At 60.4% G+C, this 113780-nt stretch carries 101 protein-coding genes and 2 tRNA genes (1 of these 103 running past the window's edge); 56 read left to right on the top strand and 47 right to left on the bottom strand.

Annotated features, from left to right (window positions below; genetic code table 11):
* Positions 1–102: 102 nt before the first annotated feature.
* From bmt to ACRY08_RS12405, 3 genes are all read right to left on the bottom strand, one after another.
* Positions 103–1116, bottom strand: a complete 1014-nt coding sequence (bmt, locus tag ACRY08_RS12415) for a betaine--homocysteine S-methyltransferase (RefSeq protein ID WP_432450241.1) — start codon at positions 1114–1116, stop codon at positions 103–105.
* Positions 1117–1212: 96 nt separating this feature from the next.
* The gene (locus ACRY08_RS12410; protein WP_432450240.1) at positions 1213–3246 is read right to left on the bottom strand and encodes a phosphatidylglycerol lysyltransferase domain-containing protein; all 2034 of its coding nucleotides are present in this window, start codon (positions 3244–3246) and stop codon (positions 1213–1215) included.
* 274 nt (positions 3247–3520) lie between these two features.
* Positions 3521–3832, bottom strand: coding sequence for a DUF1476 domain-containing protein (locus ACRY08_RS12405; RefSeq protein ID WP_432450239.1), 312 nt, complete (start codon positions 3830–3832; stop codon positions 3521–3523).
* Between the two features lie 289 nt (positions 3833–4121).
* Between ACRY08_RS12405 and purC the strand changes: the two genes are divergently transcribed.
* From purC to ACRY08_RS12370, 7 genes are all read left to right on the top strand, one after another.
* Positions 4122–4886: a phosphoribosylaminoimidazolesuccinocarboxamide synthase gene (purC, locus tag ACRY08_RS12400; RefSeq protein ID WP_432450238.1), complete on the top strand. Its 765-nt coding sequence runs from the start codon at positions 4122–4124 to the stop codon at positions 4884–4886.
* 12 nt (positions 4887–4898) lie between these two features.
* Positions 4899–5129, top strand: coding sequence for a phosphoribosylformylglycinamidine synthase subunit PurS (purS, locus tag ACRY08_RS12395; protein WP_432450237.1), 231 nt, complete (start codon positions 4899–4901; stop codon positions 5127–5129).
* Positions 5129–5797: a phosphoribosylformylglycinamidine synthase subunit PurQ gene (gene purQ, locus ACRY08_RS12390; protein WP_432450236.1), complete on the top strand. Its 669-nt coding sequence runs from the start codon at positions 5129–5131 to the stop codon at positions 5795–5797. Before purS ends, purQ begins: the two co-directional genes overlap by 1 nt.
* Positions 5798–5832: 35 nt before the next feature.
* Complete coding sequence (locus tag ACRY08_RS12385) at positions 5833–7617, top strand: sensor histidine kinase (protein ID WP_432450235.1); 1785 nt, start codon at positions 5833–5835, stop codon at positions 7615–7617.
* 33 nt (positions 7618–7650) lie between these two features.
* Entirely contained in the window at positions 7651–8985 is a 1335-nt protein-coding gene (locus ACRY08_RS12380) for a sigma-54-dependent transcriptional regulator (RefSeq protein WP_432450234.1), read from the top strand.
* Positions 8986–9062: 77 nt separating this feature from the next.
* Positions 9063–9842, top strand: coding sequence for an HpcH/HpaI aldolase family protein (locus tag ACRY08_RS12375; protein ID WP_432450233.1), 780 nt, complete (start codon positions 9063–9065; stop codon positions 9840–9842).
* Between the two features lie 110 nt (positions 9843–9952).
* Entirely contained in the window at positions 9953–10951 is a 999-nt protein-coding gene (locus ACRY08_RS12370; RefSeq protein ID WP_432450232.1) for a tellurium resistance protein, read from the top strand.
* Here ACRY08_RS12370 and ACRY08_RS12365 read toward each other — a convergent pair.
* Positions 10948–11307 carry an MmcQ/YjbR family DNA-binding protein gene (locus ACRY08_RS12365; protein WP_432450231.1) on the bottom strand — a complete coding sequence of 120 codons (360 nt, stop codon included), beginning with the start codon at positions 11305–11307 and terminating at the stop codon, positions 10948–10950. The two genes, ACRY08_RS12370 and ACRY08_RS12365, sit on opposite strands and share 4 nt — an antisense overlap.
* Positions 11308–11499: 192 nt before the next feature.
* Between ACRY08_RS12365 and cysS the strand changes: the two genes are divergently transcribed.
* The 3 genes from cysS (at position 11500) to ACRY08_RS12350 (ending at position 15450) form a co-directional block, all read left to right on the top strand.
* Entirely contained in the window at positions 11500–12909 is a 1410-nt protein-coding gene (gene cysS, locus ACRY08_RS12360) for a cysteine--tRNA ligase (RefSeq protein ID WP_432450230.1), read from the top strand.
* Positions 12910–13027: 118 nt separating this feature from the next.
* A complete protein-coding gene (gene cimA, locus ACRY08_RS12355; protein WP_432450229.1) occupies positions 13028–14647 on the top strand; it encodes a citramalate synthase in 1620 nt (539 codons plus the stop codon).
* Positions 14644–15450 (top strand): squalene/phytoene synthase family protein, encoded by an 807-nt coding sequence (locus tag ACRY08_RS12350; protein WP_432450228.1) that lies wholly within the window; start codon positions 14644–14646, stop codon positions 15448–15450. Before cimA ends, ACRY08_RS12350 begins: the two co-directional genes overlap by 4 nt.
* On the opposite strand, the gene ACRY08_RS12345 is transcribed toward ACRY08_RS12350, so the two are convergent.
* The 3 genes from ACRY08_RS12345 to edd all read right to left on the bottom strand — a co-directional run bounded on the left by ACRY08_RS12345 (position 15427) and on the right by edd (position 18798).
* Positions 15427–16113, bottom strand: a complete 687-nt coding sequence (locus tag ACRY08_RS12345; protein ID WP_432450227.1) for a CatB-related O-acetyltransferase — start codon at positions 16111–16113, stop codon at positions 15427–15429. The genes ACRY08_RS12350 and ACRY08_RS12345 overlap by 24 nt on opposite strands.
* Positions 16114–16340: 227 nt before the next feature.
* The gene (gene eda, locus ACRY08_RS12340; protein WP_432450226.1) at positions 16341–16982 is read right to left on the bottom strand and encodes a bifunctional 4-hydroxy-2-oxoglutarate aldolase/2-dehydro-3-deoxy-phosphogluconate aldolase; all 642 of its coding nucleotides are present in this window, start codon (positions 16980–16982) and stop codon (positions 16341–16343) included.
* 4 nt (positions 16983–16986) lie between these two features.
* Complete coding sequence (gene edd, locus ACRY08_RS12335; protein WP_432450225.1) at positions 16987–18798, bottom strand: phosphogluconate dehydratase; 1812 nt, start codon at positions 18796–18798, stop codon at positions 16987–16989.
* Positions 18799–19205: 407 nt separating this feature from the next.
* Here edd and ACRY08_RS12330 point away from each other — a divergent pair, with 407 nt between their 5' ends.
* Positions 19206–19820 (top strand): DUF6778 family protein, encoded by a 615-nt coding sequence (locus ACRY08_RS12330; RefSeq protein ID WP_432450224.1) that lies wholly within the window; start codon positions 19206–19208, stop codon positions 19818–19820.
* A gap of 214 nt (positions 19821–20034) precedes the next feature.
* Here ACRY08_RS12330 and ACRY08_RS12325 read toward each other — a convergent pair whose 3' ends face one another.
* Genes ACRY08_RS12325 through ACRY08_RS12315 form a run of 3 tightly spaced genes read right to left on the bottom strand, consistent with a single transcriptional unit; the run spans position 20035 to position 22373 of the window.
* Positions 20035–21108 carry a methyltetrahydrofolate cobalamin methyltransferase gene (locus ACRY08_RS12325; protein WP_432450223.1) on the bottom strand — a complete coding sequence of 358 codons (1074 nt, stop codon included), beginning with the start codon at positions 21106–21108 and terminating at the stop codon, positions 20035–20037.
* A 3-nt stretch (positions 21109–21111) separates the two neighbouring features.
* A complete protein-coding gene (locus ACRY08_RS12320; protein WP_432450222.1) occupies positions 21112–22050 on the bottom strand; it encodes a methylenetetrahydrofolate reductase in 939 nt (312 codons plus the stop codon).
* Positions 22051–22076: 26 nt separating this feature from the next.
* Positions 22077–22373 (bottom strand): virulence factor, encoded by a 297-nt coding sequence (locus tag ACRY08_RS12315; protein ID WP_432450220.1) that lies wholly within the window; start codon positions 22371–22373, stop codon positions 22077–22079.
* A gap of 278 nt (positions 22374–22651) precedes the next feature.
* Between ACRY08_RS12315 and ACRY08_RS12310 the strand changes: the two genes are divergently transcribed.
* The 3 genes from ACRY08_RS12310 to betB all read left to right on the top strand — a co-directional run bounded on the left by ACRY08_RS12310 (position 22652) and on the right by betB (position 26388).
* A complete protein-coding gene (locus ACRY08_RS12310; RefSeq protein ID WP_432450219.1) occupies positions 22652–23764 on the top strand; it encodes a Ppx/GppA phosphatase family protein in 1113 nt (370 codons plus the stop codon).
* Positions 23764–24525, top strand: coding sequence for an RlmE family RNA methyltransferase (locus tag ACRY08_RS12305; protein ID WP_432450218.1), 762 nt, complete (start codon positions 23764–23766; stop codon positions 24523–24525). Before ACRY08_RS12310 ends, ACRY08_RS12305 begins: the two co-directional genes overlap by 1 nt.
* Before the next feature lie 408 nt (positions 24526–24933).
* Positions 24934–26388: a betaine-aldehyde dehydrogenase gene (gene betB, locus ACRY08_RS12300; RefSeq protein WP_432450217.1), complete on the top strand. Its 1455-nt coding sequence runs from the start codon at positions 24934–24936 to the stop codon at positions 26386–26388.
* Positions 26389–26461: 73 nt separating this feature from the next.
* Here the strand turns inward: betB and hpaH are convergent, their stop codons facing one another.
* The 4 genes from hpaH to hpaE are packed head-to-tail and all read right to left on the bottom strand — an operon-like array spanning position 26462 to position 30524.
* Positions 26462–27262, bottom strand: coding sequence for a 2-oxo-hept-4-ene-1,7-dioate hydratase (gene hpaH / locus ACRY08_RS12295; RefSeq protein WP_432450216.1), 801 nt, complete (start codon positions 27260–27262; stop codon positions 26462–26464).
* Complete coding sequence (locus ACRY08_RS12290) at positions 27259–28113, bottom strand: fumarylacetoacetate hydrolase family protein (RefSeq protein ID WP_432450215.1); 855 nt, start codon at positions 28111–28113, stop codon at positions 27259–27261. The genes hpaH and ACRY08_RS12290 overlap by 4 nt, the downstream gene beginning before the upstream one ends.
* 9 nt (positions 28114–28122) lie before the next feature.
* Complete coding sequence (gene hpaD / locus ACRY08_RS12285) at positions 28123–28965, bottom strand: 3,4-dihydroxyphenylacetate 2,3-dioxygenase (protein WP_432450214.1); 843 nt, start codon at positions 28963–28965, stop codon at positions 28123–28125.
* A gap of 50 nt (positions 28966–29015) precedes the next feature.
* The gene (gene hpaE, locus ACRY08_RS12280; RefSeq protein ID WP_432450213.1) at positions 29016–30524 is read right to left on the bottom strand and encodes a 5-carboxymethyl-2-hydroxymuconate semialdehyde dehydrogenase; all 1509 of its coding nucleotides are present in this window, start codon (positions 30522–30524) and stop codon (positions 29016–29018) included.
* A gap of 242 nt (positions 30525–30766) precedes the next feature.
* Between hpaE and dusA the strand changes: the two genes are divergently transcribed.
* Positions 30767–31789, top strand: a complete 1023-nt coding sequence (gene dusA, locus ACRY08_RS12275) for a tRNA dihydrouridine(20/20a) synthase DusA (RefSeq protein ID WP_432450212.1) — start codon at positions 30767–30769, stop codon at positions 31787–31789.
* A 7-nt stretch (positions 31790–31796) separates the two neighbouring features.
* Positions 31797–32621 (top strand): sulfite exporter TauE/SafE family protein, encoded by an 825-nt coding sequence (locus ACRY08_RS12270; RefSeq protein WP_432450211.1) that lies wholly within the window; start codon positions 31797–31799, stop codon positions 32619–32621.
* A gap of 39 nt (positions 32622–32660) precedes the next feature.
* Here ACRY08_RS12270 and ACRY08_RS12265 read toward each other — a convergent pair whose 3' ends face one another.
* The 4 genes from ACRY08_RS12265 to ACRY08_RS12250 all read right to left on the bottom strand — a co-directional run bounded on the left by ACRY08_RS12265 (position 32661) and on the right by ACRY08_RS12250 (position 35740).
* Positions 32661–33152 (bottom strand): acyl-CoA thioesterase, encoded by a 492-nt coding sequence (locus ACRY08_RS12265; RefSeq protein WP_432450210.1) that lies wholly within the window; start codon positions 33150–33152, stop codon positions 32661–32663.
* Between the two features lie 69 nt (positions 33153–33221).
* A tRNA-Gly gene (locus ACRY08_RS12260) sits at positions 33222–33295 on the bottom strand.
* A gap of 73 nt (positions 33296–33368) precedes the next feature.
* Positions 33369–33587, bottom strand: a complete 219-nt coding sequence (locus tag ACRY08_RS12255; RefSeq protein WP_432450209.1) for a DUF1496 domain-containing protein — start codon at positions 33585–33587, stop codon at positions 33369–33371.
* 107 nt (positions 33588–33694) lie between these two features.
* On the bottom strand, positions 33695–35740 hold the full coding sequence (locus ACRY08_RS12250) for an ASKHA domain-containing protein (protein WP_432450208.1): 2046 nt from the start codon (positions 35738–35740) through the stop codon (positions 33695–33697).
* A gap of 210 nt (positions 35741–35950) precedes the next feature.
* On the opposite strand from ACRY08_RS12250, the gene ACRY08_RS12245 reads away from it, so the two are divergent.
* Together ACRY08_RS12245 and ACRY08_RS12240 are read left to right on the top strand one after the other, a co-directional pair.
* Complete coding sequence (locus tag ACRY08_RS12245) at positions 35951–37180, top strand: RSP_2647 family RNA methyltransferase (protein WP_432450207.1); 1230 nt, start codon at positions 35951–35953, stop codon at positions 37178–37180.
* A complete protein-coding gene (locus ACRY08_RS12240) occupies positions 37177–37725 on the top strand; it encodes an RSP_2648 family PIN domain-containing protein (RefSeq protein ID WP_432450206.1) in 549 nt (182 codons plus the stop codon). The genes ACRY08_RS12245 and ACRY08_RS12240 overlap by 4 nt, the downstream gene beginning before the upstream one ends.
* A 129-nt stretch (positions 37726–37854) precedes the next feature.
* Here the strand turns inward: ACRY08_RS12240 and ACRY08_RS12235 are convergent, their stop codons facing one another.
* Entirely contained in the window at positions 37855–38538 is a 684-nt protein-coding gene (locus ACRY08_RS12235) for a M48 family metallopeptidase (RefSeq protein ID WP_432450205.1), read from the bottom strand.
* A gap of 212 nt (positions 38539–38750) precedes the next feature.
* On the opposite strand from ACRY08_RS12235, the gene ACRY08_RS12230 reads away from it, so the two are divergent.
* On the top strand, positions 38751–39071 hold the full coding sequence (locus tag ACRY08_RS12230; RefSeq protein WP_432450204.1) for a DUF3817 domain-containing protein: 321 nt from the start codon (positions 38751–38753) through the stop codon (positions 39069–39071).
* 9 nt (positions 39072–39080) lie between these two features.
* On the opposite strand, the gene ACRY08_RS12225 is transcribed toward ACRY08_RS12230, so the two are convergent.
* From ACRY08_RS12225 to ACRY08_RS12215, 3 genes are all read right to left on the bottom strand, one after another.
* Entirely contained in the window at positions 39081–40265 is a 1185-nt protein-coding gene (locus ACRY08_RS12225) for a vWA domain-containing protein (RefSeq protein WP_432450203.1), read from the bottom strand.
* Between the two features lie 11 nt (positions 40266–40276).
* A complete protein-coding gene (locus ACRY08_RS12220; RefSeq protein WP_432450202.1) occupies positions 40277–40507 on the bottom strand; it encodes a hypothetical protein in 231 nt (76 codons plus the stop codon).
* 65 nt (positions 40508–40572) lie between these two features.
* The gene (locus tag ACRY08_RS12215) at positions 40573–41982 is read right to left on the bottom strand and encodes a DUF2927 domain-containing protein (RefSeq protein WP_432450201.1); all 1410 of its coding nucleotides are present in this window, start codon (positions 41980–41982) and stop codon (positions 40573–40575) included.
* Between the two features lie 833 nt (positions 41983–42815).
* On the opposite strand from ACRY08_RS12215, the gene ACRY08_RS12210 reads away from it, so the two are divergent.
* Positions 42816–43328 (top strand): class I SAM-dependent methyltransferase, encoded by a 513-nt coding sequence (locus tag ACRY08_RS12210; protein WP_432450200.1) that lies wholly within the window; start codon positions 42816–42818, stop codon positions 43326–43328.
* A 15-nt stretch (positions 43329–43343) separates the two neighbouring features.
* Here the strand turns inward: ACRY08_RS12210 and ACRY08_RS12205 are convergent, their stop codons facing one another.
* Positions 43344–44189, bottom strand: a complete 846-nt coding sequence (locus ACRY08_RS12205; RefSeq protein WP_432450199.1) for an AAA family ATPase — start codon at positions 44187–44189, stop codon at positions 43344–43346.
* A gap of 316 nt (positions 44190–44505) precedes the next feature.
* Here ACRY08_RS12205 and dksA point away from each other — a divergent pair, with 316 nt between their 5' ends.
* On the top strand, positions 44506–44928 hold the full coding sequence (dksA, locus tag ACRY08_RS12200; RefSeq protein ID WP_432450198.1) for an RNA polymerase-binding protein DksA: 423 nt from the start codon (positions 44506–44508) through the stop codon (positions 44926–44928).
* Between the two features lie 254 nt (positions 44929–45182).
* On the top strand, positions 45183–46352 hold the full coding sequence (locus ACRY08_RS12195) for an FAD-dependent monooxygenase (protein WP_432450197.1): 1170 nt from the start codon (positions 45183–45185) through the stop codon (positions 46350–46352).
* A 78-nt stretch (positions 46353–46430) separates the two neighbouring features.
* On the opposite strand, the gene ACRY08_RS12190 is transcribed toward ACRY08_RS12195, so the two are convergent.
* The gene (locus tag ACRY08_RS12190) at positions 46431–47255 is read right to left on the bottom strand and encodes an isocitrate lyase/PEP mutase family protein (protein WP_432450196.1); all 825 of its coding nucleotides are present in this window, start codon (positions 47253–47255) and stop codon (positions 46431–46433) included.
* Positions 47256–47443: 188 nt separating this feature from the next.
* Between ACRY08_RS12190 and guaB the strand changes: the two genes are divergently transcribed.
* The 6 genes from guaB to ACRY08_RS12160 all read left to right on the top strand — a co-directional run bounded on the left by guaB (position 47444) and on the right by ACRY08_RS12160 (position 57350).
* Positions 47444–48892 carry an IMP dehydrogenase gene (gene guaB, locus ACRY08_RS12185; protein WP_432450195.1) on the top strand — a complete coding sequence of 483 codons (1449 nt, stop codon included), beginning with the start codon at positions 47444–47446 and terminating at the stop codon, positions 48890–48892.
* Between the two features lie 48 nt (positions 48893–48940).
* Positions 48941–50101, top strand: coding sequence for an RsmB/NOP family class I SAM-dependent RNA methyltransferase (locus ACRY08_RS12180; RefSeq protein ID WP_432450194.1), 1161 nt, complete (start codon positions 48941–48943; stop codon positions 50099–50101).
* Between the two features lie 162 nt (positions 50102–50263).
* Positions 50264–52930: a hybrid sensor histidine kinase/response regulator gene (locus ACRY08_RS12175; protein ID WP_432450193.1), complete on the top strand. Its 2667-nt coding sequence runs from the start codon at positions 50264–50266 to the stop codon at positions 52928–52930.
* A gap of 187 nt (positions 52931–53117) precedes the next feature.
* On the top strand, positions 53118–54194 hold the full coding sequence (gene recA, locus ACRY08_RS12170) for a recombinase RecA (RefSeq protein ID WP_432450192.1): 1077 nt from the start codon (positions 53118–53120) through the stop codon (positions 54192–54194).
* 147 nt (positions 54195–54341) lie between these two features.
* Positions 54342–56987, top strand: coding sequence for an alanine--tRNA ligase (gene alaS / locus ACRY08_RS12165; protein WP_432450191.1), 2646 nt, complete (start codon positions 54342–54344; stop codon positions 56985–56987).
* 75 nt (positions 56988–57062) lie between these two features.
* A complete protein-coding gene (locus ACRY08_RS12160; RefSeq protein ID WP_432450190.1) occupies positions 57063–57350 on the top strand; it encodes a DUF1330 domain-containing protein in 288 nt (95 codons plus the stop codon).
* A gap of 52 nt (positions 57351–57402) precedes the next feature.
* On the opposite strand, the gene typA is transcribed toward ACRY08_RS12160, so the two are convergent.
* The 3 genes from typA to ACRY08_RS12145 all read right to left on the bottom strand — a co-directional run bounded on the left by typA (position 57403) and on the right by ACRY08_RS12145 (position 60208).
* Positions 57403–59226 (bottom strand): translational GTPase TypA, encoded by a 1824-nt coding sequence (gene typA, locus ACRY08_RS12155; protein WP_432450189.1) that lies wholly within the window; start codon positions 59224–59226, stop codon positions 57403–57405.
* Between the two features lie 138 nt (positions 59227–59364).
* Positions 59365–59694 carry a DMT family transporter gene (locus tag ACRY08_RS12150; RefSeq protein WP_432450188.1) on the bottom strand — a complete coding sequence of 110 codons (330 nt, stop codon included), beginning with the start codon at positions 59692–59694 and terminating at the stop codon, positions 59365–59367.
* Positions 59695–59749: 55 nt separating this feature from the next.
* The gene (locus ACRY08_RS12145; RefSeq protein WP_432450187.1) at positions 59750–60208 is read right to left on the bottom strand and encodes an Lrp/AsnC family transcriptional regulator; all 459 of its coding nucleotides are present in this window, start codon (positions 60206–60208) and stop codon (positions 59750–59752) included.
* Between the two features lie 112 nt (positions 60209–60320).
* Here ACRY08_RS12145 and ACRY08_RS12140 point away from each other — a divergent pair, with 112 nt between their 5' ends.
* Both ACRY08_RS12140 and ACRY08_RS12135 read left to right on the top strand, forming a co-directional pair.
* Positions 60321–60527, top strand: coding sequence for a DUF6356 family protein (locus ACRY08_RS12140; RefSeq protein WP_432450186.1), 207 nt, complete (start codon positions 60321–60323; stop codon positions 60525–60527).
* A gap of 129 nt (positions 60528–60656) precedes the next feature.
* On the top strand, positions 60657–61445 hold the full coding sequence (locus ACRY08_RS12135) for a class II glutamine amidotransferase (protein ID WP_432450185.1): 789 nt from the start codon (positions 60657–60659) through the stop codon (positions 61443–61445).
* Between the two features lie 97 nt (positions 61446–61542).
* On the opposite strand, the gene ACRY08_RS12130 is transcribed toward ACRY08_RS12135, so the two are convergent.
* Positions 61543–62349 (bottom strand): enoyl-CoA hydratase, encoded by an 807-nt coding sequence (locus ACRY08_RS12130; protein WP_432450184.1) that lies wholly within the window; start codon positions 62347–62349, stop codon positions 61543–61545.
* A 57-nt stretch (positions 62350–62406) separates the two neighbouring features.
* Between ACRY08_RS12130 and ACRY08_RS12125 the strand changes: the two genes are divergently transcribed.
* Positions 62407–62832, top strand: a complete 426-nt coding sequence (locus tag ACRY08_RS12125; protein WP_432450183.1) for a PaaI family thioesterase — start codon at positions 62407–62409, stop codon at positions 62830–62832.
* Positions 62833–62921: 89 nt separating this feature from the next.
* The gene (locus ACRY08_RS12120; protein ID WP_432450182.1) at positions 62922–63911 is read left to right on the top strand and encodes an SLAC1 anion channel family protein; all 990 of its coding nucleotides are present in this window, start codon (positions 62922–62924) and stop codon (positions 63909–63911) included.
* Positions 63912–63987: 76 nt separating this feature from the next.
* Here the strand turns inward: ACRY08_RS12120 and ACRY08_RS12115 are convergent, their stop codons facing one another.
* A complete protein-coding gene (locus tag ACRY08_RS12115) occupies positions 63988–64221 on the bottom strand; it encodes a DUF1127 domain-containing protein (RefSeq protein ID WP_432450181.1) in 234 nt (77 codons plus the stop codon).
* A 94-nt stretch (positions 64222–64315) separates the two neighbouring features.
* Between ACRY08_RS12115 and ACRY08_RS12110 the strand changes: the two genes are divergently transcribed.
* From ACRY08_RS12110 to ACRY08_RS12095, 4 genes are all read left to right on the top strand, one after another.
* Entirely contained in the window at positions 64316–65752 is a 1437-nt protein-coding gene (locus ACRY08_RS12110) for a PLP-dependent aminotransferase family protein (protein WP_432450180.1), read from the top strand.
* A gap of 142 nt (positions 65753–65894) precedes the next feature.
* Positions 65895–66359, top strand: coding sequence for a 50S ribosomal protein L13 (gene rplM / locus ACRY08_RS12105; protein ID WP_432450179.1), 465 nt, complete (start codon positions 65895–65897; stop codon positions 66357–66359).
* Positions 66360–66361: 2 nt separating this feature from the next.
* Entirely contained in the window at positions 66362–66850 is a 489-nt protein-coding gene (gene rpsI / locus ACRY08_RS12100; protein ID WP_432450178.1) for a 30S ribosomal protein S9, read from the top strand.
* A gap of 121 nt (positions 66851–66971) precedes the next feature.
* A tRNA-Arg gene (locus ACRY08_RS12095) sits at positions 66972–67048 on the top strand.
* A 53-nt stretch (positions 67049–67101) separates the two neighbouring features.
* Here the strand turns inward: ACRY08_RS12095 and ACRY08_RS12090 are convergent.
* Together ACRY08_RS12090 and ACRY08_RS12085 are read right to left on the bottom strand one after the other, a co-directional pair.
* Entirely contained in the window at positions 67102–68277 is a 1176-nt protein-coding gene (locus ACRY08_RS12090; protein ID WP_432450177.1) for a glycosyltransferase, read from the bottom strand.
* A 103-nt stretch (positions 68278–68380) separates the two neighbouring features.
* Entirely contained in the window at positions 68381–69124 is a 744-nt protein-coding gene (locus tag ACRY08_RS12085; RefSeq protein ID WP_432450287.1) for a glutamine amidotransferase, read from the bottom strand.
* A 172-nt stretch (positions 69125–69296) separates the two neighbouring features.
* Here ACRY08_RS12085 and ACRY08_RS12080 point away from each other — a divergent pair, with 172 nt between their 5' ends.
* Positions 69297–70949: a tetrathionate reductase family octaheme c-type cytochrome gene (locus tag ACRY08_RS12080; RefSeq protein WP_432450176.1), complete on the top strand. Its 1653-nt coding sequence runs from the start codon at positions 69297–69299 to the stop codon at positions 70947–70949.
* A complete protein-coding gene (locus tag ACRY08_RS12075) occupies positions 70942–71607 on the top strand; it encodes a cytochrome b/b6 domain-containing protein (RefSeq protein ID WP_432450175.1) in 666 nt (221 codons plus the stop codon). The genes ACRY08_RS12080 and ACRY08_RS12075 overlap by 8 nt, the downstream gene beginning before the upstream one ends.
* Positions 71608–71963: 356 nt before the next feature.
* Here the strand turns inward: ACRY08_RS12075 and ACRY08_RS12070 are convergent, their stop codons facing one another.
* Entirely contained in the window at positions 71964–72509 is a 546-nt protein-coding gene (locus ACRY08_RS12070; protein WP_432450174.1) for a YcbK family protein, read from the bottom strand.
* A 441-nt stretch (positions 72510–72950) separates the two neighbouring features.
* Here ACRY08_RS12070 and ACRY08_RS12065 point away from each other — a divergent pair, with 441 nt between their 5' ends.
* Genes ACRY08_RS12065 through ACRY08_RS12050 form a run of 4 tightly spaced genes read left to right on the top strand, consistent with a single transcriptional unit; the run spans position 72951 to position 77239 of the window.
* Positions 72951–74576 carry a L,D-transpeptidase family protein gene (locus ACRY08_RS12065; RefSeq protein WP_432450173.1) on the top strand — a complete coding sequence of 542 codons (1626 nt, stop codon included), beginning with the start codon at positions 72951–72953 and terminating at the stop codon, positions 74574–74576.
* A gap of 49 nt (positions 74577–74625) precedes the next feature.
* Positions 74626–75732: a UDP-3-O-(3-hydroxymyristoyl)glucosamine N-acyltransferase gene (locus ACRY08_RS12060; RefSeq protein WP_432450172.1), complete on the top strand. Its 1107-nt coding sequence runs from the start codon at positions 74626–74628 to the stop codon at positions 75730–75732.
* A gap of 28 nt (positions 75733–75760) precedes the next feature.
* Positions 75761–76027, top strand: coding sequence for an acyl carrier protein (locus ACRY08_RS12055; protein WP_432450171.1), 267 nt, complete (start codon positions 75761–75763; stop codon positions 76025–76027).
* 3 nt (positions 76028–76030) lie between these two features.
* The gene (locus ACRY08_RS12050) at positions 76031–77239 is read left to right on the top strand and encodes a beta-ketoacyl-[acyl-carrier-protein] synthase family protein (RefSeq protein WP_432450170.1); all 1209 of its coding nucleotides are present in this window, start codon (positions 76031–76033) and stop codon (positions 77237–77239) included.
* Positions 77240–77305: 66 nt separating this feature from the next.
* Here the strand turns inward: ACRY08_RS12050 and ACRY08_RS12045 are convergent, their stop codons facing one another.
* Positions 77306–77974, bottom strand: coding sequence for an invasion associated locus B family protein (locus ACRY08_RS12045; protein WP_432450169.1), 669 nt, complete (start codon positions 77972–77974; stop codon positions 77306–77308).
* A 596-nt stretch (positions 77975–78570) separates the two neighbouring features.
* On the opposite strand from ACRY08_RS12045, the gene ACRY08_RS12040 reads away from it, so the two are divergent.
* Entirely contained in the window at positions 78571–80115 is a 1545-nt protein-coding gene (locus tag ACRY08_RS12040) for a helicase HerA-like domain-containing protein (protein WP_432450286.1), read from the top strand.
* Between the two features lie 104 nt (positions 80116–80219).
* On the opposite strand, the gene ACRY08_RS12035 is transcribed toward ACRY08_RS12040, so the two are convergent.
* From ACRY08_RS12035 to ACRY08_RS12010, 6 genes are all read right to left on the bottom strand, one after another.
* Positions 80220–80567 carry a hypothetical protein gene (locus ACRY08_RS12035; protein WP_432450168.1) on the bottom strand — a complete coding sequence of 116 codons (348 nt, stop codon included), beginning with the start codon at positions 80565–80567 and terminating at the stop codon, positions 80220–80222.
* 128 nt (positions 80568–80695) lie between these two features.
* Positions 80696–81970: an HlyC/CorC family transporter gene (locus ACRY08_RS12030; protein ID WP_432450167.1), complete on the bottom strand. Its 1275-nt coding sequence runs from the start codon at positions 81968–81970 to the stop codon at positions 80696–80698.
* Positions 81971–82117: 147 nt separating this feature from the next.
* Positions 82118–83299 carry an ammonium transporter gene (locus ACRY08_RS12025; protein ID WP_432450166.1) on the bottom strand — a complete coding sequence of 394 codons (1182 nt, stop codon included), beginning with the start codon at positions 83297–83299 and terminating at the stop codon, positions 82118–82120.
* Positions 83300–83507: 208 nt separating this feature from the next.
* Positions 83508–83978, bottom strand: coding sequence for a CinA family protein (locus ACRY08_RS12020; RefSeq protein WP_432450165.1), 471 nt, complete (start codon positions 83976–83978; stop codon positions 83508–83510).
* Entirely contained in the window at positions 83975–84475 is a 501-nt protein-coding gene (locus ACRY08_RS12015) for a phosphatidylglycerophosphatase A family protein (protein ID WP_432450164.1), read from the bottom strand. The genes ACRY08_RS12020 and ACRY08_RS12015 overlap by 4 nt, the downstream gene beginning before the upstream one ends.
* 1 nt (position 84476) lies before the next feature.
* Entirely contained in the window at positions 84477–85622 is a 1146-nt protein-coding gene (locus ACRY08_RS12010) for a bifunctional 2-C-methyl-D-erythritol 4-phosphate cytidylyltransferase/2-C-methyl-D-erythritol 2,4-cyclodiphosphate synthase (RefSeq protein WP_432450163.1), read from the bottom strand.
* A 167-nt stretch (positions 85623–85789) separates the two neighbouring features.
* Here ACRY08_RS12010 and dusB point away from each other — a divergent pair, with 167 nt between their 5' ends.
* The 9 genes from dusB (at position 85790) to hflX (ending at position 97832) form a co-directional block, all read left to right on the top strand.
* Positions 85790–86770, top strand: coding sequence for a tRNA dihydrouridine synthase DusB (gene dusB, locus ACRY08_RS12005; RefSeq protein ID WP_432450162.1), 981 nt, complete (start codon positions 85790–85792; stop codon positions 86768–86770).
* Positions 86767–87852, top strand: coding sequence for a two-component system sensor histidine kinase NtrB (locus ACRY08_RS12000; protein WP_432450161.1), 1086 nt, complete (start codon positions 86767–86769; stop codon positions 87850–87852). The genes dusB and ACRY08_RS12000 overlap by 4 nt, the downstream gene beginning before the upstream one ends.
* A 2-nt stretch (positions 87853–87854) precedes the next feature.
* A complete protein-coding gene (locus ACRY08_RS11995; RefSeq protein WP_432450160.1) occupies positions 87855–89249 on the top strand; it encodes a response regulator in 1395 nt (464 codons plus the stop codon).
* Positions 89250–89424: 175 nt separating this feature from the next.
* Positions 89425–91578, top strand: coding sequence for an ATP-binding protein (locus ACRY08_RS11990; protein WP_432450285.1), 2154 nt, complete (start codon positions 89425–89427; stop codon positions 91576–91578).
* Between the two features lie 13 nt (positions 91579–91591).
* Positions 91592–93013 carry a sigma-54-dependent transcriptional regulator gene (locus ACRY08_RS11985; protein WP_432450159.1) on the top strand — a complete coding sequence of 474 codons (1422 nt, stop codon included), beginning with the start codon at positions 91592–91594 and terminating at the stop codon, positions 93011–93013.
* Positions 93014–93203: 190 nt separating this feature from the next.
* Positions 93204–94580 (top strand): Trk system potassium transporter TrkA, encoded by a 1377-nt coding sequence (gene trkA, locus ACRY08_RS11980; RefSeq protein WP_432450158.1) that lies wholly within the window; start codon positions 93204–93206, stop codon positions 94578–94580.
* Positions 94581–94594: 14 nt separating this feature from the next.
* Complete coding sequence (locus ACRY08_RS11975) at positions 94595–96142, top strand: TrkH family potassium uptake protein (RefSeq protein ID WP_432450157.1); 1548 nt, start codon at positions 94595–94597, stop codon at positions 96140–96142.
* Positions 96143–96288: 146 nt separating this feature from the next.
* A complete protein-coding gene (gene hfq / locus ACRY08_RS11970; protein ID WP_091430174.1) occupies positions 96289–96525 on the top strand; it encodes an RNA chaperone Hfq in 237 nt (78 codons plus the stop codon).
* A gap of 8 nt (positions 96526–96533) precedes the next feature.
* The gene (gene hflX / locus ACRY08_RS11965) at positions 96534–97832 is read left to right on the top strand and encodes a GTPase HflX (RefSeq protein ID WP_432450284.1); all 1299 of its coding nucleotides are present in this window, start codon (positions 96534–96536) and stop codon (positions 97830–97832) included.
* Positions 97833–97965: 133 nt separating this feature from the next.
* Here hflX and ACRY08_RS11960 read toward each other — a convergent pair whose 3' ends face one another.
* Positions 97966–98769, bottom strand: a complete 804-nt coding sequence (locus tag ACRY08_RS11960; protein WP_432450156.1) for a mechanosensitive ion channel family protein — start codon at positions 98767–98769, stop codon at positions 97966–97968.
* A gap of 140 nt (positions 98770–98909) precedes the next feature.
* A complete protein-coding gene (locus ACRY08_RS11955; protein WP_432450155.1) occupies positions 98910–101387 on the bottom strand; it encodes a penicillin acylase family protein in 2478 nt (825 codons plus the stop codon).
* Between ACRY08_RS11955 and ACRY08_RS11950 the strand changes: the two genes are divergently transcribed.
* The gene (locus tag ACRY08_RS11950) at positions 101388–102365 is read left to right on the top strand and encodes an NAD(P)-dependent oxidoreductase (RefSeq protein WP_432450154.1); all 978 of its coding nucleotides are present in this window, start codon (positions 101388–101390) and stop codon (positions 102363–102365) included.
* A gap of 95 nt (positions 102366–102460) precedes the next feature.
* Here the strand turns inward: ACRY08_RS11950 and ACRY08_RS11945 are convergent, their stop codons facing one another.
* A complete protein-coding gene (locus ACRY08_RS11945) occupies positions 102461–103027 on the bottom strand; it encodes a YSC84-related protein (RefSeq protein WP_432450153.1) in 567 nt (188 codons plus the stop codon).
* Between the two features lie 167 nt (positions 103028–103194).
* Positions 103195–104211: a porphobilinogen synthase gene (gene hemB / locus ACRY08_RS11940; RefSeq protein WP_432450152.1), complete on the bottom strand. Its 1017-nt coding sequence runs from the start codon at positions 104209–104211 to the stop codon at positions 103195–103197.
* Between the two features lie 238 nt (positions 104212–104449).
* Here hemB and ACRY08_RS11935 point away from each other — a divergent pair, with 238 nt between their 5' ends.
* Together ACRY08_RS11935 and mfd are read left to right on the top strand one after the other, a co-directional pair.
* Complete coding sequence (locus tag ACRY08_RS11935; protein WP_432450151.1) at positions 104450–104977, top strand: component of SufBCD complex; 528 nt, start codon at positions 104450–104452, stop codon at positions 104975–104977.
* Between the two features lie 37 nt (positions 104978–105014).
* On the top strand, positions 105015–108503 hold the full coding sequence (gene mfd / locus ACRY08_RS11930) for a transcription-repair coupling factor (protein WP_432450150.1): 3489 nt from the start codon (positions 105015–105017) through the stop codon (positions 108501–108503).
* A gap of 3 nt (positions 108504–108506) precedes the next feature.
* Here the strand turns inward: mfd and ACRY08_RS11925 are convergent, their stop codons facing one another.
* The 3 genes from ACRY08_RS11925 to ACRY08_RS11915 all read right to left on the bottom strand — a co-directional run bounded on the left by ACRY08_RS11925 (position 108507) and on the right by ACRY08_RS11915 (position 111992).
* Positions 108507–109727 (bottom strand): multidrug effflux MFS transporter, encoded by a 1221-nt coding sequence (locus tag ACRY08_RS11925; protein ID WP_432450149.1) that lies wholly within the window; start codon positions 109725–109727, stop codon positions 108507–108509.
* Positions 109724–110380, bottom strand: coding sequence for a DsbA family oxidoreductase (locus ACRY08_RS11920; protein WP_432450148.1), 657 nt, complete (start codon positions 110378–110380; stop codon positions 109724–109726). The genes ACRY08_RS11925 and ACRY08_RS11920 overlap by 4 nt, the downstream gene beginning before the upstream one ends.
* 61 nt (positions 110381–110441) lie before the next feature.
* The gene (locus ACRY08_RS11915) at positions 110442–111992 is read right to left on the bottom strand and encodes a class I adenylate-forming enzyme family protein (protein ID WP_432450147.1); all 1551 of its coding nucleotides are present in this window, start codon (positions 111990–111992) and stop codon (positions 110442–110444) included.
* Between the two features lie 87 nt (positions 111993–112079).
* Here ACRY08_RS11915 and ACRY08_RS11910 point away from each other — a divergent pair, with 87 nt between their 5' ends.
* The gene (locus ACRY08_RS11910; RefSeq protein WP_432450146.1) at positions 112080–112706 is read left to right on the top strand and encodes a helix-turn-helix domain-containing protein; all 627 of its coding nucleotides are present in this window, start codon (positions 112080–112082) and stop codon (positions 112704–112706) included.
* Positions 112707–112774: 68 nt separating this feature from the next.
* Here the strand turns inward: ACRY08_RS11910 and arsB are convergent, their stop codons facing one another.
* Positions 112775–113780: the 3' portion of an ACR3 family arsenite efflux transporter gene (gene arsB, locus ACRY08_RS11905; protein ID WP_432450145.1), read on the bottom strand. Its footprint extends 14 nt past the window's final position; only the last 1006 of its 1020 coding nucleotides appear in the window; its start codon lies beyond the right edge, outside the window; its stop codon occupies positions 112775–112777.

The raw sequence follows: 113780 nt of genomic DNA, 5'->3' as shown, positions 1-113780 counted from the left end.
CCGGCGCGCCGGCGGTGGGCGCCTGCGGGGGGCATGTTTGGCGCCTGGGGGGGGCTGGGGGGCGCCCGCTGCGGGGGCGCCCCCTCGCTATATCGTGGGATTTTATCCGCGGCGGCGGCGGGTGCGGCGCGCGGGCTGGGCGTCGTCTCCGGTGCCATCAGAGGCAGAGGAAAAGCCGCCAAGCGCGGTTGCAATCTGATCCAGTGCCGGGCGGCTGTCACCGCGTGGTCGGGTTTCCAGCGCCTCTTTCATGGCGGCAAGATGCTCAGGCGTGGTGCCGCAGCACCCGCCGATGATTTTTGCGCCACAATCGCGCGCCAGCACCGCATAATCGGCCATCAACTCGGGCGTGCCGTCATAGTGGATATGACCATCCACATATTGCGGGATGCCAGCATTGCCTTTGGCGATGACCGGGCGTTCTGATCCCTGTGCGGCGAACCCCAACACCGTGCGCAGAAGGTCTGCTGCCCCCACGCCGCAATTGGCCCCGAAGGCGATGGGCGGGTTGGGCAGGCCTTCGACCAGCTTGGCCAGATCGGCCGAGGTCACACCCATCATGGTGCGGCCTGCGGTGTCAAAGCTCATCGTGCCGCACCACGGCATGCCGGCCAGTTCGGCGGCGCGGGCGGCGGCTTTATATTCATCCGGGGCCGAAATGGTTTCGACCCAGAGCACATCTGCGCCGCCCTCTTTCAGGCCCTCGGCCTGTTCGTGGAACATCTCGACCGCGCCATCAAAGGTCAGCGATCCCATCGGCTCCATGATCTCGCCCGTGGGGCCAACAGACCCCGCCACGATCACCTTGCGGCCCGAGGCATCGGCGATCTCGCGCCCGAGTTCGGCGCCTGCGCGGTTCAATTCGCGCACGCGGTCTTGTGCGTCATGCAGCTTCAGGCGCGATGCGTTGCCCCCGAAAGTGTTGGTCAGGAAGATGTCCGACCCCGCATCCACCGCCCCTTTGTAAAGCGCGCGAATATTGTCGGGTTTGTCGACATTCCATAACTCCGGTGCGTCGCCCGAAGTCAGGCCCATGTTGAAAAGCGTCGTGCCGGTGGCACCATCCGCCATCAGCCAGTCCCGTTCCTGCATGAGTTTTGTCAGGGCGTCCGTCATGTGGCTCTCCGTTCAAGCGCTGCGTGTTGGCGCGTACCTGCCACGAATTGCGGGTAGGCGCAAATGCAATGCGTTCATGTGAAACGTGAGTGGCGTTCAGCCGCGCGCGCCAAGACGTTGCCAGAAAGGCCGCGAGGCGCGAGGCGCGCCCTGCGAACTGCGCTGCGCTTTGCTGCAAATCTCGCGCGTGACATCCAGCGCGCCGAAGCCCAGAGCGCGACGCGTTGGGGCGGCGGCATAGAGTGTTTCCCAATTGGGCGCGAAGGCGGTTTTAAACTGACGCAACCCGTCTGCGCCGCTGGCACGATCGAGCGTCAGGCGGGCATGGCGAAATGCCCATGGTTCACCGGTTTGCTCCGCCAGCGGGACGGCCGCCAGGGACAGGCGCGGACAGTCGGCCGCTGCCGCGCATGTGATTGCGTGCACCAACAGCGCATGCATGGTGCCATCGGGCGCGTCGGCGCGCATGCGCATCAGGTCGAGCACCTGTTCGTTCTGATTTTCATGCAGCGTCATGAACCCCACCAGGCGTCCTTGGTGATGGGCCAGAATGACGCGTGCGTGGGGCAGACATTCGGGGTGCCACACGCCCATGGAAAAGCCACGCTCGCCGCCACGTTGCTGTTTCCACGCTTCGGCGATCTCGCTCATCTCGTCCAGCGGCAGATCCGCGCCTGCTTCGCTGATGGTGACGCCCATTTTGTCAGCCTGACGCAGTTTGCGGCGCAACTGGCGTTTCGAAGAGCCGTCCAGAGAGAAGTCTGGGGGCGCAATCCACGCTTCGCGCGCGATGGGCAGAACCGACCATCCGACGCGTCTGGCTTCGGCGGCCCAACGCGCGCCGATTTTGTAAAGGAAGGGCGACAGGTAGCTGCGATTTGCCAGCGCTTTCAGGTCATCCAGCATTCTGACGCGGCACTCAACCGGCGCGATTGGGTCCGACAGCACCACAAGACTTTGCCCGGTGGCGGCGCCCATGGCTGCGGGTTGCCCGTTGGCGGTGGTGACCAATGACAGGCGGCCATGTCGCAACAGGCCTGCTTCTGCGCGCGGCGCTTCGGCCACGACTTTGGCCACATGTGCCGGCAATGTCGGCGTGCGGTCCAGTTTGACCAGTTCGGATCGAGAAGGTGTCGAACGGCGCGTGCCGTTTGCCGGTACCTCCCGGCTTCTTGGGCCGCGAATGGTCGCGGCGGCGGCCAAAACGGCGGGCAGGGCATAATAAACCGCGCGGAAGGCAAGGATGGCGGCCATCAATGGCTCTGCGCCGAGGCTGGGGAGAAGCGCAAGCAGCGTCAGTTCAAAGGCGCCCATCCCGCCGGGGGTGCCGCTGATCAGCCCGGCACCAAGGGCAATCAGGTAAGCGGCGATCAGGGGGACGATGCCAATGTCACAGCCTTCGGGCAGCACCATCCACAAAGCGGCCCCGGCCGCGGCGGTGTCGATAAAGGCCAGTAAAAGAAAGGCGCCCATGGCGCGCAGTGGCGGGATATGCAGCTTGGCCAGCGCGGGCGGGCGCAGCACAGAGAGCACCATCAGAAGAGCCGCCCCGGCCAGCACGGCCCAAGCGATCCAGCCGGCCCAGGGCAGGGTCATTGGCACGCTCAAAGCGATGACAGAGGCCACAACCGCCCATGCGGACAAGAACGAGATCGACACGATCACCGATATCCGCATCGCCTGCATCAGGTTGATTTCAGGCAGCATGCGCCATCGAATGAAGGCTGATGAAATCACCCCCATGCCGATGGTTTGTGACAAGGCAATCGCGGTCACGCCCGCGCGCTGTGCATCCCCGGATCGGGTGGGCGAGCCAATCAGCCGGTGCACCACGCGGTCATAGCGCCCAAGCGCCCAGAAAGAGATGGCCGAAAACAGCGCAGCCATGCCCCATTGCAGGGGGCCGACTGTGGCAAGAGAGGCGCGGATATAGGCAAAATCCAGATGGGCGATCTTGTCCCACAACAGCACGACAAGACCAAAAGCCAGCCCTATGGGCAACAGCTGGCGGGCAGCCATGCGTTTGAAATCAATACCGTTCTCGGCCCCCTGCGCCAGCGCGCCGGAGAAGCCACGCGAACGCGTGCCAAAGCCCTTACGGTCAGGTTTTTTGCCCCTGTCTTCCATCATCCGGACCCCCTTCACACGCTCACAATCATCCAACCGCACCCATTTTGAGGGCCGTTTGGACAGCCCCGGTCGGGATCACTATGGAAAAAAGCGCCGAAGAAAGTCTTAACGTCTCCAGTTTTAAGCGTTTTTCGCGCCCTTGGCGCGCGTCTTGGGGTGGTTCGGGTCCCGGCTCGCGGGCACGTGCGAAGCGGTTGATATTGGGTGTGAAAAAGGCGCGTCCAAGCGGGCGCGCCTTAAATCACGTGTTCGCACAGGCGAGACTTGGCGCGGATCAGCCTTCGTTTGCAATCTCTTGCTTGGCTTCAATGACCAGTTCCGCACGTTTGGCGCGCACTTCGTCTGCGGTGACATTGCTCAGATCACCTGTGACCTTGCGCACCACATCCTCATGGCCGGCTTCTTCAAAGTCTGCCACGATAACCTCACGGGCATATGCGTCGGCCTCGTCGCCGGTTTTGCCCATCTTTTCAGCAGCCCAAAGGCCCAGTTTTTTGTTGGCACGGGCATGTGCCTTGAAGATCATCTCTTCATCATGCGCAAATTTGGCTTCAAAGGCGTTTTCGCGGTCGTCAAAGGTGGTCATGCTGTTCCCTTGTCTGTGGTAGGGTCGATTGTCAGGCATCCGGCGCGACAGTGTCGGCACGCTGTCGGCGCGCAGTCGGCACGGGGTTGTCCCCTTTGATATGCCAATCGCGCGGCGATATCGCAACCCCGCTAGCGCTCTCAGATGTGTAAATTGCTGCAAATGCGTAATCCGCGGGTGATATTCTTGCCCCGAAGGGGGGTTTCCCTTATAGGGCGGGCAAGACGGGGGAGTCGCGCGGGCAGGGGCCTGTGATCTGGTCTTTCCCGATGACACGGATGGAGACCGCATGGCACGTGGCAAGAAGCTCTATGAAGGTAAGGCGAAGGTTCTGTATGAAGGCCCCGAACCCGGCACGATCATTCAGTATTTCAAAGACGACGCCACCGCTTTCAACGCCGAGAAGAAAGACGTGATTGACGGCAAGGGCGTGTTGAACAACCGCCTGAGCGAGTTTTTCATGCGGGGGCTGACCCAAATCGGCGTGCCGAACCACTTTCTGAAGCGCCTTAACATGCGTGAACAGCTGGTGCGCGCCGCCGAGATCGTGCCGCTGGAAGTGATCGTGCGCAACTATGCCGCCGGGTCCATGGCCAAACGGCTGGGCATGGAAGAGGGTACGCCGCTGCCACGCCCCATCGTCGAGTTTTCCTACAAGGATGACAGCCTGGGCGACCCGCTGGTGCCCGAGGAATATATCATCGCTTTTGGCTGGGCGAGCCAGCAGGATATGGACGATATCGTCGCCATGGCCCTGCGTGTGAATGACTTCATGTCGGGCACCATGTATGGCGTCGGCATCAAGCTCATTGATTTCAAGATCGAGTTCGGCCGCGTCTATGAAGGTGATTTCCAGCGCCTGATCGTGGCCGATGAAATCAGCCCCGACAGCTGCCGCCTGTGGGACATCGAGACCGGCCAGAAGCTGGATAAAGACGTGTTTCGCCAAGACCTTGGCAGCCTGAACGATGCTTATACCGAGGTGGCGCGCCGCTTGGGCGTTCTGCCTTCGAACGTGACCCACACCCCCACCAAACCGACCCTGATCAACTAAGGATTTGCCCCTATGAAAGTACGTGTTGATGTGATGCTGAAAACCGGCGTTCTGGACCCGCAGGGCGAGGCCGTGCGCCACGCGCTTAGCAATCTTGGCTTTGAAGGCGTCGAGAAAGTGCGTCAGGGCAAGGTGATTGAGCTGGACGTGGCTGAAGGCACCTCGGAAGAGAAGATCAAAGAGATGTGCGAGAAGCTGCTGGCCAACACCGTGATCGAAAACTACGCCATTCAGGTGCTGTGATGAAGGCGGGCGTTATTGTTTTTCCGGGTTCGAACTGCGACCGCGATCTTGCGGTGGCGTTTGAACGGGCGGGTGCGCAGGTCCAGATGATCTGGCACAAGGAAACCGAGCTGCCGGGTGACCTGGATATCGTGGGTGTGCCCGGCGGGTTCTCGTTTGGTGACTATCTGCGCTGCGGCGCCATCGCGGCGCAATCGCCGATCACGCGTTCGCTGATCAAGCACACGGAACGCGGCGGCTATGCGATTGGCATTTGCAACGGCTTTCAGGTGCTCACGGAAACCGGCATTCTGCCCGGTGCCTTGATGCGCAATGCAAACCTTAAGTTCATCTGCAAACCTGTTGGTTTGAAAGTGGAAACCACGGATTGTGACTTCCTGTCGGGCTATGAGGCCGGGCAAGAGATCACCGTGCCGGTGGCCCACCATGACGGCAACTATAACGTGACGGATGAAAAACTTGCCCAGCTGCGCGGCGAGGGCCGGATTGCCTTCACCTATAGCGACAATCCAAACGGTTCGACCGGGGATATCGCGGGCGTGATTTCCAAGAACCGCCGCGTGCTTGGCATGATGCCACACCCGGAACGCTGCGTGGACGAGCTGCATGGTGGCACCGATGGGGTGGCAATGTTCCGCTCGCTGGTGGACAGCGTCGTCGCTGCCTGATTGTCGCCGGGGGCAAGGCACCCTATCTTCATGGTATGGTTGACACAATGACCAGACCCACCAAGCCCCCACGCCCCGGCGTGAGCCTGCGCGCCCGCCTTGTGCTGGCGGCGCTGGTGACGCTTGCGGTTGTGGTCGTCTTCGTGTCGAACCGGCTCTTGACCGAACGCTATACGGAAACCACGCGCAACCGGGCCGAGCTGCGCGTGGCGCTCTATTCGGGCAACCTGCTGAGTGAATTGCAACGTAACGCGGTGGTGCCACTTTTGCTGTCGCGCGACCCGGCGCTGATCAACGCCTTGAATTCAGGCGATTATTCGCAAAGCACCGCGCGGTTGATTTCCTATCTGGAAGAGATCGAAGCCGCCTCGCTTTTGCTTCTGGACAAGGACGGGCGCGCGGTCGCGGCCTCGGCGCGCGAGACACTGGGGTCTATCCATCGCTCGGATGCCTATTACGTGGATGCGCTGCGCTCGTCTGACACGGTGTTCACCACCGTGCGCACCGAAGCGGGCGGGTATGAGTTCACCTATTCGCGGCGCATCGAACAGGCGGGCGAGCTGATTGGCGTGATTGTCGTCGGCGTCGATCTGCGCAAGTTCGAAAACAGCTGGTCTGGCATTTCGGACGCTGTGTTGGTGACGGACAGTGAAGGCAATGTGATCCTCGCCACCGAAGCGCGTTGGCGCGGCAAGCCCGAAGGCGAGGCGCTGGCGACCGTGTCGGCGACCGAAGCGATCCGTCGCAGCGCGCATGAAGCGGCCAACTGGTCAGGGCTGCCGGCCGAGGTATTGTTTCTGGGCGAGGCGGTGATGCGCCACGAAGCGCGGGTGCCATTTCAGGGCTGGCGCATTGCGTCTTTCACCTCTTACGCGTCGGTGCGCGAAAAGGTAAACACGGTATTGTCTTTGGAAATCATGGGCTTTGCCATCGCACTTTCGCTTCTGTTCTACCTGATCAGCCGCCGCGCGCAGTGGCGTTCGGTGGTGTTTGCACAGGAATCAGCCGAGCTGCGACAGCTGAACATGGCGCTTCAACGCGAGATCGGCGAACGCAAACGCGCCGAGGAAAACCTGCAAGTGGCCGAACAGACATTGGCACAAAGCTCCAAGCTGGCGGCCCTTGGTGAAATGTCCGCCGCCGTCAGCCACGAACTGAACCAGCCCCTTGCCGCGATGAAAACCTATCTGGCCGGGGCCAAGCTGTTGTTGCAGCGCAAACGCCCCAATGAAGCCCTGTCCAGCTTTCAGCGCATTGATGACCTGATCGAACGCATGGGGGCGATCACGCGGCAGTTGAAGTCCTATGCGCGCAAGGGCGGTGAGGCGTTTGAACCGATGGATGTGCGCGACAGCGTGTCGTCAGCCCTGTCGATGATGGAGCCACAGCTCAAAAGCCGCGAAGTGCGCATAACGCGCAATATTCCGCGCGATCCCGTCATGGTGATCGGCGATCGCTTGCGGTTGGAGCAGGTTCTGATCAATCTCTTGCGCAATGCGCTGGACGCGACCAAATCCGTGGAGCAGCCGCAGGTGGATATCATCGTAAGCCAGGGCGACTATGCGCTGATCACGGTGCGTGACAATGGCGATGGCGTGGATGACCTCGATAACCTGTTCGAGCCCTTCTACACCACCAAGGCGCCCGGCGATGGGGTCGGGCTTGGGCTGGCAATTTCGTCGGGCATTGTCACGGATCTGGGAGGGCGTCTGAGGGCGCGCAATGGGCAGGATGGCGGCGCCGTGTTCGAGGTCGAGCTGCCGGTTTTGAAAGATGAAGGCCGTAAAGGCGGCTCCGCCTCTGCGGATGCGGCGGAATAAAGCAAAAGACGCGTAAAGCGAGGAGAGAGCCAGATGGCACAGGCAATGAAAATCGCGATCGTCGATGACGAACAGGACATGCGGCAGTCAATCTCGCAATGGCTGTCATTGTCGGGGTTCGAAACCGAGACCTTTCCGTCGGCCGAAGAGGCTTTGAAGGTGATCGGGTCTGACTATCCGGGCATCGTGATCTCGGATATCCGCATGCCGGGTATGGACGGGATGGGGTTTCTGAAAAAGCTGATGAGCCTTGATAGCAGCCTGCCCGTGATCATGATCACCGGGCATGGGGATGTGCCCATGGCGGTTGAAGCAATGCGGGTCGGGGCCTTTGATTTCCTTGAAAAACCGTTCAATCCCGACGCTTTGACCAAACATGCCAAGACGGCCACCCATAAGCGCCGCCTGGCGATGGATGCGCGTGCGCTGCGGCGCGAGCTGGGCGATGGGTCGACCATCATGAAAAAGCTGATCGGAGCCTCCCCGGTCATGTCGCGTCTGCGCGAGGACATTCTGGATATCGGCCAGTCTGATGGTCATGTGCTGATTGAAGGCGAAACCGGCACCGGCAAGACCTTGGTGGCGCATGCGTTGCACGCGGTGGGGGCCAAGGCGGGCAAACGCTTTGTGGTGACCTCTTGCGCGGGGGCTGATGATGACGAGCTGGCGCGGCGCTTGTTTGGGCCGCTGGAAGAGGGCGGGGCACAGCCTTTGGTCGAAGAGGCGCGCGGGGGCACTTTGGTGCTCGAAGATATCGAGGCAATGCCCATGGGGCTGCAGGCGCGGCTTTTGACATGGATGAACGATCAGGGCACGCCCGCGGAAACCCGCGTGGTGGCGATTTGCAACCTGCAGGAACAAGGCAAGACCTGCGAGGATTGCCTGCGCCCGGACCTGTTTTACCGTCTGGCGGCGATGAAGATTACCCTGCCACCCCTGCGTCAGCGGGGCGAGGATATCTTGATGCTCTTCACCGGCTTTGCCGATCAGTTCGCCGAGGAATATGGCTGTGCCGCCCCCGGTGTCAGCGCGCAGGAAGCCGCGCAGCTATTGCAGGCCCCTTGGCCGGGCAACATTCGTCAGCTGATCAACATTGCCGAACGCGCCGTGCTGCAATCGCGGCGCGGCACGGGCACGATCTCGTCGCTGTTGATGAATGATCACGAAGAGGTGCAGCCGGTGATGACCACCGAGGGCAAGCCTTTGAAGGAATACGTCGAAGCCTTCGAGCGGATGTTGATCGACAACACTATGCGCCGCCACAAAGGCTCGATCGTGGGGGTGATGGATGAGCTGTGCCTGCCGCGCCGGACCCTGAACGAGAAGATGGCCAAATACGGCTTGCAGCGCTCTGATTATCTGGGCTGAGGCATCAGGCCGCTTGCCTGTGAAACGGCGTGGCTGCTATAGGTGATACTTGCGATGTTAAGCAATTGGAGGCCATCATGCCCGCACCGATAAACAGGCTCAAGCATGCACTTGGGGCAGGCGAGATGCAGATTGGGCTGTGGCTCAATCTGGGTGACGTCACCACAACTGAAATCGCAGGGGCGGCGGGCTATGACTGGTGCCTGATTGACGGCGAACATGCGCCTTATGATCCAGTGACCATCCAAAACCAGCTGCGCGCGCTTGATGCCGCTGGCGGCGCGGCCATCGTGCGCGTACCCGTGGGCGAGGATTGGGTGATCAAACAAGTGCTCGATCTGGGCGCACAAAGCCTCTTGGTGCCCATGGTGGACACGGTCGAACAAGCGGCATCCGTCGTGGCGGCAACCCGCTATGCACCCGAGGGCAAGCGTGGCATGGGGGCGGCTGTGGCGCGTGCGTCGGGTTATGGCCGAATTGCGGATTATGCCAGCAATATCAACGATGAAATCTGTGTGATTGTGCAGGCGGAAACCCGTCTGGCGATGCAAAATCTGGACGAAATTGCCGCCGTGGAGGGTGTGGATTGCGTGTTCATCGGCCCGGCGGATCTGTCTGCGGATATGGGCCATCGCGGCAATCCCGGCCATCCTGACGTGAAAGCGGCCATTGCCGATGGCGTTGCACGTATCCGGGCCGCAGGCAAGGCTGCGGGCATCCTGCATTATGACGCCGGAAACTTTGGATATTACCGCGATTTGGGCGTGAAGTTTCTGGGCGTGGGGTCCGAGGCCTCGCTGTTTCGCGCCGCCATTCATGCCAATCTTGACGCGGCGCGGGACGCTGTCAAAGACTGATCTGTCTTTGATCTGACGTGCAGTTGATCATGCGACAATCCGGCCATGCGCTTGGGGTTTCCCCAATCGACAACCCAAGCTAAGGGTGGGGCAGAGATAAGGATCACCCCATGGCCAAAGCCCCGTATTTTCCGCCCCCACCGCCCATTCCGCCCAAAACGCGGCTGTTTCAGCGCACGCCCCCTGCGGTATTCCCGCCGATACTGGGGTTGTTTGGCTTGGGGCTGGGCTGGCGGCGTGCGTCGGATATTTTCGGGGTCACGCCCGCTTTTGCCGATGCCATTCTGGGTGCTGTTACCTTGGTTTATCTTTTCTGTGTATTGGCTTACGTGGCAAAGCTGATCCAGAGACCGGCCACGTTTTTTGAAGACCTGAAGGTGCTTCCGGGGCGCGCCGGGCTGATTGCGATGATGCTGTCGGGCTATCTTCTGGCCGCGACGCTTGTGCCCTTTTCCCCCCAGCTTGCCACGGCGGTTTTGATCATTGCCTTTGCAGGCCACATGCTGGTGTCAGGCCGGGTTCTTTGGATGCTGATCACCGGCCCGAAAGAGGCCCGATCCGTCACGCCCGTCTGGCATCTGCTTTTCGTGGGCACCATTCTTAGCCCGCTGGCCAGTCTTCCGCTGGGATATAATCAGGCCGCGCTGATGGCGTTCTGGGTCAGCCTTCCCATCGCGCTGATTATCTATGGCGCAAGCCTTGCCCAGTTCCTGCGTGCGAGCGTGCCGGCCCCTCTGCGCCCGCTTCTGGCCATCCATCTGGCCCCGGCCAGCGTGATCGGCACCGTCGCCTTCCTGATCGGAGAGCCGCTTCTGGGCATCCTCTTGGGTCTCTTTGCCGTGGGGATTGCGAGCCTGTTGATCCTGCGCATCCGTTGGGTGACCGAGGCCGGGTTCAGCCCGCTTTGGGGTGCCTTCACCTTTCCGCTGGCTGCCTTCGCCACCCTGCTTTTGATGCTGAACCTCGTGGTGGGCGCAGGCCCCATGCGCATTCTGGCCGGGCTGACGCTGGTCGCCGCTACGCTGATCATTCCGCCCATCGCCTATAAGGTGCTGCAGATGTGGGCCAAAGGGGTGCTGGCGGTGAAAACCAACGCCGCTCAGGCTTAGTCGTTAGCCTGCGTGTCAAACGCGGGCAGGGCGGCTTGCGCCTTTTTGGTCAGGCTGCCCCGCACCAGCGTGTAGGAGCGGTGAATGCGATGCGTCAGCTCGTCTTCGCCCGCCTCAAAGGGCAGGTTCACCCATGAGCGGTGGAAGTAAGGCGCTTTCACGCCCACGCCCGCCTCGATCAGCATCGCGGCGGTCTCGATATCCGGGGTTTTAACCGAAATGCCCGGTGTCTTCGCCCCAATAGCTGCAAAAATCTTGCCGCCAATTTTCCACACATCATGGCCGGGGCCAAAAGGCTCGGACCACTCCGCACCGGGAAGCGCGTTACAAATTGTCTTCACTTGATCACGTGTCATGGGATCACGCTAACAGGCTTGGCAGAGCTGGGGAAGCCTGCTAGCCTGCGCGTCATGAAACGGAAAAGCATCATCATTATTTGCTGCATTATCCACTGACATCGTCAGGCGGGCCGTTCTTCTATTCCATACATGTCAGGAACTTGGTAAGCCCGCCGCGGAGCTACGTGTGCGCAGACTTGCGAGGACAAGATGACGGATATCAAACTTTACAACACGATGGCGCGGGCGAAGCAGGACTTCACCCCGATCGACCCCAAGAACGTGCGCATGTATGTCTGTGGGCCGACCGTCTATGACCGCGCCCATCTGGGCAACGCACGGCCCGTTGTTGTGTTTGATGTGCTCTATCGGCTGCTGCGCCATGTTTACGGCGCGGATCACGTGACATACGTGCGCAATTTCACCGACGTGGATGACAAAATTAATGCCACGGCGTCGAAACGTAAGGAGGCAGGTGCTGCGGGCACGCTGGAAGAGCTGGTGCATGAACGCTCAAACGAAACCATCGACTGGTATCTGAATGACATGCGCGCGTTGGGGGCGATGGACCCCGACCAGATGCCGCGCGCGACCGAGTTTATCGGGCCGATGATCGACATGATCGAGGATCTGATCGCCAAGGGGCATGCCTACCCGGACGGGGCAGGGCATGTGCTGTTTTCCGTGAAAAGTTATGAGGACTACGGGCAGCTGTCGGGCCGGTCCGTCGATGACATGATTGCCGGCGCACGGGTCGAGGTGGCCGACAACAAACGCGACCCGATGGATTTCGTGCTGTGGAAACCCTCCACCGATGATCTGCCCGGTTGGGACAGCCCCTGGGGGCGTGGTCGCCCCGGCTGGCACATCGAGTGCTCTGCCATGAGCCACGACCTCTTAGGCGCGTCCTTTGACATTCACGGTGGCGGCAACGACCTGCAATTCCCGCATCATGAGAACGAGATCGCCCAGTCGAAATGCAGCCATCCCGACGCAGGCTTCGCAAACTTTTGGCTGCACAACGAAATGCTGCAGGTCGAAGGCAAGAAGATGTCCAAGTCGCTGGGCAATTTCTTCACCGTGCATGATCTGCTGGAGCAGGGCGTGCCGGGCGAGGTGATCCGCTTTGTCTTCTTGGGCACGCATTATCGCAAGCCGATGGATTGGACCGAGAAGAAGCGGGCCGAGGCGGAGGCGACCTTGCGCAAGTGGCGTGGTCTGACCGCAGGCATCGAGCCTGCGCCCAGCCCGTCGCCCGCGGTTGTGGCGGCCGTGGCCGATGACCTCAATACGGCCGGTGGGCTGGCCGAGTTGCACAAGCTGGCCTCGGCGGGCGATGCGGCCAGTTTGCTGGCATCGGCACAGATGCTGGGATTGCTGACGGATGATCTTGGTGAATGGGCGTCCGCGCCATCGGTTGATCTATCCGAGTTCGAGGCAAAGCTTCTTAAGGTTCGGCTTGTCGCAATGGAGGCTAAAGACTTCTCCAAAGTGGATGAACTTGTCCAAAAACTTATGTCCGCGGGTGTTGAGGTTCAAATGTTTAAATCTGCCGAAGGTCCGGCGGTTAAGTTGATCCCAAGCTTGAATTTTGATCCCTCAAAACTGGAGGATCTCTGATGCGGTTATTCACCAAGGACAGCGCGCGAGCCTGGGTGGGTGCGAAGCGCCCTCCCGTGGGGAGGGTCGGGCGCTGTCCGGCCTCTCGGCCGGACAGGACCTATCGAGGGAATGTAGTATGACCGAACGCCTTTACCTCTACGACACCACCCTTCGTGACGGCCAGCAGACCCAAGGGGTCCAATTCTCGCTCACAGAAAAACAGCAGATCGCCGAGGCGCTGGACGCGCTTGGTGTGGACTACATCGAAGGCGGCTGGCCCGGCGCGAACCCCACGGACAGCGACTTTTTCGACGCCGCGCCCAAGACGCGCGCGACCTTCACCGCTTTTGGCATGACCAAGCGGGCAGGCTACTCGGCCGAGAATGACGACGTGCTGGCGGGTGTGATGAACGCGGGCACATCTGCGGTGTGTCTGGTGGGCAAATCTCATGATTTCCACGTCACCACCGCGCTGGGGATCACGCTGGATGAAAACGTCGAAAACATCCGTGCAACAATGGCTTACATGATCAAAGAAGGGCGCGAGGCGCTTTACGATGCCGAGCATTTCTTTGATGGCTATAAGGCAAATCCCAGCTATGCCATCGACTGCTTGATGGCCGCCTATGAAGCCGGGGCGCGCTGGATTGTGCTCTGTGACACCAATGGCGGCACGCTGCCCCATGAGGTGCACGAGATCACAAAAGCCGTCATCAAAGCGGGCATTCCGGGCGACCATCTGGGCATCCACACCCATGATGACACAGGCAATGCGGTCGCCTGTTCCCTGGCCGCGATTGAGGCCGGTGCGCGTCAGGTGCAGGGCACGCTGAACGGTCTGGGCGAGCGTTGCGGCAATGCCAACCTCACAACCCTGATCCCGACGCTTTTGCTGAAAGAGCCCTATGCCAGCCAGTTCGAAACCGGCGTCAGCCGCGCGGCTTTGGCCGGTCTGACCCGTCTGTCGCGTCAACTGGATGACATCCTGAACCGCGTGCCCAACAAATCCGCGCCTTTCGTGGGCGCATCAGCCTTTGCGCATAAGGCGGGGCTGCATGCCAGCGCCATTTTGAAAGACCCGACCACATACGAACATATCCCGCCCGAAACCGTGGGCAATACGCGCATCGTGCCCATGTCCAATCAGGCCGGGCAATCGAACCTGCGCGCGCGCCTGTCTGGTGCCGGGATCGAGGTTGAAAAGGGCGATCCGCGTCTTGGCGACATCCTGAACCGCGTGAAAGAGCGCGAGGATCAGGGTTATGCCTATGACGGGGCGCAGGCCAGTTTCGAGCTGGTCGCGCGCGACGTGCTGGGCCAGCTGCCCGAGTTTTTCGAGGTGAAACGTTATAAGGTCACGGTCGAGCGGCGCAAGAACAAGCGCAACCAGATGATCAGCCTGTCCGAGGCCATCGTGGTGGTGAAAATCGGTGATGACAAGAAACTGTCGGTCTCGGAAAGCATGGATGCATCCGGCACCGATCGCGGCCCGGTGAACGCGCTGGCCAAGGCGCTGGCCAAGGATCTGGGGCCGTATCAGTCGATCATTGAAGACATGCAACTTGTTGATTTCAAAGTGCGTATCACGCAAGGCGGGACCGAAGCCCAGACCCGCGTGATCATCGACAGCGAAGATGGGGCGGGGCATCGTTGGTCCACCGTTGGGGTCAGCCCCAACATCGTGGATGCCTCGTTCGAGGCGCTGTTGGATGCGATCACATGGAAGCTTCTGCGCGACGGGGCCACCCCGGCATGACCGAGGCCGCCAACACGCCGTATGACCCCATTGCCGCCTGCGCCGAGCAAGTGGCAAAAGGCGATCCTGACCGCTTCATGGCCACCATGACCGGCAGTATTGAGGATCGCAAACGGCTGTTTCCGCTCTACGCCTTCAATCTGGAAATCGCCCGCGCCCCTTACATGTCACAAGAACCGATGGTGGCGATGATCCGGCTGCAGTTCTGGCGCGATGTGATCGAGGCGGCGGTGGATGGCACCGAGGCGCCGCGCCATGATGTGGCGACGCCGCTGTCGCAGCTGCTGATCTGGGGCGACATGCGGTCAGCCCCGTTGCTTAGGATGATTGATGCGCGTGAAGGAGATGTGCAGGGGGCGCCTGCCACGACGCATGAGGCGATCCTGTCTTATCTGCGCGAAACCACGGGGGCGTTGGTGCTGGCGGCTTGTCAGCTGTGCGGCGGGGCTGATTTTTCCGGTGATTTCGAACAGGATCAGGCCTTTGAGGATGTTGGCGTGGCGCAGGGTCTGGCGAATTGGCTGATGGCGCAGCCGGCCTTGCAACAAGCGGGGCGCGGCCATGTGGTGCCCGAGGCCGATGTGATCGAAGCCCTCTGCGCGGACGGGTTGGCGCGATTGGAAAGTGCGCATGCGCGGATCGGGGGACGGGGCAATGCGGCCCTGCGCGCCGCGTGGCGCAGCAAGTCGCTGCTTTCAGAGGCGCGCAAACATCCCGCTCGCGTCCAGACCGGTGAGCTGGGCGAGGCCGAAATCCTCAGGCGGGGCCGTTTGCTTGGGCTAAGCCTGTTTGGGCGCTGGTAGCGGCTGGGCGCGCTGCTCGGCCAGAAGTTCCTCGATGGAATAGCGCTCTTCAGGGATGCGGCGGGGGGCGTCAAGCGCCTCGAGCTGGGGCAGGCACTCGACGGGATCATGCATGGGCAGCTGGTTCAAAATCTGGATATCGATCTCCCACCATTTGATCGCCAGAAACCGCGCGATTGTATCCGCGTCAAACCTGTAGCGAATATGTTTGCAGGGGTTTCCACCAACGATTTCATAGGGTTCAACGTCACGTGTGACCACCGCATTGGCCGCAAGCACCGCGCCATCGCCGATTGTGATCCCATCGCGCAGGGTCACGTCGTCCCCGATCCACACATCATGCCCAATGTGCACAGGCGCCGGGGTTTCCTGAAACGCAGGGCCGAGATGTTCGGTGGTGGTGCCGGTGAGTTTGCGAAACCGCTTGGGCTTGTAGAAAACCGGGTTGGTGGACATATGGTCCAGCGGATGGTGGTGACCAAAAACGCTGACATTCTTGCCGATGGAACAATAGCGGCCAATACGCTCACAGGGGGCAAAAACGCTGTGGCTGTAACTATAGGCGCCAAGCGGCATGGTCTGGCCATAGGGAAACTGAACGCGGTATTCAAACCGGCAACCATGATCGATGAAACTGTCCCCCGGCGCGGGTTTCGGAAACATCGTGATCCGCTTTTGACTGAGCGCTGTGCGCAGCACCCTGTTGAACCTTAACCGTCTGGCCAAACTGCCCACCCATTCAAGTGTTTTGGTCGACCCTAGAGCGGGAGGCCGTGGCAAACAAGCGAATGGTTAACGCAGGCGAACTTCATCCTGTGCGAACAGGGTTGTTGCAGTGATCTTCCGCTCCAGATTGCTTGCTTGCGTCAACGAGGGGGCCGCGATGTCCGTCAGCGTGGCAGGCTGGCTGCCTCAGCTGCCAGTTTGCGGATGCCGTCCCAATCGCCAGCTTCGACAAGGCCCCCCGGCGCCACCCATGATCCGCCCACGCACAGGACATTGGGCAGGCCAAGATAGTCCGTTGCATTGGTCAGGCTGACGCCACCAGTGGGGCAGAAGCGGATTTGGGGCAGGGGAGAGGACAGGGATTTCAGGAAGGGCGCGCCGCCTGCGGCTTCGGCAGGAAAAAACTTTTGCACCGAATAGCCGCGCTCCAACAGGCGCATGCTTTCGCTGGCGGAGGTTGCGCCGGGAAGAAGTGGCAGATCGTTGGCCTCGCAAGCGTCCAAAAGCCGGTCCGTCGCACCGGGCGAGACGCCAAAAGTGGCCCCGGCTTTCTTGGCGTTTTCAACGTCTTGAGGGGTCAAAAGCGTGCCTGCACCCACTTGTCCACCGGGGATTTTTGCCATTTCCGCGATGACCTCAAGGGCCACGGGCGTGCGCAAGGTCACCTCAAGCGCGGGCAGGCCACCCGCCACCAGCGACTGTGCCAGCGGGGCGGCATGGTCGATGTTTTTGACCACCAGAACCGGGACCACCGGGGCCAGGGTGCAGATGCGTTCGGCGGCGGTGCTTGCCTCATTGGGGGTCATGTTCTCACTCCGTCATGATCGAGGATGCGCCGCTGGTGGCAGGCGAGGCTGCGCGGCGGAAGGTTTCAAAAAGCTCGCGGCCCAGCCCATCGCGGTTGGGCGAAAGGTCCACCTGCGCCACGGGACCGGACAGGGCGTCATCGCCCAGAACCTGCAACGTGCCGGCGCGGGCATCGAGCCGCACCATCTCGCCATCGCGAATGCGGGCAATCGGGCCGCCATCTGCGGCTTCGGGGGCGACATGGATCGCGGCGGGCACTTTGCCGGAGGCGCCCGACATGCGCCCATCGGTGACCAGCGCCACCTTCTGGCCACGCGACTGCAAGACCGACAGAACCGGGGTCAGCCCGTGCAGCTCTGGCATGCCATTGGCGCGGGGGCCCTGAAAACGCACGACGAAGACGATATCTCCGGTCAGTTCACCTGCTTTGAAGGCGGCTTTCACGCTGTCTTGATCATGGAACACGCGGGCCGGCGCCTCGATCAGCTGGTTGTCTTCGGCCACGGCCGAGATCTTGATCACGCCCTGTCCCAGATTGCCTGACAGCTGCTGCAATCCGCCGGTTTTCTGGAACGGGTCCGAGGCCGGGCGCAGGATTTTGTCGTTCAGGCTGTCGCGCGGTGCGGGCTCCCAGCGGACGCGGTCTCCGTCCAGTTTGGGGTCGGCGGCATAGGCCGTCAGGTCGCCCGCGATGGTGGTGGCGTCGGCGTGCAACAGGCCTTCGTCCAAGAGGTTGCCGATCATATAGCCAAGGCCGCCTGCTGCGTGGAAATGGTTCACATCTGCCAGCCCGTTGGGATAGACGCGTGCCATCAAGGGCACGATGGCGGATATTTCGGCGAAATCCTCCAGTGTCAGGATAATCCCGGCAGCGCGGGCCATGGCGGGCAGGTGCAGGACCAGATTGGTTGATCCGCCGGTGGCCATCAGCCCGACCAGCCCGTTCACAAACGCCTTTTCACTAAGCACGTGAGCCGCAGGAGTGAAGCCTGCCTCGCCCTGGGGCGCGATGGCCAAGGCGCGGCGGGTGCCTTCGGCGGTCAGCGCCGTGCGCAGATCCCCTTCGGGTGGCACGAAAGAGGCGCCGGGCAGGTGCAGCCCCATGAACTCCATCAGCATCTGGTTGGTGTTGGCGGTGCCATAAAACGTACAGGTGCCGGGCCCATGATAAGCCGCCATTTCCGAGGCCATGAGCTCTTCGCGTGTGGCGTCGCCGGTGGCAAAGCGTTTGCGTGTCTCGGCCTTTTCGTCGTTGGAAATGCCCGAGGCCATGGGCCCCGCGGGCAGAAACACTGCCGGGATATGCCCGAAACTGGCCGCGGCAATCACAAGGCCCGGCACGATCTTGTCGCAGACGCCCAGATAAAGCGCTGCATCAAAGGTGTTGTGGCTGAGCGCAACCGCGGCCGCCATGGCGATCACGTCGCGCGAAAACAGGCTCATTTCCATGCCGATCTCGCCCTGAGTGACGCCGTCACACATGGCGGGCACACCGCCTGCCACCTGTGCCGTGGCCCCCATATCGCGCGCCACGCGTTTGATCAGCTCGGGATAGGTGGCGAAAGGGGCATGGGCCGACAGCATGTCATTATAGGCGGTGACGATGCCCAGATTGGGCGCGCGCCCCTTGGCCAGCCGGTCCTGATCCGGTCCCGCGCCCGCATAGGCATGGGCCTGACCGGAACAGCTCAGATGCGCGCGGCGTGGGCCGTCATCGGCAGCGCGTGCGATCTTGTCCAGATAGGCATCGCGGTGCGGTTTTGATCGCGCAGCAATGCGGGCGGTGATGTCTTCGATCCGGCTGTCGGTTGTCATATCTGGCTTTCCCCCGATGGCGTGTCAGCTTTCATACTGCGCCAGTTGAGAGGCAGATAACAGGAAATGATAGCGCTAACAACCATATTTTGGCATTTGTCTGCTTAAAGCGTTTCGAGATTAACTTGAGACACAAGTTGATTTCGAAACGCCCACGACATTGGTAGGTTCCGCGCGTTTCGTCTCATTGTTGTGCCTCAACAATAAGTCGAAACGCCTCAGGTGATCACGTCGGGTGCGGCTAGGGATGGGCAGGGGCATCCATTTGCAAAAACGGCCTGTTGAGGTTGCAGAATGCGAAAAAGCCGCGTTGATTTCTTTGGTTTTCCACAATTCAGCCCCAATTCGAAACGAAAAATTAACCAAGTTGAACAGGCCCGTCATGGAATTGGGCCAAGGAGGTCGACATGAAAAAGCTGATTGTGGGTGCACTCTTTACGCTTGCTGTTGCAGGTTGTGTGAAGCCCGAACAGGTGACGCGGGGCGAACAGCCCGGGCTGGATCTGGTCACGCGCGAAGCACCGCTGGAACCGATTGCGATGGACGTGGCCGTGACCGAGATCAATGTCGTGGTGCCTGCAGAGCTTAAAGTGTCCGAGGCCAATACCTTCAAACCCAAAGCTGACATCGTGTGGCGCGAAGACCCGATTGGCAACCGCCATGAGCAGGTCCAGATGATCGTGGCTGATGCGATGAAGCGCGGGGCAGACCGGCTGACAGGGGCACGTTCGGTGGTTCTGGATGTGACTGTGAACGAATTTCACGCTCTGACCCAGCGCACACGCTATACGGTGGGCGGCACGCATGCGATCAACTTCACCTATCTTCTGCGCGATGCTGAAACCGGGGCAGTGATCAAAGAAGCCGAAACCGTTCAGGCCGATCTGCGTGCCTTTGGTGGCGGGGAGGCTTTGGCTGCAGAGGCCCGTGGCGAAACCCAGAAAGTGCGCATCACAGCACATCTGGCAAATGTCATTCAACAGGAGTTGAGTTTTGCCCCTGAAGCCGAGGCCGGCGCGTAAGGCTTCAACCGACTGTTATAAAACGGAAAAGGGCCTGCACATGCAGGCCCTTTGCTTGTTTAGAGGGATCGGGATCGCGCGCGGCAGGCCCAATACGCCGCGTTATCCGCGGCAGGCCCAATACGCCGCGTTATCCGCGGCAGGCCCAATACGCCGCGTTATCCGCGGCAGGCCCAATGCGCCGCGTTATCCGCGGCAGGCCGAATGCGCCGCGTTATCCGCGGCGGCGACGACCTCCGCGACGACCACCGGCCGCACCCGCGACGCCTGAACTGGCCGAGTTGAATTTGATCCACTCGGCGCCGCCTTCGTCATTGTTGGTCAGGAAGTTGGCGGCGCGGATGGCCTCCATTTCCTTGCCCGCTTTGGGTTGTGTCGAGCCAAGACCAAAGAGCTGGCAGAAAGTTTCGTCATCCATATCCGCCGGGATCACGATGCCCTTGGCTTCAACTTCCGCTTTCTTTTCAGCAAGCTTCTTGGGGCCAACGGGCAGGGCGATCGGGTTCATGATCGCCGAGGTCATGCCGGTGGCCATCGCCATCGGCAGGAAGGCGTTGTTGATGCCGTGGCGGTTGGGCAGACCGAACGAGATGTTGGACGCACCGCAGGTGGTGTTCACACCCAGTTCATTGCGCAGGCGGTGGTTCAGTTCAAAGACCTGAAGGCCAGCCGTGCCCATCGCGCCAATGGGCATGACCAGCGGGTCAACCACGATGTCATGGGCCGGAATGCCGAAGTCAGCGGCCCGTTCCACGATCTTCTTGGCCACCGCAAAGCGCACTTCGGGGTCTTCGGAAATACCGGTGTCGTCGTTCGAAATGGCCACCACGGGCACATTGTATTTCTTGACCAGCGGCAGCACGATTTCCAGGCGCTCTTCTTCGCCGGTGACCGAGTTCAGAAGCGGGCGGCCATTGGCGGCTTCAAGCCCTGCTTCCAGCGCGCCGGGCACCGAGCTGTCGATGCAAAGCGGGCAGTCGGTCACGGCTTGCACGGTCTCGACCAGCTTGCGCATCAGGTCCGGTTCAACAAAGTTGTTGTCGGCGTAACGCGGGTCTTCGGCCATTTTGTTCGAGAAGACAGCGCCCGAGTTGATATCCAGAATGGTCGCGCCTGCGGCCACCTGTGCCAGCGCATCGCGTTCCACGCGGCTGAAATCACCGCGCTCCAGCTCTTCGTTCAGGATCTTGCGGCCAGTTGGGTTGATGCGCTCGCCAATGACCGAAAACGGCTGGTCAAAGCCAATGATCGAGGTCTTGGACGCACTTTCAACGATGGTACGGGTCATATTTTATCCTTTGGTCGCGTTTGCTGGGGCGGCGCTGTCGCCACCATGTTCGATGGCCCAGTTGGCATTGGTCTTGATCCCGCCCAACGGGAAGAAATGCACCTGGGTGATGTTGAAGTCGGGGTTGGCGGCCTTGTGGGCGGCCAGATCGGCCAGAACCTCGGTCGGCTCGTGCGGCAGCAGCAGTTTCGACACGTCCTTGGCGCGTTTTTGCAGCACTTTCAGGGACGGGCCGACGCCACAGGCGATGGCGAACTTGATCATGGTCTGCAGCTTGGCAGGCCCGGCGATGCCGATATGGATCGGCAGGTTCATGCCGCGCTCGGCCAGTTCGTTTGCCCAGTCGATGACGGGCTGCGCCTCAAAGCAGAACTGGGTGGCCAGCGCCATCTGGGCGTCGGTGCGTTTGGCGTATTCCTGTTTCCAATCCAGCGCCGCATAAGTGTTGGCGCGGCCCCCTTTGGGGTCGATGTCCAGATTGGGTTCCGGGTGGCCTGCCACATGCAGATGGGTGAACCCCGCCTTGTCGAAAAGCCCGGTTTCCAGAAGCTGCATCGAGCTGTCAAACGCGCCCAAAGGCGTGGTCGGCCCACCAGCCAGGATCAGTCCCTGCTTCACGTCAGCCTCGCCCTGATAGCGGTTGATCCAATCAGCGAGCGTGGCTTCGTCCTTGATGATGCGCGCGGGGAAATGCGGCATCACGTCAAAGCCTTCGCCCTTGATGCGCTTGGCGGTTTCGACCATGTCTTCGATCGGCGTGCCCTCGATATGGGCGATATAGACACGGGTGCCTTCGGGCAGCAGGTCGCGGAAATCCTCGACCTTGGTGGCCGTGCGCGGCATCACCTCGATGGAATAACCCTTCAGAAAGGCCTCCATCTGGGAATTTGCAGCGGTGGGCTGGCCCTCGGCCGGCTTTTTGCGGAAGTTCAACAGCGCCATGGCTGCCTCCTTTATAGGGGATGGGATCACGCCCATCCGTCGTTGCCAATCAAAGCGACAAGCCGCTCTTTGTCGTATTCCGCCTCGATGCGCGCGGCTTCGGCCGTCGCGATCTCTTGCGGATCACCTTCCACGGTGAAAGGGGCGGCTTTGCGCCACTCCGCCAGATAGGCATCCGCGTCCTTCGCGTTCACCTTCATGGCGGCCCGGTCAATGGCCTGTTCGAACCGCTCGGGCAGCGGAACTTTCGTCCCACGGCGCCCTTTGCCGACGATCACCTGTGCGGGGATGTCCCTCCAGTAAACGATGGTCACGTCAGGCATGTGCGATTCTCCTCTCCTCCGTTCTTCATTCGTAAGCGGGACAGGGCGCATCGCCGCGCCGAATTTCGACACGCCGGGTTTCACAAACGACCTGCCCGCCCGTGATTGACGTAAGCGGGATACGCCAGATGCGCGCGCCGGGCCATGGTATTGGCGGTGAAAACTTCTCATGAAGATCATGACGGGGGTGAAACGGTGCGATTTGACATGTGCAGGGATTGCCACGCGCCGCCTGCGCGCCTATCTTGGAGAGAACTGAAAAATGGAGGGCGTGAGCTATGGCGCCCAAGCGTCCCAAAGGTGCGGGCGCGTTCCCGAAAGCGGTCGATACCCCCGCGCCATCCCCGGTGGATCCAGCGAGCCTCTACGCGGCTCTGGACCTCGGCACAAACAGTTGTCGCATGCTGATTGCCCAGCCAAAGGGCAGTCAGTTTCACGTCGTGGACAGCTTTTCGAAGTCCGTGCAGCTGGGCAAGGGTCTGGAGACGTCAGGCCGTCTGAGCCGCGCGTCGATGGCGCGCACCGCACAGGCGCTGAGGATTTGTCGCAAGAAGCTGATCAAACATGACGTAAAACGCATGCGGCTGGTGGCAACCGAAGCCTGCCGGCGTGCCTCCAACGGCAAAAGTTTCATGAGCTATATCCGGCGTGAAACCGGGCTGGAACTTGAGATCATCAAGCCGGAAGAAGAGGCACGGCTGGCCGTGGTGTCCTGCGCGCCGCTTGTGTCGACCAAGACTGAACAGCTTTTGGTGGTGGATATCGGGGGCGGCTCGACGGAACTGGTCTGGATCGACCTGTCAAAAGTGCCCGCGCTGGAACGCCCGCGGTCTATCATGCGCATGGGGCGCGGCTTTGTTGGCGGCGTCAGCGATTTCCCAGCCGCCAGCGTGGTGGACTGGATTTCCGTGCCGCTTGGTGTGGCAACCCTGCGCGAGATGTTTGACGATGTGGAAGATGACGCAGGCCGCTATGCGCTGATGTCCGTGCATTTCGAAGAACAGCTTGCCGATTTCAGCCCCTTTCATCACGAACCGCCCCGCGAGGGTTTTCAGATCATCGGAACCTCGGGCACGGTGACCACGGTGGCGGCGACACATCTGGGGCTCAGACGCTATGACCGCACCAAGGTGGACGGTCTGCGCATGACCTCGGATCAGATCGAGCGGGTGATCCAGGGTTACCTGGCCATGGGGCCGCAGGGGCGGCGGCGCAATTCCCATATCGGGCGTGACCGGCAATCACTGATCATGTCAGGCGCGGCGATCCTGCAGGCGCTGTTGCGTGTCTGGCCCACGGATCGGCTGAGCGTGGCCGACCGGGGCCTGCGCGAAGGCATTCTTTATTCTCAAATGTCCTCGGACGGCGTGTTGGAAGGCGGACCTTTCTGATGTCTCAAAATGGCGGAAATTCTGGCGGCGCTTCCGGCGGCGGCAACAAATACTCGAAACGCACGCGCAAAAGCTCGGGGCGGGGACAGCGCGACCTGACGGTGAAGGTGAAAACCGCCCGCGGGCGGCGTAATTCGTCGACGCGCTGGCTGCAACGGCAGCTCAATGACCCCTATGTGCAGCGCGCCAAAGCCGAAGGGTTTCGTGGCCGCGCAGCCTATAAAATCATGGAATTGGACGACAAATTCCGTTTCCTCGTGAATGGCGCCCGTGTCGTGGACCTGGGCTGCGCGCCGGGGGGCTGGGCGCAAGTTGCCGTGCCGCGCATCAACGCATTGGGCGAAAAATCCGGCAAGCGCGTGGGCACGTTTCTGGGCATCGACCTGCAAGAGGTCGAACCGCTCGCCGGCGCCGAGTTTCACCAGCTCGACTTTATGGAAGATGACGCGGACCTGAAGGTGAAGGAATGGCTTGGCGGGCACGCGGATGTGGTGATGTCGGACATGGCGGCGGCCAGTTCGGGCCACAAACAGACCGACCACCTGCGCATCATCTCGCTCTGTGAAGCGGCGGCCTATTTTGCTTTCGATGTGCTGGATGAAGGCGGCACATTCGTGGCCAAAGTTCTGGCCGGTGGGGCCGAGGGCGAGTTGCAAAAGCTGCTCAAGAGCAAGTTCACCAAGGTGATGAACGTGAAGCCTCCATCCTCGCGCTCGGACAGCTCCGAGAAATTTGTGGTGGCGATGGGCTTCAAGGGCTGACGCGCCTCTTATTTTCTTGTCGAAATACCTTGGGGTAGCGTCAAATCGCAGATTTGACGCAAGGGGCAACGCCCCTTACGCGCCGCATCGCGGCGCCACCAAAAAGCCTCACGAAGTGAGCCACAGACAGTCCGGGGCAGCCCGGTTTTCGCACGAAAACCGCTCCCGCCTGAACTTGGTCCTGCGGACCGCATTCGGTTGGGGTGGCCCCGGGCTGCGCCCGGGGCAGGGTGCCGCAAGGAAAGGTCGAACCTGTCGCTGTAGCTGTCGCGTTTGGAATGGCGTCGGCGCGCGGGATTTGTCACACAGAGCCAAATGCCGCGCGGATCACGATTCTCGCGCGCTGTCAGATTTTCTTATTCTCAAGGCTCATCCGGCCCGGAGATCGAACAGAGGAAGGCACAGATCATGAGAGCACAACCCGAGGCCAGTCATTTCATCAACGGTGCCTATGTCGAGGACAGCTCCGGCGCCGAGATCGAGGTGATCTTCCCGGCCACCGGTGAGGTCATCGCCAAGCTTCATTCTGCCACACCTGCCATTGTCGATCAGGCGCTGAACGCGGCGCGTGACGCACAGGTTGCATGGGCGGCCATGACCGGCACCGAACGTGGCCGCATCCTGCGCCGTGCCGCTGACATCATGCGCGAGCGCAACCATGACCTGTCGGTTCTGGAAACGCTCGACACAGGAAAACCCTATCAGGAAACCAGCGTGGCCGATGCAACATCCGGCGCCGATGCGCTGGAATATTTCGGCGGTTTGGCGGGCAGCCTGACCGGCGAGCACATCCAGATGCCGGACGGTGACTTTGTCTATACCCGCCGCGAAGCGCTTGGCGTCTGTGTGGGGATTGGCGCGTGGAACTACCCCACGCAGATCGCCTGCTGGAAAGCCGCGCCCGCACTGGCTTGCGGCAACACCTCTGTCTTCAAACCCTCTGAAACCACACCGCTGTCTGCCTTGAAAGTGGCCGAAATCCTGATGGAAGCGGGCGCGCCTGCTGGCATTTTGAACGTCATTCAGGGCTACGGAGATGTGGGAGCCGCGCTGGTCACGGACGCGCGCGTCAACAAGGTCTCGCTGACCGGATCGGTGCCCACCGGGCGCAAGGTCTATGCCGCGGCCGCCGAAGGCATGAAACATGTCACGATGGAGCTGGGCGGCAAATCCCCGATGATCGTCTTTGACGATGCGGATGTGGACAAGGCCGTGTCCGGCGCGATCCTTGGCAACTTCTATTCCTCGGGTCAGGTCTGTTCGAACGGCACGCGGGTCTTTGTGCAAAAAGGCATCAAAGAGGCCTTCCTTAAGCGCCTCGCCGAACGGCTGGAGGGTGCGGTGATCGGCGACCCTCTGGACCCCGAGACCTCGTTTGGGCCGATGGTCAGCGAAGGGCAGCTGAACATCGTGATGAACTACATCGCCAAGGGCAGTGAAGAGGGCGCACGGCTGGTCTATGGCGGCCAGCGGCTGGAAGGCGACGGGTTCTTCCTGCAGCCCACCGTCTTTGCAGATGTCACAGATGACATGACCATCGCGCGCGAAGAGATTTTTGGCCCGGTCATGTCGGTTCTGGACTTTGATGACGAGGAAGAGGTGATGGCGCGCGCCAATGACACCGAGTTCGGTCTGGCCGCCGGTGTCTTCACCAATGATCTGACCCGCGCGCACCGCGTGGTGGCAGGCTTCGAGGCGGGCACCTGTTTTATCAACACCTACAACGACGCACCCGTAGAGGCACCGTTCGGCGGCTCGAAAGCCTCGGGCGTGGGGCGTGAAAACTCGAAAGCGGCGATCGAACACTATTCGGAACTGAAGACCGTCTATGTGCGCCTGAGCGATCTGGAAGCGCCGTTCTGAGCGGCTTCAAAACGGCCACGCGCGCCCTTGGGCGCGCGTGGCTCGATTGTCTGAAGTGCGACCCGTAAGCCCTTTATTCAAATGAAATATCTACCGTTCCAAATGGACCGAAATCGGCGTGTATGTCGCTGCCTGAGGGGCACTCCACTGGCCGGATAAAGCTGCCTGACAAGATCACCTGTCCCGCTTCGATCTGCTGGCCATATTGCGCCATGCGCCGCGCCAGCCAGACCACGCTTTCGATGGGGTCGTTCAACACGCCAGCACCCAGCCCGGTTTCTTCGATCTCGCCATTGCGGAAGGTCAGCGCCCCAACCCAGCGCAGGTCATGGGCGTCGATGGCGTGGCGTTCGGACCCCAGAACGATCCCGGCATTGGCGGCATTGTCAGAAATCGTGTCGTAGACCGTGCGGGTCTTGCCGGTCTCGGGGTCGGCGCGCTGAATGCGCGTGTCGAGGATCTCGATCGACGGGCAGACGTAGTCTGTGGCCGCGATCACGTCGTCGCGCGTAACGTCTGCACCGCCCAAGGGCGCCTTCATCACAAAGGCAATCTCGGCTTCAATGCGCGGCTGGATGAAGCGACCCGCGGGCACGGTCGCGCCCGTTTCAAACAGCATATTGTCAAACAGAATGCCGCTGTCGGGAATGTCGATGTTCAGCGCATATTGCATCGCCTTGGAGGTCAGCCCGATTTTCCAGCCGATGACCGTGCGGCCTTCGGCAAGCTTTGCGCGGTAGATGGCGTTTTGCACCTGATAGGCGTCATCCATGCCCATATCCGGGTGGCGGCCTGACAGAAGGCCGATCTGAGTGCCCGTTTTCTCGGCCTCAAGCAGATCGGTGGCGGCTTTGGCGTGATCTTCGGGGGTCATACGCCCTCGTCCTCGACCGTGTTTGTCAGTGTGCCAATGCCCTCGACCGAGACCTCGACCACGTCACCCGGCACCAGATAGCGGGGCGGGTCAAACCGCGCGCCTGCGCCGGTGGGGGTGCCGGTCACGATCACATCGCCGGGCTGAAGCGTCATGAAGGTCGAGATATAGGCAATCTCTTCGCGGATCGGGAACATCATGCGATCCAGCGTGTCGTCTTGTCTGAGCTCTCCGTTCACATGGGTTTGAATGCGCGCGTCGTCCAGCTGTGCGGCGTCTGTGAAGGGCACCAGCCACGGACCGATTGCGCCGGAGCGGTCCCAGTTCTTGCCCTGTGTGACGTTGAACTTCGCATGGCGCACCCAGTCGCGGATCGTGCCTTCGTTGCAGAGCGTGAGCGCCGCGATGTGGTCATAGGCGTCCGCTGCTTTGATGCGACGGCCGGGTTTGCCGATGACAATCGCCACCTCGCCCTCATAGTCCAGCGTATGGTTTTCCGGCGGGCGGATCAGCGGCTGGCCGTGGCCGGTAAACCCGCTGGCAAAGCGCGGGAAAAGCGACATGTATTTGGGCTGCGCACTGCCGTCTTTATATTCGGCATTTCGGTCAGGAAAGTTCACGCCGACGCAGAGGATCCGGCGGGCATCCGGCAGGACCATATCGTAGGTAAACTCGGTATGGGTGACGGATTTGCCTTGCGCGGCCTTAGCAAGCTGGTCAAACGCCCCTGCGGCGATGACCTCGTAAAGGCTTGAATGGTCAGGGAAATCACCGTTCAGGGCGATGGCACCATCATCGGTGACCGCACCAAAGAAGGTCTCGCCCGCAGCGAAGAAAGTGGCAAAGCGCATGAGATTTCCTTAGACCGAGAAGCTGATATTGGCCTGCCCGGTGCCCGAGCTGCCAAAGTAGGGCGTGTAGATGTCAATGGAGCCGTCGTAGTCCTTCCACCCCAACGCGCCGAACAGAAGCGCGGTGTCATTCATCGCGCATTCGCCGGTGCATTTGACGGCGTAGTCGGGCAAAAGGTCCAGGAACTCGGCCCATTTGCCCTGTTTCCACAGCTCGAGCACGCGCAGATCCATCTGGCGGTTGAACTCTCCATTCACAGAATTCAGCCCGTCAACCGAGCGTTCATTGGGGGTGAAATCATGGCTCATCGAGCCGGAGGCCAGTACCGAAACCTTGCGGTTTGACCGCTTGATCCCCTCGGCAATGGCCGCGCCCCAGCGGCGGTTTTCCTCGATGGAGGAAAACTGGTTCACCGCCACGGGCAGCACGCGCGCGTTCACGCCGTCATTGATGAAATGCATAGGCAGAAGCGTGCCATATTCCATGCCCAGATCGGGCTGCGCATGGCCCATGGCGCGTTCGCCGCGGTCCTCGAGCGCATCCAGAATGCATTGCGCCAATTCGCTGTCGCCACGGTAGTCAAACTCCATATCTGCCAGCATATGCGGCAGCTCGTGGCTGATGAACCGGCCCTTGTGATGGGGCTTGGCGTTCAGGTGAAAGCCCTGATTGGTGATCCAATGGGTGTCGAAGATGATGAAGGTCTCGACCTCGCGATCAATCGCGTCCTGGCGGAGCTTTGCATAGCCGTCTATGGCAGGCTGACGGATGCCTTTATATTGCTCCATCGTGTGCGACATCCAGATGCTGGGCACATGGGTGATTTTCGCAGCTTGAACGATCTGTCCCATTGGGTCTCCTCCCGTTGGTGGTCGCGCGTTTCCTGTGTCGGGCAGGGCGCTTACGCACCCAGCCGCATGATTTTGTGTTGGCCGGTGGCGAAACCGACGTGTTTTTGCTCCATGTAGAAGTCAAACGACCAATCCCCCCCGTCGCGTCCGATGCCCGAGGCTTTCACCCCGCCAAAGGGCGTGGGCAAGTGGCGCACATTTTCCGAGTTCACCCAGATCATGCCAGCCTCCAGCCGGTCGGTAAAGCGCAAGGCGCGGGTCAGGTCATTGGTCCAGACATAGCCGGTCAGGCCATATTCCGTGTCATTGGCCATGGAAAGCGCCTCTTCCTCGGTTGAAAACGGGATCGAGGTCAGGACGGGCCCGAAAATCTCTTCACGTGCGATGCGCATCTGGTTCGTGGCATTGGTAAAAAGCGTCGGGCGGATGAAATAGCCTTCGTCGCCGAGTTTCACGCCGCCAGCGGCAACCGTGGCGCCGTCCTCTTTGGCGATGTCGAAATAGGAGGTCACTTTGTTATAGTGTGTCTCGGTCACCAGCGGCCCGATTTCGGTTGCGGGATCCAGCGGGTGCCCCACTTTGATGTTGTTCACCCGTTCGGTCAGTTTGGCTTCAAACTCTTCCCTGATGGTGTCCTGAATAAACAGGCGCGATGACGAGGTGCAGCGTTCGCCATTAATCGAATAAATCATGAAGATTACCGCATCCAAGGCACGCTCCAGATCAGCGTCATCAAAGACGATCACCGGGTTTTTTCCACCCAGTTCCAAGTGGTTACGTTTGTGCGTCTCTGCGCCTTGCTTGACGATCTGACTGCCTGTGCGGCTTTCTCCCACAAAGGCGATGGCGCGGATAAGTTTGTGTTCACACAGCGCTTTGCCCGCGTCATGGCCATAACCGTTCACGGTGTTCAAAACGCCCGGCGGCAACCCGGCCTCTTCGGCAATTTCCACCAAAAGCCGCGCGGTCAGCGGGCTGTCTTCGGCCGGTTTATGCACCACGGTGCAGCCTGCGGCCAATGCGGGCGCGATCTTCCATGTGGACAGCATGAAAGGCGTGTTCCAGGGCGTGATCACGCCCACCGGGCCGATGGGCACGCGGCTGGTGACATTCATCAGCGTTGGGGATTTCAGGTGCTGGCCGTCACGCGCCTCGATCACCTGATCGGCGAAGTAACGGAAGTTTTCAGCGCCACGCAGAGCGGCTTTCGACATGAAGCGGATGGTTTGGCCGGTGTCCCAGCATTCGCACAGCGCAATTTCCTCGGCGCGCGCTTCGATGGCGTCGGCCACGTTCAGAAGGATGCGGCGGCGTTCGGTGGCGGGCATGTCGCGCCAGGCGGGAAAGGCGTCATGGGCGGCGTTTGCGGCCGCGTCGATGTCAGCTTCGGTGCCGCGCGCGACATCGCAGATCACCGATTTATCGACCGGTGAAGTGGTCTGAAACGTGCCCCCTGCGCCAGCATGATCCGTGCCGGCGATGCGATTCTGGATGCCACCGTTTTTGAAACGGTCAAGATAGCTGGTCAGTTTGGCAATATTGCTGTCAAGCGCGCTCATCCGGGTCTCCTGAAGGGCGTGTATTAAAAGTAAACATGTTAAGTAAATAAGAGGGAGCTCCGCGAATGTCAACGGGTATGAGGGGCGAGGGGGCAGAACTTAACGGGTTCAATAAACGCGGCCGCTATGGACCAAATCTCTCCCGTGGGCGATGAAACGCGCGCCGCCGCCCGTCATTCAAGCTGGCGCTTTGGGTCCAACCGATGATAGAGACCGAAGCCAGCTCGACACCAAGGACCGCCATGTCTGATCACACCGCATTTACACCTTTGTCCCCTCGCAAGGCTGCGCGTTTAAGTGTGGCGCCGATGATGGACTGGACCGATCGGCATTGCCGCTATTTTCACCGGCTGATGAGCCGACATGCGCTGCTCTATACCGAGATGGTCACCGCGCCTGCCTTGGTGCGCGGGGGGGCTGTGCATCTGCTGGACTATTCTGCCGAAGAACACCCGGTTGCGGTGCAGCTGGGCGGGTCGAACCCAAAAGAGCTTGCTGCTGCCACGCGGCTCTGTGTCGAACGAGGCTATGACGAGGTGAATCTGAATGTGGGTTGCCCCTCGGATCGGGTGCAGTCGGGCACGTTCGGCGCGGTCTTGATGCGCGATGCCCCTTTGGTGGCGGACTGTGTGAAGGCCATGCAAGACGCAGCACAAGGTGTTGAGGTCACAGTGAAATGTCGCATCGGCGTGGACGAGCAGGAACCGCAAGAGGTCTTGCCTACCTTCCTGAAAGCCGTTGCGGCCGCAGGCTGCGCGCGGTTCACCATTCACGCCCGTAAAGCCTGGCTTCAGGGGCTGAGCCCGAAGGAAAACCGGGACATCCCGCCATTGGATTACCCGTTGGTGCACGCGATGAAGGCGCAGTTTCCCGCGCTCCATCTGTCGATCAATGGCGGTATCACGTCACTGGATGCCGCCGCGGCGCATCTCGAGGTGATGGATGGCGTGATGATCGGGCGCGCGGCCTATCATGACCCGGCCCAGGCGCTTTTGGGGGCCGATCAGCGCTTTTTTGATGTGACCACGCCGGCCCCAACGGCCCATGAGGTGGTTGAGGCCATGTATCCCTATATCGACGCGCGGCTGGCCGAAGGTCTGCGCTTGCACAGCATCACACGCCATATGCTGGGCCTGTTCACCGGCCGCCCCGGCGCGCGCAAATGGCGCCGCATCCTGTCCGAAGGTGCCACGCGAGAAGGTGCGGGGGTTGCTCTGGTGGCCGAAGCGCTGTCACATGTGCCCGAGCACGCCGCTGCTGACTGAGGTTCACATGTCCGACATTCAAACCCTGCTGCCCCTGATCGCCTTCCTGCTTGTGATCGGCGGCTTTGCGGGCGTGTTGGCCGGGCTTTTGGGGGTCGGCGGCGGCATCGTGCTGGTGCCGGCCTTTTTCTATATGTTCTCGGCCCTAGGCTATGGGTCTGACCAACTGATGCAAATTTGTCTTGCCACATCGCTGGCCACGATCATCGTGACCTCGCTCAGATCCGTGCAGGCCCATCACGCCAAGGGGGCGGTGGAATGGGATATTCTGAAGGGCTGGGCGCCGGGGATTATCGCGGGCGCGTTGATTGGCGTGGTGGTTGCCTCTGGGCTTAAGTCACAGGTATTGCAACTTATTTTCGGCATCTTTGGGCTGTTGATCGGGGTCTATCTGGGTCTTGGCCGTGCCGATTGGCGCCTGGCAGAGGCGATGCCGAAAGGTGCGCGGCAGGCCATGATCTCGCCCGTATTGGGCTTCATGTCCGTGTTGATGGGCATCGGTGGCGGCAGTTTCGGCGTGCCGTTCATGACCCTGCACGGGCGGCCCATTCACAACGCGGTGGCAACAGCGGCCGGGTTCGGGGTGCTTATCGCTGTGCCGTCTGTTTTGGCCTTTCTTCTGGTGCCCATCGCACCGGAAGCCCGCCCACCATTCACCATTGGTGCGGTCAACCTGCCGGCCTTTGCGCTGGTGATTGCGATGACGCTTTTGACCACGCCATATGGTGCGCGCTTGGCCCATGCGATGGACCCAAAGCCGCTGCGCCGGGTCTTTGCTGTGTTCCTGACGCTGGTGGCGCTTAACATGCTCAGAAAGGCGCTGGGAATGTGACCTCGGTGGGGGCGGGGCAGGTCGGTGCCTGCGCGAGCGCTATCCCGCTTTGGTTGCACCGTCGGCCCGCAAGGCTTCGATCACCTCATCTGACAGCGGGCGCTTGGTCACGCCATCTTGTTCCAGCGTCACAATCACGCTTTCGCCCAAACAGCGCAGCTCTCCACCGACGAAACAGCCATATTCCATCACGAACGAGCTGTTCCTGAAGCTGGTTGTGCGCCCGGTCACGACGTAGTTTTCGTTCAGGAACATGGGTTTGAAATAACGCGCGCTGTTGGTGGCCAGCACCACCTGCGGGTCGTCTTCGCCGTTGTAAGAGGTCAGTTTGTGATCGCTGAAATAGGGGATGCGCAGGCTTTCAAACCAACGCAGATAGGCCACGTTGTTTACATGATTTAACGCATCCAGCTCGTGAAACCGCACCCGGTCGGCAATGCCGTATTGCCAGCCTTGGGGCACGCCGACACTGCGCAACTGCGCGCTGTTTAACGGTGTAACAAGAGGGATCAGGTCAAAGGGATTGCTCATGAAACTGGCTGCCAGCTTGTTGCAGGAAAGGGGCCGCAGCTTGGTTCCGTGGTCTGAACGGGCTGGGAATGGAGCGGGTGAAGGGAATCGAACCCTCGTCGTCAGCTTGGGAAGCTGCTGCTCTACCATTGAGCTACACCCGCGTTGAAGCTGAGGTAAGCCACATGGTCGCGGGCGTCAAGGAACCGAAAGCCCCGTGACGCCATTTTTATAGGATCAGCAGCGACCGACCCGACCCCAGCTGCCGCTGCTGTAGCAGTTCAACAATACCCCACCAGAACACACTCGTGCGCCTGGCGAATACTGCGCGCCGTTGAACCAGCAGGTGCCACGTTCGTCACCGTCATCACCCGCTTCGCCTTCGGGAAGGATCTCCGAGGTCTTCTTGGTCACATCCACCGGCCCAACTTGCGGGATTTTCTCTTCATCTGCCATTGTCATTCCTCCTCTGGTTGACACTGACAGGTTGACATATATGCGCGTATCTCGCCTTGAGGTGGGTCAAATATTGCTTTTAAAACAAATCATTAACCCGTTTAGCTTTATCCGCGCCGCCGCCGTCTGCGCCGCCCGCCACCGTCTTCGCCATCGCCGCCGCCGCTGTTGAAGCTGGGTTCGGGAAGCTCGACGACTCCCCGCAGGATATCAAATGGGTCTGATGAATTTGGCATCGCCGAGGCGTTCACGAAATGCTCTTGAAAGCGCGCTTCGACCGCGGTTTCGATCTTGGTGATCTGGCGCACGGTTTCCTCGATCTCGGCCCGGGCCGCGCGGTTCAAAAGCGCGATGCGCGCCCCTGTGCCCGCCGCATTCCCGGCCGAGGTCACCTTGTCCAATTCGCAATCCGGGATCATGCCCAGAACCATCGCGTGTTTGGCAGAGATATGCGCGCCAAAGGCGCCCGCCAACACCACGCGGTCAACCTTGTCCACGCCGCGTTTGTCCATCAACAGGCGCGCACCGGAATAAAGCGCGGCCTTTGCCATCTGGATCGCGCGGATGTCGCCATTGGTCACGATGATTGGTTTCTGGTCCTCGTCGCCGTCCCACAAGCGATAGGCATTGGTGCGCCCGTCGGCAATACAGCGATCCGTGCCTGTTTGTTCGGCCGAGCCGATGAGCCCGCCTGCATCCACCAGCCCCGCCATACGCATTTCGGCGATCACCTCGATGATGCCCGAGCCGCAGATGCCGGTCACCCCGGTGACGGCAGTGGCGGCGGCGAAGCCGTCCTCGTCGGACCACAGGTCAGAGCCGATGACGCGGAAGCGCGGTTCCTTGGTGACGGGATCAATCTCGACCCGTTCGATGGCCCCCGGGGCCGCGCGTTGGCCAGCTGAGATTTGCGCGCCTTCAAAGGCGGGGCCGGTGGGCGAGGAACAGGCCATTACGCCCGAGCGGTCGCCCAGCAGGATTTCCGCGTTGGTGCCCACATCGACCACAAGCACAAGGTCGTCGGATTTGTCTGGTGCTTCGGACAGGGCCACGGCGGCCGCATCCGCCCCCACATGGCCCGCGATGCAGGGCAGCATGTAAACCCGGCCTGATTGGTGGATCGACAGGTCAACATCCCCCGCGCGCAGGCGCAGCGCGTCCGAGGTGGTCAATGCGAAGGGCGCCTGGCCCAGCTCAAAGGGATCAATGCCAAGGAACAGGTGGTGCATGACCGGGTTGCAAACGATCACCACATCCATGATCAGCGTCTTGTCGATCTCGGCCTCGGACGCGATCTGGGTGAAAAGCGCATTCATGCCTTCGCGCACGGCATCTGTCATTTCCTGCGCGCCGGTTGCGTTCATCATCGAATAGCTGACCCGGCTCATCAGGTCTTCGCCAAAGCGGATCTGCGGGTTCATCAGGCCAGACGAGGCCACAACCTCGCCCGTGGCCAGGTCGCATAGATGAGCCGCGATGGTGGTCGAGCCAAGGTCCACCGCCATGCCGTAGACCGATCCTTCGTGATAGCCCGGCCACAGATGCATGATGCGCGGCGGGTTTTCCTCGTCTCCCAGATGCACGGCCACGGTGACCGACCAATTGCCTTTGCGCAGGATCGGCTGCATCACCTGCAGAATGTGAAGGTCGGCCTTTACGTCTTTGATTTCCCATTGTTTTTCCAATGCGCGCACCAAGCGTTCAAGATCGCCGGATGGCTCGTGCATGTCCGGTTCTTCGACCGTGACATAATAAAGCTTCACGATGGGATCGAGTGTGATGTCGCGCGCCTCGGCCCGTTTGCGCACCACTTGTTTATGCACCTGGCTTTCGGGCGGCACGTCGATGACCACGTCGCCCTGTACGGTGGCCTGACAGCCCAGCCGGCGCCCCTTGGGCAGCCCGCGAATGTCGTCATAACGCTGTTCGACCTTGTTCCAGTCGGACAGGGCGGTGTCTGCCACGGTCACGCCATGCTTGGGAAATTCGCCAAAGCTGGGGGTCACCTGACATTTCGAACAGATGCCGCGCCCGCCACAGACGCTGTCCAGATCCACCCCCAACTGACGCGCAGCGGTCAGGATCGGGGTGCCGATGGGAAAATGCCCTCGTTTGCCCGAAGGCGTGAAGATGACCAAAGGATCTTGTGACATGCGCGCGTCTTCCCATAGAGATTTTTGATCAATTTACGGATGCGGCGGGCCAGTGCAATGCCTGCTTGCGGCATGTTGTGGCTGGAAACGGCGCTTTCAGACCTTGATGGCGGCAAACAGCGCCAGCTGAGAGGCTGTTTGCGGTTTCCATGTGCGCGGCAACGCGCTAGGGACACGGGGACAGATAATGACCCGGAAAGCCCTCTTTTCATGACCGATGCCGACGTGACGCCCGATGCTCGCCCCGAAGCTCGCCCTGTGATCCGCCTGAAGCCGAAGGCCAATGCGCGTGCGCTGCGCCATGGGTCGCCTTGGGTCTATGACAACGAGGCCGTGACGGATCGGCGCACCAAGAAGATCGCGCCGGGCAGCATTGCGCGGCTTGAGGATGCAGGGCGCGAGCCAATAGGCACGGTTGCCGTCACACCGGGGTCTCGGATCATCGCGCGGCTTCTGGACCGCGATCCAGAGGCCGAGATCAACGGCGCATGGCTTGAGGCACGTCTGAGTGCCGCGCTGGCACACCGGGAGCGGCTTTTTGACCAACCGTTCTATCGCCTGATCCACGCCGAGGCCGACGGGCTGCCCGGCGTAATCATCGATCGTTTTGGCGACACCGCCGTCATTCAACCCAATGCCGCCTGGGCCGAGGCGCTGCTGGATGAGCTGGCCAGCGCTTTGGCGCGGGTGACCGGCGTCACCACCATCTTGAAAAACGCGGGCGGCCGGTCGCGCTTGCTTGAGGGGTTGGATCAGGAAAACGCCGTGCTTCTGGGCACAGCGCCCGACGCCCCGGTCGAAGTGCCGATGAATGGCGCGACATATCTGGCGGACCTGACGGGCGGGCAGAAAACCGGCTTGTTTTATGACCAGCGCCCCAACCATGCGTTTGCGGCAGGCCTGTCGAAAGACGCGCGGGTGCTGGATGTGTTTTCCCATGTTGGGGGCTTTTCGCTGGCCGCTCTGGCAGGCGGGGCAGCCACGGCGCTGGCGGTGGATGGGTCGGCCCCCGCGCTGGAACTGGCGCAGGGCGGGGCGCAGGCGATGGGGGCGGAGGCCCGTTTTGACACGCGCAAGGGCGACGCCTTTGATACGCTTTCTGCATTGGCCGAAGAGGGCGCGCAGTTTGACGTGGTGATCTGCGATCCCCCCGCTTTTGCCCCCAATAAAAAAGCGCTCGAGGCGGGGCTTCGCGCCTATGAGCGTGTCGCCCGTCTGGCCGCGCCGCTTGTGGCGCCGGGGGGCTATCTGGGGCTGTGTTCCTGTTCACACGCTGCGACAATCGAGAAGTTCCGCGCGGCGTCCATTCGCGGCATTGGCCGGGCCGGGCGCCAAAGCCAGCTGATCCATACAGGCTTTGCGGGCGCGGATCACCCGACCCATCCGCAGCTTGCAGAATCGAGCTATTTGAAATCGCTCTTCTTTCGGATGCTGCCGTGAAAGTACTGATCGACGCCTGCGTGCTTTATCCAACGGTGATGCGCGAAATGGTGTTGGGGGCGGCGGACGCGGGGCTGTTCACACCGCTCTGGTCTCCGCGCATTTTAGAAGAATGGGCGCGCGCTGCGGCCCGGCTTGGCCCCGAGTCGGAGGCAATTTCACGTGGTGAGATTGCGCTTTTGGGGGGGCGCTGGCCTGCGGCCAGCGTGACACCGCGTGACGGCGAGTTGCGCCGCCTTTGGCTGCCTGATGAAAACGACATCCACGTTTTGGCAGCCGCCACGTCCGGCGGGGCGGATGTGCTTTTGACCATGAATAACAAGGACTTCCCGCGACACACTTTAGCTGACGAGGGGCTGCGCCGCGAAAGCCCGGACCTTTTTCTGAAAGATCTGCTCGACCGGTATCCAGCAGAGATCACCGGGGTTGCAACCCGCGTTCTCGCTCAAGCCATCGCGCTGTCGGGCGAAGACTGGACCATCCGCCGCCTGATGAAAAAAGCGCGCCTCCCGCGGCTGGGAAAGGCGCTCGAAGCGCGCGGTTGATCCTATTTTCTTGTCAAAAATACCTCGGGGTGAGCGCGCAGCGCGAGGGGCAGCGCCCCTTTACCCCTATTCAAGAAAGGAAGCCATACCACCAAGGCATACGCCAACCCGCCTGAAATCACGGGCGGCTTATCCCTGCCATTTCACCTCGTTCTTCTCTATCGCGGCAATCCGGTCAGCGGTCTTGGGGTGGCTCATCAACCAGGCGGGCATCACGCCGCCGCGACCCTGCGTCAGCGCATCCAGCTTCCCAAACAGGCTTTTCTGCGCCCCAGCCCCGAAGCCTGACTTGATCATCAGCGCAGTGGCATAGGCGTCCGCCTCATATTCGTCACTCCGGCTTAGCCCCGCCGCCACCAGCCGGGTCAGAAACCGCGCGACATAGGCGCCCGCGCCGGGCAAAAACCGCGAGATCATCATGGTCAGCACGGTGCGCAACGCGTTTTGACCGGAAAAATCAATCATCCGCTTGCGGGCATGTCCCAGCGCCACATGGCCAAGCTCATGGGCAATCACGCTGGCCAATTCTTCGGCGCTGACCCTCCCTTGGCGATATTCCTCGTAAAACCCGCGCGTGATGAAAATCCGCCCGTCCGGTGCGGCCAATCCGTTCACCGGCTGGATCTCATAAATATGCACGGGGATTTCCGCGATATCGAGCGCCGCAGCCATCTGATCTGTGATCGCCTTCAGCTTGGGATCTGCGAGCCGCGTTGATTGCGCATCCAGCTCTCGGTGTGTGCGCCAGACTGAAAACCTGTACAGAATAAAGCCATAGATCAGGGGCAGGAGGATCGGCAGAAGCTTTGTCATGCCTCCTTATATGGGGATAAATCCCGACCGGGAAAGGGGGCTTGGTCGCATCGTGGTCAGACACTGGCCCGGTGTGGCGTCCCCTGTGGCATTTGGTCAGACTGTACGAAGCAAAAGGCACAGGCTAGAGCGTCTCCAGCTATTGCTGTGATCCAACACTCACTGGAAGTGCTTTAGCTGTTGAAAAATTCTGAGAAGCGAAAGACCTATTCATGTCCCCAGCCCGTGCCATTTGGCTGTTTCGTAAGCTCGCCAGCGTCGAAGGGTGGAGCTATATTCTGTTGCTGTTTGTCGCCATGCCTTTGAAATACTGGGGGAATATGCCCGAATTTGTGCCCATCGTCGGGATGGCACATGGGTGGCTTTTCATCGCCTATATCGGGGGGCTGTTCGTTGCAGCATCACGCGCTGGCCTGTCTGCCTCACGGGTGAATTGGGCAATCCTTGCCAGCCTCGTGCCCTTCGGCACATTTGTGCATGATCCCTATCTGAAGCGTGAAGAGGCGGTGCGCCGCAGCATGTCGCAGCACTGAGGCGACGGGTTAGCGCCCCAGCTCTTTCATGCCGCGCTCGATGCCTTCCAGCGTCATCGGCACCATGCGGCCTTCGAAAATCTCGCTGATCATCTGCACCGATTGCGTATAGCGCCAATGGGTTTCAGGCAGGGGGTTCAGCCACAGGTGATCTGGCCATTGCTCACGCGCGCGCTGCAGCCATGTCTGGCCGGTTTCATCGTTCCAATGCTCGTTGGCGCCGCCGCGATAGGCAATCTCGTAGGGTGACATCGAGGCATCGCCCACGAAGATGCATTTATAGTCGGATCCATAGGTCCTGAGCACGTCCCAGGTGGGGGTCTGATCATTCCAGCGCCGCGCGTTGTCGCGCCAGACCCCTTCGTAAAGGCAGTTGTGGAAATAGTAATATTCCAGATGCTTGAATTCGGCACGCGCAGCGGAAAACAGCTCTTCCACCAGCTTGATATAGGGGTCCATGGACCCGCCAACGTCGAGGAATAACAAGACCTTGACCGCGTTTCGGCGCTCGGGGCGGGTCTTCACGTCAAGATAGCCATGTTCGGCGGTGGCGCGGATCGTGCCGTCCAGATCCAGCTCGTCATGCGCCCCGTCGCGCGCCCAGTTGCGCAGGCGTTTCAATGCCACTTTGATGTTGCGGGTGCCCAGTTCGACGGAATCATCCAGATTGCGAAATTCGCGCTTGTCCCAGACCTTGACCGCGCGCTGATGGCGCGAGCGATCCTGCCCGATGCGCACGCCTTCGGGATTGTAGCCATAGGCACCAAAGGGCGAGGTGCCGGCGGTGCCAATCCACTTATTGCCCCCCTGATGGCGGCCTTCCTGTTCCTTCAGGCGTTCCTTTAGCGTCTCCATCAGCTTGTCAAAGCCACCCGCCGCTTCAATTTCGGCCTTTTCTTCCTCGGTCAGGAATTTCTCGGCCATCTTTTCCAGCCATTCCTGCGGAATATCGACAGCTTCCAGCATCTCGTCGGCTGAAATCGCCTCGAGCCCTTCGAAGCTGGCGGCAAAGGCACGGTCGAACTTGTCGAGGTTGCGTTCGTCCTTCACCATCGCGGTGCGCGCGAGGTAATAAAACCCCTCGATGTCATAGGTGACCAGCCCGGCTTTCATCGCCTCAAGAAAGGCCAGAAATTCGCGCATCGACACGGGCACGCGGTTGGCGCGGAGCTGTTCGAAGAAGGGCAGAAACATCAAATGCGCCCTTATTCTGTTGTCTGATCAGCGGGTTGTTCGCTGGTCTGCGCAGGCGTCAGACCTTCATAAGCCGGATCAAGCTGGCGTTCGGTGATGATGGCAAGAAACAATGCCACCAACGCACAGCCAATGGCGTAAACGGCGCCATATTGCGCCATGTCCAGACGGTTTCCACCGCGTTTCTTTGCACGAAGGGCGCCCCAAAGAGCCCCCAGAACCAAAGCCACGATCACGATCATGCGTCATTTCCCGTTTGGCGGCCGGGACCGATCCTGGCAGGGATCGGTCCCGCGCGAGCAGTCGTTTAGCCCGGGGAAATGGCGGCGATCTCTTTCAGCCGTGCACCAACCTGAGCGTTCGAGCCGAAGCCATACCGCGCCCAGCCCAGACTGTCGAGCCTGACAAGCTGCGCTTCTGTCCCACGGCCCGCGTGATCCAGCGCTTCGGCTTTGATCATCAAAAGCGTGGCCAGCAGGGCGGCGTTTTCGGCCCGTTTCACCGGTCCCAGATGGGTATTCACGATGGCGACGGCTTCCTCGGCCCGACCTGCCGACAGGGAATAGGCGGCCAGCTGCACACCCATATGGGCGGCCTGCAGCGCGGTTTCCGGGCGGGCACGATAAATCCGCTCGGCCTCGCGGAAGGCGGCAAAGGCGTTTTTGCTGTCGCGTGTCAGGGTCAGGCGGCCCATGGCAAAGAGGCTGAACGCCATGCGCGTGTCGTTCCAGCCTTGTTGCTTGGCGATCGCAACCGCGCGTTTTGCAGCCGACTGGCGGCGGGTCATGGCATTGCCATGGCCAAGCGCCGTGACGATGGCCTGTTTCCACGCGGTGGGCGAGGGGGGCGTCATACGCGGTGCGCCCCCGCCGCCCGCCGGATTAAGCCGGGCGAGCAGTGCCGGCAGGCGGGCGGCAACTTCGCCACGAGACATGCCGGATTTCAGCTCGGGCGCATAATAGGCGCGCAGGATGAGCATATCGAACCCGGTCAGGACCGTGTGGAAATTGTCGTCGTTGAAAACGCTGTCATGCAGCCGGTAGAGGTCGTTGACGGGGCCAAGTGCCTGGGCCACCTCTTCGTGCAGACAGTCGCGCAATTCCTGCGGGCTGACGCCGCCCGGCAGGAAGATGGACATACGTGTGCGCTGGCGGATCTGGGTCCAATCCATCTGCCCAGTGCCACGGGCAGCTTTATATTCGCCCCAGCTTGAGACATTTGGCGCCACGAAACAGGCCGCATGCGGCACTTGTCGCTGCAATTCGCGCTTGGGCACGATCTGCAGGTTGATCGAGGCGGTCTGGTTTGATGGCACCTGACGGATGTTGATGCCCGCTTCGATGCGCAGTCGCGACATCAGGCGGTTGAGGTCAGAGGCCATATAGGCGGGCGCGCCACCCGCCACCCGCAGCGTCACTGGCCCTTCGAACCGGGACAGAACGGGCAGTTGCCTGCCGCTTTCAAGTCGGAAGGCAAGGTCAATAAAATCTCCTGCAATCAAACTATTAGACCGCGTGGGTCTGGAAATATGCGTGCCGGAAAAGGCCTTCATCGGGGGCAGGGCGGATGGCAGGGCAATAGTGCGTGCCGTCACTTCTCCTCCGCCCAGATTGCGCTCTACGCCACCTGAGCCACCGCTTGGTGGCGTCGGGGACATACAGCCCGCAAGGGCCAGACCAGCGAGGGCACCAAACGCCCCCTTGATATAAGTCCGCATCGTCAGCTCCTATCGTGCCGGCGTACAGAGGTCCCATCCCCTGCACAGGCCAGAGTTGCTCGGTGCGGTGTGGTTGAAATATCGGTTGGAAGGCCAAACCATACCCGTCCCCGGACAGGATTGCCTGTCCAGATGGCGCGGGCGCCGCGCACCCCCCGGCAGAGGAGGGTTTACGGATGGTCTATATGGCTGCGAACATTTCGCCTGTTCCCAAAGCCACGACAGCCAAGGGGCAGGTCACCATGCAAGGGCGTGATGCAAAATACATCTGTCCCATCCCGTTGGGTCAAAACCCACCGGTTGCACGGCAATCGTCCGGAGAGGCTGAAGGAGAGCGGGCAGGGAGGGTTTCAGGTCCCCCTGGTCCGACCCCGGCTGTTGGCGTGTGCTGGAACCCTTCCCCAAGGGTGCCATGCAACGCGCCGCCAGCTTTTGGCGTCAGCGTCCGAACGGAAATGCAAGCATTGTCTCCCATAACAATACAAACACACCGTTTTCATGCCCCCCCAGGCATGCATCAACTGTAGTTAACTTTCCGCGTCAAAAAAAGAAAAAGAGCGGCTCAAATGTGGCGGAAACCGATTGTTCCTTAAAAAGAACCAATGCGAAATCAACATTTTGTGTGGATAACTTCAGGTGCCACAAGGAAATTGGGCAACAAAATGGCAAATGGGGCAGGATTGTGGCGAATCGGTAAACTGCGGGGAATCGGTGCGTGGGATTCCCCTTTGCAGCTGCATCAAAGTGTAAACACGCCTTAGGGCCCCCAAAGAGGTCCAGTGCAGGGGACAAGGGTGCTGGTTGTCTGGCGGGCCGTATTCTAGGATGCCATCATGAGTTTTGACTATGACGCCCTATACAAAAGCACGCCCCAAGCGCTTGGGGCGCCAAATGACAAGATCGCCGCGTTCTTTGATCCGTTCGAGGGCCAATGCTTGTCGATATTGGATGTGGGCTGTGGTCAGGGGCGTGATGCCATTGCCCTGGCCCGGCGTGGTCACCTGGTGCATGGGGTTGATATCTCGCCCCACGGGATCGCTGACCTGCTGGCCGCTGCGGAAGGTGAGGGGCTTGCGCTCAGCGGTGAGGTCGCTGACCTGTGCAGCTATCAACCTGAAACCTGTTTTGATGTTTTGTTGATCGACCGCACCTTACACATGCTGCAAGAGGCCCCCCGCCACGAGGTTCTCGCGCGGCTCTTAAATCATGTCAGCGAACAGGGGTGGGCCATCATCGCGGATGAGCCGTCCAATATGGCTGGGCTGTTGCAGGTTTTTCAGGCGGCCCCATCTGCCTGGCGGCAAGCACAAAAGGGGCGCAGCCTGATCATTCTGCAAAGGGTCTGATGCGACCCGAGGCGCTTAGCGCCCGCCGCGCGCCATGAAGGCCAGACGTTCAAACAGATGCACATCCTGTTCGTTCTTCAAAAGCGCCCCATGCAGGGTGGGCAGGGCGCTGGCCCCGTCGCGTTTCAGCTCGGCCGGGTCGATATCCTCGGCCAAGAGCAGCTTCAGCCAGTCCAGCACCTCGGATGTCGAGGGTTTCTTCTTCAGACCCGGTTGTTCGCGGATCTCGTAGAACTGGGTCAGCGCCTCGGTCAGCAGACGCGGCTTGATGCCGGGGTGATGCACCTCGACGATCTTGGCCATCGTTTCGGCATCCGGGAAGCGGATGTAGTGGAAAAAGCAGCGGCGCAAAAACGCGTCGGGCAGCTCTTTTTCATTGTTGGAGGTGATGATGATGATCGGGCGGTTCTTCGCGCGGATCGTCTCGCCGGTCTCATAGACGTGGAACTCCATCTTATCGAGTTCCTGCAACAGGTCGTTGGGGAACTCGATATCGGCCTTGTCGATCTCGTCGATCAACAGAACCACGCGCTCATCGGCCTCGAAAGCCTCCCAAAGCTTGCCGCGTTTGATGTAGTTCTTCACATCATGCACACGCGCGTCGCCCAGCTGGCTGTCGCGCAGGCGGCTGACCGCGTCATATTCATACAGTCCCTGTTGCGCCTTGGTGGTCGATTTGATGTTCCATTCGATCATGCGCGCGCCCAAGGCGCTGGCCACTTGAAGCGCAAGCTCGGTTTTGCCGGTGCCGGGTTCGCCCTTTACCAGAAGCGGGCGCTGCAGCGTGACAGCCGCATTTACCGCCACTTTCAGGTCATCTGTGGCCACATAGGTCGAGGTGCCGTCAAAGCGATTGGTCATGGCAAAGTCCATTTCGATACGTCATTTGTCTGGCGGGGTAATCGCGTGAGGCGTTTTTTGCAAGGGATGGATCGGGTCCTATGCGGGCATGCGGGGGGTGTGACCCTACGTCACGCGCGAATTCAATCTGCGGAGTTTTGCAAAATTGCTTGCGTTAACATGTGGTTGTGGGCGTGAACGGATTTGCGAGGGGGCTGAGCCGCTTTGGGGCGTGACATTCGTGTAGAGCGGGTGTAAATGGGCGCCATAAGAAACCGGGGCGCGGCTGCGCGAAGGGATGCTCAGTTATTCAGGCCCGGTATAAGAGGGAGTTGGTATGAAAGCCGAGACTTTCCTGCCCGACGATTATCGGCCCGCTGAAGACGAGCCGTTCATGAACGAGCGCCAGACGGAGTATTTCCGTCGCAAGCTTCTGGCCTGGAAGGCCGAGCTTCTGGATGAAAGCCGTCATACGATCGAGGGGCTTCAGGACAACACACGTAACATTCCGGACATCGCGGATCGGGCCTCGGAAGAGACGGATCGCGCACTGGAACTGCGCACCCGTGACCGGTCGCGCAAGCTGGTTGGCAAGATTGATCAGGCTCTGCGGCGGATTGACGAGGGCGAATACGGCTATTGCGAAGATACGGGCGAGCCGATTTCGCTGCGTCGTCTGGATGCACGCCCCATCGCCACGTTGAGCCTTGAGGCACAAGAGCGTCACGAGCGGCGCGAAAAAGTGCATCGCGACGATTGACGCGTGAAGGGCATGCCGGGGTGACCTGCTTGCCTGCATCTGATTGGGGCGGATCGCCGCAAGGCGGTGTGTCACATTGGAAGCGTTGATTTTGACATATAGGCAAAAGGCGTCGCCCAGCGGCGCCTTTTGTCGTTTCAGCGGCAATACAGCTGCGCGTGGGCCAAAGCTTGGGCTTGAGCTATTGTGCTCTCTCGGGGCAACATGACCCGATAGGGCAGGCGAAACTGCCATGGGTGCGGGGGAAGACAGATATGATTGACGGGCAGCGCTTCACTATTCTGGGCGGCGGCATTGGCGGCTTTGCGGCAGCCCTTGCTTTGGCGCAACGCGGCGGGCAGGTCACGGTTCTGGAACAGGCCCCGGAAATCTCGGAAGTTGGTGCGGGCCTGCAGATCAGTCCCAACGGTGTTCGGGTGCTGGATGCTTTGGGTCTGGGCGACGAGGCCCGCAAACGCGCCACGCGCGGGCGGGGGATCTGGTTGCGCGACGGGGTGTCCGGTCACGAGGTGATCGATCTCGACTTCTGGACGATTGCCCCAGAGGCCGTGTTTTTGATGTTTCACCGCGCAGATCTTCTGGACCTCCTGATGCAGGCGGCCATTGCCGCCGGGGTCGAGGTCACCTGTGGTGCGCGGGTGGAGGCGGTTGATCCCGATCCGATTTCGACGCGGGTGACACTTGCCGGGCAAGAGCCGCAAGAGATGGGGTTTGTGATTGGCGCAGACGGGTTGAACTCGGTCATGCGCCCGGCGCTGAACGGTCCCCGAAAGCCATTTTTCACCGGGCAGGTGGCGTGGCGGGCGCTGGTGCCGGCCACCGGGCGCGAAGAGGCCGAGGCCTGCGTCTTCATGGGGCCGGGCCGTCACATGGTCACCTATCCTCTGCGCGATGGGCAGCTGGTGAATATTGTCGCCGTGGAAGAGCGAGAGACTTGGGCGGGCGAGGATTATCATCAGACTGACGACCCGGCCAATTTGCTGGCGGCTTTTGGTGAGTTTTGCGATGATGCCCGCGCGGTGCTTGAGCGGGTCGAGACGGTGAACCTATGGGGGTTGCATCGTCATCCGGTGGCGCTGGAATGGCACCGCGGTGCCTGTGCGCTTGTGGGCGATGCCGCCCATCCGACGCTGCCCTTCATGGCGCAGGGTGCGGTGATGGCGCTCGAGGATGCCTGGGTGCTGGCAGCCTGTCTGGACGCGGATGGTCTGAGCACGGGTCCCGCGATTTATCAGGCCCTGCGCCGGCCTCGGGTCGAACGGATCGTGCAGGCTGCGAATAAAAACGCGCGCAACTACCACTATGCCAACCCGCTGACGCGGGCGGTCGGGCACGGGGTGTTGCGTCTGGCTGGGCGGTTGTCTCCGGCCTCGGTGTTTCACCGGTTTGACTGGATTTACAATGCAGATGTGACGCGGCTATAGCCCGATCCGCTGGCCTCGCTACCACTCGGACACCGGGGGCGCGGCTGGCGCCGCGCGCGGGTGCGCTTTGCGGATGGGTCAGTTTTTCATGGAAAGCAGCGCGTCCACCTTGTCGCCCGAAATGCCCTTGCCCAGATGGGTAAATCCACCAGCGCCAAACATCTCTTCGGCAGCGTCGAAAATCACCTTATGCGTGGCGCGGGCCAGCGCTGAGCCCAGCGAAATACGCGCGACCCCGGCCCTGGCAAAATCGGCGCGGGAATGGGCCGTGAAGGGGCCTGCAGCCAGCGCATTCACCGGCAGATCGGTGGCGGCGCAAATCGCGGCCTGATCGTCCAGCGTGCCGGGCAGGGGGGCGTAAAGGCAATCCGCCCCGGCGGCCTCGTAGCCTGTCAGGCGCGCGCGCGCCTCGGCCAGATCATATTGGCCGTTCATGATCCCATCAGCACGTGCCACAAGAACAAAATCACCGGGCAAGGCGCGGGCGGCGGATGCGGCGGCGCGGATACGTTCGATGGCAAATTCGCGCGCGTAAGGCGTGGCCGCGGGCAGCTGTGTGTCCTCGATCGAGATGCCAGCCAACCCGGCCTCATAGGCCAGCCGAACGGTTTCGGCACAGCTGTCGGGATCGTCCCCGAAACCGTTTTCGAAATCACCCGAAACCGGCACGGAAACGGCGGCCACAAGGTCCTGCGCATGGGCCAGCGCCTCGTCGCGGGTCACATGCCCCATATCCGGGCGGCCCAGCGTGAAGGCATGCGCCGCAGAGGAGGTTGCAATCGCCTGCGCCCCCAAAGCGGCCAGCATCTTGGCGCTGCCAATATCCCATGCGTTGGCAAGGATAAATGGGTTGCCTTTTTGATGCAGCGCGCGGAAGGCCGCGCCTCGGTTCTGATCGCTCATCGGGGGATCCTTTTGTGACTGTGGCTGACCCAAATGTCGGCGCGCAGGGCGGGATTTGTCAAACGCGGAAACCGGCGGGCACCTGTTAAAACCCGCCAAAACGCAGAAACTTGCCGAAGGCCCCTTTCCAAAACCTCCAACCCATGAGATAGGGACGTGTCAAACGAACACTCCCGAGGAGACAGCCCATGGAGATTCGCGAGGCGCTCACTTTTGACGACGTCCTTCTGGTGCCGGCCGCAAGCAATGTGCTTCCGTCCACGGCGGATACAACCACGCGCGTGACGCGTTCCATTGCCCTGAACATCCCGTTGATGAGCTCTGCAATGGACACGGTGACCGAGGCGCGCATGGCGATTGCCATGGCGCAGGCAGGCGGCATGGGGGTCATTCACAAGAACCTTGATGTGGAAGAGCAGGCGCGTCAGGTGCGCCGGGTGAAACGCTTTGAAAGCGGCATCGTCTACAACCCGATCACCCTGACGGCGGATCAGACGCTGGCGGACGCCAAGGCGCTGCAGGAACGCTACCGCGTGACCGGCTTCCCGGTGGTGGACGACAAGGGCCATGTGGTGGGCATCGTGACCAACCGGGACATGCGTTTTGCGACCTCGGATGACACGCCGGTCAGCGTGATGATGACCTCGGACAATTTGGCGATGCTGCAGGAACCGGCAGAGCTGGAAGAGGCGAAAAGCCTGATGAAAGCGCGCCGGATCGAAAAGCTGCTGGTCACGGATGGGGCGGGCAAGCTGACAGGTCTTCTGACCCTGAAAGACACCGAACAAGCCAAGTTGAACCCGACCGCCTGCAAAGACGATCTGGGCCGTCTGCGCGTGGCTGCGGCAAGTTCCGTGGGCGACAGCGGCTTTGCACGCTCTGAGGCCTTGATTGATGCCGGTGTGGATATTGTGATTATCGACACGGCACACGGCCATTCCGAGGGTGTGATTGATGCGGTGAAACGCGTGAAGGCGTTGGGTAGCGGTGTTCAGGTCATCGCAGGCAACGTGGCCACCGGCGAGGCGACCCGGGCGCTGATCGATGCAGGCGCCGATGCGGTCAAGGTGGGCATTGGTCCCGGTTCGATCTGCACCACGCGGATGGTTGCCGGTGTCGGCGTGCCCCAGCTGACCGCCATTTCCGATTGCGCCAAAGCGGCCGGCGATACGCCGGTGATTGCCGATGGCGGCATCAAGTTCTCGGGCGATTTCGCCAAGGCGATTGCGGCAGGTGCCAGCTGCGCCATGGTCGGCTCGATGATCGCAGGCACGGACGAAAGCCCGGGCGAGGTGATCCTCTATCAGGGCCGCTCGTTCAAAGCCTATCGCGGCATGGGCAGCCTGGGTGCCATGGCGCGCGGCTCGGCAGATCGCTATTTCCAGAAAGACGCAGCCAGCGACAAGCTGGTGCCCGAAGGGATCGAAGGGCAGGTGCCCTATAAAGGTCCCGCCGGCACGGTCATTCATCAATTGGTGGGCGGCTTGCGCGCGGCCATGGGCTACACGGGTTGTGCCACCGTGGAAGAGATGCGCAAGAACTGTCGCTTCGTGAAGATCACGGGCGCGGGTCTGAAAGAAAGCCACGTGCATGATGTTCAGATCACGCGTGAAAGCCCGAACTACCGTATTGGCTAAATAAATCATGGTTCTATGCGGCGACATTAATGTGAAAGGCCGGGGGCGTTGACCCCCGCCGCGCGCGTCGCCGCTGCCATCGAGGTGCTGGATGACTACCTGTCCGGCACGCCCGCCGAGCAGGCGCTGACCGGCTGGGCGCGCGCGCACCGCTTTGCGGGTTCCAAGGACCGGGCGGCGATCCGGGACCATGTGTTTGACGCCCTCAGACGCCTGCGCTCGTCTCGGGCGCTTGGTGGTGGCGCGGATGGGCGGGCCACGATGATTGGTCTTCTGCGCGGCTATGACATTGAGCCTGACAGCCTGTTCACCGGCGAAGGCCACGCTCCTCTGCCGCTCAGCACAGAAGAGCGGGCAGATGTGCGCGGTTTAACGCGGGCCGAGGCGCTCGACATACCCGATTGGTTGATCGCGCAGATTGACGACAGCCTCGGGGCGCAGGCAGATGAGATATGTGAGCGCCTGCGCCACCGCGCGCCGGTGTTTCTGCGGGTAAATGCAGCGCGCACCAGTCGCGATGAGATGCAGCAGGCGCTGGCGTCGCAGGGCATTCTTACGCGCCCGGTGCAGCTGTCGCCCATGGCGCTGGAAGTCACGGAAAACCCTCGTAAAATCAATGGAACGATTGAGTATCAAGATGGCTTGATCGAGCTGCAGGATGCCGCGTCTCAGGCGGTGATCGAGCTTTTGGACATCACGCCGGGCATGCGTGTTCTGGATTTCTGTGCGGGGGGTGGCGGCAAGGCGCTGGCCATGGCCGCGCGCGGGGCAGATGTGGTCGCCCATGATATCGCGCCGGGGCGGATGAAAGACCTGCCTGCGCGGGCAGAGCGGGCAGGGGTGCGCATTCAGTGCGTTGACGGGCAGGCGTTGAAGCGGGCCGGGGCGTTTGATCTGGTGCTGGCGGATGCGCCCTGTTCGGGCAGCGGGTCTTGGCGTCGGGCCCCACATGGAAAATGGCTTCTATCTGCGCAGAAACTGGACAAGGTCTTGGAAATACAGCAGGAAATACTTTCTCAGCTTCCGAATTTCTGTGCGGATACAGGTGAGATTGCCTATGCCACCTGTTCGTTTCTGCGTGCCGAAAATCAGGATCAGGTCAGCCAGTTTCAATCGGCAAACCCGGCCTGGCAGGTGCTGTCTGATCGCCAGTTTACCCCATTGGACGGGGCGGATGGCTTCTATGTGGCTCGGCTTAAGCGAAAGTAGGTCTTTGCAATAACAATCAAAGGTTGTTAATCTACCCCGAGTTAATCGGTACTTAACCCTCTGGCTGCGAAAAGAGGGAGCCGATTCTATCAAAGGGGGTCCGCGCCGAACGTGTCGCAATCCGCAACATCACCCAATCCGTTGATCCAGGTCGCTCTTGGTATGTCGCCTCGTGCAGGGATCTTGTTTGCCTTCGCGGTGGGGCTGTTGTCGGCTGCCTGGTTTGTCCCCTATCCGGTGCCTGGACTTGCGCTTCTGGTGACGGGGCTAAGCTTGCTGATCACATCGCTTTTGGTGCGCGGGTTGGCTTTGTGGCATGGGGCGCAGTCTGATCGTCAGTTGAAGTCCATAGCGGGCTTTGTTGCCAATGACGCCGCGGCCAGCTTTTCAACGGATGCAGACGGATGCGTGATGTATCAAAACCACGCCGCGACCGAGCGATTTGGGGATCAGGTGAACGCCACTTTGACATCCGCTCTGGGGGATATGTTTGCCTCTCCGGCGGCGGTTTTGCACCGGCTTCAGGGCAAGGCGCAGGCGCGGGGGTCGGCGCGCGAAGACCTTGTTTTGCGCCGTGGTCATGTGCGCCTGTCTGTGCATCAGGCGGGCGAAGACATGTATCTTTGGCGCCTGGAAGAGCTTGGGGATCGCGGTCCAGCCGGGCGCACGGGTGAGAATATCAGCCTGCCGATGATGACCGTGTCGCGCACAGGAACCATCCTGTTTATGAACGAAGCCGCACGGCGATTTCTGGGCGGGCGAGAAACCACGCTTGACCGCGTGTTTACGGATTTGCCGGTGCGCAACGGACAGGTGATGCAGGTGTCCGGCAAGGATGGGCAGGTTCCCAGCCTGGTCTGTGAAATAGATATCAGTGCTGGGCGCCGCGAGCTTTATCTGCTGCCAGCACCGGAAGGCCCGGTCATGACCAGTGATGAATGGTCTGTGGTGGACGGTCTTCCCATCCCCTTGATAAAGCTTGATAAAACGGGAAAGATTTCCATGGCCAACCGCCGTGCGCGCGATCTTTTGCAGGATGAGCAATTGATCGGCGACCGTTTGGCGGATCTGGTGGAAGGGCTGGGGCGGCCCGTGTCTGAATGGCTTCGCGAAGCCCATGCCGGTCGTCATATTGGCCGCACCGAAGTGGTACGCGCCACCAAGCCAGAAGATGACCTGTTCTTACAGATTTCCTTGGGTCGCGTTGTCGAAGATGGAGAGACCGCTCTGGTCGCTGTCATGCAGGATGCGACCGAGCTGAAGAACCTCGAATTGCAGTTTGTGCAAAGCCAGAAGATGGAGGCGATTGGACAGCTTGCCGGCGGTGTCGCACATGATTTCAATAACCTTCTCACAGCGATATCTGGCCATTGCGATCTGCTATTGATCGGACGCGATGAAAATGATCCCGAGTTTTCAGACCTGTCGCAGATCCATCAGAATGCCAATCGGGCAGCCGCACTTGTGCGCCAGTTGCTGGCGTTTTCACGCAAACAGACTTTGCGCCCTGAAAAGCTCGACCTGACCGAAAGCCTCTCTGACCTGACACATCTTCTCAACCGGCTTGTCGGTGAAAAGATCCTGTTGGAACTTGATCATGACGATGCGCTGTTGCCTGTGCGTGCTGATCGCCGCCAATTGGATCAGGTGCTGATGAATCTCGTGGTCAATGCACGTGATGCGATGCCAGATGGCGGCGAGATACGTGTTGAAACGCGCAATGTGATCCTGTCTTCGCCCTTGATACGGGACCGGGCCACCGTGCCTGCGGGGGACTATGTGACCATCCGTGTTGTGGACCAGGGGACCGGTATTCCATCTGATAAGATCGGCAAGATTTTCGAGCCGTTCTTCACAACCAAGAAGGCCGGAAAAGGAACCGGGCTGGGCCTGTCGATGGCCTATGGTATTGTGAAGCAGATGGGGGGGTACATATTTGTGGATTCCATTCCGGGCTCCGGGACAACATTCTCTCTCTATTTCCCCGTCTCGCGCGATGACGACTTCGTGACGGACATGGCGCCTGAAATGACGCAGCCCCAGTTGTCAGCCCCTGTGGAAACCGATCCTGAACCTCTTCTCAACTCCGATGAGGCCCTGGCTTCAACTGATGGACAGGATGGTGGCGATCGTCTGACCAATTCCGTTGAAACCGAAGATGCATTGGCGGCTAAGTCTGCCGAAGCACCGGATGACACCCAAAGCGATGGGTCTGAGATAGAAACGGGGCGCGGATCAATAGACGGCGACGGTGATGTTCTGGGTGCGGTTCAGGCTGAACTGAAGCAGTCGGATGAAGATCAGTGCACAGACAGTTCAGACGAAGAAATGTCGCGTGATGGCCGAACTGGGACCGATACCAATTTACCGATGCAAAAGGAGCCGTCGTCGCCAGCGGAGGCCGCAGCGAGCGCACCCGACGATGGCCCGCTGCCAATCCCGACCCATTCGGACATCAATTCAGGCGGGGGCATCGTTTTGCTGGTCGAAGATGAAGCTCCAGTACGTGCATTCGCGTCACGCGCCTTAAGAATGCGTGGCTATACGGTGCTGGAGGCAGAGAACGCCGAAGAAGCTTTGCGAACGTTGGAAGATACGTCGTTGAAGGTTGATGTCTTCGTGACCGATGTGATCATGCCGGGCATGGACGGGCCAACTTGGGTCGCACAGGCGCTGCAAGACCGACCAGGTGTCAAAGTTGTGTTCGTATCGGGTTACGCAGAGGATTCGGTTTCAGAACATCAGGCGCGAATTCCCAATTCCGTCTTCCTGCCGAAACCCTTTTCCCTGACCGATCTTACACAGACGGTCCAAAGACAATTCCACTAGCAAAACAAGGGTTTTTGGTGGGTTTCTGGCCTTGTTAATTCTTTGGTAAGCATTCTGCCTCTAGAGTTAATCCATAAAACTTGACTTGAAATGTTCTCTTTTTGTGCGCATAAGGTGATGGTGAACAACAGGTGAACATTAGCATGATTGCCGCCTGCGAGCGGGTATGAAATAAAGAGGGCAAGACATGGCAACAGCGGATATTTTCGATATGAAAAAAGATAGCGACAAGCAAAAAGCACTCGACAGTGCATTGGCTCAGATCGAACGCCAGTTCGGCAAAGGGTCAATCATGAAACTTGGCGCGGACAATCCCGTAGCCGAGATCGAGGCGACCTCAACCGGGTCGCTTGGGTTGGATATCGCTTTGGGTATTGGTGGGTTGCCGAAAGGGCGCATCATTGAAATCTACGGGCCGGAAAGCTCCGGCAAAACGACATTGACCCTGCATTGCGTCGCTGAAGAACAGAAAAAAGGCGGCGTCTGCGCCTTTGTGGATGCTGAACATGCGCTGGACCCGCAATATGCCAAGAAACTGGGTGTTGATCTGGATGAGTTGCTGATCTCGCAGCCCGACACTGGGGAACAAGCGCTGGAAATTGTCGACACATTGGTGCGCTCAGGTGCTGTGAATATGGTCGTCGTGGACTCGGTGGCTGCGCTTACCCCGCGCTCGGAACTGGAAGGTGACATGGGCGACAGCAATGTCGGTGTTCAGGCTCGCCTCATGAGCCAGGCAATGCGCAAACTCACCGGGTCGATTGCACGCTCGAACTGCATGGTGATCTTTATCAACCAGATCCGCATGAAAATTGGCGTGATGTTCGGCAGCCCGGAAACCACCACCGGGGGCAACGCTCTGAAATTCTACAGCTCGGTTCGCCTGGACATTCGCCGCATCGGCGCGATCAAAGACCGCGACGAAGTGGTTGGCAATGCCACCCGTGTGAAGGTCGTGAAAAACAAAGTGGCGCCGCCGTTCAAGCAGGTGGAGTTCGACATCATGTATGGCGAAGGCATCTCGAAAATGGGTGAGCTTTTGGACCTCGGCGTGAAAGCCGGTGTGGTCGAAAAATCCGGTGCCTGGTTCAGCTATGGCGATGAGCGCATCGGGCAGGGGCGTGAAAACGCGAAGAATTACCTGCGCGAGAACCGCTCGACCGCGTTGGATATCGAAGACAAGATCCGCGCCGCGCACGGGCTTGATTTCGAAATGCCGCCGGGCGAACGAGGCGACGAGGATGACGGGTTGTTGGAGGCTTAACCACAACAACGCGCCGCAAGAATTTGATCAAAGGACTGGCCCCGGCCGGTCCTTTTTTCATTGTGTTCGCCTGATAGGCTTCGCGCTGTGGACAGCGCGCGCGCGCGGAGGTAAACGAGATCGACAGCGCATAAGAGACGAGACAAGATGGCCAGCCTCAACGATATCCGTTCAACGTTCCTGAATTATTTCGAAAGCGAAGGGCACACGATCGTGGACAGCTCTCCGCTGGTGCCGCGCAATGACCCGACGCTGATGTTCGTTAACTCGGGCATGGTGCAGTTTAAAAATCTGTTCACCGGGGTGGAAAAACGCGACTATGTGCGCGCAACGACGGCGCAGAAATGTGTGCGCGCGGGCGGCAAACACAATGACCTGGACAATGTGGGCTACACGGCACGTCACCACACGTTCTTTGAAATGCTGGGGAATTTCAGTTTTGGGGATTACTTCAAGAAAGATGCCATCCCCTTTGCCTGGAACCTGATCACCAAGGAGTTCGGCATTCCGAAAGAAAAGCTTTACGTCACCGTCTATCACACGGATGACGAGGCATTTGACATCTGGAAAAGCCTTGGCGTGCCGGAAGACCGGATTATCCGCATCGCGACCTCGGACAATTTCTGGCAGATGGGGCCGACCGGTCCCTGTGGCCCCTGCACCGAGATTTTCTATGACCACGGCGAGCATATCTGGGGTGGCCCTCCGGGTAGTCCCGAAGAAGATGGCGACCGTTTCATCGAGATCTGGAACATCGTCTTCATGCAAAACGAGCAGTTTGAAGACGGCTCGATGATTGATCTCGACATGCAGTCGATTGACACCGGCATGGGGCTGGAACGCATTGGCGCGCTCTTGCAGGGCAGCCATGACAATTATGACACGGACCTGTTCAAATCGCTGATCGAGGCCTCGGCCCATGCGACCGGCGTTGATCCCTATGGCGACAAGAACGTGCATCATCGGGTGATCGCGGATCATCTGCGTTCGACCTCTTTCCTGATTGCCGATGGCGTGATGCCTTCGAATGAGGGTCGCGGCTACGTGCTGCGTCGGATCATGCGCCGCGCCATGCGGCATGCGCATCTTTTGGGCGCAAAAGACCCGGTCATGCACCGTCTGGTGCCGGAACTGGTGGCCCAGATGGGGCAGGCCTATCCGGAACTCAGCCGCGGTCAAATGATGATCGAGGAAACCCTTCTGAACGAAGAAACACGCTTCAAGAAGACGCTGGATCGCGGGTTGAAGCTGTTGGATGATGAAGTGTCCGGTTTGGCTGAAGGCGCTGATCTTCCGGGTGAAACCGCGTTCAAACTCTATGACACTTACGGCTTCCCGCTGGACCTGACGCAGGATGCGCTGCGTGAAAAGGGTCATGGTGTGGATCAGCCGGGCTTTGATGCCGCGATGGAAGAGCAGAAGGCGCGCGCCCGTGCGGCCTGGTCCGGCTCGGGCGAGGCGGCGGATGCCACCATCTGGTTCGACATGGCCGAAGAGCACGGTGTGACCGAATTCCTTGGTTATGACACCGAACATGCGGAAGGGCAGGTTCTGGCACTGGTTCAGGATGGCAAACCTGTCGACAGCGCAAAGGCGGGCGACGAGGTTCAAATCGTGGTGAACCAGACGCCGTTTTACGCGGAAAGTGGTGGTCAGGTGGGCGACACCGGCCTCATACGCACCGAAAGCGGTTCGGCCCATGTGACCGACACCAAGAAAGTGGCGGATGTTTTCATCCACGTGGCGAAAGTCGACGAAGGCGAGATCACGAAGGGGCAGGGCGCGGAACTGGCCGTGGATCACCTGCGCCGCTCAGCCATCCGTGCCAACCACTCGGCCACGCACCTGTTGCACGAGGCGCTGCGCAATGAGCTGGGCGAGCATGTGGCTCAGCGTGGCTCGCTGAATGCCGATGACCGGTTGCGGTTTGATTTCAGCCACAACAAGGCCGTGACCCCGCAAGAGCTGGGCAATATTGCCCGCGAGGTGAATACCTATATCCGCCAAAACACGCCGGTTGAAACCCGGATCATGACGCCGGATGACGCGCGCGACATGGGCGCGCAGGCGCTGTTTGGCGAGAAATATGGCGACGAGGTGCGCGTGGTCTCGATGGGGCACGCGGCGACCGGAAAAGGCACGAATGGCGAGACCTATTCGATTGAACTTTGCGGCGGCACCCATGTGAAGCAAACCGGAGATATCGGCATCTGCGTGATCCTGTCGGAAGGCGCGTCCGCAGCTGGCATCCGCCGGATCGAAGCGCTGACCGGCAAGGCGGCCGTGGCCCATATCGAGGCAGAAGCCGCACGTGGGTCCGAGCTACAGGGCATGTTGAAAGCCAAGCCTGACGAGGTTGTGGACCGTGTGAAGGGCCTGATGGACGAACGCAAGGCGCTGCAAAACGAGATTTCGGCGCTGAAACGCGAGCTGGCCAAAGCGGCGGGCGCAGGTGCGGAAGCCAAGGACATCAATGGTGTGAAGTTCCTGGCCATGTCGATCTCGGGCGTGGGTGGGAAAGACCTGCAAGCGCTTGTGAATGAACAGAAAGATGCGCTGGGGTCCGGGGCTGTTCTGATCATTTCGGACAATGAGGGCAAGGTGGCCGTGGCCGCGGGCGTGACCGCAGACCTGACTGATAAGCTGTCGGCCGTCGATCTGGTGAAGGCCGCGGTGCCGGAACTGGGCGGCAAGGGTGGCGGTGGCCGCCCCGAGCTCGCGCAGGGCGGCGGTGCGGATGCCTCGAAAGCGGCTGAAGCGATTGCTGCGGCCGAGGCCGCCATCGCGGGCTAAACCGCTCTTTCCAATCACATAAAGGCCGCGTATCGTTTGCCCGATACGCGGCCTTTTTCATTTAGGAGACCCCTCATGCCCGCACTTTGGATTGCTCACGTCACCGTCACCGATGAAGAGGCTTATGGCAAATATGCGAAGCTGGCCGGGCCTGCGATTGCCAAACATGGGGGGCGGTTCATCGCGCGTGCAGGCCGCTATGTGCAATTGGAAGGCAAGGATCGCCCGCGCAATGTGGTGGCGAAGTTTGACAGCGTTGAAGCCGCCGAGTCCTGCTATCACTCGCCTGAGTACCAAGAGGCATTAAGCCACGCGCGGGGCGCGTCCGAACGCGAGTTGCTGATCGTTGAAACAGATGAATAGGCGTCTGTAGGTCTTTGTAACAAAAGAAAAAGGGGCCTTATGGCCCCTTCCTTTATTGCTGTGCAGCTTTCGCCATCCGCTTGCGTTCATGCGGGTCCAGATAGCGTTTGCGCAGACGCACGTTTTCGGGCGTCACCTCGACCAGCTCGTCGTCGTTGATGTAGGCGATGGCCTCTTCCAGCGACAGGGTGACGGGCGTGGTCAGGCGCACCGCTTCATCGGTGCCCGAGGCGCGTACGTTGGTCAGTTTCTTGCCCTTGAGCGGGTTCACTTCCAGATCGTTTTCGCGCGAGTGCTCGCCGATGATCATGCCTTGATAGACGTCGGCCTGCGCGCCGATGAACATCTTGCCGCGATCTTCCAGGTTCCACAGGGCGAAGGCGACGGACTGGCCGTTCTCCATCGAGATCAGAACACCGGCGCGACGACCCGGAATGGCGCCCTTATGCGGGGCCCAGCCGTGGAACACGCGGTTCAACACGCCAGTGCCGCGCGTGTCGGTCAGAAATTCGCCGTGATAGCCGATGAGCCCGCGCGAAGGCACATGGGCGATGATGCGGGTCTTGCCTGCGCCAGCGGGGCGCATCTCGACCAGCTCGCCTTTGCGCGCGCCGGTCAGTTTCTCGATCACCGCGCCGGAATATTCGTCATCCACGTCGATCGTGGCTTCTTCGACCGGTTCCATTTTCACGCCGTTTTCTTCGCGCATGATCACCTGCGGGCGCGAGATCGACAGCTCGAACCCTTCGCGGCGCATGTTCTCGATCAACACGCCCATCTGCAATTCGCCACGGCCCGAAACCTCGAAAGCCTCGCCACCCGGCGTGTCGGCGATCTTGATGGCGACGTTGCTTTCGGCCTCTTTCATCAGGCGATCACGGATGACGCGCGACTGGACTTTCTTGCCGTCACGCCCCGCCAGAGGGCTGTCATTGATGCCGAAAGTCACGGTGATGGTGGGCGGGTCGATGGGCTGGGCGTCCAGCGGTTCTTCGACGGCCAGCGCACAGATCGTGTCGGCCACGGTGGCTTTCGCCATGCCCGCGATGGAGACGATGTCGCCTGCCTGCGCCTCGTCGATGTCAGCCTCTTCCAGACCGCGGAAGGCGCGGATTTTTGTCACGCGGAACTGTTCGATTTTCTGGCCCACGCGGCTCAGCGCCTGCACGGTGGCGCCCACGCGCAATGTGCCGCTTTCAACGCGCCCTGTGAGGATGCGTCCCACGAAGGGGTCCGAACCCAGGGTGGTCGCCAGCATGCGGAAATCTTCATTCTGATGGGCAATCTGCTTGGGCGCCGGGACGTGGTTCACGATCAGGTCGAAGAGCGCATGCAGGTCTTTGCGCGGCCCGTCCAGCTCGTGATCGGCCCAGCCCGAACGGCCCGAGGCATACATATGCGGGAAATCAAGCTGGTCTTCGGTGGCCTCAAGGCTGGCAAAGAGGTCAAAGCATTCGTCCAGCGCGCGGTCGGGTTCCGCGTCGGGCTTGTCCACCTTGTTCAGGACCACAATCGGGCGCAGCCCCAGCGCCAGCGCTTTCGAGGTCACAAATTTGGTCTGCGGCATCGGGCCTTCGGCGGCATCGACCAGCAGCACAACACCGTCCACCATCGACAGGATACGCTCAACCTCGCCACCGAAATCGGCGTGGCCGGGGGTGTCGACGATGTTGATGCGCGTGTCTTTCCATTCCACCGAGGTGGGCTTGGCGAAAATTGTGATGCCGCGCTCGCGTTCGATCGCGTCATTGTCCATGGCGCGTTCGGCCACGGCCTGGTTTTCCCGGAACGCGCCGGATTGTTTCAAAAGCTCGTCAACAAGGGTCGTCTTGCCGTGGTCAACGTGTGCGATGATCGCAATATTGCGCAGGTCCATAGGGGCCACCTTTTACGGGGAATTGGGTAAGTCCCGGCGCGCATAGCCCGGTTGGCCGTTGATTGCCAGATAAAAAGCACGGAAATCGACGGGGGAGCAGGATTTCACGGCGATTTCGGCGTTTTGCCGACCTGCGCTTTAGTGTTGGGCAGAGGAGGAGAACAGGTGGATGATCAGGATGCCTCCCAAGATCATCGCAAGGCCAAGCATCGCGGGCAGGTCCAGTTTCTGCCCGAAAAGAGCGTATCCGATGGCGGCAATCAACACGATGCCCAGCCCCGACCAGATCGCATAGGCCACGCCCACGGCCATGTATTTCAACGCCCAGCCCAGCAGGAAGAAGCTGACCCCATAGGCAATTACAACCGTCAGCGAGGGCCAAAGCCGGCTAAATTGCTGGCTGGCCTGAAGGGCGGTTGTGCCGATGGTCTCGGCGACGACGGCAAAAAAGAGGATCAGGTACGGCATGGGCACTCTTTGGTTTTGGCCGGAGGGTGGCAGGTCTGTGTGTACGGGTCTGGCCTTAAAGCGACAATTCAGTCGTTTCCTTGATCTCTTCCATGACGAAGCTGGCAGAGACGTCACTGAGTTCGATGCGTGCGATGATCTGACGGTAGAGCCGGTCGTAGTCGGCCATGTCGGCCACGCGCGCCTGCACCAGATAGTCCAGATCGCCGGTCATGCGATACGCGCCGACAATTTCAGGCATGTCTTTCATCGTGCGCGCAAAAAACTCCAACCAGTCCGGCCTGTGATGGGCGGCGCGCAGCTGGATGAAGACGGTCAGGCCCAGCCCAAGCTTGTCTGGGTCCAGAAGGGCGACACGTTTGCGGATGATCCCGGCTTCTTGCAGCTGACGTATCCGGCGCCAACAGGCATTGCGCGACAAGCCGACGCGGGCGCCGATCTCTTCGAGGCTTTGATCTGCATCGCTTTGCAGCTCTCTCAGGATTTTTCGATCTAATGTGTCAATTTCCATCATATAGAAAGCATTGTGGGAAATAGTTACGAAAATCAACATGTGAAGCATGTATTTGGGAGGACTTCACACATCCGCTCTGATTTCTTGGAGATCAGATTGAAGGAGCCTCGCCATGTTCAAACAAACCTTTCTGGATCACCCGCATTCGGTTGATGAAACCTACCTGCAGCACGCGCGCTTCGCCGCCGGGTTTTCGTTTTGGCTGTTTGTTGCGGCGGGGGCGGCCTTGGTGCATGCGCTGATCCCGGCAGCCTTCGAGAAGACAGCAAGCCGGATCACCGCGCGGCTTTATGCAAAGACCCACAATCGCGGGCAGTGACTTTCAAAATCACGGCCGATATGGAAAGCCCGCGTGTCACCTTATCAGGTGGGGGCAATTATTAACCTTGTCATGTCAGGCTTGGGCGACGCCATCCAGACCTGAAACAGGACCGTGAATGGAGGCAATATGTGCCGTTGGGCTGCCTATCTGGGCAAAGAGATCTTTATTGAAGAGGTCGTCATCGTACCCGGCCATTCGCTGGTGCATCAAAGTCAGGAAGCTGAAGAAGCCAAAACCGCGATCAATGCGGATGGGTTTGGCTTGGCATGGTATGACCACCGGGCTGAACCGGGGCTGTATCGCGATGTGCTGCCTGCCTGGTCTGACCCCAACCTGCGCGCCATTGCCCGGCAGGTGAAAAGCGGGTTGTTTCTGGCCCATGTGCGCGCCTCGACCGGTTCGGCCACCAGTCGCGACAATTGCCATCCCTTTGTGCACAAAGGGTGGAGCTTTATGCATAACGGGCAAATTGGCGGGTTTGATCAGTTTCGCAAGAAGGCGGACATGCTGATCCCCGAGGCACTTTATGGCGAACGGCGCGGGGCAACGGACAGCGAGGTTCTGTTTTTGCTGATGCAGGCAGGCATTGAGGCCGGGCAGGATGCCGTGCAGGCCTTGTCGGGTGCGGTGCGTGTGCTTGAGGATCTGTCAAAAGCGCATGGGGGCACCCCGCATATGCGCTTGTCGGCGGCCTTTTCCGACGGCACGGCGCTCTGGGCTGCGCGCTATGCCTCGGACGCGCATGCCCCTTCGGTTTACTATCGCTGGTCACACACGCGTCGGGGCTGGGCCGTGGTGTCTGAACCTTTGGAACATGGGGAAGGCGACTGGACCGAGTTGCCGGCCGGACATGCGGCGAAATTTGTCGGGGATCGCGTTGAAATCCTCAGGTTCACGCCATCTGCGCCACGTTAAACGCCGCGCGCTGTCGGTTTGCCGGCCCGCAGCGCTGCTGCGAGCCAACTCAAGACAAGGTCATTCAGTTGAGCGAAAGGGACGTGGGCACCTTTGATCAGGCATCTTCGCGGTTTTGATCCCAATTGGGTTTGCGCTTCTCAACGAAGGCCTGAATGCCTTCGGCGGTGTCTTCCAGCATCATGTTTTGTGCCATCACACCGCCTGCGAAATCATAGGCTTGCTCCAGGTCCATCAGCAACTGATCGTAGAAAGCTGACTTGCCGATTTTCACGGCAGCCCCCAGTTTCGAGGCCACCGTGCGCGCCAGCTCATCCGTGGAGGCTCGCAGCTGGTCATGGGGCACAACGCGGTTTACCAACCCGACCTCGCGTGCGCGCGAGGCGTCGATGAACTCGCCCGTTGTCAGCATCTCGAAGGCGACTTTGCGCGGCACATTGCGGGTCAGCGCCACCATGGGCGTTGAGCAAAACAGGCCGATATTCACCCCGTTCACACCAAACCGCGTGCCTTCCGCCGCAACCGCCATGTCACAGGTGGCGACCAATTGACAGCCCGCGGCGGTCGCGATCCCATGCACCTCGGCAATCACCGGCTGGGGAAGGCGGGGGATCAACGTCATCACCTCGGCGCAGCGTGAAAACAGGTCGGCGAAATAGGCCTGCCCGCCATCTTCAGCCGCGCGCCCGGCGGTCATTTCCTTCAGGTCATGGCCCGCGCAAAACACTTTGCCCGCCCCCACGATGACCACCGCCCGGATCGAGCTGTCCTCCGCCAGCGCCTCAAGCTCGGCTTTCAACGCGGCCAGCATCGCATCGGACAACGCATTCAGCGCGCCGGGGTTGTTCAGCGTCAAACGCGCAACTGACGCTGCGTCCTCGCGGATCAGAAGTGGTTCTGCCATCTTGTTCTCCCATCATGTCCGGCCCACGATAGGGTGTAAATTGACATAGGGGAAACCATGCAGTTGAAAATGACGCAACGTGACTTGCAGCGCTTTATGGAGGCCGAGTTTCCACAGGTGGCTGAAGATTTTCAGGTGGCCGAGGTTTCGCCCATGCGCGCCATCATCCGCAAACCGATTGGCAAAAAGCATCTGCGCCCCGGTGGCACGGTATCTGGCCCCACGATGTTTGCACTGGCGGATGTGTCGATCTATCTGGCAATCCTTGCGATGATCGGGCCGAAAGCGCTGGCGGTCACGACCAATTGTTCGATTGACTTCATGCGCAAACCCGCCGCCGATGCGGATCTTTTGGCCCATGCCAGCTTGCACAAGCTGGGCCGGGTGTTGGCGGTCGGCGATGTGTTGATCTATTCCGAAGGCGATGACCGTCCCGTGGCCCGCGCCAGCCTGACCTATTCCATCCCGCCCGAGCGCTCCTGAACGCTCAATAGGTGGGGGCAGATCGGGCTTGACCCTGTCAGGCGAAAGGCGCACCCATAAAGGAAGCGTAATATGTTTCCGAGGTTGAGATGAGCACCGAACCCCAAACCAATCCGCAAGCCGCCCCCGAGTTCAGCCGTTTGGCGCATTTCCCGGTGACCTTCTTTGCCATCGTCATGGGGTTGATGGGGCTGACACTGGCCCTGCATGCTGGTGCGCCGGCGATGCCCGTGCTTGAGCATGCCTCGTCCCTGATGTTGCTGATCGGCGCTGCGGCCATGGTGGTGATTGCCATGTTTTACATCGCCAAATCTTTGCGTCATGGCGGTATGGTGATCGAGGAATGGCACCATCCGGTGAAGCTCGCATTTTTCCCGACGATCACGATCTCGCTTTTGCTGCTGGCCACGGCCACCCATCCGTATCAACCTGTTTTGGCGGAATATATCTGGCTGATCGGCGTGGTCGGGCAGGGGGTGCTGACAATCGCCGTGCTGTCGGGCTGGATCAGCCACCGCTCGTTTCAAGTTGGGCATTTGACGCCCGCTTGGTTCATTCCCGCCGTTGGGAATGTGATTGTACCCGTTCTTGGGGCGCGTATGGGGTACATTGAAACGTCATGGCTGTTCTTCTCGGGCGGGATGCTCTTTTGGATCGTGCTCTTGACGCTGGTTATGAACCGGCTGATCTTTCACGATCCCATTGTGGCGCGGCTGTTTCCCACCATGGTGATCCTGATCGCGCCACCCGCCGTGGCGTTTCTGGCCTATGTCTCGATGACCGGAGAGGTGGATGGGTTCGCGCGCATCCTTCTGAATGCGGGCTACATTTTTGCAGCTCTTGTGCTGGCGCAGGTGCCGCGGCTGGCAAAACTTCCCTTCGCGCTCAGCTGGTGGGCCTTGAGCTTTCCCATTGCGGCCCTGTCGATCGCATCTTTCCGTTTTGCACAGCTGGACGGATCGCGGTTTCACCAAAATATCGGGCTTTTCCTGCTGCTTATCCTGGTGATCGTGGTGGTGGGCCTTGTGGGGCGCACGGGCCGGGCCATCGCGCGTGGCGAGATTTGCGTGCCGGAGTAAGGCCTGATTGTAAGACGTGAATTTCAAAAAAATGGCCGGGGACATGCCCCGGCCCAGGAAGGGGTCTTGGGTGGCGTCAGTCGCGCCAGAAGGGTTTGCCTGCTTCCCGTTCGGCTTCGGATTTGGTGATGCCGATATCTTGGTACAGGTGATCAGGAAGCTCTTTCAGCGCACGTCGCGAGATGCGGGACACGCGCCATTTGGTGACGGTCACGGCGACAGTCAGCGCGACTTCTGCCAAGGCGGGCAGCGGGCGTTGCGTGTCAAGAAAGGCGAGCCGGTCATGCCGGTACGTGTTTCCGTGTTCCATCGTGAACTCCAAGAATTGTATTGATACAATAGCGATGTGTCGCTATATTGAATTGATACAAAGCGACTCGCTTCGAAACAATTGGAACATTGTAATGGGTACAATATTTTCACCTGACCTGATGAACGGCGAGGGTCCCAAATATCGGCGGCTGGTAGATGGGATCATCAAGGCGATCGGCGCGGGTGATTTGCCTGATGGGGAAAAGCTGCCGCCGGTGCGGGACCTGGCCTGGCGCTTAAATGTCACGCCCGGCACCGTGGCCCGTGCCTATAGCATTCTGGGTGAAAACGGCTGGGTGCGGGCCGAGGTTGGGCGCGGCACGTTCATACGCGCGCAACCTGCCACGCCGCCAAGCGCGCCGACCCTGCCGTCCCCCAATCAAGCGGATCGTTCTTACCTGTCGCGCCATGCCCATGCGCTGCACAACGAGCCAGAGACCGATTTCCTCTTTGCACCGCGCCTGCCGGATGTGGGGCAGGTTGATATTATTCGAGACGCCATCCGGGCCAGTGCCGAATTGCCCGAGGCGCTGCTCTTGCGTTACCCGTTCCACAAGGCCCAGTCCTATCTGCGCGATGCGCTGCTGGCGCATATCCCCGACGACGAACGCACCGGGTTCAATGCCGACGATATTGTCGTCACAAACGGTGGTCAAAACGCGATCATGCTGTCGATGCAGGTCCTGTTGGCCGAAGGGTCGCGCAACGTCATGGTCGAAGAACGTTCCTATCCCGGCCTCAGGCGCGCGGTCGAACTTTTGGGGGGCAATGTGGTGTCTGTCCCGATGGATGAGGACGGGGTTCTGCCTGACGCGCTGGACCGGGTGGCGCGGTCAACCGGTGCAAACCTGTTTTTCACCATGCCCGAAGCCCATAACCCAACCTGCCGGATCACGACCGAGGCCCGCCGGGCGGAGGTTGTGCAGGTTGCGCGCAAGCATGGGTTTCACATCGTACAGGATGATTGCTATCGCTTGGGGCCTGCGCATGCGCCCAGCTATCGGGCGTTGCTGCCCGAGCAATCCTGGTTCATCTCATCCTTTTCAAAGACGATCTCGCCGGCGTTGCGCGCGGGCTTCGTCGTCACGCCCTCTGCCTGGTCCGGCAAGCTGCGGCGCGTGGTGGATGTGAACTATTTCGGGGTGTCTTCACCGATGGCTGAAATCCTCTATCAGGTTTTGACCGATCCGCGGCTGCCCAAGGCGATGGAAGATATGCGGCGCAGCAATCGCGCGCATATTGAACTGGCGGTGAACATGCTGGGGCGGTTTGAGCTGGGGTGGAGCCATGACGTGCCGTTTTTCTGGCTGAAACTTCCGCGCGGGTGGCGGGTGTCGAGCTTCTGTCAAATGGCAGAGACCAAGGGCATTCGCGTGCGTCCCGGAGATGACTTTGCGCTGCGCGATGGCCCATCACCGCAAGCGGTGCGCATTTCGGTCAATGGACAAATGCCGCTGGAGCGGTTCAGGCTGGTTTTGGCAGAGCTGGCCAGCCTTCTGGACAATCCGAATGAGACATTGAGTGCCTGAATGGGCTGATTTGATGTGGGGTAAAATAATACCATATTTGCAAGCCATTGTTTTGGCATGATAAATGCTTAAAAACAGCGCTTGACCGGACGGGCAAAACCTCTAAAACCACCCCATCCGAAACCCAATCAGGGCTGAATCAATGAAAACCTTCTCTGCAACGCCTGCAGATATCGACAAAAAGTGGATCATCATCGACGCTGAAGGCGTCGTGCTGGGCCGTCTGGCGTCGATCATCGCAACGCGTCTTCGTGGCAAACACAAAGCCTCGTTCACACCGCATATGGACATGGGTGACAATGTCATCGTGATCAACGCGGACAAAGTTCAAATGACCGGCAAGAAGCGCACCGACAAAGTGCACTACTGGCACACCGGTTACCCGGGCGGCATCAAGTCGCGCACAGCTGGCCAGATCCTCGAGGGTGCACACCCCGAGCGTCTGCTGACCAAAGCCGTTCAGCGTATGCTGCCCGGCGGTCCGCTGAGCCGCAAGCAGATGACCAACCTGCGCATCTACGCCGGCACCGAGCACCCCCACGAGGCGCAAAGCCCCGAAGTGCTGGACGTCAAGTCGATGAACCCCAAAAACACACGTGAGGGCTGATCATGACTGAAGAGATCAAAACACTCGAAGACCTGAACGCCGTTGCCGAAGGCACCGAAGCTGTGGTCGAAGTTGCCGCCCCCCGTGAGCCCGTCCGTGACGAGCTGGGTCGTTCCTATGCCACCGGCAAGCGTAAAGACGCTGTTGCCCGCGTTTGGATCAAGCCGGGTTCCGGCAAGGTCACCGTGAACGGCAAGGAAATGAATGAATATTTCGCCCGTCCCGTTCTGCAGCTGATCGTGCGTCAGCCCGAACAGGTTGCCGGTGTGGAAGGTGAGTTCGACGTTTTCGCCACCGTCAAAGGCGGCGGTCTGTCCGGGCAGGCCGGTGCGGTCAAGCACGGCATTTCGAAAGCTCTGCAGCTTTATGAACCCTCGTTGCGTGGTGCCCTGAAAGCCGCTGGCTTCCTGACCCGTGACTCGCGTGTTGTTGAGCGTAAGAAATACGGTAAGGCGAAAGCCCGTAAGAGCTTCCAGTTCTCGAAGCGTTAATCTTCGCGACGATGGATTTGGAAAGGGCTGCCTTCGGGTGGCCCTTTTTGCTTTGCGCCGAACAGCTTGGCCGTATTTCGTGTTGCGGGGGAAGGGGGGATGGCCTATATCCCGGCGACAGGCACCCGTAGCTCAGCTGGATAGAGCGCTGCCCTCCGAAGGCAGAGGCCAGAGGTTCGAATCCTCTCGGGTGCGCCATTTCATGTCAAAGCGCAGGGCGAGCTATCGTGTGAGTGTGGTCGCGAAAGCGGTTATTGGCCGTCCAGCGAAGCCATCTCCTGCCTTAGATACTCAATTTTCTGTGACATATGCTGATCGCGATCACGCGTGCGTATCACAATGTCCTGACCCTTCTTGGATAGTTTCATCAATGCCTTTGGCTTCTTCAGGTATTTCAGAATCCGATGCGCAATATCGTCTTTGTCGCGTGTAATAATCTCGATGTTTTTGCCCGAGATATATTCCTCATTCTGGTTCATCGGATCGGTGACAAACATCGCAACACCGCAATATCCCGCGTCGATCACCAGAGGGAATCCATCGAATTTACCCATATTGGGGTAGTTCTTGCGTGTTGGTGACAGGATCACGTCCATTCGAGCGTAAAACTCTGGGAAAAACTCTTTGTGCTGTTTGCCATAGAAAACGAAGTTATCTTCGATGCCGCTAAGGTCTTGAACCGACGCGTCCCAGTCTCCGACGATATGAAATTTGAATTTCTTGCTTTGCTGAAGGAGGATTCGCGCAGTCTTGACAAGAATATCATAGCCCTTGCACTCACCAGTTCTGGAATACCGGTGGGCAACGAAGCAGATGTTGAAGTCATCTCGGTCTTTTCCGAAATAGGTTTTCGGAAGTACTTCGTGTCGGGCAAGTTGGACGTGCCCTCCATTGATAAACAGAAGCTTCTTTTCCGGGATAATTTTGTTTTCGACCAGATGGTTGAAGATAATCCGGTGATAAACGATGGCTTTTCGGAACATCTTGGACCGGGCGATTTTTTTCAGCTGATGGTCGGAGATGATTTCGGCTTTTTTTGCTGGGCCCTCTCCCATTGCAAATCCGCCGCCGGGATAGATTGAGAACACAAAAGGCAGGCTGCTCAATTCCAGAAAGGGGAGTATTCTGGCGGTAGGCTCCTGAAACACCACATATGCCAGTTTCCCCTCAATTCTTTTGTAGGGATCAAAATACTCGATCTGTTCTTCGCCAACGCTTTTTTCCTGATCCAGATAAATTCGCTTGGCGGCTTCGAATTCCTGTTTGGTCCGGTTTCCCATAAAAGGTGCTCCGGTTGGGGGAACCAAGACTTTTGACCCCGGAATGGAGGACAGAAGAAACTGGTTCTCAACATTTCTACGACCGGCAGATTTGCCTTCAAAAATAACGGGATAAAGATTGTCAAAAATGATCAGACTATTTTTCATGAAGGCATCCCGGAACCGTGATGTTGAAGCGCAGTATTTCTTTTGGGGACGCTATCGGATTAGCATGGAGAGGTCGACTGCAAGTTGTTCGCCCTGATGTGGCTCATCCGTTTCGATACCGATCCACGAAGTTGCGCAGGATCTGCGCGGGCGCGTGTACATCCGCCGCATGCACCATATCCACAAGCGCCTGTGCTTCTTCGGGTGGGAAATAGCCGTGATGTTTGTAGATGCCGATACGTGTTTCAAACCCGTTTGCGTCGGCTTCTGGGTGAAACTGCGTGGCATAGACATTCTTGCCATAGCGGATCATCTGGAACGGGCAGGGGGCCGAGCTGACCAGCTGCACGCAGCCATCAGGCAGGTGTTGCATGGCCTCTTTATGGCCGACAAAGGCTTGAAAATTCGCCGGTATATTCTGCAGTAGTGGATCAGATTTTCCCGCTTCGGTGATCTCGCAGGGGCTCGCGCTGACCGCCTCGCCGTAGCGCGCCTTAGACACGGCACCGGGTTCCAGGTGGTGGCCCAGAATGCCGATCCCGTAACAGCAGCCCAGAAACGGAATATCGCGCGACGTGATGTCGGGCATGATCGACAGGCAGTCCGCTTCGATCTTGGCCTCGATCGGGGTCTTCTTGTCTGGCGCATCTGACACACATCCCGGCCCGCCCCCGACAATCACCCCACAATAGGCGCCCAGATCCAGATCGGCAGGAATGTCCTCTTGATCCAGGCGAATGCGATGCACCTCGTCTTCGCGCAATCCACCTTTGGACAGAAATGCCTGAAACTCGTCGTCTGAGGCGTCGGTTTCCGGGCGCAATTGCAGGATCAGGAAGGGTTTCATGCTCACCTCGTCATGGTTTCAAAACTGATGCCAAAGGGGAGGGGGCGGGTCAACAGTTGCGCGCACCTGCGTCACTTTGGTCCGTTTTATTTTCACACACACATATATACATATTAAAAATAGCGAATGTATTCCTCCGCCGCGCGAACCGGAGGTGAGGAGAGGCATAGCCATGAAGACCAAATTGGCAGGGGCACTGGCCCTTGTTTTCTGTGTTGCATCGGGTGTTGGCGCCTGGGCAGAGCAGGCAACATCGACCCCGACACCACCGCCCGCGCCACCGGCGCTTCCCACAACGTCGACGGTGGATCACTCGAAACTGGAGGTCCTGCAAAAGGAATTCGCCTCGGGACCAGAGGTGACGGCGGCCTGTCTGAGCTGCCACACGCAGGCGGATGACCAATTGATGCATTCGATCCATTTCAATTGGGACTATCAGAGCGACAGCGGGCAAACCCTTGGAAAATCGAATGTGATCAATGCGTTCTGCGGCAATGTTGCCGGAAATGAAGCGCGTTGCACCTCGTGCCATGCGGGATATGGCTGGGACGACATGTCCAAGACGCCGCAAGAGGCAAAGGTCGAACCCGATTGCCTTGTCTGTCATGATCGGTCTGGCCAATACACCAAAACCGCGACCGGCGCGGGGCACCCGCCGCTCGATCCGGTGAAACCCGGGACCAAGACCATCACCGGCACGCTGGCTTGGGCTGTGGACCTGACCAAGGCCGCGCAATCGGTGGGCATGCCAGGGCGCGACAATTGCGGAAACTGCCACTTTTATGGCGGCGGCGGAGACAATGTGAAACATGGCGATCTCAGCTCAGCGCTTTACGCGCCGGCCAAAGAGGTCGATGTGCATATGTCGCCCGACGGGCTGAACTTCACCTGTTCGACCTGCCATGTGGAAGACAAGCACAGCTGGGCGGGCTCGCGCTATGACACGCTGGCCAAGGATATGGTCGGCACCGGCAAGCCCGGCGCCGTGCGCACGGCTGCGACCTGCGAAAGCTGCCATGACAGCGATCCACATCCGGCGAACATCAAGGGTCTGAAGCTGAACGATCACACCGACAAGCTGGCCTGCCAAAGCTGCCATATCCCTGAATTTGCGCGTGGCGGTGTTGCCACCAAGACGAAATGGGATTGGTCCACCGCCGGGCGCATGTCGCCCGAAGGCAAGCCGATGCACGAGGACAACTTCATCCAGTCCGACGGCAAGGCGCTGCACACCTATCTGTCGACCAAGGGTCATTTCGACTATGGCGAGGACGTGGTGCCGCATTACGCGTGGTTTAACGGTCATGTGGAATATGCCACCGGCGAGGTGATCGATCCCAATGGCGTGGTCGAGGTGAACCGTCTGAACGGCAAACCGGGCGCCGCCGACAGCCGGATCTGGCCTTTCAAGCGCATGGAGGGGCGGCAGGCCTATGACACGGACAGCCTGAAGCTGGCCTATTCCCATGTCTGGGGACCGACCACCGACACCGCCTTCTGGACCAACTTCGATTGGAGCAAAGCGATCGAGGCCGGCATGAAGGCGGCGGGCCAGGACTATTCAGGCAATTTCGACTTCGTGGACACCCATATGTATTGGCCCATTACCCATATGGTCGCGCCTGCAAGCGATGCGCTGGACTGCGCCGCGTGCCATGCGCAAGACGGGCGGCTTGATGGGATCGAGGGCGTCTATATGCCCGGCACCGACCCCCGATCCCCCATCGGCCTTCTGGGCATGGCGCTTCTTGCGCTGACGGTTTTGGGTGTCGCGGGTCATGCGATCCTGCGGATGTTCGGCAAGAAAGGAGCAGACCATGTCTAAGCGTATCGTCAAGGTTTACCCCCGCTTTGAGCGTCTGTGGCACTGGACGCAGATGGTGCTGATCATGGTGCTGATGTTCACCGGGTTCGGGCTGAATGGGTTGCATGGGGTGTTGCCCTTCGGGCCAGCCGTGATGCTGCACACCATTGCCGCGTTGGTGCTGCTGGCCGTGTGGATTTTTGCCACTTTCTGGCTGTTCACCACCGGCACGTGGAAGCAGTTCGTGCCGCAGCTGGATGGGCTGATGCAGGTCGCGCGCTTTTATGCCTTCGGTGTCTTCAAAGGCGAAAGCCACCCGCACAAAAAGCTCTACTGGCGCAAGCATAACCCTTTGCAAATCCTCGCTTACTTCGGGTTGAAGGTCTTGGTGTTCCCGCTGATCTGGGGCACCGGGCTGATCTATCTGACCTATAACCTCTGGGCAGCGCCCGAAGGGTCCACCTTTGCGCTTTACGTGGTGGCGAACCTGCACCTGCTGGCGGCCTATATGATCGCAGCGTTTGTGGTGGCGCATATATATATGCTGACCATCGGGCATGGGTTCCGTAGCCATGTGAAGCCAATGATTTCAGGGTTTGAAGAGGTCGACCTGACCCCCGAACAGGAAGCCTATCTGGAGGCGAACGAGCCTGACCGTCTCATGCCGCGCGACGTCTGAGACCCGCAACCGCCGGCTCTGGATTGGGTCGGTGGGGTGTTGTGTTTCCTCCTCAGACAGGCATGACGACCCCCGTGGATGGATGGATCCGCGGGGGTCTTTTTCGCGGGGCGCCTGGGGCAATAAAGCGTTTCGAGATTAAAGCGTTTCGGGATAAACATGTGCATCAAGTTTATCCCGAAACGCTCTAACTTGAGGCACAAGTTGATTTCGAAACGCCCACAACACTGATAGGTTCCGCGCGTTTCGTCTCATTGTTGTGCCTCAACAATAAGTCGAAACGCTTTAAACATGGGACAACAAAAAAGCGCCCGAAACAGGCGCTTTGGGGTCTTTAGAGCTTGGGTGGGGGGCGCTTAGCGGCCCCAGGAGCGGACCACGCCGCAATCCATATGCACGAAGTTCGAACCTGAATAGCGCCCGACACCGCCACCCTGACAGGCCACGGCCGCTTTGAACATCTGGCCGACCGAGCGCGACTTCAGCCGCAGATCAGCGGCCTGACCTTTCATGTGCAGCGAGTTCTTGGCCACGCCGCGCGAACGCGAGCGCAACATCGCGTTGGTTTTGGGCGAGCGATAGCCCGACAGCATCATATATGGCTCACGGGCGCCCATCAGCCCATGGGCTGCGGCCATGATGTCGATGGTGCGGGTATCAATGCGGATCGAGGTATCGGTGCGCCAGTCCCGCATGAAGTGGTTCACTTCCTTCAGGGCGTCTTTGATATATTTGCCTTCAATCCAGTAGATCATGTTGATGCTTTCGCCGGTGCGGCCGGAATACATGGCGATGCGGCGCACATCGCCGCCTCCGCGCAGGAAACCAGCGGCATTGGCGTACATGGGAGCGGCAGTGACCGAGGCGGCGGCGAAAGCGCCCAGAAGGCCCCGTCGCGTCATGGTGACAGAAGATGAACTGTTGTGATTGCTCGCCGCTTTTCCTGCAGGTGTTCCTGCTGAAGCTCGTGCGCTCAGTATCTGGTCGCTCATAAGCGTGTCCCGTCGCTTGCCTGCGATCGTTTCCCACGGGTTCTGTGTCCCGTCAGGCACCGATCAGATTGCCTCTCCCCAAGGTGCCCTTGTTATGGCACATGTCGAATCGTGCGCCAAGCAAAGTTTTCATCGACTTAACGGGTTCAAGAAAAATCGGCAGAAATTTGCTGAAAGTTCTGAAAAACTGGTTAACCGTGGCGGATGCGTGTCAGACGGCATCGGGAAGGTCAGGGATTCCGGAAGGTTTTCTTAACCGATACCGCAGATTTCGTCTTTGTGAATGGACTTGCTACCATGGATGGTGGATTATTCCGCGATACAGGTAGATCTTCACGGGTTGGACACAGAATGTATTCCCTTACGTTTTCGCGCCGCCGCCGCGGCTTGTTGGCGGGCGCTTTTGCCGCAGCTCTTGGCGTCGCATCTTTCATGACCACCACAGCGCCTGCCAGCGCGCAATCGGTGGTGTCCGGGTTTGCTCAGGCCGTGGCAGAGGCCGCAGCCCGTGACAGCGAAGTGGCCGCCTTTTACCGCGCCAACGGGTATCGCCCGATCTGGACCGGGCAGGGCGGAGAGGATGCGCAGCGTCGTCAGGCGCTTTTGAAGGTGCTGGAGCGCGCGGAGGATCATGGCTTGCCGGCCTATGATGTGGATGATCTGAAACGCCGCATGGCCAATATCGCATCGATGCGTGAAATGGGGCGGGTCGAGGTCGAACTGGCCCAGCTTTTCGTGTCTTACGCACAGGATGTGAATTCGGGCGTGCTGACCCCGCGCAAAGTGGACAGCGGCATTGTCCGCGACATCCCGCGCCAACCGGGGGATGTCCTGCTGGCGGCACTGGTGAAATCCAGCCCAACCGCATTTTTGAAATCCCTACCGCCCAAACACCCGGAATATGCCCGGCTGATGAAGGAAAAGCTGCGGCTCGAGGCGCTTTTGGCCCGCGGTGGTTGGGGCGAAACGGTGCCCGCAAAATCGCTGAAACCCGGACAGCAGGGCAGCGCGGTGGTGGCGTTGCGTAACCGGTTGATTCGTATGGGGTATCTTAGCCGCTCGGCCAGCCGGTCCTATGACGGGTCGATCCAGAAAGCCGTGCAGGCCTTTCAGGAAGACCACGGGCTGACCGCCGATGGCGTGGCCGGGGCAGGCACGATTGCCCAGATCAACACATCGCTTGAAAAGCGCCTTGCGGCCATTGTCGTCGCGATGGAGCGTGAACGCTGGACCAATATCACCCGTGGCAAGCGCCATGTCTGGGTCAATCTGACCGATTTCTCGGCCAAGATCGTGGATGGCGGGCGTGTCAGCTTTGAAAGCCGTTCGGTCATTGGCAAGAACGTGTCCGATCAGCGCAGCCCCGAGTTTTCGGACGAGATGGAGCATCTGGTGATCAACCCCACCTGGAATGTACCGCGCTCGATTGCCACAAAAGAGTATCTGCCGATGCTCAAGCGCAATCCGAATGCGGTGAGCCATCTGAAGCTGATCGACAGCCGCGGGCGGGTGGTGAACCGGGGGGCGGTAAACTTCTCGGCCTATAACGCCAAGACCTTCCCCTTTGCGATCAAGCAACCGCCATCGTCGCGCAATGCGCTGGGGCTGGTGAAGTTCATGTTCCCCAACAAACACAACATCTATCTGCACGACACGCCGTCAAAAAGCCTGTTCAACCGCGAAGTACGTGCCTTTTCGCACGGCTGTATTCGTCTGGGCAGCCCGTTCGAGTTTGCCTATGCGATCCTGTCCAAGCAAAGTGACGATCCCAAGGGCGAGTTCCACAGGCATTTGAAAACCGGGCGCGAAACGCGTGTGAACCTGGAACAGAAGGTGCCGGTGCATATCGTGTACCGGACGGCCGTGGCGCCGGCGAATGGGCAGATGCAGTATCGTCGGGATGTCTATGGGCGTGATGCCAAGGTTTGGGCGGCGCTGAAAAATGCCGGGGTGGCGCTTCGCTCCGTAGAGGGGTAAATCCTTTAAAAAGGCCGGGCCAGAATTCCGGTCTGCAAAGGAGAGCCGCATGAGTTTTACCCTGTCCGAGATTGCCGCAGCCCTTGGGGGCGATTTTACCGGCAATGGCAAGATTGTCCTGACCGGCGCGGCCGAGCCGCAGGATGCCGGGCCCAATGAGCTGGCCCTGGCGATGGATCCGAAATATGCGGATGGGATTGCGGCTGGACAGGCCCGGGCGGCGCTTTTGTGGGAAGGTGCTGATTGGCAGGCGCTGGGGCTGGAAGGCGCGATTTGCATGACACGGGGCAAGGCCGCGATGCCTTTGCTGACGCGTGCGCTGGATCCGGGGCTGGGGATCGAACCCGGCATTCACCCGAGCGCCGTTGTGGATGACAGCGCCGAGATCGGCGAAGGCGCCGCCATTGGCCCGCTGGTTGTCATCGGAAAAGACGTGAAGATCGGCGCGCGGGCGCAGATCGGGGCGCATGCCTCTGTCGGATATGGCACGGTGATCGGCGATGACCTGACCCTGCATCCGGGCGCGCGCATTGCCCATCTGTGCACAATTGGTGACCGGTTCACCGCGCAGTCGAACTCGGTTCTGGGGGGCGACGGGTTTTCCTTTGTCACGCTGGACAAGGAAAGTGCGGTGGAAAGCCTGCGCGGCAATATGGCCGAAGGTGAGCGCGCCGATACCGTCGAAGGCAGCGCCCATTGGGCGCGTGTGCATTCGCTGGGCGGGGTCGTGGTTGGCGATGACGTCGAGCTGGGCGCCAGTTCAACCATCGACCGCGGCACCATCCGCGCGACCCAGATCGGGTCGGGCACCAAGATCGACTGCCAGGTGCAGGTTGGGCACAACGCCATCGTCGGCGAACATGTCATGATGTGTGGCAACGTCGGCGTGTCGGGGTCCGCCAAAATCGGTAACCGCGTGGTTTTGGGCGGCAAAGTGGGCGTCAGCGACAATATTTTCATCGGCGATGATGTGATTGCCGGGGGTGGTACCAATATCTACACCAACGTGCCCGCAGGTCGCGCCGTTCTGGGCAGCCCCGCGGTGAAGATCGAGACAGAGATGGCCATTCGTCGGGAATTGCGCCGTCTGCCGCGTCTTGCCGATACGTTACGTGAGCTTCAAAAAACTGTTTCAAAACTCGTGGACAAGGACTAGATATTCGCCAACGCGAAAGGGACCTTTCATGTCTGATACACTCCAGACCCGCGTCATTGAAATCATCGCCGAACAGGCCATGCTTGAACCGGGCGATGTACGCCTTGATCAAACGCTAGAGGATTTGGGCATCGACAGCCTGGGACTTGTGGAAAGCATCTTTGCAATTGAAGAGGCTTTTGACATCTCGGTGCCGTTTAATGCCAATGATCCATCCGAGAGCGACTTTGATATCTCGTCTGTGGCGGCGATTGTCAAAGCGGTTCAGGGGTTGGTCTCTGAACAGGTGACCTAGGCGATGCGCCGTATCGTTATCACCGGGCAGGGCACGATCAACGCGCTGGGTCGCAACGTGCCTGATACGCTTGAGGCCATGCGCGAAGGGCGTTGCGGCATTTCTGATCTGGAATTTCAGGATGTCGAGCGCCTGTCGATCCGCATCGGAGGCCAGATCAAGGGTTACGAGGCGGAAGACGCCTTCAACCGCCAGCAAATCGCGCTTTATGACCGGTTCACGCAGTTTACCCTGCTGTCCGCCCGCGAAGCCATCACCCAGTCAGGGCTGAGCTTCTCGGGCGAGCTGGCGACGCGCGCGGGGGTGGTTCTGGGCACGTCGGGCGGGGGGATGAACACGCTCGATGAAAACTACCGCTCGGTCTATGAGGACGGCAAGAACCGGGTGCACCCCTTTGTGGTGCCCAAGCTGATGAACAACGCCGCTGCCAGCCACGTGTCGATGGAATGGAACCTCAAGGGGCCAAGTTTCACCGTGGCCACGGCTTGCGCCAGTTCCAACCACGCGATGGGGCAGGCGATGCAGATGATCCGCGCGGGCATGGCCGATGTGATGGTCACCGGCGGCTCCGAAGCCATGCTGTGTTTTGGCGGCATCAAGGCGTGGGAGGGGCTGCGCGTCATGTCCAAAGACGCCTGCCGCCCGTTTTCCGCCAATCGCAACGGCATGGTGCAAGGCGAAGGGGCCGCGGTCTTTGTTTTCGAAGAATATGAACACGCACGCGCACGCGGGGCCGAGATACTGGCGGAAGTTTCAGGCTTTGCCATGTCCTCGGACGCGGCGGATATCGTGATGCCCTCTAAGCAAGGCGCGTCGCGGGCCATATCAGGCGCGATGAAAGATGCGCAGATGAACCCGGAAGAGGTGTGTTACATCAACGCCCACGGCACGGGCACGGCGGCCAATGACAAAACCGAATGCGCGGCCGTGGCGGATGCCTTTGGGCATCACGCGGATGACCTGATGATCTCGTCCACCAAGGCGATGCATGGCCATCTGATTGGTGGAACCGGCGCGGTCGAGCTCTTGGCCTGCATCATGGCGCTCCGCGAGGGCGTGATTGCGCCAACGGTCAATTACGAAGAACCGGACCCGGAATGTGCGCTGGATGTGGTGCCCAATGTGGCGCGGGATGTGAAGGTCAAGGCGGTGTTGTCCAATGCCTTTGCCTTTGGCGGTTTGAACGCGGTTCTGGCGCTGCGCGCGGCTTGATTTTTTAGACCTCAGAAACAAAAACGCCGCCTCGAAGGGCGGCGTTTTCTTTTGTGTTTTTATGGTTTACTGGGCCGGTGCCTTTGGGGCAGCCAGATCATCAAATGACTTGGTGAAACCCTTCAGCGACATGGCCAGGTTGACCTTCTGATCGGGGGCTGCGGCAGGCACGATGGTGACCGTGGCCTTTGCGCCTTTCTTGAAGCCGTCAATCTCGCCAGCGGTGAAACCGATATTGGCAACGCAGCCCGGCTGCGCGCAGAAGCGGAACGGATAGCGACGTGCCTGACCGCCATCAACCGAAATGGTCAGCTGTTGGGTCAAAAGCGTTTCCAGCGGCACCACAACGGTGGCCCCGGCAGCGGCCTGACCGCCAGCGGGCAGTTTGCCCAGCGAAATTTCAGCCACGGCATTGCCGGCTTCGTCTTTCAGCAGCTGGTACATCTGGCAGGGGTCGTCGCCCTGACCTTCAGGCAGGGTGATGCATTTGCGTTCCCAATCCCCTTCGACGCTTTCGACATAGGTCTGGCCGGGTTTGCGGGTTTCGTCCACGGGCTGACCCATATCGACCTTGGGCTGGCTGGCCTCGGATGTGTTTTCTGTCTCTGCTGTGGTTTCGGCGGCCTCGGTCGCTTCGGTGGCGGCATCTTCCGATGCGGTCTCTTGCGCCAATGCGGGGGCAGCGAAGGCCAGCAGGGCGGCCAGCGGCAGGGTTTTGATCAGATCAACCTTCATAACGGTTCCTTGTGTAAAAGACGTTCTTCACCTGAGGCCGGGATATCATGTGCCCGGGGCGGTGTCAGGTCCAAATAACCATACCTTTGGCGGATTTCGAGCCACGCCGCAGCGCTGCGCGATTCCCTGCCGAGCCCGGGCAGGCCCCCCGAGTTCGGGAGCCGCGAACCGGGCTAGGCAACGCGGTTCATATCCCTGCAGGCAGATGTCATGTCAGAGCTGAAAAAGTGAAAAGGGCCCGCAGCGCAGACCCTTTTCGGTGTTCTCTCCCTGCCGGACTGACCGGCTTATGGCGTGACGCTATGTCACTTGGTCGCAGGGGTCAAGGGGGCAATTGGCGCAATTGGCCTCCAAACTGTCGCGAATGTGATCTGATACAGCTTTTCACGCAAAAACAAATGCATAGCTACGCATGTTAACAAAAAAAGACCCCGCGCAAGGCGGGGTCAGTCTGACAGGGAGGAAGTCATTCCCGGGCATCTGCCCATCGGGAATGAATACAGTCTGGCCCAAGGAGGTTAATATTGTATTGTCGGAGCGAATTTAGTTTTGCGACCCTCTTCGGGTCGGGGGAGTGTGAGCAGATGACGGATCCGATGGACGGGCGAATTTTCGTGGGTGGCGGCGGCGTGGATTACGCCGAGAAGCAGGGGCTTTTGCTGAAATATGCCAACCGGCACGGGCTGGTGGCGGGGGCCACGGGCACCGGCAAGACGGTCACGCTGCAAATTCTGGCTGAGAACTTCGCAGCCCAGGGCGTTCCTGTGTTCCTGTCAGACGTGAAGGGGGATTTGTCGGGTCTTGCAAAAGCTGGCTCCGAAGGGTTCAAGCTGCACGAAGCCTTCACCTCGCGCGCGGAAAAGATCGGTTTTACGGATTACAGCTACAAGGCCTTCCCGGTCACCTTCTGGGACCTTTACGGCGATCAGGGGCACCCGGTGCGCACCACCGTCTCTGAAATGGGGCCGCTTTTGCTGGCGCGGCTACTTGAGCTGACCGAAGCGCAAGAGGGTGTGTTGAACATCGCCTTCCGCGTCGCCGACGAACAGGGCCTGCCGCTTCTGGATCTGAAGGACCTGCAGGCGCTTTTGGTCTGGGTCGGCGAAAACGGCAAGGATCTGAGCCTGCGCTACGGCAATGTGTCCCACAGTTCGGTTGGCGCCATCCAACGTGCGCTTTTGGTCTTGGAAAACCAGGGTGGGGCGAAGCTTTTTGGGGAACCCGCGCTGGAGCTGTCGGACATGATGCGCACGGATACGGATGGGCGCGGACGGATTTCCATTCTGGCGTCCGACAAGCTGATGGGTGCGCCGCGGCTTTATGCGACCTTCCTGTTGTGGCTTCTGTCCGAGCTTTTTGAGGAACTGCCCGAGGTGGGCGACCCGGACAAACCCAAGCTGGTCTTTTTCTTTGACGAGGCGCATCTGCTCTTTGATGGCGCGCCGAAAGCGCTGGTGGACAAGGTCGAACAGGTGGCACGCCTGATCCGGTCAAAAGGGGTGGGCATCTATTTCGTGACGCAAAGCCCGTCGGATATTCCCGAGGACATCCTTGGCCAGCTGGGCAACCGCGTGCAACACGCGCTGCGCGCCTTTACCGCACGTGATCGCAAGCAGCTGCGTCTGGCCGCCGAGACCTATCGCGACAATCCGCGCTTCTCGACCGAAGACGCCATTCGCGAAGTGGGTGTGGGCGAGGCTGTGACCTCGTTTCTGGAACGCAAAGGCGCGCCCGGCGTGGTGGAACGCACGCTCATTCGCCCGCCTTCGACGCAGCTTGGGCCGATTGAACCGGGCGAGCGCAAGGCACTGATTGATGCTTCGCCCATCGCCGGGAAATATGAGACGGTGAATGACCGCGAAAGCGCCTATGAGGTGTTGACCAAACGGGCCGCCGACGCCGCACGCGAAGCCGAAGAGGCAGAGCGCGCCGAGGAAGAGGCGGAAAGTGCCGCCGAACGCGAATACCGCGCCGGGCGGCGCTATTCCGGGTCGCGGGTGAAACGCTCTACCTCGCGCAGCCGCAAAACACCCGACAGTTTTGGCGGAGCCATGGCCGAGGCGGTGATGAAAGAGCTGAAAGGTACCACGGGCCGGCGCATTGTGCGCGGCATTCTGGGGTCCTTGTTCAAAGGGCGCTGATCAAGCTTTTAGCGAGCAGGATGATCTGAACAAAGGGGGGCGGCGGCCCCCCGATTTGTCAGATCAGCGCGGGCGTGGCCCGCGCGGCGCAGCCCGCCCGCGGGTCATTTCATCTGATAGCTGCGCGCCGATCCGTCTGCGCGGGTGAAGGTGACCAGATCGCCATCAAAACTGACCGCCGGGCAGCCCTTCCCGGCAAGAAAATCGGGGCTTGTGATGTCGCGGCAATAGGTGCCGTTCTCGACGCTCCACGTGCCTTCGATCTGCATCTTGTCATTGCCGCCAGTCAGCTTGCCATCCTCATGCAGGGTGATCGTGGTGTCGCTTTTGCCATAGAAGGTTTTGCCAGCAAGTGCGTCTTGCAGCGGGTCGGTGTCGGCGCGCAGCGCGGTGGCGGCAAGAGCAAGGGCTGCGAGCAGGGCAAGGGGCGCAAGATGGGTCAGGCGGGGCATGTGATGTCCTTTCGGGTGTCCTGTCCCGTTTATCCTGCCCAAATACGCCGCAGACATTGAGTTTGATCAAGCGGCCCCAAAAAGCCGCAGGAAAACGCTGCAAGAAACCGCGATGCCTCGCGCGCAGGTCAGATGGCGCGGATTTTCAGCCGGGCCACGCGGTTGCCATCGCGTTTCATGACCTCGAACCGCATGCCGTGGAAGCTGAAGACCTGACCTTCATTGGGGATCATCTGGGCTTCGTGAATGACCAGCCCGGCGATGGTATTGGCCTCGTCGTCGGGCAGCGACCAGTCATTGGCGCGGTTCAGGTCGCGGATCGTCACATGGCCTTCAACCACATAAGCTCCGTCTTGCAAGCGTTTGATTTCATGGTCGCTTTGCATGTCAAATTCGTCGGTGATCTCGCCCACGATCTCTTCCAGAATATCTTCAAGCGTGATCAGCCCTTCGAGCGATCCATATTCATCCACCACCAGCGCAAAATGTGTGTGGCGCTTGAGAAACTCGCGCATCTGGTCGTCGAGCGTGGTGGTTTCGGGGATGAAGTAAGGCTCCATCGCCACATCCAGCGGGTTGAAATCTTCGATCTTCTTGCCGGCGGCCTGCACTTTATACATGGCGCGGCTGAGGTCTTTGGCGTGGATCACACCGATGATATTTTCCGGCTCATTACGATAGACGGGCAGGCGGGTGTGACGCGAGGCGAGGATTTGTTCCAGCACCTCGACGGCCGGAGCGGCGGCGTCGATCATCTCGATCTGGCTGCGGTGGAGCATAATCTCCTCGACCGCGCGGTCCCCCAGATCCAACGCGCCCAACAGGCGGTCGCGGTCTTCCTTTTCCACCGCACCTTCCGAATGGCCCAGCGCGATGGCGCCCATGATCTCTTCGCGCACCGCAAGGATATGGCTGTCGGGGTCGGTTTCCACGCCAAAAAGGCGCAGCACACCACGGGTGATGGCGCGCACGGCCGACACGATGGGCGCGAAGACAAGGATGATCAGCGAAATGGGCCCAGAGGCCTTGGCCGCAGCGGCTTCCGGGCGGGTGATGGCATAGGTTTTGGGCAGCACCTCGGCGAAAATCAGCACCAGAAGCGTCATGACCAGCGTGGCCAGCGCCACGCCGCTGTCACCAAACAGGCGCGTGAACAGAGCCGTGGCCAGCGAGGCGGCCAGAATGTTTACAAGGTTGTTGCCCAAAAGCACCGAGCCGATCAGACGTTCGCTGTCCTCGGTGATGTCCAGCGCGCGCTGTGCAGCACGTTCGCCTTTGTCGGCGCGGTTGCGCAATTTGGCACGAGAGGCAGCGGTCAGGGCGGTTTCTGAGCCTGAGAAGAAAGCGGAAAGCACGAGCAGAGCGGCAATGGCGGCGCAGCTGATCCAGAAGGGGGTGTCCATGACGGGGTGTTGGGCCTTTGTGTTATGTCCCTTCTGTTATGGGTGTTCGGCGCGTGGCTTGCAAGAGAGGCACGCGTAAGGGTGCCTGCGCAAAGGAAAACGGGGCCATGTTGCCATGACCCCGCCGCCGCGCATGTCCGTGAGTGGTTACGATGTCATGTCGTAGGCGCGTTCTCCGTGGGCAGACAGGTCCAGCCCGTTGGTTTCAGTTTCCAGATCGACGCGCAAGGGGGTGAACAACGCGACCAGTTTGATCAGCACGAAGGTGACGACAATGGTGAAGATGCCGACGATGATCAGCGCCCCAAATTGCGCGACAAAGCTGCCCTGGCCAAAGACCGCGATCATGATCGTGCCGAAGATGCCGCCGACCCCATGCACGGCAAAAACATCCAGCGTGTCGTCGATCTTCAGCTTGTTGCGGATCACGTTCACGGCCTCCTGACACAGAACCCCGGCCACGGCGCCGATGATCAGCGCCTCGATGGGGCCAACAAAGCCCGAGGCCGGCGTGATCGAGGCCAGACCCGCGATGGTGCCGGTCACGATGCCCACAAGGCTGGCCTTGCCGTACTTCACCTTTTCATAGATGGCCCAGGTCAAGGATGCGGTGGCCGCAGAGATATGGGTCACCGTGATCGCCATGGCAGCGCCCCCATCAGCGGCCAGTTGCGAGCCACCATTGAAGCCAAACCAGCCCACCCAGAGCATGCCAGCCCCCATGAATACCATCCACGGCGCATGCGGGGGTGTGGTGCGGTGTTTGCGCGGGCCTAGGAAAATGGCGACCATCAGGGCCGCGATTGCCGCGGTTTCATGCACCACAATGCCACCGGCAAAGTCGCGCGTGCCGATCTCGCCAAAAATGCCGCCATCCGCCAGTGCGCCGCCGCCCCAGATCCAATGCACAACGGGCGCATAGCACAAGAGCATCCACAGGCCCGAGAAGGCCATCACAAAGCCAAAGCCAACCCGTTCCACATAAGCGCCCACGATCAGCGCGGGGGTGATCACCGCGAAGGTCATCTGGAAGGCAAAGAACAAAACCTCGGGCAGGGTGCCTGACAGGCTGTCTGCGGTGACGCCCATCAAAAACGCCTTGTCCAGAGATCCGAACCAGCCATGGGTCGCATCCCCAAAGGCAATTGTGTAGCCCAGCGCCAGCCACAGCACGCTCATCAAACAGGCGATGGCATAGACATGCATGAAGACGCTGAGCACGTTGCGGGCGCGTACAAGCCCGCCGTAAAACAGCGCCAATCCCGGCAGTGACATGAAAAGGACCAATGCTGTGGCCACGATGATCCAGGCAGTATCTGCGCCGTTCATATTCCCCTCCTTCGGGTAAAAACCTGATGACGGGGGTTGTCGCGGATTGCTGCGGAAATGGGCAGGATGCAGAGGGGATTTGGGTCCTGTGCGTCCAAGAATTTACATTTTGCTGAAAAAATGGACGCTCAATGCGCGGGTTGTGTTGCTCTTTAAGCGCTGAGGGAACGGTTGAGCGACCAATGCCCCGCGATATTCTTGTGCTGCCTTACTGTCGGGCGGCCTGCATCAAAAGCGACAGCGCATGGGTTGTGGCGGCCAAACGGACCTTTTCGCGGCCCAGCGCGCCGAACTCGACCGTCTCTGTGGTGACACCATCAGGCGTGGCCAGCCCGAAACAGACGCGGCCCTCGGGTTTGTGATCCGATCCACCCGGCCCTGCGATCCCGGTGACTGAGACGGTAAGTGTTGCCAGCGAACGGGCCAGTGCGCCTAGTGCCATTTCAGCCGCCACCTCTTCAGATACGGCACCATGGGCCTGAAGTGTGTCTGCCCGCACGCCCAACATGTCTTCTTTGGCGTCATTGGAATAGGTGATGAACCCACGGTCAAACACGTCCGAGCTGCCCGGAACTTCGGTCAGCGCGGCGCCCACCATGCCGCCGGTGCAGCTTTCCGCCGTGGCGATACGCCAGCCGTGCGCGCGACACAGCGACAGGATGTCAGCTGCAAGGCTCACATCAGTACCGCATGGGCACCGTAAGCCAGCGCCACCACCGTGATCGCAGCCGCCACGCCCGCATAGACGTCATCCATCATCACGCCCGTTGCATCCCCGCGCCGATCCGCCTTGCCAATGGGGCCAAGTTTGGTGATGTCGAAAAACCGAAAGGCGAGAAAGGCAACGATCCAGCCGGGGTAAAGCGCGGTGATATCCGCGCCCATCATCTTGGCCCCGAAAGAGACCGGGAAAAGCGCGATCCACATGCCGACCACCTCGTCGATCACCACCTCGGACGGGTCGTGGTCATCGCTGCCTGCGGTATAGGCCTCGGTCGCCTTGAGGCCGATGTAATAGGCCAGGATCGTGGCGCCGGTCAGTGCGATGGGACCGCCGATGATATGCGAAACCCATGCGACGGGCAGAGCCGCCAGCGTGCCCCATGTGCCCGGTGCGGGGCGCATGAGGCCTGAATAGAAGAAGGTGGCGATCAGCTTGGCTGTGAATGGGGTCATGTTACTCTCCGATCAGCGTGGCGACGGCCTGTGCGGCGATGCCTTCGGCGCGCCCCGTAAAGCCCAGACGTTCGCTGGTGGTGGCCTTCACCGATACGCGGGTCACCTCCATCCCCATGATGTCGGCCAAAGCGGCGCGCATCGCCTGTGCATGTGGCCCGATCTTGGGTTCTTCGCAAATCAGCGTCACATCGACATTCGAGATCCGGTAGCCGCGCGTGCCCGCCAGCTTGACCGCGTGGCGCAGGAAAATATCGCTTTCAGCGCCTTTCCACTGCGCATCCGAGGGCGGGAAGTGCTGGCCGATATCACCCTCGGCCAATGCGCCATAAATCGCATCGGTCAGCGCATGCATGCCCACATCGGCGTCCGAATGACCCTTGAGCGCGCGATCATGCGGGACCGAAACACCGCAGAGCACCACATGGTCCCCATCCTCAAACGCATGCACGTCAAAACCGGTGCCCACCCGAATATCCATCGCCTGTTCCTTTTCCTCGGCCAGCAATAGCCGTTCGGCCCGCGCGAAATCGCCGGGCGTGGTGATCTTCAGGTTGCGTTCATCGCCCGAAACCACCGCCACGTCCAGACCTGCATGGCGGGCGACCTCGACATCATCGGCGGCCCCGCCCGGATGGGCGCGATGGGCGGCGAGGATATCGGCAAAGCGAAAGCCCTGCGGCGTCTGCGCGCGATAAAGCCCGCTGCGATCCTGCGTGCCAGTCACAAGGCCCGCCTCCCCGCGCCACAGCGCATCTGTGACGGGCAGGGCGGGGGCCGCGCCCGGATGGGCGTCAAGGGCCTCAATCACGGCCTCGATCACGGCGTCCGGTACCAAGGGGCGGGCCACGTCATGGATCAGCACGTGATCTGGGGCCGTGTTTTCCAGCGCCTCAAGCCCCGCCATCACACTCGCGTCCCGCGTAGCGCCCCCATGCACAAGGGTCACGCCTTCGATCTGATCGGCAAATCCGTGATCATCGGGGTGAATGACCAACACAATTTGACCTGTGCCCGCATGGGCACGAAACCGCGCCACAGTATGCGCCGCAACGGGTGCCCCCGCGATCTGGCGCCACTGTTTTGGCAGGCCCGCGCCCGCGCGTGTGCCGCGCCCGGCGGCAACGATGATGACAGCTGTGTTCATGCCCTCTTGTTTAGGACGTGCTGAATTGAAGAACAATGGCGGTGAATCGCCCGCAAAAAGCGCACAAAAAATAGGCAGAATGTGAAAGGGTCGCTCGCGGAGCAGGCAGAAAGTTGATATATTGCGGGGGGTCAGCGCAATCTGACCCTATTGCACAAGGATTAAGCATGTCGCTCCCGATCGGAGATATCAGCCTGTCACCCCCCGTGATCCTCGCCCCCATGGCCGGGATCACCGATTTGCCGTTTCGCGATATCGTCGCCTCGTTTGGCGCGGGGCTTGTGGTGTCGGAAATGGTGGCCAGCCAGGAAATGGTGCAGGCCAAACCCGGCGTGCGCGAACGGGCCGAGCTGGGCTTTGGTCACGCCAATACCGCCGTGCAGCTGGCCGCGCGCGACCCTTACTGGGCGGGCGAGGCCGCGCGTATGGTCGAGGCCAACGGCGCGCGCATTATCGACATCAATATGGGCTGCCCGGCGCGCAAAGTGGTGGGCGGCATGTCCGGCTCGGCGCTCATGCGCGATCTGGACCATGCGCTCAGGCTGATCGACGCGATTGTCGGCGCGGTCAATGTGCCGGTCACGCTGAAAACCCGGCTGGGCTGGGATGATGACAGTCTCAATGCGCCCGAACTGGCCCGACTGGCCGAAGGGGCGGGCATTCGTCTCATCACCATCCACGGCCGTACGCGCTGTCAGTTTTACAAAGGCCACGCCAATTGGGCCGCGATCCGCCCGGTGAAAGAGGCCGTATCGATCCCGGTCATCGCCAATGGGGATATCGTGGACACGGCGACGGCCCGTCAGGCGCTGTCCGACAGCGGCGCGGATGGGGTGATGATCGGGCGCGGCGCGGGCGGGCGGCCGTGGCTTCTGGCCGAGATTGCACATGCGCTTTACGGACAGCCCGCGCCAGACATCCCCACAGGCGAGGCGCTGGTCAAGCTGGTCAGCGACCATCATGCCGCGAGCCTTGACTTTTATGGGCCAGAGCTGGGCGGGCGGGTCATTCGCAAACATTTGGGCTGGTATATGGATGGGGTCGGCACCGCGCCTGACCTGCGCCGTCGCATCCTGTCCTCACGCAACCCAGACGAGGTGCGCGCCCTGATCGCGCCTGCGCTTTTGGCGCAAAGAGAGGCCGCATGAGTGACGAGCTGGCCCTTTGGAACGCGCTGCCTGTGCCTGCGCTGCTGCTAGACGGGGTGGGGCAGGTGGAGCGCCTGAACGGTGCGGGCGAGCTGTTTCTGAACTGCTCGGAACGGGGGCTTCTGGGCAAGTTGCCGACGGCGCGGTTCGGCTTTTCCGTTGACCTTTTGCCCTCGATTGAACGGGTGCGTCTGAACGGGGCGCCTTTGTTCATCGACGGGGTCACAATTCGGCTGAGTTCTGGCGAGAAGCGCGAGGTGAACTTGCAGATATCACCCCTGACCAGCAGCCCGTCGGGCGAGGTGATCATGCTTTTGCAGCCGCGCTCTGGCGCCGAGGCGCTGGGGCAGGTGGTCGGGCCGAAAGCGGCCGCGCGTCAGGCGATTGGCATGGCCGAGATGCTGGCGCATGAGATCAAGAACCCCCTGGCCGGGATCACGGGCGCGGCGCAGCTTCTGTCCATGTCCCTGCCGGAGGGTGATCAGGAGCTGACCGATCTGATCGTGGCCGAAAGCCGCCGCATCGTCGCCCTTCTGGAACAGGTCGAGCGGTTTGGCGATCTGCGCCCGCCCGCACGGCGTGCCGTGAATGTGCATGATATTCTGGACCGTGCAAGGGCCACGGCGCAGCTTGGTTTTGCCCCCGATATACGCTTCTCGGAACTGTATGATCCGTCGCTGCCAGAAGTGTTTGTGGATGGGGATCAGCTGCAGCAGGTGATCTTGAACTTGTTGAAGAATGCTGCGCAAGCACTTGGCGGTGAGGGTAAAATTACGCTCCGTACATTCTACGAGGCCGGGCTTCGCCTGCATCTGCCCAACGGCGAACATGCCAGCCTGCCCATTCAGATTGAGGTCACGGATAACGGGCCGGGGCTGCCCCCCGATATCGCCGATCAGGTCTTTGACCCCTTCGTGTCAGGCCGCGAAAACGGCACCGGGCTGGGGCTGGCTTTGGTGTCGAAAATCCTGACCGATCACAACGCGCTCATTGCGGTGGACAGCCACCCCGGACGCACCACGTTTCGCATTAGCCTGCCGGTCGCCCCGGCAACCGGCGCTCACCCCCCTGAAGGAGACTGACCATGGATGGCACCGTTCTTGTGGCCGATGACGACCGGACAATCCGCACGGTTCTGACCCAGGCATTGACGCGCGCGGGTTGCCGGGTGCATGCGACCGGTTCAATGGTGACCCTGATGCGCTGGGTTGAAGAGGGGCGCGGGGATGTGGTGATTTCCGATGTTGTCATGCCCGATGGGAACGGGCTGGAAAGCCTGCCGAAAATCGCCAAGCTGCGCCCGGACCTGCCTGTGATCGTTATCTCGGCGCAAAACACCATCATGACCGCCATTCAGGCTGCGGAAGCCGAGGCCTTTGATTATCTTCCCAAGCCATTTGACCTGCCGGATTTGATGAAACGCACCGCTCAGGCCCTGGAGCGCAAGCGCCTGCGTGTGCGCAATGCAGCGCCGTCGGAGCTGTCGCCATCGGTGACAGGCACTGCGGCGGTTGGGCAGACGGACTTGCCTTTGGTGGGGCGCACGCCCGCCATGCAAGAGCTCTACCGCCTTGTGGCGCGGGTCCTGAATGTTGATCTGCCGGTGTTGATCACCGGGGAAAGCGGCACGGGGAAATCTTTGATCGCGCGGGCGCTACATGATTTTTCCGACCGTCAGGACGCGCCTTTTGTGGTGGCCACGCCGGATGATCTTCTGCCCACGGACGGGATGGACCGGTTGGTGCGTCGGGCGGGGGCGGGCACGGTTCTGTTTGACGGTGTGGGTGATCTGGACGCCGACGCGCAGGCCCGCCTGACGCGTCTTTTGGACACGCTGGATGGGTCCGGGCCGCGTGTGCTGGCCATTTCGCAAGGCGATCTGGCGCAGGCGGCGGCGCGTGGCACGTTTCGCGAGGATTTGTTCTATCGGCTGGCCGGCGTGGTGATTCCCGTGCCCTCGTTGCGCGAACGGATGGAGGATATCCCCGCCCTTGCCGATCACTTTCTGGCGCGGGTGACGCGGGATGGTCTGCCCGCCCGGCGTTTTTCCGCCGATGTCGAAGACGCCCTGCGCGCCTATCCATGGCCGGGCAATGTGCGTGAGCTTGAAAACCTTGTGAACCGGCTGGCGGTCACCGGAACGGAAGATGAAATCTCGAAATCAGACGTGTTGGGGGCCCTTGGCGCGCCCATTGTGCCGGGCGCGGATACGCCCGACCTTTCCGACGAACGCCTGTCAGATGCGGTGCATCGCCACCTCAAACGCTATTTCGATCTGCATGGAGGCGTGTTGCCGCCAGCAGGGCTTTATCAGCGCATTTTGCGCGAAATGGAGCTTCCGCTTCTTGAAATCGCTCTGGATGCGACCGCAGGGAACCAAGCCAAATGTGCCGATCTTCTGGGCATCAACCGCAATACCTTGAGAAAGAAGATCACAGATTTGGGAATCGAGGTGACACGCCGCCGCAAATTGATGTAAAAGGGCAACAGGGCGCGGCAATTAGGCCATAGAGTCTCTCGGCGCCCGGGGGTGGCCCGTTTGGGTCGGTATTCGAAGGAAGCTTCCCGTGGCGCGAGCGGTGCGCAGATCGAGACTAGACTATTACCTGAGCCTGCAACGCTGGCGACGCTACCGTGCGGGTGCGGCGATCAGCATGGTCGCGCTTGGACCAGTTCTGGCCCTGACGACCTTTCTGGTGCTGGGGCCGTTCGGGCAGGGGGTGGACAGCAACGCGCTCAGGCTGATTCTGCTTGCCGATATTGTCTATGTCATTCTGGTGGCCGGGCTTGTGCTGGCCGGTGTCGGGCGCATGGTTGCCGCCCGCCGGCAGGAAAGCGCAGGGTCGCGGCTGCATTTGCGCCTGACCATGGTTTTTGCGGTGATTGCGCTGAGCCCAACGATCCTTGTGGCGGTCTTTGCCATGCTGACCCTTAATATGGGGCTCGAGGGCTGGTTTTCGGAACGTGTGCGCACGGTGGTGGGCAATTCGCTCTCTGCCGCGCAGGCCTATAAGCAGGAAAGCCGCGATGGGCTGGTGCAGGATGGTGAAGCGCTGGCCAACTATCTCAGCCTTCAGCGGGCCAATCAGCTTTTGCTGACAGATGGCGAGCTGGGGCGGCTTTTGGTGCAGGGGCAGACCCGTATCCAACGCGGGCTGCGCGAGGCCTATGTGATCAATTCGGACGGCGATATCCGGGTGCGTGGGGAGCGGTCCTACCTGTTTGATTTTGAAAAACCCTCGGCCGAGGATTTGTCCCGCGCGCTCACAGGTGAATCCGTTGTGATCGAGGATTGGCCGCGCAATGAGTTTCGTGTGTTGATCCAGCTTGATGGGTTCTCGGACCACCTGATTTTGCTGACGCGGGACGTGAATGGCGAGATTTTGGACCTTGTGGATGACACGCAGGAAGCGGTGCGGGTCTATAACCAGCTTGAAAGCCAACGCGGTCAGCAGCTGTTTCAGTTTGGCCTGATTTACCTGGGCTTTGCGGTGATCCTGATCCTTGCGGCGATCTGGCTGGGCATGTGGTTTGCTGAACGTCTGGCGCGCCCGGTGGGGCGGCTGGCCGGGGCGGCGCAGCGTGTCGGCGGGGGCGATCTGGATGTGCGCGTGATCGAAGAGGCAGGGGATGACGAGATCGCCATGCTGGGGCGGTATTTCAACCAGATGACCGCGCGCCTTAAGGGGCAACGTGACCGCCTGCTGGAAAACACCGATCAGATCGAACGCCGCCGGCGGCTCTTTGACAGCGTGCTCAGCTCGATCACCGGGGGCGTTGTCGGGTTGAACCCGGCCGGGCAGGTGACCTTTGTGAACCGCGCGGCCGAACAGCTTTTGGAAGTGGACGACGAAAACGGGCAGGAACACGAACTGTCTTTGGTCGTGCCGGAGTTCCAGCCGCTTTTGGATGAAGTGGTGCAAAGTGGTCTGGGCAGCGCGCAGGGCGAGATACGTCTGACCCGTGGCGGTCGGCAGGAAAGCCTTCTGGTGCGCATCGCGCGGCGACAGAATGAAGAGGGCGGTCTGGAAGGCTATGTGATCGCCTTTGATGACGTGACTGATCTGGTCACCGCCCAGCGCATGGCCGCCTGGGGCGACGTGGCGCGGCGTATTGCGCATGAGATCAAGAACCCGCTGACCCCCATTCAACTGTCCGCCGAACGCATCAAACGCAAGTTCAGCAAGGTCGAGGGCGTCGATGTGGCCGCGTTGGAACAATATACCGATGTGATCGTGCGTCAGACCGGGGATTTGCGCCGGATTGTTGATGAGTTCTCGAAATTCGCGCGCATGCCCGAACCGGATCGCCGGGTCACGGATCTGGTGAAACTGATGCGTGACGTGATTGTGTTGCAAGAGGCCGGGCAGGAGGATGTCGACATCTCGGCCGTGTTGCTGGACGGGCCAATTGAGGTTGAGATTGACGAAACCATGATCGGCCAGGCGCTGACCAACCTGATTAAGAATGCAGGCGAAGCCATTGAAACCTTGCAGAAAAAAGGTGCTCCTGATGGGCATATGCCGCAGGTTCATATTGGTATGGAGCTGCTGAGTTCGGGGGTGGAAATCACCATTGCCGACAATGGTATCGGGCTGCCGGAAGATCGTGCCCGGTTGTTTGAGCCATATGTGACCACACGCGATGAGGGCACCGGGCTGGGCCTGCCCATCGTCAAGAAGATCATCGAAGAACATGGCGGTCGTCTGACCTTGGAAGACGCGCCTGTATTTGAACCGGGCGGCGCGCATTTTGGCGCCATGGCCCGCATTTATCTGCCCCGCACAGGCGGGCAAGCAAAAGAGTGAGTTGGGGGACGATATGAGCGATATCCTGATTGTAGATGACGAACGCGACATCCGGGAGCTGATCTCGGATATTTTGGAAGATGAAGGGTTTACCACCCGGCTGGCGGGCACGTCAGACGAGGCGGTGGCCGAGGTGAAGGCTGAACTGCCGTCGCTGATGATCCTCGATATCTGGCTGAAAGACAGCGATATGGATGGGATCGACATCCTGAAGATGGTCAAACGTGAACACCCCGAGGTGCCGGTGGTGATCATCTCGGGTCATGGCAATATCGAAATTGCCGTCGCCGCGACCAAACAGGGCGCCTATGATTTTATCGAAAAGCCCTTCAATATTGATCAGCTGATGGTGGTGATCCGGCGCGCCATGGAGACCAGCCGGCTCAGGCGCGAAAACACTGAACTGAAGCGCCGTGATGGCTCTCCTGCTGAGATGATTGGATCAAGTGCGGCGTTCAAGGCGTTGAAATCGCAGCTTGAAAAGGTCACGAAATCCAATGGGCGGGTGCTTCTGACCGGGCCTGCGGGTGTCGGCAAAGAGATGGCTGCCCGTTATGTTCACATGCATTCTGACCGGGGCGCGGCCCCCTTTGTGGTGGTCAACTCCGCCTCGATCGAGGCCGAGCGCATGGAAGAGGTGCTGTTTGGCCGTGAATGCGCCGAACGCGGGGTGGAGCCGGGGCTTTTGGAAGAAGCCAATGGCGGCGTGCTTTATTTCGACGAGGTGGCCGACATGCCGCTTGGCACCCAATCCAAGATCCTACGCGTTCTGGTCGACCAGCGTTTCCAGCGTGTGGGTGGCGGGGACAAAGTGTCGGTCGATCTGCGGGTGATCAGCTCGACCAATCGCGATTTGCAGGCCGAAATTGATGCCGGTAATTTCCGCGAAGAGCTGTATCACCGGCTGAACGTGGTGCCGATCAGCGTGCCTCCCTTGTCGGAACGGCGCGAGGATATTCCGGTTTTGGCGGAATACTTCCTTGAACTGTTCAACAAAAACAACGGCTTGCCGCTGCGTGAATTGGCCGAGGAAGCCGGGGCCATGTTGCAGACGCTGAATTGGCCGGGCAATGTGCGCCAGTTGAAAAACATGATGGAACGCGTGTTGATCCTGGGCGATGGCAGCGGGCCCATTCAAGCCAGCGAGCTGCCCGGTCAGGACGCACCGGGCGAGGTCGAGGGCGACCAGCAGGTGGTCGTGTCAGGCGCGCTGGCCATGATGCCCCTGCGCGAAGCGCGCGAGGCGTTTGAACGCGAATATCTATTGGCGCAGATCAACCGGTTCGGCGGGAATATCTCGCGCACGGCGAATTTTGTTGGCATGGAACGCTCGGCCCTGCACCGCAAGCTGAAATCTCTGGGCGTTGTGACCGGGTCGAAGGCCGGTGCGCGCGTGGCCTATGTGGCGGGCGAAGACGAGGTCGAAGAGGCGTGAGGCCTGACGCGCGGGGCGCGATCCCGGCCATGCCTGCGCGGCCCATGCGTGGTCCATGCGCGGCGCGGGGCCGTGACGCTGCCATTGACCCTGCGCGCGCCTTCTGCCATCCCTTTTTACGTGACATGTCAGGGCCTGATAGCAGGCCCGTGACGGCTTCAGCGCCACAGGGCGCTTTTGGGAGAACCGGATGAAGGTCATCATTTGCGGGGCGGGTCAGGTCGGCTGGCAGATCGCGCGTCACCTTTCCAGCGAAAAGAACGACGTGACGGTGGTGGACAACAACGCCGAACTTGTGGCGCGGGCCACGGACACGTTGGATGTACAGGGAATTTCGGGCCATGCGTCCTATCCGGATGTGCTGGATCGGGCGGGCGCGCGCGATGCCGATATGATCATCGCCGCCACCCATTCGGACGAGGTGAACATGGTCACCTGTCAGGTGGCGCATTCCGTTTTCAACGTGCCGCGCAAGATCGCCCGGCTGCGTGCACAAAGCTATCTGGACGCCATCTATGCGGACCTTTACCGGCGCGATCACCTGCCGATTGACGTGGTGATCAGCCCGGAACGCGAAGTGGCCGAAGCGGTACTGAAGCGCCTGCAGGCGCCCTCGGCCTTCGATATCGAGAGTTTTCTGGACGGAAAGGTGCAGCTTCTTGGCGTGCAGCTGGGCGAAGATTGCCCGGTGATCAACACGCCCCTGCGCCAGTTGACAGACCTGTTTTCCACCCTGTCGGCCATCGTTGTCGGGGTGCGCCGCGAAGGCAGCCTGTTCGCGCCCGAACCGGGCGACCAGCTGTTTGCGGGCGATCAGATCTATGTCTTTACCAAAACCAGCGATGTGAATCGCACTCTGGAAGTGTTTGGCAAGACCACCAAGCGGCAGGAACGTGTGGTGATCCTTGGGGGCGGCAATGTGGGGCTTGCGGTCGCACGCGAGCTGGAAACCCGCGAGGATCGCATTCGCGCCAAGGTGATCGAACTGGACCGCTCGGTCGCCGAACTGGCCGCCGATGCGTTGGAACGCACGGTGGTGTTAAACGGCGACGGTATGGTGCGCGAGCTGATGAAAGAGGCGGGCGTGCCGCGCGCCGATGCCATTCTGGCCGTGACCGATGACGACAAGGTGAACCTGCTGGCCTCGGTGCGCGCCAAGGCCGAGGGCTGCCCGATGTCGATCTGTCTGGTCAACGACCCCTCGCTTGTCGGGCTGATGGAGCCCTTGAACATCGACGCCTATATCAACCCGCGTACCCAGACGGTCAGTTCGATCCTGCGCCATATCCGTCACGGCAAAGTGCGCGAGGTCTATTCGCTGGGCGACGCCGAAGCTGAGGTGATCGAGGCACAGGTTCTGTCCACATCCCCCATCGCGGGCAAACCCATCCGCGAGGTGGATTTCCCCGAAGGCGTGCTTGTGGGCGCCGTGATGAAAGGTGACGAGGTCCTGAAACCCTCGGGCAAGCTGCGCATTGATGAAGGCGACGTGGTCACTCTGTTTTGTATGGCCGCGGATGTGCCAGAGGTCGAACGGCTGTTGCAGGTCACGATCGACTTCTTCTGATCCGGACCGCTGCCATGCTTGCCCAGATCGCCAAACTTCCACTGCTTGTGATCCTGATGGGGATCTCGGTTCTGGCCATGCTGTTGCCGGCTGGATTTGCGTGGAGCGTCGGCGAGTATTACGAGGGGCGGGTCTTTCTGTACGGCGCTTTGCTATTTGGTTTCATTACCTTTTTTCTGGCGATTGCCATGGCAAACCGGCAGCGCTCTACCCGGCACAGGCGTCACCTTCTGGCGCTTTTGGGCCTGTTTGTCATTCTGCCGCTGATGCTGGCTGTGCCGTTTCATCAGGCGCTGCGCACCACGTCCTTTCTGAACGCCTATGTCGAGATGGTCTCGGCGCTGACCACCACCGGGGCGACCCTGTTTGACGATCCCGGACGCCTGCCGGATACGTTGCATTTATGGCGCGCACTGGTGGGCTGGCTTGGTGGGCTGTTCATCTGGGTTGGGGCCATCGCAATCCTTGCCCCCATGGCGCTTGGCGGGTTCGAAGTGCGGGCACGCTATGGCGCGCGTGGGCAGTCTGCGCGCCTGACCGGCGGGCGGTTTGGCGCCGGGATGAGCCAGATCACCCGGGTGGCGGATTTTTCCGACCGCATCCGCACCTATGGTATTCGTCTGCTGCCGGTCTATACCGGCCTGACCCTTGCCTTGTGGATTGGGCTGATCCTTGCCGGTGACACTGCCTTTGTCGCGCTGTGCCATGCCATGTCCACCATGGCGACCAGTGGCATTTCACCGGTGGGCGGATTGTCCGGGGCCAGTTCCGGCTATGGCGGAGAGGTGATGATCGCGGTTTTCCTGATCTTTGCCATTTCGCGTCTGACCTTTGCGACCGACATGCAAACGGGCGAGCTGCGCAACCTGACCGCTGACCCCGAAATACGGCTGGCCACGGTGATCGTGCTGGTGTTGCCACTGTTCTTGTTCCTGCGTCACTGGGTCGGAGCCTATGAGGTGGAAGAGGAAATGAACCTTCTGGCCGGGTTGGCCTCGCTTTGGGGGACGTTTTTCACCACGCTGTCTTTCTTGACCACCCTGGGGTTCGAAAGCCCGGCATGGGCGGTCAGTCGGGACTGGTCGGGACTGCAGACGCCGGGCCTGATCCTGATGGGGCTGGCGCTGGTGGGTGGCGGCGTGGCGACCACGGCAGGGGGGGCGAAACTCATGCGGGTCTATGCATTGTACCTGCATGGGCTGCGCGAGATGGAAAAACTGGTGCACCCGTCATCGGTTGGTGGCGCCGGGACCGAGGCCCGCCATATGCGCGGGCGCGGGGCCTATATGGCTTGGGTGTTTTTCATGCTGATGACCTTGTCCGTGGCGCTGGTCATGGCGCTTTTTGCGCTGACCGGGCAGGATTTTGAAGGTGCGATGATCCTGACCATTGCGTCCCTGACCACCACGGGCCCCATCGCACAGGTGGCCGCGGTTGACCCGATCTCTTACGGGGCTTTGGGAAACACGGCAAAGATGATCCTAGCGGGGGCGATGATCCTTGGCCGGCTGGAAACACTTGCCATCATTGCGCTTCTCAGCCCGGATATTTGGCGTCGCTGACCCATTCAGTTGTGGTCTGGCGGCCATACCCGGCTTTCTGCGCTGCAAAAAGGGGCTGGAAACCACCAAAATCCCGCGTCATAGTGGCATTCAGGTATAAATCCTGCCGGATCGCCGGCAGCACGAGACAAAAAAGGCAAAAAACGATGGCTGCCGATAAGCAAAACCTTCAGGACGCATTCCTTAATCATGTGCGCAAATCAAAAGTGCCGGTCACGATCTTTCTGATCAACGGCGTGAAACTGCAGGGCGTGATTTCCTGGTTCGACAATTTCTGCGTGCTTCTGCGCCGTGATGGACAGTCGCAGCTTGTGTATAAGCATGCAATCTCGACCATTATGCCGGGCCAACCGATCAATCTTTATGACGGCGAAGACAGCTGACTGACCTCATTGACCGCGAGGAACAGGCCACACGTGCCTGGGTCCTGCACCCGGAACTGACATCCGATCCCAACCGCCGGACCGCGGGTCCCGCGCTGGAGGAAGCCGTATCTTTGGCGGCCGCACTTCCGCATCTCGAGGTGCTGGGGGCCGAGATCGTGCGCCTGCGTGATCCTCATCCCGGCAAGCTCTTTTCCAAGGGCAAGCTGGAAGAGGTGGGCGCGCGCATCAAAGCGGCCGAGGTTGATCTGGTGCTTGTTGACGGCGCGGTCAGCCCGGTTCAACAACGCAATCTTGAAAAAGAATGGTCGGTCAAGATCCTCGACCGCACAGGGTTGATCCTCGAGATATTCTCGGACCGCGCGCGCACCCGTGAAGGCGTGTTGCAGGTCGAGATGGCCGCGCTCTCTTATCAGCGCACGCGCCTTGTGCGGGCCTGGACCCACCTTGAACGGCAACGTGGTGGGCTTGGTTTCGTGGGCGGTCCCGGTGAAACCCAGATCGAGGCCGACCGCCGCGCCATTGACGATCACATGAACCGCCTGCGCAAACAGCTTGAAAAGGTTGTGAAAACCCGCGAGTTGCACCGTGCGGCGCGCGCCAAAGTGCCGTTCCCGATCGTGGCGCTTGTGGGTTATACCAACGCGGGCAAATCCACGCTTTTCAACCGGATGACCGGGGCGAAAGTGCTGGCCAAAGACATGCTTTTTGCCACGCTTGATCCCACCATGCGTCAGATCGAACTGCCCGCCCTTGGCAAGACGCCAGGTCAGGGGGGCGGGCGCAAGGTGATCTTGTCGGATACGGTGGGCTTCATCTCGGACCTGCCCACGCAGCTGGTCGCGGCGTTTCGCGCCACGTTGGAAGAGGTGCTGGCCGCTGACCTGATTTTGCATGTGCGTGACATCAGCCACGAAGGCACCGCCGAACAGGCGCGCGACGTGGAAAGCATCCTATCTGATCTGGGCGTCGACGAAAACACCCCGCAGCTTGAGATTTGGAACAAGCTCGACCTTTTGGACCCGGAAGAGGCGGATGCCCGGCGCAAGGAAGCGGCGCGCAGTGATGACATCCTGACCCTCTCTGCCATCACCGGGGAAGGCTTTGATGATCTTGTGGCCGCCATCGACGCGGCGTTGGACGAACCGCGCCGGACAGAGGTTCTGAAACTTGCCTTCTCGGATGGGCGCAAACGGGCGTGGCTGTTTGAAAAGGGCATCGTCGAAGAGGATGAGCCGGGCGAAGACGGCTGGGCCATCACCGTGACCTGGACGGAACGGCAATCCGCGGAATACGCGGCACTCTGATTTCTTTCACTTACTGAAGTCATTCCCGAGCCCACGAAAACAAAGACCGCCCCGAAGGGCGGTCTCCTGGCCGTGAGTGGCCATACATCATTCACCTTTGGGGATGCCCTGACGCTCCCCCTGCTGGGACGCGTCAGCTGGCTTGATGAATGACGATCTGCTGGAAGGGGATCTCGATCCCGTCTTTCGCGAACTGCTCATAGATCGCCTGTGGCAGGCTGTATTTCACGTCGAAATAATGCGCGCCATCGGTGAAGGGACGCACCAGAATGTCGACCGAAGAGCTGTTCAGCGTTTCGACTTCCACAAAGGCGGCCGGTTCAGCCAGCACATGTTCATGGGCCTTCAGGACCTTGGCGATCGAGGCTTTGGCCTTCTTGATATCCGTGCCATAGGCGACCGAGGCCACCATATCCACACCGCGCACCGCGTGATGCGAATGGTTGGTGATCTTCGCGCCCCAGATTTCCGAGTTGGGCACAATGATATGTTGGTTGTCGAAGGTGATCATGTCGGTGGTGAACAGAGTGATGGCATCCACCTTGCCGAAGGTGCCGGCGGCCTCGACGAAATCCCCGACTTTGAAGGGACGAAACAGGATCAACATGATCCCGGCGGCCAGGCTGGACAGGGTGCCCTGAAGCGCCAGACCAACGGCCAGACCCGCGGCACCCAGAATGGCAATCAGCGATGTGGTCTGGATGCCAAACCGGTCCAGAACAATCAGGCCGGCAAAGACCAGCACCGCATAGCGGGCGATCGAGCCCAGAAAGTGAAACAGCGTCTCGTCCAGTGCTTCATGGCGTTTGCCAAGGCCCACGATCATGCGTTTGACCAGACCCGCGGCCCAATAGGCGGCAAAGGCAATGACGATGACATAAAGAATATTGAGCAGGTTGGCCTGAAGCCAGCCCATGCTTTGTGCGACGTTTTCCATGAAACCCCCTTAAATTCACGTTTTGCCCGCATTGGGCTAAGGGGATTTAACGGTGTGACCTCACGGAAATTAAGGGGAAAACACTGCAGGTTTACCCCCTCGGACGTGCGAATTCAGGTCGAAGGCAAGGCGCGCGCAGGTCAGGGGCGCGGCACCAGACGTGTGATCCCGACAGAGGCCGCGCGCGCCAGGTCCGGGTCCAGCGACATGGGGGTGTATTCCCCGCGCCGCCACAATTCCCCCAGATCATCATAGTGCCGCGATAAAGGGTGGCCCGACTGCCCGGTGGAAATCACGAAAAGCGAGCTGTCCGGGTCCGACAGGTCATAAACACCGCGGTATCCCGCCCCGTGCACATTGCGAAACGGGTTCACGCCTGTGCCTGCCGTACGCCCCCGCAAAAGCGTGTTGTCACCGCCGGATGTGGATTGGCGGATATTCACAAACCATTTCAGAAAGGGCGCATCGCCCAGCACGGGGTGTTTGTGGTTGGCTTCGTGATAGTCGCCCCAGCGCAGGCTTTCTTGCGTGCCGCGCGCATTTTCCGACATCCACAAAAGCGCGTCATCCAAAGCCGCGCGGGCCATATCGGTGCAGCTTTCCTTGGGGGCGGACTGGATCACGTCACACCAGACCCCGGCACCATCCACATTGCGGAACACGCGTTCAATAAAGATCGGCTCCAGATGGGTAAACTCTTCGCTCAGCGGGCCAAGTTCGTCGCGGATCAGGCGGGTCTGAAGCGCGCGCAGCCAGGCCGAATAGATCAGCGGTTCGGGCATATGCTCGTTCATCTCGCCATTCCAATTGGCCAGCAACTCCAAAGCGCGTTGACGCTCGCGTTCGCGCGTGCCTTCGGGGGCAGCTTCGCCGGTGAACCACAGATCTGCGCCCACCAAGGGCAACAGCGTGCGTGCGGTGACCGAAACGGGGTCAAGCTGCGCCTCGATGAAGCTTTCGCGCGTGTGTACCTCGCGGGCCTGCATCAACCGCGACCAGCGTTGCACGCGCTGGCTGTCACCCCAGTCAAAGCTCATGTGATCGGGGAAGGGGCGGTTCACGATCTTGTTGTTCGTGTTGCCGACAATCCCGCCTGATGGCATGACAAATTCCGGGTTTGCCGCATAGCTGAGCCGCCCAAGCCAGCGATTTTCTTCGCGCCAGCCGGGGCTGGGAATACGCCCGCGCGTCTGGTGGCGCATGTGGCGTTTGGGCATGGTGCCGATGACCTTCATTGCGACATTTTCCCGGTCCACCATGGTTAGGGTTTGACTGGGGGCCACGTAGTCGGCACCGGCGGCGATGCCCTCCATCACCGTCTTGGCCCGCATCATCTTCAGGCCTGCGCTGATGGACCGGTCTTCTTCAGTCAGAAGCGTCCAGTTGATCGACATGACATGGCCCGGCGGGGTCACCCGGTCGAGGTTGAACATGGTTTCCGGCAGGACCGGGCCGTTTTCGGTCCATTGCAGGGTGAAGGTCACGGGGGCTGCATCTTTCACCTGCACGATCGAGCCGCGCGTGATCATCGGCGCGAAGCCGTCGGGTGTGGCGACAGAGGTTGGGTCGTCGGGGTTGAGCTTTTCAACATGCAGGTCCTGATCGTCCAGATAGGATGATGTGAGCCCCCAGGCGAAGCCGTCCGACCGCCCCAGCAACATCACCGGCAGGCCCGGGATCGTGCCGCCGATCACGCCGCCGGTCTGCAGTTCTAACCGTGCCAGATACCAGATCGCCGGGGCGGTGAAGCCCAGATGCGGATCATTGGCCATAAGCGAGCCCCCGGTGGCGGCACGTTTGGGCGCCGCGGCCCAGGCATTGGATGCACCTGCTAGCCCGCGCGGGGGCACCGGCCACAGGAAGGGGCGCGTCTGCGTGTCTTGCGTCTGCGTGTTCTGCGCAAACTGTTCTTCGGTCGTGTCAAAGAGTGCTGCATATTCAGGCAAGGCCGCCACGCCTGTGCCCGGAATATCGGGCAGGATGTCTTTGAGCCGCGCCTCGGGCAGGGCAAGGGCCGTGCGGGCGCGCAGAACCTCGTCCTCCAGATGACCGGCCAGTTGAACGCCCATCAGTTTCATGATGGCAATGCTGTCGGCCGGTTGCCACGGGGATATGTCATTGGAAAAGAGGAAAAATTCCGGGGCGCCGCGGCCCAGTGCCTCGGCGTTGATCCGGGCCAGATAGGCGTTCACACCTGAGCTATATGCCTCGAGCACGCGCATCGTTTCCGCGTCTTGGTATTTTACCGCGCCGCGCGCCAGCCCATAGATGTCCAGCCGGCGCATCAGCTCGTCCACTTTCAGCGTGCGGGTGCCAAACACCTCGGACAGGCGGCCCTGCGCGGTGCGGCGCATCATCATCATCTGCCACAGCCGGTCTTGAGCGTGCACATAGCCCAGCCCAAAGAAGTTATCCTGATCGGTTTCGCCGAATATATGCGGGATGTTGGCGTTGTTGCGCACGATCTCGACCGGGGCGGAAATGCCGGGTGTTTCGCGGGTCACGTCATAGTCGGGTAGGGATTGACCGGCGAGGTAATAGACCAGAAGGCAGATAAGGCCAAACAGCACAAATGCCGCCGTGACGCCCCGGACCATCCATAAAATCACCTTGCCCATATGTGCAATCCACCTTTGACCTGTTGCAAGGGCCACTTCACGTTGACCTCTCGTCTGCGCGGTCTACTGTGCCTCAAGCAAGAATTCAACGAAAGGGACAACGGCATGGCAAAATGCGCGTTTCTGGGGCTGGGCGTGATGGGTGCGCCGATGGCGGGGCATTTGGTGGCACAGGGTCACGAGGTGACGGTTTACAATCGCACCACGGCAAAGGCTGAAGACTGGGCAAAGACCCATGGTGGCAGCTGGGCCGCAACCCCGCGCGAAGCGGCTGAGGGCGCAGATTTCGTGATGGCCTGTGTGGGCAATGATGATGATTTGCGCGCGGTGGTCACCGGGGTCGATGGTGCGCTGGCCGGCATGGGCAAAGGCGCCATTTTCGTTGATCACACCACGGTGTCAGCGGCGGTGACGCGCGAGCTTTATGATGCCGCAGGATCGCAGGGCGTGGCTTTTATCGATGCGCCAGTCTCTGGCGGGCAGGCGGGGGCCGAGAACGGCATCCTGTCAATCATGTGCGGCGGTGATGTGGCCGCCTATGAGGCGGCAGAGCCGGTGATGCGGGCCTATGGCCGCACGGTGAAGCGGCTGGGAGACAGTGGCGCGGGTCAGCTGACCAAGATGGTCAACCAGATTTGCATCGCGGGCCTCGTTCAGGGCCTGTCCGAGGGGCTGCATTTCGCTGAAAAGGCGGGCCTTGATATCCGTGCTGTGGTGGACGTCATCCAGGGCGGGGCGGCTGGCAGTTGGCAGATGGTGAACCGGCATGAAACCATGGCGGATGATCATTTCGACCACGGGTTTGCGGTGGACTGGATGCGCAAGGATTTGGGGATCTGTCTGGACACAGCCAATGAAAATGGCGCCAGCCTGCCGGTCACCGCATTGGTCGACCAGTTTTACAAAGATGTGCAGAAACTCGGCGGCGGGCGTTGGGACACGTCGAGCCTGATCAAACGGCTGCGCGCGCTGGATTGATCCCGTTTCGGGGCAAGTTTTAGGAGCTACGAAAAAGGGCGGCATCGAGCCGCCCTTTTGTCGTTGGCCCCTGCGGGCCCAGCGCATATCGTCCCTTACGGAATAATGCGGGTGTACTTCGCGCCTTCGATCGAGGCGCCGGCGATCAGGCCAGCTTGCCCGAACACCACGGCCACCACCGGGGAAGAGGCGGTGATCGTATCTGCGGTCAGCCGGTCGCCATCGCTTTGGAAGGCATATTTGATATCAGCCGAGGCCACCCAGCCAGAGGCTGTTCGGAAATCCATCAACGCCTCGTCGGTCATGAAGAACAGCACATGCGCATATTGCTGTGCCCCGATTTGCAGCCCGGCGCTGCCTTGTGCGAGCAGATAGTAATCCACCGTTGCATCATTGATCCGAAGCGCGCCGCGCCCATAAGCACCGCCGACAAGAAAGCCTGCCTCGGTCACCAGCGGCATCACAAGCTGACCGGTTGATTTCGACGCCAATTCCTGTGCGCCGGGATAGCGGTTGTACAGATAGCGCAGCGTGCTGTCGACGCGGGCATCAATCCGCGCGCCGTCATTTGAGCCGACGCCATTGGCGCATGCGCTCAGGCCCAAGCCTGCGCCGCCCATGCCAAGAAGAAACCCTCTGCGGGAGAAGTCTGATGTGTTCATGCTATTCGCCTATTCGCCTCAGATGGGCCGCCGCATGTCTGTTATCTGATCTTGCTGCGGCCGGTTGCTCGGTCGCGGTTCTTTGACCGCTTTGGGCGTAATATAACGCAGCGCAATGGGCCTGTCACCCTTTGGCAGCAAGGCGTGCGAAGTTTTGCCGTGTCAGATCAGCTTTGCCCAAGAAGGCGCGCCATGCGCGGGGCGAAATAGGTCAGAATGCCGTTGCAGCCTGCGCGTTTGAACGCCATCAGGCTCTCTTCCATCACCCGGTCGCCATCGACCCAGCCGTTTTCGCTGGCGGCCATGATCATCGCGTATTCGCCAGATACCTGATAGGCAAAGGTGGGCACACCGAACGTGTCTTTCACGCGCTGGCAGATGTCCAGATAGGGCATGCCCGGCTTGACCATGATCATATCCGCACCCTCGGCCAGATCACGCTCCACCAACCGCATCGCCTCGTCGGTATTGGCCGGGTCCATCTGATAGGTTTTCTTGTCACCCTTCAGCGCGCCAGAGGCCCCAACCGCATCGCGAAACGGCCCGTAAAAGGCCGAGGCGTATTTCGCGGTGTAGCTCATGATGGCCAGATTGCGATGGCCCTCGGCCTCGATCGCGCGGCGAATGGCGCCGATACGCCCGTCCATCATGTCAGAGGGGCCAAGGATGTCGGCGCCGGCCTCAGCCTGTGCCAGCGCCATTTTCACCAGTGCTTCGACTGTTTCGTCGTTCAGAATTTCACCATTGCGCACAATGCCATCGTGGCCATTGGCATTATAGGGGTCCAGCGCGATGTCGGTCATCACGGCGATCTCGGGCACCGCAGCTTTCACGGCGCGGATGGCCCGGTTTGACAGGTTGTCTGGGTTCCAGGCCTCTTCACAGGTTTCGGTTTTCCGGGCCGGATCGGTATAGGGAAAGATGCAGATCGCGGGGATGCCCAGATCGGCGGCCTCGCGCGCGGCCTCGACCAGCTTGTCGATGGATTTGCGCGTGACGCCGGGCATCGAAGGGATATCCTGTTCAACGCTCGTGCCCTCGACCACGAAAACCGGCCAGATCAGATCGCTTGCCTCAAGACTGTTTTCACGCACCAGATCGCGCAGGGCTGCACTGGCACGGGTGCGACGCAGGCGGGTCAGGGGGAACGGGGCCACGGTTGTGGCGTGCGGCGAACGGCTCATCGGTCTCTCCTTGGCGGGGGGCGCGGGCTGTGAAGGCGCGCCCGAAAGGCTGCCAACTTCCTGCCATGTCGTGCCTTTCATCTCAAGGGCGCAATCACCTTGGGACACATCTGTGCAATCATGTCGCGGTGAAGGCAAAACCGGGCTGGCAAAGCGGGCAGGGCGGGGATAATGTCCGGCTATTCGCGTCATGCGCGACAGATCGGGCCGCGTGCCCACAAGCTCAAGGGGCGGTTCGGTGGATATCTACAGCACATTGCTGGAAGTGATCGACATGCGGTCGTTTTCGAACCTGTGGTACTGGATCGCGCTTGCGGTGGCCTGGTCCACGGTCAGCCATTGGGTGATTGGCGTGCCCTATGACATGCTGCAAAAAGCCGGGCGTCGCGGTGGGCAGGCCGAGATCGATTTCGAGGATATGGTGCGCATCAACTGCAACCGCCTGCTTTATATCGCGGGCGTGTCTGGCCTGTGGATGCTGGGTATCGTGTCGGCGGTATTGACCACATTGGGGCTTTTGGGCTTCTGGTATGGGGTCGAGTTCGCGCAAGCGGTGTTTTTGCTGCTGTTTCCCATGTCCATCGTGGGGCTGATGTCGCTGAACACCGCCGCTGTGGTCCGTGATCGTGGGCTCGAGGGCGAGGCCCTGCGCAAACGTCTGTCACGCCACCGAATTCAGACGCAATTTCTGGGCATGCTGGCGATTTTCATAACCTCGCTTTGGGGCATGTTCCAGAATCTGTCACATGGGGTGTTGCTGCGCTGACCGGCGCGCGCCCGTTCATCATCACGAGGCTTGGCTGATGCAAAAGGTGATCCTGTCCGGTGCCCCTGAAGGGTTTGATGCCACGCTTTTGTTGAAAGAGTTGGAGCGTGGGTCAGGTCCGCTGATCCATGTGGCGCGCGACGACAAACGTCTGGCCGCGATGCAGGCCGCGCTGTCTTTCTTTGCGCCCGATGTCAGTGTTGTCAGCTTTCCGGGCTGGGATTGCCTGCCCTTTGACCGTGTATCCCCCAATGCCGACGTGTCGGCGGCGCGCATGGCAACGCTGGCCGCCTTGGCCACCGGACAACTTGGCGGGCAATTCGAGGGCCGGTTTGTCCTTTTGACCACGTTGAATGCCGCAAGCCAAAGACTGCCCGCGCGCGATGTGTTGGCGGGCGCGTCCTTCATGGCGCGCAAGGATCATCAGATTGACGTCGATGCCCTGCGTGCCTTCCTTGTGCGCATGGGGTTCTCGCAATCTCCGACGGTGATGGAGCCAGGGGATTTTGCAGTGCGCGGCGGCATCATCGACATTTTCCCGCCGGGCGAAAGCGGCCCCGTGCGTCTGGACCTCTTTGGCGATGTGCTGGATGGTATTCGCCGCTTTGACCCGGCCACCCAGCGCACCACTGAAAGCCTTGATCGGATCGAGCTGGCGCCCGTGTCCGAGGTCATTCTGGACGAGGCTGCCATCACGCGGTTTCGGCAGAACTATCGCATCGAGTTCGGGGCGGCAGGCACGGATGACCCGCTTTACGAGGCCGTTTCGGCCGGGCGCAAACATCAGGGGATCGAACATTGGCTGCCGTTTTTCCACGACCGGCTTGAAAGTCTGTTTGACTATCTGCCCGAAGCACCGGTTTTGCTGGACGATCAGCTGGACCCCGCCCGTCTGGCGCGCTGGGACAGCATCGTGGATCAATACGAGACCCGTAAAATCGCGATGAAGGCGAAGAACCGGATGGACACGGTTTATAAGCCGTGTCCACCTGAGCTGCTTTATCTGGATGACGCGGGATGGGAGGCCAGTTTGGCCGCGCGCCGTGTGGTGCAGCTGGTCGCTCTGCCGCAGCCCACCGGGGCAGGCGTGGTGGACGGTGGTGGTCGGATCGGGCGCAATTTTGCCCCTGAGCGTCAACAGGAAAACGTAAACCTTTTCAAATCATTGTCTGAACATATTCATGCTAAAAGGGATGGGGCTGTGATCGTGGCGTCCTATTCCGAAGGCGCACGTGAGCGTCTTCAGGGGCTGTTGGCGGATGAAGGTGTGATCACAAATGATGTGATCACAAATTTTCGCGATGTGCCCGACACCGCGGGTGGCGTCTATCTTGCCGTCTGGCCTTTGGAACACGGGTTCGAAGGGCCAGAGCTGACAGTTATCTCCGAACAAGATGTGCTGGGCGATCGCTTGATCCGCGCGCCCAAACGCAAGCGCCGGGCTGAAAACTTTCTGACCGAGGCGCAAAGCCTCAGCCCCGGCGATCTTGTGGTGCATGTGGATCACGGCGTGGGCAAGTTCAACGGGCTGGAAACGGTGACGGCCATGGGCGCACCGCATGAATGTCTGGCCTTGGAATATATGGGTGGGGATCGTCTGTTCCTGCCGGTCGAGAACATCGAACTTCTGTCGAAATTCGGCGCCGATACCGGGCTTTTGGACAAGCTCGGCGGCGGGGCGTGGCAGGCCAAGAAGGCCAAGTTGAAAGAGCGCATCCGCGAGATTGCCGACAAGCTGATCCGGCTGGCCGCCGAACGCGAGTTGCGCAAAGCACCGGTCTTGCAGGCGCCGCATCACGCATGGGAAGAGTTCTCGGCACGGTTTCCCTATCAGGAGACCGACGATCAGCTCTCGGCCATTGAAGATGTGATGGAGGATCTGGCCTCGGGGCGTCCGATGGACCGGCTGGTCTGCGGCGATGTGGGCTTTGGCAAGACCGAGGTGGCGATGCGTGCGGCCTTTGCGGCGGCCATGTGTGGTCAGCAGGTGGCGGTGATCGCGCCCACCACGCTTCTGGCACGCCAGCATTTCAAAAGCTTCTCGGAGCGGTTTCGCGGCTTTCCCATTCAGGTGGGGCAGCTGTCGCGCTTCGTGGGGCAGGCCGAAGCCAAACGCACCCGCGACGGCATTTCGCGCGGGACCATGGATATCGTTGTGGGCACCCATGCGCTGTTGGCCAAAGATGTGCGGTTTGAAAACCTTGGGCTTCTGATCGTTGATGAAGAGCAGCGTTTCGGGGTCACACATAAGGAACGGCTGAAGGAAATGCGGTCAGACGTGCATGTTCTGACGCTTTCCGCCACGCCCATCCCGCGCACGCTGCAAATGTCCCTGTCTGGCGTGCGCGACCTGTCGATCATCGGCACGCCGCCGGTCGATCGCCTGTCGATCCGCACTTATGTCTCGGAATTTGACGGGGTCACCCTGCGCGAGGCGCTTTTGCGCGAACACTATCGCGGCGGGCAAAGCTTCTTCGTTGTGCCGCGCATCAAGGACCTGCCCGAGGTCGAGGCCTTTTTGAAAGACCACGTGCCCGAGGTCAGCTTTGTCGTCGCCCATGGGCAGATGGCGGCGGGCGAGTTGGACAGCCGCATGAACGCCTTCTACGACGGGAAATTCGACGTGCTTCTGGCCACCACCATTGTGGAAAGCGGCATTGATATTCCCACGGCCAACACGATGATCATTCACCGTGCCGACATGTTCGGACTGGCGCAGCTATACCAGATACGGGGTCGCGTGGGCCGGTCGAAAACTCGTGCCTATGCCTATCTAACCACCAAACCCCGCGCACCCCTGACGGATAGCGCGCAGAAACGTCTGCGGGTGCTGGGGTCGCTGGACACTCTGGGCGCGGGCTTCACGCTGGCCAGTCAGGATTTGGACATTCGCGGTGCGGGCAATCTGGTGGGCGAAGAACAGTCCGGCCAGATGCGCGAAGTGGGCTACGAGCTGTACCAGCAGATGCTGGAGGAAGCGATTTCAAAGATCAAATCCGGTCAGTTGGAAGGCCTGTCTGCGGCTGATACAGGCTGGGCGCCGCAGATTAATTTGGGCGTGCCGGTCCTGATTCCCGACACATACGTGCCCGATCTGGATGTGCGACTTGGTCTCTATCGCCGCCTGTCCTCCCTGTCGACCAAGGTCGAGCTGGAAGGCTTTGCTGCCGAGTTGATCGACCGCTTCGGCAAGCTTCCCAAAGAGGTGAATACGCTGATGTTGGTCGTGCGCATCAAGGGCATGTGCAAACGTGCGGGCATTGCCAAACTGGATGGCGGTCCCAAAGGCGCTACGATCCAGTTCCATAACGATAAATTTGCCTCGCCCGAGGGGCTGGTCGAGTTCATTCAGGCCCAGAACGGCTTGGCCAAAGTGCGCGACAACAAGATCGTTGTGCGCCGCGACTGGCGCAAGACCTCGGACAAGATCAAAGGGGCTTTCGCCATTGCGCAGGATCTGGCGATCAAGGTGAAAGAGGCCAAGCAAAAGGCGAAAGCCAAGGCGACGTCAAAGCCGGAGGCGTAGCTCTTAGCTGGCGTTGTGACGGTCCAGTTGCATCAAACCCAGCGCCAGACCCGAACAGATCGTCACCCCGATCAACAGCGGGAAGGGCGTGCCATTGAACATCAGCCCGATCGGCGCGGCAATCGCGATAGCGCCGACGGTTGGAAGCGCCCCGATCACCGCGCTGGCGGTGCCTGCCACATGGCCCAGCGGCTGGATGGCCAGCGCATTGAGATTGCCAAAGCTGAGCCCGTTCAGGAAGAATAGGGTCGTGGCCCAGGCGCAGAAAACCCAAAGCGCCGTGCTGCCCTCGGGTGCATAAACCGCCCAGAACAGGGTGGTTGTGAACGCGAGGATCGTCTGGGCCAAAAACCCAGCTTGCGCAAGTTTGCGCATCCCAAGCCGCATGACAAGCTGGGCGTTCAGAAAGCCCGAAATGGCCGAAAAAATGGTCACGCCCGCGAAATAAAGCGGAAAGCGTGTGCCGGCGCCCAACACGTCCACAAAGACCTGTTGGGCCGAGCTGATAAAGGCCATCAATTGTGCAAACGCCAAGGTGATCACCGCCATGTAAAGCAGCGTCACACGGGTCGACAGCACGGTTTTGAAGGCGGTGATTGTCGGGCCGGGGGAAAGCTTGCGGCGTCGCTCGGGTGGCAGAGTTTCCGGCTGACGGGTTAGAAACCAGGTCAGGATCAGGGCGGCCATGATGATGTAGGTGGTGAACATGTGGCGCCAGCCAAATCCCAGCACAACCCACTGTCCAATCAGCGGGGCCACCGCCGGAACAAGTACGAAAAAGGTGAACGCCATCGAGTTCACCCGCGCCATCTCACGCCCTTCGTAAAGGTCGCGCGTCATCGCCATGCCACAGGTGCGCGGACCGGCCGCCCCCATGCCTTGCACAAAGCGCAGGAAAAGGATGCTCTCCAGCGATTGCGCCCAAAGCGTCGCGAAGGCGGCCATCATGTACAAAACCATGCCAGCAGCCAGCGAACAGCGCCGCCCGATCGTGTCAGACAGCGGTCCAAAGACAAGCTGGCCAAGACCCGCGCCGATCACGAACGAGCTGATCAGAAGCTGCGCGCGGTTCACATCGTCGGGCACAAATTGCGCAGCAATCTGGGGCAGGGCAGGCATGATCGAGTCGATCGAAAACGCCACCATTGAAAACAACGCGGCCATCAGCAGGACATATTCCCGAAGCGAGAGCGCCTGCTGAGGGGGGAATACGCGTGTTCTCAAAGCCCGTCGTCCCGCTGCTCTTTCAGCTGGGCGGTGATGTCGTCGATCACCTCTTGCCACAGGGTGATGGGCTGTGCGCCCGGCACTACGTGCTGATTGGCGATGACAAAGGTTGGTACGGACTGAACCCCTTTTTTGCGCGCATCCATGTCGCGCGCCAAAAGATCGCTGCCATCCGCGTCTGACGCCAGAAGCCGGGCCACCATGTCCCGGTCCATGCCAGCAGCCTCGGCGATGTCCACAAGCACGTCTGTGTTACCGATGTCACGCCCTTCAACGAAATAAGCACGAAACAGGCGGTCAACGACGGCGTTTTGCTTGGTCTCAAGCCCGGCCCAATGGATCAGCCGGTGCGCATTGATCGTGTTCGGCGTACGTTTGATGGCTTCCAGATTGATCTCGACGCCAGAGGCCGCAGCTTCTTCGATCACCGGCATATAGGCTTTCACTGCCCCTTGCTGGCCTCCGAATTTGGCTTCCAGATAATCGCGTCGATCCATGCCTTCGGGCGGCATTTCCGGGTTGAGCTGAAACGGGTGCCATTCCACGCGGAACGGGTGGTCAGGCCGGCTTTCCAGCGCGAAATCAAGCCGTGCCTTGCCAATGTAGCACCAGGGGCAAATCGGATCTGAAAAAATGTCGAGGCGGATCATGTTGGTCTCCCGGCGCGCAGCTCTATCCGAGATTGAACGGCTTGGGAAGGGGCAAGCGCTGTCACGGTGTTATGGTGTTTAGTTTGCGCGCTTCAAATGCGTCTTTCAACTGTGCGCGCAGAAGCTTGTTGTTGGCGCCGCGGGGCAGGCTTTCCACCGGCAGATACAGGCGCGGGCATTTGTAATGTGCCAGATGTGCATGGGCGTGCGCGGACAAGTCTTCCTCAGCCACCGGGTCCGTTTCGGGCGTGTAGAAACAGGCGATGATGCTGGCGTCTTCCTTGATCTGCACCTCGGCGCAGGCGGCTTCATGTACGCCGGGATGGGTGGACAGGGCGGCCTCGACCTCGATAGGCGAGACGCGAAAGCCGCCGGCATTCATCATGTCATCCCGACGCCCTTCAAATCGCAGGGCTGCGTCTTTGCACAATGTGACCGTATCGCCGGTCACGAACCACGGTCCCAGAAAACGGTCGTTCGTGGCGGTTTCCGCCCCAAGATAGCCCAGCATCAGCCCCGGATCATCTTGGTGAATGGCCAGCTGGCCAGGGGTTCCGACGGGCACCGGCCTGCCATCCTGGTCAAGCACGGCAAGATGGCGACCGGACTGGGCGAACCCCAGTGTGTTTTCCGGCGCGGGGCTTGCGGGTGATCCGGAAATGAAGGTCGAGCATTCCGACATGCCATAGGCTTCATGGAGCGGCGTATTTGTGCGCTGCAGCCATGATCTGCGCGTGGTTTCGGGCAGTTTTTCCCCCGCAGACAGGCCATGTCGCAACGCCGGGAGGGGCGGCAGATCGTGTTTCAGGATTTGCCTGTAAACCCCCGGAGCTGCTGCAAAAATACTCGTTTCAGATCGGGCGATCAACTGTGCCAATTGGTCAGGGGAGGTGCCCGGTGCGGGGATCATGGCGCTGGCGCCGACGCTCCATGGATCCATCAAACCCGTGCCCAGTGTATAGGTCCAGTTGAAGGCACCTGCATGCATCATGCGGTCCTCTGCGCCAAACCCGTACCAGCCGTCCCACATCATCTGACGCGCCCAGATGGCGCGATGCGCGTGCAAGACGGCGCGGGTGCGGCCGGTCGTGCCAGAGGTGAACACGATATAGGCCGGGCGTTCGGGATCACCTTGATGAAAGGGGGCCGGGGCGTGATCGGAAAGCTGGTGCAGCTGATCCGTGTTGATCGTTGGGATCGTGGGTGCGTGGGGCTGCGCAATCGCAGCGTCTGCAATGATCAGGGCGGGCGAGACCAGGTCGCACATGGCGGTGATCTCGGATGTGGTCAGTTGCGCCGAGGTGGGGATCGGCACCAGCCCCGCTGCGATTGCGCCCAGAAAGGCCAAAGGAAAATCCACGCTGTTGCCCAGCCGCAAAAGCACCCGGTCGCCCGGAACCAGCCCGCGCGCAAGCAGGCCGCCTGCCAATCCACGCACCGCACGCTCAAGGTCCAGAAAGCTCCAATGCTGATCACCTGCCGGATCGGGCGCTAGAAGCGACAGCGCCGTCTTTTCCCCCATGTCGTCGGCATGGCGCAGCACATATTGTGCCATGTTGAACGGGTTGGGCGCGCGCGGCAGCGGGGCAGTGGGGGCAATAACGGACAGCATAGACACCATCTGCCAAGAGACGGCATCAGGCGCAAGGGGCTCATCCGCGCCGGTTGCAAACCGCGGTGTTCGGTGTATTGAAGGGGCATGACACAGCCTGACCAACCCAGCCTGATCCGTCTTGCGCGCGAAAGCGGTGAAGACATGCCAGAACCTGCACCGCTTGATCTTGGTGCGCGGGTGCGTGACCTGCGCAAATCGCGGGGCTGGACGCTGGAACAGGCGGCCGGGCAGGCGGGTCTGGCCCGTTCGACCCTGTCAAAGATCGAAAACGGTCAGATGTCGCCCACCTATGACGCGCTGAAAAAGCTGGCGGTGGGGCTTGAGATCTCGGTGCCGCAGCTCTTTACCGCGCCGAAATCCGCGCAAGTGTCCGGCCGGATGGCGGTGACCAAAACCGGCGAGGGATCATCCCACCCGACCGCAACTTACGAGCACGAGATGCTGGCGGGCGCTTTGACCAAGAAAGCCATGCTGCCCTATCGCGCCCGTGTGCGGGCGCGGTCGTTTGACGAATTTGACGGCTGGGTGCGCCATGATGGCGAAGAGTTTCTATACGTGCTGACCGGCGCTGTCCGGCTGATCACCGAATTTTACGAGCCGGTTGAAATGCGTCGCGGTGACAGCGCCTATTACGATGCTTCGATGGGACATAACGTGATTTCGATCAGCGAAGAAGACGCGATGATCCTGTGGGTGACCTCGCTGACCTGATCCAGCTGACCTGATCCAGCGGAGTGGCTGCGCCACGCTTGATTTTTCGCGGGCGCTTGGTGCGGGTGTTACGCCGGATCGAACCAATGACGCGTGCGGTTGGCGATGGCAACCAGCGACAGCATCACCGGCACCTCGACCAGCACGCCGACCACGGTGGCCAGCGCAGCACCCGAGTTCAGGCCAAACAGTGAAATGGCCACCGCCACCGCAAGTTCAAAGAAGTTTGACGTGCCGATCATGCAGGCCGGTGCCGCCACATTATGCGGCAGTTTCAACGCTTTGGCCGAGGCATAGGCGATGGCGAAGATGCCGTAGGTCTGGATCAGAAGCGGGATGGCAATCAGCACGATGGCCAGCGGTTTGGCCAGAATTGTTTGCGCCTGAAAGCCGAAAAGAAGGACCACCGTGGCCAGAAGCCCGATGATGGACCAGGGCTTCAGACGGGCCAGAAACGCCTCCAGATGGGTGTTACCTTTTGCCACGAGGCTGCGGCGTGTCAGAATGCCCGCAATAAGCGGCGCCACCACGTAAAGCAGCACCGACAAGAGCAATGTTTCCCATGGCACCGTCACGTCCGACAGGCCCAGAAGGAAAGCGGCAATCGGGGCGAAGGCGAAGATCATGATCACGTCGTTCACGCTGACCTGCACCAGCGTATAGGCGGGATCGCCCTTTGTGAGCTGGCTCCAGACAAAGACCATGGCCGTACAGGGGGCCACGCCCAAAAGGATCATGCCGGCGATATATTCACTGGCGGTGTCCGGGTCGACGAGCCCTGCAAAAATAACCCGGAAAAACAGCCAGCCAAGGGCCGCCATGGTGAAGGGTTTGATCAGCCAGTTGATCACAAGGGTCAAAACCAACCCGCGTGGCCGTTTGCCCACATCTTTGATTGAAGCGAAATCCACCTGCACCATCATCGGGTAGATCATCACCCAGATCAGCACCGCGACGACAAGGTTGACCCTGGCGATTTCGGCGCTGGCAATGATGGTGAAAACCCCTGGCAGCAGATTGCCAAGCACCACGCCTGCAAGAATGCAAAGCGCCACCCAAAGTGACAGGAAACGT

It is taken from the genome of Aliiroseovarius marinus (assembly GCF_050881025.1).
GTDB classification, from domain to species: Bacteria; Pseudomonadota; Alphaproteobacteria; order Rhodobacterales; family Rhodobacteraceae; genus Aliiroseovarius; species Aliiroseovarius marinus_A.
Note: the sequence above shows the minus strand (reverse complement) of the source record. Positions and strands in the feature narration are given on the sequence as shown.

What these genes read in the sequence shown, in the direction of transcription:
- bmt (WP_432450241.1), bottom strand. Translation starts at nt 1,116, where the DNA reads ATGACGGACGCCCTGACAAAACTCATGCAGGAACGGGACTGGCTGATG.
- ACRY08_RS12410 (WP_432450240.1), bottom strand. Translation starts at nt 3,246, where the DNA reads ATGATGGAAGACAGGGGCAAAAAACCTGACCGTAAGGGCTTTGGCACG.
- ACRY08_RS12405 (WP_432450239.1), bottom strand. Translation starts at nt 3,832, where the DNA reads ATGACCACCTTTGACGACCGCGAAAACGCCTTTGAAGCCAAATTTGCG.
- purC (WP_432450238.1), top strand. Translation starts at nt 4,122, where the DNA reads ATGGCACGTGGCAAGAAGCTCTATGAAGGTAAGGCGAAGGTTCTGTAT.
- purS (WP_432450237.1), top strand. Translation starts at nt 4,899, where the DNA reads ATGAAAGTACGTGTTGATGTGATGCTGAAAACCGGCGTTCTGGACCCG.
- purQ (WP_432450236.1), top strand. Translation starts at nt 5,129, where the DNA reads ATGAAGGCGGGCGTTATTGTTTTTCCGGGTTCGAACTGCGACCGCGAT.
- ACRY08_RS12385 (WP_432450235.1), top strand. Translation starts at nt 5,833, where the DNA reads ATGGTTGACACAATGACCAGACCCACCAAGCCCCCACGCCCCGGCGTG.
- ACRY08_RS12380 (WP_432450234.1), top strand. Translation starts at nt 7,651, where the DNA reads ATGGCACAGGCAATGAAAATCGCGATCGTCGATGACGAACAGGACATG.
- ACRY08_RS12375 (WP_432450233.1), top strand. Translation starts at nt 9,063, where the DNA reads ATGCCCGCACCGATAAACAGGCTCAAGCATGCACTTGGGGCAGGCGAG.
- ACRY08_RS12370 (WP_432450232.1), top strand. Translation starts at nt 9,953, where the DNA reads ATGGCCAAAGCCCCGTATTTTCCGCCCCCACCGCCCATTCCGCCCAAA.
- ACRY08_RS12365 (WP_432450231.1), bottom strand. Translation starts at nt 11,307, where the DNA reads ATGACACGTGATCAAGTGAAGACAATTTGTAACGCGCTTCCCGGTGCG.
- cysS (WP_432450230.1), top strand. Translation starts at nt 11,500, where the DNA reads ATGACGGATATCAAACTTTACAACACGATGGCGCGGGCGAAGCAGGAC.
- cimA (WP_432450229.1), top strand. Translation starts at nt 13,028, where the DNA reads ATGACCGAACGCCTTTACCTCTACGACACCACCCTTCGTGACGGCCAG.
- ACRY08_RS12350 (WP_432450228.1), top strand. Translation starts at nt 14,644, where the DNA reads ATGACCGAGGCCGCCAACACGCCGTATGACCCCATTGCCGCCTGCGCC.
- ACRY08_RS12345 (WP_432450227.1), bottom strand. Translation starts at nt 16,113, where the DNA reads ATGTTTCCGAAACCCGCGCCGGGGGACAGTTTCATCGATCATGGTTGC.
- eda (WP_432450226.1), bottom strand. Translation starts at nt 16,982, where the DNA reads ATGACCCCCAATGAGGCAAGCACCGCCGCCGAACGCATCTGCACCCTG.
- edd (WP_432450225.1), bottom strand. Translation starts at nt 18,798, where the DNA reads ATGACAACCGACAGCCGGATCGAAGACATCACCGCCCGCATTGCTGCG.
- ACRY08_RS12330 (WP_432450224.1), top strand. Translation starts at nt 19,206, where the DNA reads ATGAAAAAGCTGATTGTGGGTGCACTCTTTACGCTTGCTGTTGCAGGT.
- ACRY08_RS12325 (WP_432450223.1), bottom strand. Translation starts at nt 21,108, where the DNA reads ATGACCCGTACCATCGTTGAAAGTGCGTCCAAGACCTCGATCATTGGC.
- ACRY08_RS12320 (WP_432450222.1), bottom strand. Translation starts at nt 22,050, where the DNA reads ATGGCGCTGTTGAACTTCCGCAAAAAGCCGGCCGAGGGCCAGCCCACC.
- ACRY08_RS12315 (WP_432450220.1), bottom strand. Translation starts at nt 22,373, where the DNA reads ATGCCTGACGTGACCATCGTTTACTGGAGGGACATCCCCGCACAGGTG.
- ACRY08_RS12310 (WP_432450219.1), top strand. Translation starts at nt 22,652, where the DNA reads ATGGCGCCCAAGCGTCCCAAAGGTGCGGGCGCGTTCCCGAAAGCGGTC.
- ACRY08_RS12305 (WP_432450218.1), top strand. Translation starts at nt 23,764, where the DNA reads ATGTCTCAAAATGGCGGAAATTCTGGCGGCGCTTCCGGCGGCGGCAAC.
- betB (WP_432450217.1), top strand. Translation starts at nt 24,934, where the DNA reads ATGAGAGCACAACCCGAGGCCAGTCATTTCATCAACGGTGCCTATGTC.
- hpaH (WP_432450216.1), bottom strand. Translation starts at nt 27,262, where the DNA reads ATGACCCCCGAAGATCACGCCAAAGCCGCCACCGATCTGCTTGAGGCC.
- ACRY08_RS12290 (WP_432450215.1), bottom strand. Translation starts at nt 28,113, where the DNA reads ATGCGCTTTGCCACTTTCTTCGCTGCGGGCGAGACCTTCTTTGGTGCG.
- hpaD (WP_432450214.1), bottom strand. Translation starts at nt 28,965, where the DNA reads ATGGGACAGATCGTTCAAGCTGCGAAAATCACCCATGTGCCCAGCATC.
- hpaE (WP_432450213.1), bottom strand. Translation starts at nt 30,524, where the DNA reads ATGAGCGCGCTTGACAGCAATATTGCCAAACTGACCAGCTATCTTGAC.
- dusA (WP_432450212.1), top strand. Translation starts at nt 30,767, where the DNA reads ATGTCTGATCACACCGCATTTACACCTTTGTCCCCTCGCAAGGCTGCG.
- ACRY08_RS12270 (WP_432450211.1), top strand. Translation starts at nt 31,797, where the DNA reads ATGTCCGACATTCAAACCCTGCTGCCCCTGATCGCCTTCCTGCTTGTG.
- ACRY08_RS12265 (WP_432450210.1), bottom strand. Translation starts at nt 33,152, where the DNA reads ATGAGCAATCCCTTTGACCTGATCCCTCTTGTTACACCGTTAAACAGC.
- ACRY08_RS12255 (WP_432450209.1), bottom strand. Translation starts at nt 33,587, where the DNA reads ATGGCAGATGAAGAGAAAATCCCGCAAGTTGGGCCGGTGGATGTGACC.
- ACRY08_RS12250 (WP_432450208.1), bottom strand. Translation starts at nt 35,740, where the DNA reads ATGTCACAAGATCCTTTGGTCATCTTCACGCCTTCGGGCAAACGAGGG.
- ACRY08_RS12245 (WP_432450207.1), top strand. Translation starts at nt 35,951, where the DNA reads ATGACCGATGCCGACGTGACGCCCGATGCTCGCCCCGAAGCTCGCCCT.
- ACRY08_RS12235 (WP_432450205.1), bottom strand. Translation starts at nt 38,538, where the DNA reads ATGACAAAGCTTCTGCCGATCCTCCTGCCCCTGATCTATGGCTTTATT.
- ACRY08_RS12230 (WP_432450204.1), top strand. Translation starts at nt 38,751, where the DNA reads ATGTCCCCAGCCCGTGCCATTTGGCTGTTTCGTAAGCTCGCCAGCGTC.
- ACRY08_RS12225 (WP_432450203.1), bottom strand. Translation starts at nt 40,265, where the DNA reads ATGTTTCTGCCCTTCTTCGAACAGCTCCGCGCCAACCGCGTGCCCGTG.
- ACRY08_RS12220 (WP_432450202.1), bottom strand. Translation starts at nt 40,507, where the DNA reads ATGATCGTGATCGTGGCTTTGGTTCTGGGGGCTCTTTGGGGCGCCCTT.
- ACRY08_RS12215 (WP_432450201.1), bottom strand. Translation starts at nt 41,982, where the DNA reads ATGCGGACTTATATCAAGGGGGCGTTTGGTGCCCTCGCTGGTCTGGCC.
- ACRY08_RS12210 (WP_432450200.1), top strand. Translation starts at nt 42,816, where the DNA reads ATGAGTTTTGACTATGACGCCCTATACAAAAGCACGCCCCAAGCGCTT.
- ACRY08_RS12205 (WP_432450199.1), bottom strand. Translation starts at nt 44,189, where the DNA reads ATGACCAATCGCTTTGACGGCACCTCGACCTATGTGGCCACAGATGAC.
- dksA (WP_432450198.1), top strand. Translation starts at nt 44,506, where the DNA reads ATGAAAGCCGAGACTTTCCTGCCCGACGATTATCGGCCCGCTGAAGAC.
- ACRY08_RS12195 (WP_432450197.1), top strand. Translation starts at nt 45,183, where the DNA reads ATGATTGACGGGCAGCGCTTCACTATTCTGGGCGGCGGCATTGGCGGC.
- ACRY08_RS12190 (WP_432450196.1), bottom strand. Translation starts at nt 47,255, where the DNA reads ATGAGCGATCAGAACCGAGGCGCGGCCTTCCGCGCGCTGCATCAAAAA.
- guaB (WP_432450195.1), top strand. Translation starts at nt 47,444, where the DNA reads ATGGAGATTCGCGAGGCGCTCACTTTTGACGACGTCCTTCTGGTGCCG.
- ACRY08_RS12175 (WP_432450193.1), top strand. Translation starts at nt 50,264, where the DNA reads ATGTCGCCTCGTGCAGGGATCTTGTTTGCCTTCGCGGTGGGGCTGTTG.
- recA (WP_432450192.1), top strand. Translation starts at nt 53,118, where the DNA reads ATGGCAACAGCGGATATTTTCGATATGAAAAAAGATAGCGACAAGCAA.
- alaS (WP_432450191.1), top strand. Translation starts at nt 54,342, where the DNA reads ATGGCCAGCCTCAACGATATCCGTTCAACGTTCCTGAATTATTTCGAA.
- ACRY08_RS12160 (WP_432450190.1), top strand. Translation starts at nt 57,063, where the DNA reads ATGCCCGCACTTTGGATTGCTCACGTCACCGTCACCGATGAAGAGGCT.
- typA (WP_432450189.1), bottom strand. Translation starts at nt 59,226, where the DNA reads ATGGACCTGCGCAATATTGCGATCATCGCACACGTTGACCACGGCAAG.
- ACRY08_RS12150 (WP_432450188.1), bottom strand. Translation starts at nt 59,694, where the DNA reads ATGCCGTACCTGATCCTCTTTTTTGCCGTCGTCGCCGAGACCATCGGC.
- ACRY08_RS12145 (WP_432450187.1), bottom strand. Translation starts at nt 60,208, where the DNA reads ATGATGGAAATTGACACATTAGATCGAAAAATCCTGAGAGAGCTGCAA.
- ACRY08_RS12140 (WP_432450186.1), top strand. Translation starts at nt 60,321, where the DNA reads ATGTTCAAACAAACCTTTCTGGATCACCCGCATTCGGTTGATGAAACC.
- ACRY08_RS12135 (WP_432450185.1), top strand. Translation starts at nt 60,657, where the DNA reads ATGTGCCGTTGGGCTGCCTATCTGGGCAAAGAGATCTTTATTGAAGAG.
- ACRY08_RS12130 (WP_432450184.1), bottom strand. Translation starts at nt 62,349, where the DNA reads ATGGCAGAACCACTTCTGATCCGCGAGGACGCAGCGTCAGTTGCGCGT.
- ACRY08_RS12125 (WP_432450183.1), top strand. Translation starts at nt 62,407, where the DNA reads ATGCAGTTGAAAATGACGCAACGTGACTTGCAGCGCTTTATGGAGGCC.
- ACRY08_RS12120 (WP_432450182.1), top strand. Translation starts at nt 62,922, where the DNA reads ATGAGCACCGAACCCCAAACCAATCCGCAAGCCGCCCCCGAGTTCAGC.
- ACRY08_RS12115 (WP_432450181.1), bottom strand. Translation starts at nt 64,221, where the DNA reads ATGGAACACGGAAACACGTACCGGCATGACCGGCTCGCCTTTCTTGAC.
- ACRY08_RS12110 (WP_432450180.1), top strand. Translation starts at nt 64,316, where the DNA reads ATGGGTACAATATTTTCACCTGACCTGATGAACGGCGAGGGTCCCAAA.
- rplM (WP_432450179.1), top strand. Translation starts at nt 65,895, where the DNA reads ATGAAAACCTTCTCTGCAACGCCTGCAGATATCGACAAAAAGTGGATC.
- rpsI (WP_432450178.1), top strand. Translation starts at nt 66,362, where the DNA reads ATGACTGAAGAGATCAAAACACTCGAAGACCTGAACGCCGTTGCCGAA.
- ACRY08_RS12090 (WP_432450177.1), bottom strand. Translation starts at nt 68,277, where the DNA reads ATGAAAAATAGTCTGATCATTTTTGACAATCTTTATCCCGTTATTTTT.
- ACRY08_RS12085 (WP_432450287.1), bottom strand. Translation starts at nt 69,124, where the DNA reads ATGAAACCCTTCCTGATCCTGCAATTGCGCCCGGAAACCGACGCCTCA.
- ACRY08_RS12080 (WP_432450176.1), top strand. Translation starts at nt 69,297, where the DNA reads ATGAAGACCAAATTGGCAGGGGCACTGGCCCTTGTTTTCTGTGTTGCA.
- ACRY08_RS12075 (WP_432450175.1), top strand. Translation starts at nt 70,942, where the DNA reads ATGTCTAAGCGTATCGTCAAGGTTTACCCCCGCTTTGAGCGTCTGTGG.
- ACRY08_RS12070 (WP_432450174.1), bottom strand. Translation starts at nt 72,509, where the DNA reads ATGACGCGACGGGGCCTTCTGGGCGCTTTCGCCGCCGCCTCGGTCACT.
- ACRY08_RS12065 (WP_432450173.1), top strand. Translation starts at nt 72,951, where the DNA reads ATGTATTCCCTTACGTTTTCGCGCCGCCGCCGCGGCTTGTTGGCGGGC.
- ACRY08_RS12060 (WP_432450172.1), top strand. Translation starts at nt 74,626, where the DNA reads ATGAGTTTTACCCTGTCCGAGATTGCCGCAGCCCTTGGGGGCGATTTT.
- ACRY08_RS12055 (WP_432450171.1), top strand. Translation starts at nt 75,761, where the DNA reads ATGTCTGATACACTCCAGACCCGCGTCATTGAAATCATCGCCGAACAG.
- ACRY08_RS12050 (WP_432450170.1), top strand. Translation starts at nt 76,031, where the DNA reads ATGCGCCGTATCGTTATCACCGGGCAGGGCACGATCAACGCGCTGGGT.
- ACRY08_RS12045 (WP_432450169.1), bottom strand. Translation starts at nt 77,974, where the DNA reads ATGAAGGTTGATCTGATCAAAACCCTGCCGCTGGCCGCCCTGCTGGCC.
- ACRY08_RS12040 (WP_432450286.1), top strand. Translation starts at nt 78,571, where the DNA reads ATGGACGGGCGAATTTTCGTGGGTGGCGGCGGCGTGGATTACGCCGAG.
- ACRY08_RS12035 (WP_432450168.1), bottom strand. Translation starts at nt 80,567, where the DNA reads ATGCCCCGCCTGACCCATCTTGCGCCCCTTGCCCTGCTCGCAGCCCTT.
- ACRY08_RS12030 (WP_432450167.1), bottom strand. Translation starts at nt 81,970, where the DNA reads ATGGACACCCCCTTCTGGATCAGCTGCGCCGCCATTGCCGCTCTGCTC.
- ACRY08_RS12025 (WP_432450166.1), bottom strand. Translation starts at nt 83,299, where the DNA reads ATGAACGGCGCAGATACTGCCTGGATCATCGTGGCCACAGCATTGGTC.
- ACRY08_RS12015 (WP_432450164.1), bottom strand. Translation starts at nt 84,475, where the DNA reads ATGACCCCATTCACAGCCAAGCTGATCGCCACCTTCTTCTATTCAGGC.
- ACRY08_RS12010 (WP_432450163.1), bottom strand. Translation starts at nt 85,622, where the DNA reads ATGAACACAGCTGTCATCATCGTTGCCGCCGGGCGCGGCACACGCGCG.
- dusB (WP_432450162.1), top strand. Translation starts at nt 85,790, where the DNA reads ATGTCGCTCCCGATCGGAGATATCAGCCTGTCACCCCCCGTGATCCTC.
- ACRY08_RS12000 (WP_432450161.1), top strand. Translation starts at nt 86,767, where the DNA reads ATGAGTGACGAGCTGGCCCTTTGGAACGCGCTGCCTGTGCCTGCGCTG.
- ACRY08_RS11995 (WP_432450160.1), top strand. Translation starts at nt 87,855, where the DNA reads ATGGATGGCACCGTTCTTGTGGCCGATGACGACCGGACAATCCGCACG.
- ACRY08_RS11990 (WP_432450285.1), top strand. Translation starts at nt 89,425, where the DNA reads ATGGTCGCGCTTGGACCAGTTCTGGCCCTGACGACCTTTCTGGTGCTG.
- ACRY08_RS11985 (WP_432450159.1), top strand. Translation starts at nt 91,592, where the DNA reads ATGAGCGATATCCTGATTGTAGATGACGAACGCGACATCCGGGAGCTG.
- trkA (WP_432450158.1), top strand. Translation starts at nt 93,204, where the DNA reads ATGAAGGTCATCATTTGCGGGGCGGGTCAGGTCGGCTGGCAGATCGCG.
- ACRY08_RS11975 (WP_432450157.1), top strand. Translation starts at nt 94,595, where the DNA reads ATGCTTGCCCAGATCGCCAAACTTCCACTGCTTGTGATCCTGATGGGG.
- hfq (WP_091430174.1), top strand. Translation starts at nt 96,289, where the DNA reads ATGGCTGCCGATAAGCAAAACCTTCAGGACGCATTCCTTAATCATGTG.
- ACRY08_RS11960 (WP_432450156.1), bottom strand. Translation starts at nt 98,769, where the DNA reads ATGGAAAACGTCGCACAAAGCATGGGCTGGCTTCAGGCCAACCTGCTC.
- ACRY08_RS11955 (WP_432450155.1), bottom strand. Translation starts at nt 101,387, where the DNA reads ATGGGCAAGGTGATTTTATGGATGGTCCGGGGCGTCACGGCGGCATTT.
- ACRY08_RS11950 (WP_432450154.1), top strand. Translation starts at nt 101,388, where the DNA reads ATGTGCAATCCACCTTTGACCTGTTGCAAGGGCCACTTCACGTTGACC.
- ACRY08_RS11945 (WP_432450153.1), bottom strand. Translation starts at nt 103,027, where the DNA reads ATGAACACATCAGACTTCTCCCGCAGAGGGTTTCTTCTTGGCATGGGC.
- hemB (WP_432450152.1), bottom strand. Translation starts at nt 104,211, where the DNA reads ATGAGCCGTTCGCCGCACGCCACAACCGTGGCCCCGTTCCCCCTGACC.
- mfd (WP_432450150.1), top strand. Translation starts at nt 105,015, where the DNA reads ATGCAAAAGGTGATCCTGTCCGGTGCCCCTGAAGGGTTTGATGCCACG.
- ACRY08_RS11920 (WP_432450148.1), bottom strand. Translation starts at nt 110,380, where the DNA reads ATGATCCGCCTCGACATTTTTTCAGATCCGATTTGCCCCTGGTGCTAC.
- ACRY08_RS11915 (WP_432450147.1), bottom strand. Translation starts at nt 111,992, where the DNA reads ATGCTGTCCGTTATTGCCCCCACTGCCCCGCTGCCGCGCGCGCCCAAC.
- ACRY08_RS11910 (WP_432450146.1), top strand. Translation starts at nt 112,080, where the DNA reads ATGACACAGCCTGACCAACCCAGCCTGATCCGTCTTGCGCGCGAAAGC.